The sequence below is a fragment of the Endozoicomonas sp. NE40 genome (assembly GCF_040549045.1).
GTDB lineage: Bacteria > Pseudomonadota > Gammaproteobacteria > Pseudomonadales > Endozoicomonadaceae > Endozoicomonas_A > Endozoicomonas_A lisbonensis.
Genome location: NZ_JBEWTB010000002.1, coordinates 1,793,150 through 1,908,492 on the forward strand (window position 1 = coordinate 1,793,150; position 115,343 = coordinate 1,908,492).

99 protein-coding genes, 1 tRNA gene and 1 pseudogene (2 of these 101 running past the window's edge) are annotated in these 115,343 nt (G+C 48.5%); 50 read left to right on the forward strand and 51 right to left on the reverse strand.

All coding sequences use genetic code 11. The annotated features are described in order from the left end of the window. Nucleotides 1-1,117, reverse strand: the 5' portion of a protein-coding gene (locus tag V5J35_RS09070) for a hypothetical protein (protein WP_354010942.1). 32 nt of this gene lie to the left of the window's left edge; 1,117 of the gene's 1,149 nt are visible here — the first part of the coding sequence; the start codon lies at nucleotides 1,115-1,117; its stop codon lies beyond the left edge, outside the window. A 461-nt stretch (nucleotides 1,118-1,578) separates the two neighbouring features. On the opposite strand from V5J35_RS09070, the gene V5J35_RS09075 reads away from it, so the two are divergent. The 6 genes from V5J35_RS09075 (at nucleotide 1,579) to V5J35_RS09100 (ending at nucleotide 9,609) form a co-directional block, all read left to right on the forward strand. Next, complete coding sequence (locus tag V5J35_RS09075) at nucleotides 1,579-2,805, forward strand: sugar ABC transporter substrate-binding protein (protein WP_354010943.1); 1,227 nt, start codon at nucleotides 1,579-1,581, stop codon at nucleotides 2,803-2,805. Nucleotides 2,806-3,089: 284 nt separating this feature from the next. Next, entirely contained in the window at nucleotides 3,090-4,376 is a 1,287-nt protein-coding gene (locus V5J35_RS09080; protein WP_354010944.1) for a carbohydrate ABC transporter permease, read from the forward strand. Nucleotides 4,377-4,474: 98 nt separating this feature from the next. Then, nucleotides 4,475-5,212 carry a sugar ABC transporter permease gene (locus V5J35_RS09085; RefSeq protein ID WP_354010945.1) on the forward strand — a complete coding sequence of 246 codons (738 nt, stop codon included), beginning with the start codon at nucleotides 4,475-4,477 and terminating at the stop codon, nucleotides 5,210-5,212. 8 nt (nucleotides 5,213-5,220) lie between these two features. Then, nucleotides 5,221-6,999, forward strand: a complete 1,779-nt coding sequence (locus V5J35_RS09090) for a glycoside hydrolase family 13 protein (protein WP_354010946.1) — start codon at nucleotides 5,221-5,223, stop codon at nucleotides 6,997-6,999. A 174-nt stretch (nucleotides 7,000-7,173) separates the two neighbouring features. Continuing rightward, nucleotides 7,174-7,941, forward strand: coding sequence for a TrmB family transcriptional regulator (locus tag V5J35_RS09095; RefSeq protein ID WP_354010947.1), 768 nt, complete (start codon nucleotides 7,174-7,176; stop codon nucleotides 7,939-7,941). Nucleotides 7,942-7,992: 51 nt separating this feature from the next. Further along, the gene (locus V5J35_RS09100) at nucleotides 7,993-9,609 is read left to right on the forward strand and encodes a glycoside hydrolase family 43 protein (protein ID WP_354010948.1); all 1,617 of its coding nucleotides are present in this window, start codon (nucleotides 7,993-7,995) and stop codon (nucleotides 9,607-9,609) included. 210 nt (nucleotides 9,610-9,819) lie between these two features. Here V5J35_RS09100 and V5J35_RS09105 read toward each other — a convergent pair whose 3' ends face one another. Further along, entirely contained in the window at nucleotides 9,820-10,023 is a 204-nt protein-coding gene (locus tag V5J35_RS09105) for a helix-turn-helix domain-containing protein (RefSeq protein WP_354010949.1), read from the reverse strand. Nucleotides 10,024-10,246: 223 nt separating this feature from the next. Here V5J35_RS09105 and V5J35_RS09110 point away from each other — a divergent pair, with 223 nt between their 5' ends. After that, complete coding sequence (locus V5J35_RS09110; RefSeq protein ID WP_354010950.1) at nucleotides 10,247-10,624, forward strand: hypothetical protein; 378 nt, start codon at nucleotides 10,247-10,249, stop codon at nucleotides 10,622-10,624. A 161-nt stretch (nucleotides 10,625-10,785) separates the two neighbouring features. On the opposite strand, the gene V5J35_RS09115 is transcribed toward V5J35_RS09110, so the two are convergent. The 4 genes from V5J35_RS09115 to V5J35_RS09130 all read right to left on the reverse strand — a co-directional run bounded on the left by V5J35_RS09115 (nucleotide 10,786) and on the right by V5J35_RS09130 (nucleotide 13,462). After that, nucleotides 10,786-11,181, reverse strand: coding sequence for a hypothetical protein (locus V5J35_RS09115; RefSeq protein ID WP_354010951.1), 396 nt, complete (start codon nucleotides 11,179-11,181; stop codon nucleotides 10,786-10,788). Nucleotides 11,182-11,257: 76 nt separating this feature from the next. After that, a complete protein-coding gene (locus tag V5J35_RS09120; RefSeq protein ID WP_354010952.1) occupies nucleotides 11,258-11,662 on the reverse strand; it encodes a DDE-type integrase/transposase/recombinase in 405 nt (134 codons plus the stop codon). 260 nt (nucleotides 11,663-11,922) lie between these two features. Then, nucleotides 11,923-12,222: a transposase gene (locus V5J35_RS09125; RefSeq protein ID WP_354010953.1), complete on the reverse strand. Its 300-nt coding sequence runs from the start codon at nucleotides 12,220-12,222 to the stop codon at nucleotides 11,923-11,925. Next, the gene (locus V5J35_RS09130; protein WP_354010954.1) at nucleotides 12,182-13,462 is read right to left on the reverse strand and encodes a tyrosine-type recombinase/integrase; all 1,281 of its coding nucleotides are present in this window, start codon (nucleotides 13,460-13,462) and stop codon (nucleotides 12,182-12,184) included. Before V5J35_RS09130 ends, V5J35_RS09125 begins: the two co-directional genes overlap by 41 nt. Before the next feature lie 151 nt (nucleotides 13,463-13,613). On the opposite strand from V5J35_RS09130, the gene ettA reads away from it, so the two are divergent. Further along, entirely contained in the window at nucleotides 13,614-15,308 is a 1,695-nt protein-coding gene (gene ettA / locus V5J35_RS09135) for an energy-dependent translational throttle protein EttA (RefSeq protein WP_354010955.1), read from the forward strand. Nucleotides 15,309-15,361: 53 nt separating this feature from the next. On the opposite strand, the gene V5J35_RS09140 is transcribed toward ettA, so the two are convergent. Then, on the reverse strand, nucleotides 15,362-16,738 hold the full coding sequence (locus V5J35_RS09140; protein WP_354010956.1) for a hypothetical protein: 1,377 nt from the start codon (nucleotides 16,736-16,738) through the stop codon (nucleotides 15,362-15,364). A gap of 94 nt (nucleotides 16,739-16,832) precedes the next feature. On the opposite strand from V5J35_RS09140, the gene V5J35_RS09145 reads away from it, so the two are divergent. Beyond that, nucleotides 16,833-17,402 (forward strand): DUF4202 domain-containing protein, encoded by a 570-nt coding sequence (locus V5J35_RS09145; protein ID WP_354010957.1) that lies wholly within the window; start codon nucleotides 16,833-16,835, stop codon nucleotides 17,400-17,402. Between the two features lie 92 nt (nucleotides 17,403-17,494). Here the strand turns inward: V5J35_RS09145 and V5J35_RS09150 are convergent, their stop codons facing one another. Next, nucleotides 17,495-18,382: a DUF2608 domain-containing protein gene (locus tag V5J35_RS09150; protein ID WP_354010958.1), complete on the reverse strand. Its 888-nt coding sequence runs from the start codon at nucleotides 18,380-18,382 to the stop codon at nucleotides 17,495-17,497. A 183-nt stretch (nucleotides 18,383-18,565) separates the two neighbouring features. On the opposite strand from V5J35_RS09150, the gene ydiJ reads away from it, so the two are divergent. Further along, a complete protein-coding gene (gene ydiJ / locus V5J35_RS09155) occupies nucleotides 18,566-21,604 on the forward strand; it encodes a D-2-hydroxyglutarate dehydrogenase YdiJ (protein ID WP_354010959.1) in 3,039 nt (1,012 codons plus the stop codon). Nucleotides 21,605-21,688: 84 nt separating this feature from the next. Here the strand turns inward: ydiJ and V5J35_RS09160 are convergent, their stop codons facing one another. Then, nucleotides 21,689-22,117, reverse strand: coding sequence for an RrF2 family transcriptional regulator (locus V5J35_RS09160; RefSeq protein ID WP_354010960.1), 429 nt, complete (start codon nucleotides 22,115-22,117; stop codon nucleotides 21,689-21,691). Nucleotides 22,118-22,354: 237 nt separating this feature from the next. On the opposite strand from V5J35_RS09160, the gene V5J35_RS09165 reads away from it, so the two are divergent. Together V5J35_RS09165 and radA are read left to right on the forward strand one after the other, a co-directional pair. Continuing rightward, nucleotides 22,355-25,570 (forward strand): N-acetylmuramic acid 6-phosphate etherase, encoded by a 3,216-nt coding sequence (locus tag V5J35_RS09165; protein WP_354010961.1) that lies wholly within the window; start codon nucleotides 22,355-22,357, stop codon nucleotides 25,568-25,570. A 109-nt stretch (nucleotides 25,571-25,679) separates the two neighbouring features. After that, the gene (gene radA, locus V5J35_RS09170; protein WP_354010962.1) at nucleotides 25,680-27,053 is read left to right on the forward strand and encodes a DNA repair protein RadA; all 1,374 of its coding nucleotides are present in this window, start codon (nucleotides 25,680-25,682) and stop codon (nucleotides 27,051-27,053) included. A gap of 15 nt (nucleotides 27,054-27,068) precedes the next feature. Here radA and V5J35_RS09175 read toward each other — a convergent pair whose 3' ends face one another. Continuing rightward, nucleotides 27,069-31,832, reverse strand: coding sequence for a hypothetical protein (locus tag V5J35_RS09175; RefSeq protein WP_354010963.1), 4,764 nt, complete (start codon nucleotides 31,830-31,832; stop codon nucleotides 27,069-27,071). A 129-nt stretch (nucleotides 31,833-31,961) separates the two neighbouring features. Here V5J35_RS09175 and thiE point away from each other — a divergent pair, with 129 nt between their 5' ends. From thiE to V5J35_RS09200, 5 genes are all read left to right on the forward strand, one after another. Beyond that, entirely contained in the window at nucleotides 31,962-32,579 is a 618-nt protein-coding gene (thiE, locus tag V5J35_RS09180; protein WP_354010964.1) for a thiamine phosphate synthase, read from the forward strand. 11 nt (nucleotides 32,580-32,590) lie between these two features. Further along, nucleotides 32,591-33,892: a glutamate-1-semialdehyde 2,1-aminomutase gene (gene hemL, locus V5J35_RS09185; RefSeq protein ID WP_354010965.1), complete on the forward strand. Its 1,302-nt coding sequence runs from the start codon at nucleotides 32,591-32,593 to the stop codon at nucleotides 33,890-33,892. 84 nt (nucleotides 33,893-33,976) lie between these two features. Continuing rightward, the gene (locus tag V5J35_RS09190) at nucleotides 33,977-34,603 is read left to right on the forward strand and encodes a hypothetical protein (protein ID WP_354010966.1); all 627 of its coding nucleotides are present in this window, start codon (nucleotides 33,977-33,979) and stop codon (nucleotides 34,601-34,603) included. Nucleotides 34,604-34,666: 63 nt separating this feature from the next. Continuing rightward, nucleotides 34,667-36,682 (forward strand): hypothetical protein, encoded by a 2,016-nt coding sequence (locus V5J35_RS09195; protein ID WP_354010967.1) that lies wholly within the window; start codon nucleotides 34,667-34,669, stop codon nucleotides 36,680-36,682. 9 nt (nucleotides 36,683-36,691) lie between these two features. Then, nucleotides 36,692-37,258: a hypothetical protein gene (locus V5J35_RS09200; protein WP_354010968.1), complete on the forward strand. Its 567-nt coding sequence runs from the start codon at nucleotides 36,692-36,694 to the stop codon at nucleotides 37,256-37,258. A gap of 48 nt (nucleotides 37,259-37,306) precedes the next feature. Here V5J35_RS09200 and V5J35_RS09205 read toward each other — a convergent pair whose 3' ends face one another. Beyond that, entirely contained in the window at nucleotides 37,307-37,627 is a 321-nt protein-coding gene (locus V5J35_RS09205; protein ID WP_262595493.1) for a DUF1820 family protein, read from the reverse strand. A 232-nt stretch (nucleotides 37,628-37,859) separates the two neighbouring features. On the opposite strand from V5J35_RS09205, the gene V5J35_RS09210 reads away from it, so the two are divergent. The 8 genes from V5J35_RS09210 (at nucleotide 37,860) to V5J35_RS09245 (ending at nucleotide 49,642) form a co-directional block, all read left to right on the forward strand. After that, nucleotides 37,860-38,987 carry an efflux RND transporter periplasmic adaptor subunit gene (locus V5J35_RS09210; RefSeq protein WP_354010969.1) on the forward strand — a complete coding sequence of 376 codons (1,128 nt, stop codon included), beginning with the start codon at nucleotides 37,860-37,862 and terminating at the stop codon, nucleotides 38,985-38,987. Then, complete coding sequence (locus V5J35_RS09215; protein WP_354010970.1) at nucleotides 38,984-42,076, forward strand: efflux RND transporter permease subunit; 3,093 nt, start codon at nucleotides 38,984-38,986, stop codon at nucleotides 42,074-42,076. Before V5J35_RS09210 ends, V5J35_RS09215 begins: the two co-directional genes overlap by 4 nt. Before the next feature lie 320 nt (nucleotides 42,077-42,396). After that, nucleotides 42,397-43,737 (forward strand): tRNA (N6-isopentenyl adenosine(37)-C2)-methylthiotransferase MiaB, encoded by a 1,341-nt coding sequence (gene miaB, locus V5J35_RS09220; RefSeq protein WP_354011385.1) that lies wholly within the window; start codon nucleotides 42,397-42,399, stop codon nucleotides 43,735-43,737. A gap of 219 nt (nucleotides 43,738-43,956) precedes the next feature. Continuing rightward, on the forward strand, nucleotides 43,957-45,051 hold the full coding sequence (locus tag V5J35_RS09225) for a PhoH family protein (RefSeq protein WP_354010971.1): 1,095 nt from the start codon (nucleotides 43,957-43,959) through the stop codon (nucleotides 45,049-45,051). Then, nucleotides 45,048-45,512 carry an rRNA maturation RNase YbeY gene (gene ybeY / locus V5J35_RS09230; RefSeq protein WP_354010972.1) on the forward strand — a complete coding sequence of 155 codons (465 nt, stop codon included), beginning with the start codon at nucleotides 45,048-45,050 and terminating at the stop codon, nucleotides 45,510-45,512. The genes V5J35_RS09225 and ybeY overlap by 4 nt, the downstream gene beginning before the upstream one ends. A 128-nt stretch (nucleotides 45,513-45,640) precedes the next feature. After that, entirely contained in the window at nucleotides 45,641-46,486 is an 846-nt protein-coding gene (locus V5J35_RS09235; RefSeq protein WP_354010973.1) for an HlyC/CorC family transporter, read from the forward strand. Nucleotides 46,487-46,512: 26 nt separating this feature from the next. Continuing rightward, nucleotides 46,513-48,021: an apolipoprotein N-acyltransferase gene (gene lnt, locus V5J35_RS09240; RefSeq protein ID WP_354010974.1), complete on the forward strand. Its 1,509-nt coding sequence runs from the start codon at nucleotides 46,513-46,515 to the stop codon at nucleotides 48,019-48,021. Nucleotides 48,022-48,148: 127 nt separating this feature from the next. Then, complete coding sequence (locus V5J35_RS09245) at nucleotides 48,149-49,642, forward strand: class II fumarate hydratase (RefSeq protein WP_354010975.1); 1,494 nt, start codon at nucleotides 48,149-48,151, stop codon at nucleotides 49,640-49,642. Between the two features lie 6 nt (nucleotides 49,643-49,648). On the opposite strand, the gene V5J35_RS09250 is transcribed toward V5J35_RS09245, so the two are convergent. Next, the gene (locus V5J35_RS09250) at nucleotides 49,649-50,407 is read right to left on the reverse strand and encodes a YdcF family protein (protein ID WP_354010976.1); all 759 of its coding nucleotides are present in this window, start codon (nucleotides 50,405-50,407) and stop codon (nucleotides 49,649-49,651) included. Between the two features lie 221 nt (nucleotides 50,408-50,628). Here V5J35_RS09250 and V5J35_RS09255 point away from each other — a divergent pair, with 221 nt between their 5' ends. Further along, the gene (locus tag V5J35_RS09255; RefSeq protein WP_354010977.1) at nucleotides 50,629-51,204 is read left to right on the forward strand and encodes a sugar O-acetyltransferase; all 576 of its coding nucleotides are present in this window, start codon (nucleotides 50,629-50,631) and stop codon (nucleotides 51,202-51,204) included. Between the two features lie 8 nt (nucleotides 51,205-51,212). Here V5J35_RS09255 and V5J35_RS09260 read toward each other — a convergent pair whose 3' ends face one another. Then, nucleotides 51,213-52,157 carry a LysR family transcriptional regulator gene (locus tag V5J35_RS09260; RefSeq protein ID WP_354010978.1) on the reverse strand — a complete coding sequence of 315 codons (945 nt, stop codon included), beginning with the start codon at nucleotides 52,155-52,157 and terminating at the stop codon, nucleotides 51,213-51,215. A 64-nt stretch (nucleotides 52,158-52,221) separates the two neighbouring features. Here V5J35_RS09260 and chrA point away from each other — a divergent pair, with 64 nt between their 5' ends. Beyond that, nucleotides 52,222-53,433, forward strand: a complete 1,212-nt coding sequence (gene chrA / locus V5J35_RS09265; protein WP_354010979.1) for a chromate efflux transporter — start codon at nucleotides 52,222-52,224, stop codon at nucleotides 53,431-53,433. A 49-nt stretch (nucleotides 53,434-53,482) separates the two neighbouring features. On the opposite strand, the gene V5J35_RS09270 is transcribed toward chrA, so the two are convergent. Beyond that, nucleotides 53,483-53,944: a hypothetical protein gene (locus V5J35_RS09270; RefSeq protein ID WP_354010980.1), complete on the reverse strand. Its 462-nt coding sequence runs from the start codon at nucleotides 53,942-53,944 to the stop codon at nucleotides 53,483-53,485. 362 nt (nucleotides 53,945-54,306) lie between these two features. Between V5J35_RS09270 and V5J35_RS09275 the strand changes: the two genes are divergently transcribed. After that, nucleotides 54,307-55,542: an anaerobic sulfatase maturase gene (locus V5J35_RS09275; RefSeq protein ID WP_354010981.1), complete on the forward strand. Its 1,236-nt coding sequence runs from the start codon at nucleotides 54,307-54,309 to the stop codon at nucleotides 55,540-55,542. A 218-nt stretch (nucleotides 55,543-55,760) separates the two neighbouring features. Further along, nucleotides 55,761-56,183 carry a DUF2799 domain-containing protein gene (locus V5J35_RS09280; protein WP_354010982.1) on the forward strand — a complete coding sequence of 141 codons (423 nt, stop codon included), beginning with the start codon at nucleotides 55,761-55,763 and terminating at the stop codon, nucleotides 56,181-56,183. Between the two features lie 104 nt (nucleotides 56,184-56,287). Here V5J35_RS09280 and tatC read toward each other — a convergent pair whose 3' ends face one another. Genes tatC through tatA form a run of 3 tightly spaced genes read right to left on the reverse strand, consistent with a single transcriptional unit; the run spans nucleotide 56,288 to nucleotide 57,661 of the window. Further along, the gene (gene tatC / locus V5J35_RS09285; protein ID WP_354010983.1) at nucleotides 56,288-57,046 is read right to left on the reverse strand and encodes a twin-arginine translocase subunit TatC; all 759 of its coding nucleotides are present in this window, start codon (nucleotides 57,044-57,046) and stop codon (nucleotides 56,288-56,290) included. 40 nt (nucleotides 57,047-57,086) lie between these two features. Beyond that, nucleotides 57,087-57,455 (reverse strand): Sec-independent protein translocase protein TatB, encoded by a 369-nt coding sequence (tatB, locus tag V5J35_RS09290; RefSeq protein WP_354010984.1) that lies wholly within the window; start codon nucleotides 57,453-57,455, stop codon nucleotides 57,087-57,089. Between the two features lie 11 nt (nucleotides 57,456-57,466). Next, a complete protein-coding gene (gene tatA / locus V5J35_RS09295; protein ID WP_354010985.1) occupies nucleotides 57,467-57,661 on the reverse strand; it encodes a Sec-independent protein translocase subunit TatA in 195 nt (64 codons plus the stop codon). Nucleotides 57,662-58,116: 455 nt separating this feature from the next. On the opposite strand from tatA, the gene V5J35_RS09300 reads away from it, so the two are divergent. The 3 genes from V5J35_RS09300 to V5J35_RS09310 all read left to right on the forward strand — a co-directional run bounded on the left by V5J35_RS09300 (nucleotide 58,117) and on the right by V5J35_RS09310 (nucleotide 60,472). Further along, the gene (locus V5J35_RS09300; RefSeq protein ID WP_354010986.1) at nucleotides 58,117-59,130 is read left to right on the forward strand and encodes a LacI family DNA-binding transcriptional regulator; all 1,014 of its coding nucleotides are present in this window, start codon (nucleotides 58,117-58,119) and stop codon (nucleotides 59,128-59,130) included. 74 nt (nucleotides 59,131-59,204) lie between these two features. Then, entirely contained in the window at nucleotides 59,205-60,275 is a 1,071-nt protein-coding gene (locus tag V5J35_RS09305) for an alanine racemase (protein ID WP_354010987.1), read from the forward strand. Between the two features lie 38 nt (nucleotides 60,276-60,313). Then, a complete protein-coding gene (locus V5J35_RS09310; protein WP_354010988.1) occupies nucleotides 60,314-60,472 on the forward strand; it encodes a hypothetical protein in 159 nt (52 codons plus the stop codon). Between the two features lie 3 nt (nucleotides 60,473-60,475). Here the strand turns inward: V5J35_RS09310 and V5J35_RS09315 are convergent, their stop codons facing one another. The 4 genes from V5J35_RS09315 to V5J35_RS09330 form a co-directional block, all read right to left on the reverse strand. Next, complete coding sequence (locus V5J35_RS09315) at nucleotides 60,476-61,222, reverse strand: sulfite exporter TauE/SafE family protein (protein WP_354010989.1); 747 nt, start codon at nucleotides 61,220-61,222, stop codon at nucleotides 60,476-60,478. 88 nt (nucleotides 61,223-61,310) lie between these two features. After that, the gene (locus V5J35_RS09320) at nucleotides 61,311-62,228 is read right to left on the reverse strand and encodes a sugar phosphate isomerase/epimerase family protein (protein ID WP_354010990.1); all 918 of its coding nucleotides are present in this window, start codon (nucleotides 62,226-62,228) and stop codon (nucleotides 61,311-61,313) included. A 114-nt stretch (nucleotides 62,229-62,342) separates the two neighbouring features. Continuing rightward, complete coding sequence (locus V5J35_RS09325; protein ID WP_354010991.1) at nucleotides 62,343-63,683, reverse strand: hypothetical protein; 1,341 nt, start codon at nucleotides 63,681-63,683, stop codon at nucleotides 62,343-62,345. Between the two features lie 24 nt (nucleotides 63,684-63,707). Beyond that, complete coding sequence (locus V5J35_RS09330) at nucleotides 63,708-63,905, reverse strand: hypothetical protein (protein ID WP_354010992.1); 198 nt, start codon at nucleotides 63,903-63,905, stop codon at nucleotides 63,708-63,710. A gap of 189 nt (nucleotides 63,906-64,094) precedes the next feature. On the opposite strand from V5J35_RS09330, the gene V5J35_RS09335 reads away from it, so the two are divergent. Further along, nucleotides 64,095-65,681: a sulfatase family protein gene (locus tag V5J35_RS09335; protein ID WP_354010993.1), complete on the forward strand. Its 1,587-nt coding sequence runs from the start codon at nucleotides 64,095-64,097 to the stop codon at nucleotides 65,679-65,681. Here the strand turns inward: V5J35_RS09335 and V5J35_RS09340 are convergent. Beyond that, nucleotides 65,676-67,049 carry an OprD family outer membrane porin gene (locus V5J35_RS09340; RefSeq protein ID WP_354010994.1) on the reverse strand — a complete coding sequence of 458 codons (1,374 nt, stop codon included), beginning with the start codon at nucleotides 67,047-67,049 and terminating at the stop codon, nucleotides 65,676-65,678. The genes V5J35_RS09335 and V5J35_RS09340 overlap by 6 nt on opposite strands. Before the next feature lie 284 nt (nucleotides 67,050-67,333). On the opposite strand from V5J35_RS09340, the gene V5J35_RS09345 reads away from it, so the two are divergent. Then, nucleotides 67,334-68,599 carry a PTS sugar transporter subunit IIC gene (locus V5J35_RS09345; RefSeq protein WP_354010995.1) on the forward strand — a complete coding sequence of 422 codons (1,266 nt, stop codon included), beginning with the start codon at nucleotides 67,334-67,336 and terminating at the stop codon, nucleotides 68,597-68,599. 760 nt (nucleotides 68,600-69,359) lie between these two features. Here the strand turns inward: V5J35_RS09345 and V5J35_RS09350 are convergent. From V5J35_RS09350 to V5J35_RS09395, 10 genes are all read right to left on the reverse strand, one after another. Beyond that, on the reverse strand, nucleotides 69,360-71,792 hold the full coding sequence (locus V5J35_RS09350; RefSeq protein ID WP_354010996.1) for a type I restriction endonuclease subunit R: 2,433 nt from the start codon (nucleotides 71,790-71,792) through the stop codon (nucleotides 69,360-69,362). A gap of 35 nt (nucleotides 71,793-71,827) precedes the next feature. Then, the gene (locus V5J35_RS09355) at nucleotides 71,828-72,871 is read right to left on the reverse strand and encodes a UPF0236 family transposase-like protein (protein ID WP_354007956.1); all 1,044 of its coding nucleotides are present in this window, start codon (nucleotides 72,869-72,871) and stop codon (nucleotides 71,828-71,830) included. Next, the gene (locus V5J35_RS09360) at nucleotides 72,868-73,134 is read right to left on the reverse strand and encodes a hypothetical protein (RefSeq protein ID WP_354007673.1); all 267 of its coding nucleotides are present in this window, start codon (nucleotides 73,132-73,134) and stop codon (nucleotides 72,868-72,870) included. The genes V5J35_RS09355 and V5J35_RS09360 overlap by 4 nt, the downstream gene beginning before the upstream one ends. After that, a complete protein-coding gene (locus V5J35_RS09365) occupies nucleotides 73,082-73,948 on the reverse strand; it encodes a type I restriction endonuclease (protein WP_354010997.1) in 867 nt (288 codons plus the stop codon). Before V5J35_RS09365 ends, V5J35_RS09360 begins: the two co-directional genes overlap by 53 nt. Before the next feature lie 89 nt (nucleotides 73,949-74,037). After that, a complete protein-coding gene (locus V5J35_RS09370; protein WP_354016322.1) occupies nucleotides 74,038-75,348 on the reverse strand; it encodes an ATP-binding protein in 1,311 nt (436 codons plus the stop codon). Between the two features lie 347 nt (nucleotides 75,349-75,695). Further along, nucleotides 75,696-76,619, reverse strand: a complete 924-nt coding sequence (locus tag V5J35_RS09375) for a DUF5655 domain-containing protein (RefSeq protein ID WP_354010999.1) — start codon at nucleotides 76,617-76,619, stop codon at nucleotides 75,696-75,698. Nucleotides 76,620-76,694: 75 nt separating this feature from the next. After that, nucleotides 76,695-77,126, reverse strand: coding sequence for a DUF6933 domain-containing protein (locus V5J35_RS09380; protein WP_354011000.1), 432 nt, complete (start codon nucleotides 77,124-77,126; stop codon nucleotides 76,695-76,697). Further along, on the reverse strand, nucleotides 77,123-78,454 hold the full coding sequence (locus tag V5J35_RS09385; RefSeq protein ID WP_354016323.1) for a restriction endonuclease subunit S: 1,332 nt from the start codon (nucleotides 78,452-78,454) through the stop codon (nucleotides 77,123-77,125). The genes V5J35_RS09380 and V5J35_RS09385 overlap by 4 nt, the downstream gene beginning before the upstream one ends. Beyond that, nucleotides 78,454-80,445, reverse strand: coding sequence for a type I restriction-modification system subunit M (locus V5J35_RS09390; RefSeq protein ID WP_354011002.1), 1,992 nt, complete (start codon nucleotides 80,443-80,445; stop codon nucleotides 78,454-78,456). Before V5J35_RS09390 ends, V5J35_RS09385 begins: the two co-directional genes overlap by 1 nt. A gap of 228 nt (nucleotides 80,446-80,673) precedes the next feature. Further along, nucleotides 80,674-80,750 (reverse strand) — tRNA-Arg (locus V5J35_RS09395). A 336-nt stretch (nucleotides 80,751-81,086) separates the two neighbouring features. On the opposite strand from V5J35_RS09395, the gene V5J35_RS09400 reads away from it, so the two are divergent. After that, nucleotides 81,087-81,536: a c-type cytochrome gene (locus tag V5J35_RS09400; protein WP_354011003.1), complete on the forward strand. Its 450-nt coding sequence runs from the start codon at nucleotides 81,087-81,089 to the stop codon at nucleotides 81,534-81,536. 87 nt (nucleotides 81,537-81,623) lie between these two features. On the opposite strand, the gene V5J35_RS09405 is transcribed toward V5J35_RS09400, so the two are convergent. Next, complete coding sequence (locus V5J35_RS09405; RefSeq protein ID WP_354011004.1) at nucleotides 81,624-82,562, reverse strand: universal stress protein; 939 nt, start codon at nucleotides 82,560-82,562, stop codon at nucleotides 81,624-81,626. A 177-nt stretch (nucleotides 82,563-82,739) separates the two neighbouring features. Between V5J35_RS09405 and V5J35_RS09410 the strand changes: the two genes are divergently transcribed. Beyond that, nucleotides 82,740-83,957: an EAL domain-containing response regulator gene (locus V5J35_RS09410; protein WP_354011005.1), complete on the forward strand. Its 1,218-nt coding sequence runs from the start codon at nucleotides 82,740-82,742 to the stop codon at nucleotides 83,955-83,957. A gap of 14 nt (nucleotides 83,958-83,971) precedes the next feature. On the opposite strand, the gene V5J35_RS09415 is transcribed toward V5J35_RS09410, so the two are convergent. Further along, nucleotides 83,972-84,571 (reverse strand): LysE family translocator, encoded by a 600-nt coding sequence (locus V5J35_RS09415; RefSeq protein ID WP_354011006.1) that lies wholly within the window; start codon nucleotides 84,569-84,571, stop codon nucleotides 83,972-83,974. Between the two features lie 208 nt (nucleotides 84,572-84,779). On the opposite strand from V5J35_RS09415, the gene V5J35_RS09420 reads away from it, so the two are divergent. The 4 genes from V5J35_RS09420 (at nucleotide 84,780) to selD (ending at nucleotide 88,523) form a co-directional block, all read left to right on the forward strand. Beyond that, nucleotides 84,780-86,246 (forward strand): aminotransferase-like domain-containing protein, encoded by a 1,467-nt coding sequence (locus V5J35_RS09420; protein WP_354011007.1) that lies wholly within the window; start codon nucleotides 84,780-84,782, stop codon nucleotides 86,244-86,246. Beyond that, entirely contained in the window at nucleotides 86,246-86,794 is a 549-nt protein-coding gene (locus V5J35_RS09425) for a DUF2878 domain-containing protein (protein WP_354011008.1), read from the forward strand. The genes V5J35_RS09420 and V5J35_RS09425 overlap by 1 nt, the downstream gene beginning before the upstream one ends. A 126-nt stretch (nucleotides 86,795-86,920) precedes the next feature. Beyond that, nucleotides 86,921-87,409 carry a hypothetical protein gene (locus tag V5J35_RS09430; RefSeq protein WP_354011009.1) on the forward strand — a complete coding sequence of 163 codons (489 nt, stop codon included), beginning with the start codon at nucleotides 86,921-86,923 and terminating at the stop codon, nucleotides 87,407-87,409. A 64-nt stretch (nucleotides 87,410-87,473) separates the two neighbouring features. Next, nucleotides 87,474-88,523, forward strand: coding sequence for a selenide, water dikinase SelD (gene selD, locus V5J35_RS09435; RefSeq protein WP_354011010.1), 1,050 nt, complete (start codon nucleotides 87,474-87,476; stop codon nucleotides 88,521-88,523). Nucleotides 88,524-88,590: 67 nt separating this feature from the next. Here the strand turns inward: selD and V5J35_RS09440 are convergent, their stop codons facing one another. Beyond that, a complete protein-coding gene (locus V5J35_RS09440; protein ID WP_354011011.1) occupies nucleotides 88,591-88,836 on the reverse strand; it encodes a hypothetical protein in 246 nt (81 codons plus the stop codon). 302 nt (nucleotides 88,837-89,138) lie between these two features. Here V5J35_RS09440 and V5J35_RS09445 point away from each other — a divergent pair, with 302 nt between their 5' ends. Next, the gene (locus V5J35_RS09445) at nucleotides 89,139-89,618 is read left to right on the forward strand and encodes an ImmA/IrrE family metallo-endopeptidase (RefSeq protein WP_354011012.1); all 480 of its coding nucleotides are present in this window, start codon (nucleotides 89,139-89,141) and stop codon (nucleotides 89,616-89,618) included. Nucleotides 89,619-89,694: 76 nt separating this feature from the next. Here V5J35_RS09445 and glpK read toward each other — a convergent pair whose 3' ends face one another. The 3 genes from glpK to V5J35_RS09455 form a co-directional block, all read right to left on the reverse strand. After that, a complete protein-coding gene (gene glpK, locus V5J35_RS24340; protein ID WP_472924782.1) occupies nucleotides 89,695-90,591 on the reverse strand; it encodes a glycerol kinase GlpK in 897 nt (298 codons plus the stop codon). Further along, on the reverse strand, nucleotides 90,585-91,205 hold the full coding sequence (locus tag V5J35_RS24345; protein WP_472924783.1) for an FGGY family carbohydrate kinase: 621 nt from the start codon (nucleotides 91,203-91,205) through the stop codon (nucleotides 90,585-90,587). Before V5J35_RS24345 ends, glpK begins: the two co-directional genes overlap by 7 nt. A 122-nt stretch (nucleotides 91,206-91,327) precedes the next feature. Next, entirely contained in the window at nucleotides 91,328-92,146 is an 819-nt protein-coding gene (locus tag V5J35_RS09455) for an MIP/aquaporin family protein (protein ID WP_354011013.1), read from the reverse strand. A gap of 440 nt (nucleotides 92,147-92,586) precedes the next feature. Between V5J35_RS09455 and V5J35_RS09460 the strand changes: the two genes are divergently transcribed. From V5J35_RS09460 to V5J35_RS09480, 5 genes are all read left to right on the forward strand, one after another. Further along, nucleotides 92,587-92,838 carry an FAD-dependent oxidoreductase gene (locus tag V5J35_RS09460; RefSeq protein ID WP_354016324.1) on the forward strand — a complete coding sequence of 84 codons (252 nt, stop codon included), beginning with the start codon at nucleotides 92,587-92,589 and terminating at the stop codon, nucleotides 92,836-92,838. 25 nt (nucleotides 92,839-92,863) lie between these two features. After that, on the forward strand, nucleotides 92,864-94,261 hold the full coding sequence (gene glpA, locus V5J35_RS09465; RefSeq protein ID WP_354016531.1) for an anaerobic glycerol-3-phosphate dehydrogenase subunit A: 1,398 nt from the start codon (nucleotides 92,864-92,866) through the stop codon (nucleotides 94,259-94,261). Beyond that, nucleotides 94,258-95,571 (forward strand): glycerol-3-phosphate dehydrogenase subunit GlpB, encoded by a 1,314-nt coding sequence (gene glpB / locus V5J35_RS09470; RefSeq protein WP_354011015.1) that lies wholly within the window; start codon nucleotides 94,258-94,260, stop codon nucleotides 95,569-95,571. The genes glpA and glpB overlap by 4 nt, the downstream gene beginning before the upstream one ends. Before the next feature lie 9 nt (nucleotides 95,572-95,580). Continuing rightward, the gene (gene glpC, locus V5J35_RS09475) at nucleotides 95,581-96,777 is read left to right on the forward strand and encodes an anaerobic glycerol-3-phosphate dehydrogenase subunit GlpC (protein WP_354011016.1); all 1,197 of its coding nucleotides are present in this window, start codon (nucleotides 95,581-95,583) and stop codon (nucleotides 96,775-96,777) included. Nucleotides 96,778-96,934: 157 nt separating this feature from the next. Continuing rightward, nucleotides 96,935-97,744 (forward strand): DeoR/GlpR family transcriptional regulator, encoded by an 810-nt coding sequence (locus V5J35_RS09480; RefSeq protein ID WP_472924759.1) that lies wholly within the window; start codon nucleotides 96,935-96,937, stop codon nucleotides 97,742-97,744. 199 nt (nucleotides 97,745-97,943) lie between these two features. On the opposite strand, the gene V5J35_RS09485 is transcribed toward V5J35_RS09480, so the two are convergent. From V5J35_RS09485 to V5J35_RS09525, 9 genes are all read right to left on the reverse strand, one after another. Next, nucleotides 97,944-98,534 (reverse strand): hypothetical protein, encoded by a 591-nt coding sequence (locus V5J35_RS09485; RefSeq protein WP_354011017.1) that lies wholly within the window; start codon nucleotides 98,532-98,534, stop codon nucleotides 97,944-97,946. Nucleotides 98,535-98,615: 81 nt separating this feature from the next. Then, nucleotides 98,616-99,242: a CDP-alcohol phosphatidyltransferase family protein gene (locus tag V5J35_RS09490; protein ID WP_354011018.1), complete on the reverse strand. Its 627-nt coding sequence runs from the start codon at nucleotides 99,240-99,242 to the stop codon at nucleotides 98,616-98,618. A 4-nt stretch (nucleotides 99,243-99,246) separates the two neighbouring features. Continuing rightward, nucleotides 99,247-99,888: an ATP-binding cassette domain-containing protein gene (locus V5J35_RS09495; protein ID WP_354011019.1), complete on the reverse strand. Its 642-nt coding sequence runs from the start codon at nucleotides 99,886-99,888 to the stop codon at nucleotides 99,247-99,249. 12 nt (nucleotides 99,889-99,900) lie between these two features. Further along, nucleotides 99,901-101,610, reverse strand: a complete 1,710-nt coding sequence (locus V5J35_RS09500; RefSeq protein WP_354011020.1) for an ABC transporter permease — start codon at nucleotides 101,608-101,610, stop codon at nucleotides 99,901-99,903. Then, the gene (locus V5J35_RS09505) at nucleotides 101,610-102,809 is read right to left on the reverse strand and encodes an ABC transporter substrate-binding protein (protein WP_354011021.1); all 1,200 of its coding nucleotides are present in this window, start codon (nucleotides 102,807-102,809) and stop codon (nucleotides 101,610-101,612) included. The genes V5J35_RS09500 and V5J35_RS09505 overlap by 1 nt, the downstream gene beginning before the upstream one ends. A gap of 80 nt (nucleotides 102,810-102,889) precedes the next feature. Further along, a complete protein-coding gene (locus V5J35_RS09510; protein ID WP_354011022.1) occupies nucleotides 102,890-103,567 on the reverse strand; it encodes a TVP38/TMEM64 family protein in 678 nt (225 codons plus the stop codon). 23 nt (nucleotides 103,568-103,590) lie between these two features. Then, the gene (locus tag V5J35_RS09515; RefSeq protein WP_354011023.1) at nucleotides 103,591-104,361 is read right to left on the reverse strand and encodes a (Fe-S)-binding protein; all 771 of its coding nucleotides are present in this window, start codon (nucleotides 104,359-104,361) and stop codon (nucleotides 103,591-103,593) included. Between the two features lie 5 nt (nucleotides 104,362-104,366). Further along, entirely contained in the window at nucleotides 104,367-106,151 is a 1,785-nt protein-coding gene (locus V5J35_RS09520) for an FAD-dependent oxidoreductase (protein ID WP_354011024.1), read from the reverse strand. Nucleotides 106,152-106,233: 82 nt separating this feature from the next. Further along, nucleotides 106,234-107,211 (reverse strand): sulfurtransferase, encoded by a 978-nt coding sequence (locus V5J35_RS09525; protein ID WP_354011025.1) that lies wholly within the window; start codon nucleotides 107,209-107,211, stop codon nucleotides 106,234-106,236. A 795-nt stretch (nucleotides 107,212-108,006) separates the two neighbouring features. On the opposite strand from V5J35_RS09525, the gene V5J35_RS09530 reads away from it, so the two are divergent. Then, the gene (locus V5J35_RS09530) at nucleotides 108,007-108,606 is read left to right on the forward strand and encodes a LysE family translocator (protein WP_354011026.1); all 600 of its coding nucleotides are present in this window, start codon (nucleotides 108,007-108,009) and stop codon (nucleotides 108,604-108,606) included. Here V5J35_RS09530 and V5J35_RS09535 read toward each other — a convergent pair. The 4 genes from V5J35_RS09535 to V5J35_RS09550 form a co-directional block, all read right to left on the reverse strand. Further along, on the reverse strand, nucleotides 108,603-109,781 hold the full coding sequence (locus V5J35_RS09535) for a BamA/TamA family outer membrane protein (protein WP_354011027.1): 1,179 nt from the start codon (nucleotides 109,779-109,781) through the stop codon (nucleotides 108,603-108,605). The two genes, V5J35_RS09530 and V5J35_RS09535, sit on opposite strands and share 4 nt — an antisense overlap. Before the next feature lie 175 nt (nucleotides 109,782-109,956). Continuing rightward, nucleotides 109,957-111,324, reverse strand: coding sequence for an MATE family efflux transporter (locus V5J35_RS09540; protein ID WP_354011028.1), 1,368 nt, complete (start codon nucleotides 111,322-111,324; stop codon nucleotides 109,957-109,959). A 111-nt stretch (nucleotides 111,325-111,435) separates the two neighbouring features. After that, on the reverse strand, nucleotides 111,436-112,266 hold the full coding sequence (locus tag V5J35_RS09545) for a helix-turn-helix transcriptional regulator (protein ID WP_354011029.1): 831 nt from the start codon (nucleotides 112,264-112,266) through the stop codon (nucleotides 111,436-111,438). A gap of 86 nt (nucleotides 112,267-112,352) precedes the next feature. Further along, nucleotides 112,353-113,579: an L-lactate MFS transporter gene (locus V5J35_RS09550; protein WP_354011030.1), complete on the reverse strand. Its 1,227-nt coding sequence runs from the start codon at nucleotides 113,577-113,579 to the stop codon at nucleotides 112,353-112,355. 531 nt (nucleotides 113,580-114,110) lie between these two features. On the opposite strand from V5J35_RS09550, the pseudogene V5J35_RS09555 reads away from it, so the two are divergent. From V5J35_RS09555 to V5J35_RS09565, 3 genes and pseudogenes are all read left to right on the forward strand, one after another. After that, nucleotides 114,111-114,296 (forward strand): annotated as a pseudogene (locus V5J35_RS09555) (cyclic nucleotide-binding domain-containing protein); the annotation flags it as partial. 111 nt (nucleotides 114,297-114,407) lie between these two features. Next, a complete protein-coding gene (locus tag V5J35_RS09560) occupies nucleotides 114,408-114,626 on the forward strand; it encodes a helix-turn-helix domain-containing protein (RefSeq protein ID WP_354011387.1) in 219 nt (72 codons plus the stop codon). 280 nt (nucleotides 114,627-114,906) lie between these two features. After that, a protein-coding gene (locus tag V5J35_RS09565) for a sulfite exporter TauE/SafE family protein (protein WP_354011031.1) crosses the window boundary here: on the forward strand, nucleotides 114,907-115,343 show its 5' portion. Its footprint extends 427 nt past the window's final position; the window shows 437 of its 864 coding nt (coding positions 1-437); its start codon is at nucleotides 114,907-114,909; the stop codon falls past the right edge of the window.

The following is a 115,343-nucleotide window of genomic DNA, read 5'->3' on the forward strand; positions in this document are numbered from 1 at the left end:
TATGGGAGTCCATCTTTTTCTCTAATCCCCTGTATTGTGCTTTATTGCTGGTCTCTCTGTCGCGAGTGTACTCGTACTCAGCTCTTAACATCCAGCTTTCACCCAAGTCAATTTCATAACCAACTTTTGCCTTGATCACAGTTTTAAAATAGGTTTCAGCATCTTCCTTTCTTGTCTCATTTTTAGTGTACCTAAGGTTAAGGTAAGCAACACCGCCCTCAACAATACTGTATCGAATCGATGGTTCAATGTATTTTTCGACAAACCGCTCATTGCCTGTATGAACACCTGAACCATTATAATCTTTATTATCTTTGTCCTGATAGAAGAACTCTAAATCAAATCTGAATTGCCCATAATTGAAATAAGGTTTGAATAAAAAGCTGTAACCCCTTTCATCACGAGAACCCCAGTCATTGTTGTCATAGTCAATTCGGAGATGCTCAAAATGGGTATAGAAACCAGCGTTATATTTATTGCTCCAGTAAGTTGCATAAGGTTTGAAGAGCTGCTCAAGAGAGTCAGTTTTCATGTGATTAACATGAGGAGAAACGATTTTATTGGTTATGTATTCTCCTTCATAAGCCAGACCTACACCCCAGCCCTGACCTAAATCGAATGGTTTATCCAGGAAAAACAAGTGCTTATAAGAATCAGCATTTTCGTAGTAATCATTGCCGCCACTGTTTCTTTGCTCACGATTCATTTGCTTAAGCGAGTAATTTGCTTTCAGATCCCAATCGTGATGGTGCAGAAATACACCAAGAAGTTCATTAGTTATAATTCTTTCTTTTTTCTTGCTTCCATCCCATTCCCGGGTTGTTCTGTCCTCGTATTCTACAGACGTACCAATATTACCCGACAAAGAAAAACCAAAAGGCCGATAAGATGTATCTTCTACTTCTACTTTTGTTTCTTGATTATATTCATCCGCGGAACGTTTTTTCTTATAAGCTTGGTATTTTGCAGCGGATGATTGTTCCTTGTCAGTGTTTATTGATGCAAGCAAATAATCATTGCTCATATCGGTATTTGGCAGGCTAAAATCATTACTACCTATAGCATTCGTAGCGATTACACTATTTGCTATAACAACGGATAAAATTTTCTTGTCCATACTCCCCCGCCACCCAAAACAGTAGGTCTAATACTTAATTAAATAAAATGAATTAATATTCTTTATGCTTATGAAAACATAAAGTTTCCGACACTCTTTCTGGTGTTTAAAACTTGCTGTAAAAAACTGGCGGCCTTACTTCATGAACAATAAACGTCTACTAACAACATTTATGTGCGAATTGCTCAGTGATATAAACCTGAAGTATCAATTCTTGAAAGGTTTTATAAAACACGCCCTTTAAAATCATTTATTTCGAGCGAAATTAAACGGCTCAAAAATATAATTTTCAAGCCCATCCCGTTGACACAAGTCAAGAAAAGCAAACAAAGCGACAATAAAAAAATAATTAACACAAAATTTAAAAATATTTGACAAGTCTTGTTGACTCATTTCTATGTTTAATGGATTATGCAGTAGTATCTCGCGTACTACTCTAATCCAGACAGGTTGAAACAGGTATGAATGATTGGTCAAGAAAGGCCGTTGCCGCTTTTTCATTGGTTGCTGCAAGCCTTGGTGTCTGTGAAGAAATATTACCTGAAAAAAATGCTGAACTGTTGATCTGGACTGATGATCAGGCAATGGAATACATGGAATATGCCACCGAACAGTTTAATAAAACCTTTGGTTACGATGTCAGTTTCAACTATCGTCGTCTGGCACCAATGAACAGTGCGGGTCGTATGATTCAGGATGGTGGTACCGCAAGGGTGGCCGACGTGGCTGAAATTGAACACGACATGTTGGGCAAGCTGGTAGTTGCAGGTGCGGTAATGGAAAACCTGGTCAGCGCAGACCGGATTGACCATCACTTTATTGACGCAGCGGTGACCGCCTCCAAGGCTGAAGGCTTAAGCTATGGCTTCCCTGTTAGCTATGCGACAACCGCCTTGTTTTATAACAAAGATATTCTTCCTGAGGCACCTGAAACTTTTGAAGAGCTCATTAAGCTTTCAGAAACTTTTAACAATCGTCAGGAAAATCAATACACACTGCTCTGGGATGTTCAGAACTATTACGAATCCCGAATGTTTTTAGCCCTCTATGGCGGTTATGAGTTTGGCAATAACGGTATGGACGCAAATGATATTGGCGTTAACTCTCCGGAAGCCAAACGTGGTCTGGCAGCCATGAACTCATTAAAGGCAGCCAATAATTCCAACCCTGTGGATATGCGTAACCCTCAGGTGCGTCGTGGGCTGTTCTCGGAGGGCAAGGTAGCTGCGATTGTTGACGGTCCCTGGGCGACACAGAGTTATATAGACTCAGGTATCAATGTTGGCGTAGCCCCTATGCCGACTCTGGATGGCAATACGCCGCGCACGTTCTCGACGGTTCGTCTTGCCGTCGTATCCACTTACACCGAGTACCCCAAAGCAGCCCAACTCTTTGCCGATTTCCTTGCCAGCGAAGAGATGCTAAAAAAACGTTTTGAAATGACTCAGCTGATTCCACCTATGCAAAACATCATGAGTGAAATCGCCAAGGAGGCTGACGAAGCCAGTAAAGCGTTTATTGCCCAGGGCTATTATGCCGATGCTATGCCATCTATTCCTGAAATGGGCTACGTCTGGTCGCCTATGGCCAATGCCGTCACTGCCACATGGGTGAACGGTGAAGATCCGGAAAAAGCTCTGGATAATGCCTTGATGGTAATTAAAGAGCAGATTTCATTTCAGGATTAACGTATTTGCGCAGGAAGTTTTTATTGATTAGTCTATTTTCAGCTTCCCCCTTTTCTCCCTGACCCTTTTTGGGGGAAGTCTGAAAATAGCCTTCAAGAATTCAAAGCCAGATTAGCGAAATATATAACGATCTAAAAACTATCTAATTAACTATAAGTTTTCTTTTAGCCATCACTATTTAGTCACTGTCACTTCGTACTGACCTTTCAGACCCATGGTCTGTTTAGTGTGATGCATTGGAAATTGAAACATCAAACGATAATTTTTTTAATACTGGAATTCTTATGCATACAACTACTATGCAGCCAGTTGGCTCTGTTGTACCCGCTTCAGCCGTGCTGATGGGATCAACACAGCTGGCAAACAGGCACTTTGTTAAAGGGGGACTGTTTCTTCTGGTTCAACTGGTTTTCCTTTTTTATGCCACCGACATTATTAGTGCATTAAAAGGACTGGTGACTCTGGGAGAAGTGACCCAGCAACGGGTAGGGTTCACCATTATTCACGGTGACAACTCTATTCATATGCTGGTAGAAGGGGTTATTGCGCTGTTTCTGCTGCTCGCATTTTTGTTCACTTATGCAAAAAATATACAGGACGCCCGCCATTTATCACCCAGCAGTACAGGCTTCAAGGAGCAGGTAAGAAGCTTATTTGATGACCACTTTCCAATCATCATGCTAAGTCCTGCGGCTCTGGCGGCTATTGCCTTTATCATTTTACCCATTATCATTACAGTTCTTGTATCACTCACCAATTATGCTGCACCAGCCAACATTCCTCCCAGGAACCTTGTGGACTGGGTGGGCTTTCAAAATTTCCGCTCCTTATTTGAGTTAAAAATCTGGTCAAGCACACTGCTGGGCGTGGGTAGCTGGACCTTCATATGGGCCACGAGTGCTACTGTTTTCACCTGTGGTTTTGGTTTTATTCTGGCTCTGGCTCTGTCTAACAGGGATGTAGTGGGTAAAAAAATCTGGCGTGTTATTTTTATGCTGCCATATGCTATCCCTGCTTTTGTGACATTGCTGATTTTCAGACTGTTACTAAACGGTGTTGGTCCGGTCAACGCCCTGTTGAACACTTGGGGCTTTGAGTCCATCGCATTTTTATCAGATCCGACTCTAGCCAAGATCACAGTTATCACTGTCGGAGTCTGGGTAGGCGCCCCCTATTTTATGCTGCTGATATCCGGCGCCTTGACCAATATTCCAAAAGAACTGTACGAAGCCAGTGAAGTAGACGGTGCCAGTCGTTTTCAACAGTTCAGGGAAATCACCCTGCCAATGGTATTGCATCAGGTTGCTCCTTCACTGGTGATGACCTTCTCGTTTAACTTTAACAACTTTGGAGCAGTTTACCTGCTAACCGAAGGTGGCCCCATTAACCCTGCTTATCGATTTGCAGGTCATACCGACATATTAATTACCTGGATTTATAAACTCACACTGGACTTCCAGCAGTACAACATCGCCTCTGTTGTCTCGATTATTATATTCCTGTTTTTATCACTTATTGCTATCTGGCAATTCAGCCGAATGAAATCATTCAAGAATGACGTGGGGATGTAACAGTGAATCGATTTATACATAAAGCAGGTGTCTTGACTGTTTATTTATTCCTGATATTCAACACAGTCATTGTTTTAGCACCGATTATCTGGACCGTCATGGCGTCATTCAAGCCCGGCGTCAATTTGTTCAGCAGTACTTTTACCGGTTTCAGCTTCACCCTTGATCATTACAGGACACTGTTCACCGAAACTCCTTATGTTCAGTGGTACAAAAATACGTTTTTGCTGGCAGCCAGCAATATGCTGATTTCATTGATGGTGGTGACCATTACGGCCTTTATCTTTTCCCGCTATCGGTTCAAGGGAAAACGTAAAGTGCTGATGGGCATTCTGGTCATACAGATGTTCCCGGCGTTTCTGTCCATGACCGCTATTTATGTGCTGCTGTCAAAGTTAAACCTGATTGATACCTTTGCCGGACTGCTGTTCGTTTATGTCAGTGGTTCACTGCCTTTTATGACCTGGCTGGTAAAAGGCTACTTTGACGCGATCCCAACCTCACTGGATGAAGCGGCAAAAATTGATGGTGCCGGACACCTGACCATTTTCTTTGAAATTATCTTGCCGCTGGCAAAGCCCATTCTTGTCTTTGTTGGTCTGACGTCGTTCACCGCTCCCTGGATGGATTTTATTCTGCCCACCCTGATTTTGCGCAGTGAAGAAAAAATGACACTCGCCATAGGTATTTTTGAGTGGATAGCTTCCAACTCTGCTGAAAACTACACCCTGTTTTCCGCAGGTGCTTTGCTGGTCGCTGTTCCCATTACCCTGCTGTTTGTAGCGACTCAGAAACACATTACCGTAGGCCTTGTCAGTGGGGCCGTAAAGGAGTGAAAGGTTTAATGATTACTGAAAGCGCCCTGGTGCATAACCCAAAAAGCACACAGTGTTATGCCTACAATGACACCACTCTGCATGTCCGTCTTCGTTGTGCAAAAGACGAAGTGGAGAAAGTCGTTCTGTGGATAGGCGACCCTTACGAATGGGCTGTTGGCGGACTGGACGGAGGTAATCTCGGCGGCAGTGATGCCCATGGCTGGACCGGGGGGCGTGAAATTCCCATGATTCTGGAAGGCGAAACCCAAAACCACGACTGTTGGTTTGCCGAGTTTGCACCACCTAAACGACGGGCTCGTTACGGGTTTATTCTCTATAGCAAGAGTGGTGAACAAAAACTGCTGTTTGGTGAAAAGCGTTGTGTTGATATAGCCGATGAAGCCATTGCTGAAATTGAGTTGAGTGACCTCAGTAATTTTTTCTGCTTTCCCTATATCAATCCCCGGGATGTCCTGAAAACACCTGGCTGGGTTAAAGACACCGTCTGGTATCACATTTTTCCCGAGCGGTTTTGCAACGGTCGTCCAGAACTTTCTCCAGAAAATGTTCAGCCCTGGGGGACAGAGCCTGATCACCACAACTTCATGGGGGGCGACCTGTGGGGTGTTATTGATAAGCTGGATTACCTTGAAGAACTGGGAGTCAACGGCCTTTATTTCTGTCCCATTTTTATCGCCAATGCCAACCATAAATACGACACCGTAGATTACTTTAATGTCGATCCACACTTCGGTGGCAATGAAGCCTTCAAGCAGCTCGTTAAAGAAGCGCACCAGCGTGGCATGAAGATAATGCTTGATGCCGTTTTCAATCATATGGGGGATCAGCACCCGATCTGGCTGGATGTGGTAGAAAAAGGCAAGAACTCGGCCTATGCCGACTGGTTCTGGATCAAGGAATTTCCTGTTTACGAGGATAAACCCCGTGAGCAGTGGGATGGTACCAATCTTCGCTATGAAACCTTCGGGAATGTAGCAGCCATGCCCAAGCTGAACACAGAAAATTTAGAGTGTCGTAGTTATCTGCTGGATATTGCACGACACTGGGTAGAAGAATTTGACATTGATGGCTGGCGTCTGGACGTCTGCAATGAAGTCGATCACGATTTCTGGAGAGACTTTCGCCGGGTGATAAAAGGGGTAAAACCAGACTGCTATATCCTTGGTGAAGTCTGGCATGATGCATCCGCATGGCTGATGGGAGACCAGTACGACTCGGTCATGAATTACCCTATGACCCAGGCGATTCTGGATTACTTTGCGTTAAACTCCCGAGGCAAACAGGAATTTATCTGGGATGTAAACCGTTCCTACACTTCGTACCCACATCATGTGAACGAAGCGATGTTCAACCTACTCGATAGCCACGATACATCACGCATTTTGCACCTATGCTCTGGTAATAAAGACAAGGCAAAGCTGGCTTATCTCTTTATGTTTACACAGGTAGGAACCCCCTGTATTTATTACGGTGGAGAAGTTGCCCTCAGTGGTGGTCGTGGTATGGGTTCAGAGGCAAACCGGCGCTGCATGCTGTGGGATAAAGAGCTGCAGGACATAGACTTCAGGGCATTTATCAAACAACTCATTGAGTTACGCAAATCTGAACCAGACCTTAACTGCCCAACCATTCAATGGCTGGAGGTTGATAACGACCAGTGCATTGCCTACCAGCGCGGGCTATTGCAATTTGTTATCAATAACTCGGATAAGTCACAAGATATTTTGGTAAATGGAAAAAAACTCTCTTTGCTACCTTATGGTTACAATATCAGCAAAGAGTAATGGCTGATAGGCGATTACACGTCAGTGACTGGAGTGAATTTAACAAATAAGTTGCTCCAGTTGCCTGAATTTTTCGCGGGTTCATCCTCGAAGGCGACTAGAGAGCACAGCAGAGAATCATAACTAGGTATCTGACTGTTCATCGGCCTGTGAATGATTAAATGAGATTTTATTGTGACTGAGTTAATCAACAAACTAATGTCTTTCGGGCTGACCAAAACAGATGCTCTGGTTTACATTAACCTGCTTCAAAACGGACAGGCCAGTGGCTATAAGATAGGAAAAGATCTTTCACTGGCACGATCTTCAGTCTACTCGTCAATTGATACCCTTTATAATCAGGGCTATATCTTTATGATTGAAGGCTCTACTAAAGAATACGAAGCCAAGTCACCTGAATTAATTTTAAGCCAAATCAAGAAGAAAACGCTAAACGACATTGCCATACTGAAAAAGGAACTGGCAGAAATTGCCGTACCAAAAGACACACCTTTTATCTATAACCTTTCTGGTTACGAAAACCTTTTATTGAAGGTCAGAGAGCTGATCAACTCAAGTACCAGAGAGCTTTATATCAATACCGACTTCAACCTTCAATTGCTGAGTGAAGAACTGGGAAATGCCATTAACCGGGGCGTAAGAGTACTCTGTTTCTCCTTTAACAGGCTGGAGTCTCCAGTAGATGGTCTTGAAATATACAGCCGCAATGATAAGCCTGAGCAGGAATACCCATCCAGACGTTTCATGATGGTAGCAGATATCAGGGAAACACTTATTTTTTCAAATATTGGCAGTGCTCAGGGCATTTATACCAACGAAAAGCTGTTTACAAGAATCATCAGCGAACATATACACAGTGACGTTTACCTGTCTGAGCTGATGCAGGATAAAGACTTTATACCTGCCCACATAGCCACAGCTCATGAAAATGAACCCTTTTAAACGACAGTAAATTAAGTACTCAACCATCCTGACATGACTACCGGAGCTTTAATGACGTCTTTCACAAACCCTATACTGCAGGGTGCCTACCCTGATCCATCGATATGCAGGGTCGGTGATGATTTTTATATGGTCAACTCCTCTTTTGAAATGTTTCCTGGACTCCCTATCCATCACAGTCGGGACTTGGTTAACTGGGAATTAATTGGTCATGGTTTGCACAGACGAGAACAATGTATCGATACCATTTGTCTCAGCGATGTCGAGTCAGACGGTGGCATTCATGCACCCACCATGCGCTATCACAAGGGACTTTTCTATATTATCACGACCAACGTCTATGCTCCCCGGAATTGTCCGGCAGATTTTAATCCTTGCAGGAATTTCATTATTACGGCCAAGAACCCTGCTGGACCATGGTCTGATCCGCAGGTGATTGAAGACGCTCCAGGTATTGATCCTGACATATTCTTTGATGACGATGGAAAGGTATGGTACGTCGGAACGCATACCCCTGAAGATCAGGCTTACCCCGGCCAAGGGGAAATCTGGCTGCAGGAGCTGGATCTGAAAACCTTCAGCCTTAAAGGTGAAAGGCACTTTCTCTGGCGTGGCACAGGCGGTGACTGGGTCGAAGGTCCACACCTGTACAAATACAACGGTCGTTATTATTTGATGACGGCTGAAGGCGGAACTGGCTTTAATCATGCGGTCACTGTCGCCAGTAGTTCAACAATCACTGGCCCCTACATCAGCAATCCCAAAAATCCCGTTTTAACTTCCCGTCACCTTGGCCTTGATTACTGGGTTAATAGTACTGGTCATGGTGACCTTGTACAGCTTAGTGATGGCCGCTGGTATATGGTGTGCCTGGGGATTCGCAATGATATTGAAGGACGCTCAAACATGGGGCGGGAAACCCATCTTGTTCCTGTCAAATGGGAAGCCGACCATTTTGGCATTGATGAGAATCAGTCGGATATTCTCTGGCCTGTGTGCGCGCCGGGAACCGGACGTGTTGAACATAACGATGAATTGCCTTTTTCGAATCACCCAACAACTGAGAACAATTCTTTTGTTGATAATTTCTCTTGTGCAGAACTCAGAAGAGACTGGACCTACAGGAGGATTCCAGAAGTAGATACCGTTGAGGTACTACCAGGGCAAAAGCGTCTGAGAATTCGCAGTGGAAAGTCTGTTGAAGAGCGGGTAGCTGCTAGCCTGGCTGGTTTCAGACAAAAGCACAGTTATTTCACTTTTCAGGTAAATCTTCACCTGCCAGAAACCTTTGAACACAGTAAAAGTGGTATTGGCCTGATTCAGAAAGACGACCACCACCTGCTGATGTCAGTCATGAAAAAAGGCGGTACCCTTGAGCTTGAAGTGGCGTTAAATGGAGAAAAACTGGCTGTTTCGGAGGTGCCTGTAGAGGCACGGGATTTGCGATTAATGATAACCTGCGATCGAAATGGCTATCACTTCAGTTATGCCATGCTTAAGGAAAGCAATAGGGAGCAAGTTGATGTTATTAAGAATATTCCTGTCAACACCCTGCTTTCCAGATACTACACAGGAGCGCTGTGTTGCCTGCATAGCTTCCTGATGTCGGAACCCGCTATTGAACATGTTGACTTCTCAAATGTACGTTTTGAGACGCTTTCAGTATAAAATTCGCCATAATGCTCTGTACCTGCTGAGACTGTAGATAAAACTGTGTTTCTGCCTATCTTATAATCAGCTTTGATTGAAGATAGGCACCACAGCGAGCATTGCGCTTCAGAAGTCTTCCGATTTTTCGTAGCTATACAACGCAACCAACGCCTCTCTTCCGGGAGGCTGCAATTCAATGCAGTCATTACAAATCCGGTACACTTGACACTATTCGAAAAAAATTTTTATCTCTACATCCAATGCCTGGGCTAAGCGATGCATGGTCATCAGTGTGGGATTTCGTTGACCGTGCTCTATTTCACTGATATCCGGGTTGTGAAGTCCAGCTCTGTGAGCCAGCTCTTCCTGGCTGAGGCCTTGTTGCTTTCTCAGCTCTTTCAGCTTGCGTCCGAACTGCTGCTTTGGGTTCAAAATTTATTCCTTACAAAAATAAGGAATAGTCAGAACCGGAGCAAAAATCGTCTATAGTATATATCTTAAATTTTCTTTTTTTGAGATTGCAGCTTCCCTTCCGTTGTAGCGATGAATCCTGTTCTTCTATAGCAAATAACCCTACCCAGAGTCGTATAGTGTACTGAGGCTCCATAAGATGGTCGAAAAGAGACGTAGAAAACCGAATTTTTTCCCTGAATTTATGGAAAAAGCTGTAGATATTGCTTTGGCATCGGTTCTCCCGGACAAAGAAGTGGTACGACTGTTGGGAATTAATGCCAGCACTTTGGCTATCTGGAAGGGAAAGAGGACAAGGATGATCGGGCCTCAGCAGCCGCAGGAAGCCATGGCCTTCGAGGTTGAAGAGGAGCAGGAGGCTGATATCTCAGATAATGAACCTTTCGATACAAGCCCCCCTAGGGGTACAGAGGAGTCCTCCCCCTCTCTGCCTGGCGCACCCTCTCAGCATGAAGATGCGAATCAGGCCCTCAATGATGTGGTCAAGCTGATCCCAGAGGAAGTAAACCAGCTTAGGAAAGAAAATCGCAGGTTGAAAAATGAAAGGGATGTTTTGCAGTAAGCTCTTATCATCCTAGCCGGTTCTTATCTGCGAACCTAACCTGAAAATGTCAAAAATGATGTCAGCAAAATCATCGTAGCCTCCCAGCTTTTAAACATCTCAAAGTAGCGCTCACCTTTTTCCTGGCTCATGCTCTCTCACGTCCAAAAAATGGTTATCTGCTACTTTCTCCTGAACTGGGGCAGAGGCTGATCCAGCTTGCTTTGCGATATGCCATGCATGTCCGCGTTTTTCTGCCAAATCTTGAAGCGTTCGAGGAGTTGCTGATTAATGGCCAGGAGTTTTTGTTTGTCTGCGGTCAGCTGCTCGATACGCTTATTCGCTTCGTAGATGTCTTTAATCCAACCCGGCTTCTCGATTGGCGCTTTAAGCGCAGCCTTGCGAGCCTTCATTGCCATATCAATGGCTGGCAACTTCATTAAAGATTGTCGAGCACGACTGATACCCAGTCTGGTTTTGCATGCCTCGACCAGAAGGGGCCACGTCAACTTAGGCTCAGACCACTCTTCAATTATTTTTATGATGCGCTGCTCATCCTTGCTGGTTAAATGCTTCATCGTTATGCCTCTATCTCATCCATCATGGCAGACACTTCATTCAGGGAGGACAGTGCCACCTGACCTTCTTCAACCTCTAAGACCTCCAGCTCATGCTACAGACCATCCCATACTCCTTGAGCTGGTTCTGATATCCTACAGACGCATACTGGCTACCCCGATCCGAATGATGTATCACGCCCTCTCCGGGCTTTCTGCTCCAGTAAGCCATTTTCAAGGCTTCCAGAGGCAGTTCTGTAGTCATGCGGCTACTCATAAACCAATCGACTACCTTTCGTGAGAACAGGTCAACGACAGCCGCCAGATACACCCGGCCTTCACGAGTCCACAGGTAGCTGATATTAGCTACGTATACTTTGTCTGGTGCTAAAACTGAAAACTCACGATTCAGAAGGTTGGCCGCCACTGGCAGCTTGTGTTTGCTGTTAGTTGTTACCTTGAATTTTTTAGCCACCCGAACCCGTAAGCCAAACCGCCGCATCAGAGTTCTGGCCTGATGACGTCATATACTATAGCCTTTTGATCGCAAGGCTTTCGCCATTCGACGACTTCCATAGGTGTCATCTGATTGAGCAAAAACCTCCCGGGAATCTGCCTCCAGGCGAAAAGCCTCCGGGTCTATAAGTTGATCTTCCGCCTGTTGTTTATCCCATTCGTAGAAAATGCTACGGCTGAGTTTCAGCACTTTGCAGAGCTTTACGACTGGGTAGACCTTCCTCTCCTGCTGTATGAAGGCGTATTTTACAGCTGGTCTTTTGCAAAGAAGGCCATGGCTTTTTTTAAGATCTCCTGTTCCATTTTCAATTGCTTGTTTTCGGCTTCAAGTTCTTTGATTCGTTGCTGCACGATGGTCAACGCCTGCTTTCCTTTATCAGGGAAGGCCTGATCTTTCCGTTCGTCGTGGGCTCGAACCCAGCGATGCAAGTTACCAGCACTGACTCCCAAGCTTCTGGCTACAGCTGCAGGTGATTGACCTTGTTCTGTAATCAGCTTGACTGCTTTAAGTTTGTATTCCTGAGAACAATTTTTCCGTTTTGCCATTGTTAACCTCGTTATTGGTTGCACTATTGTGCTTAACGAGGTGTCCGGAGTCATTAAACCACTTCACCTCTTCCTTCCAGAATTTCGCCTCATAGAGTCCAGGCATATTAGATTCAGGACTCCACCCAAAGGCAAAGGTGAGAATCTTTTGAACCTTCGTCGTTCGATCCTCCGGTGTCAGTGTTTTCAACTCCTCTCTCATGCTATCAAGCAGGGTATAAACAGCATCATGACGCAAAATATGAGGGTGAATGTGTTTCAGTTCAGGCACAACAGAGCCGACGCGAGGAAAGACACTATCCAAGGCTTTTATGCTCAGTGCCTTCCCTTCACTTCGACGGTGGGATACCAGCAAAAATGGATGTTTCTTTGCAGCAGACGGCCCTTTTCTTAAGACACGATGGTTGTCAACATAATCCATTATCGCCTGGCTAAGATCATCACTCATCACCAATCGGCGCTCATGGGTTTTGAATTGCGGAGCCGTGAGCCGAGTGTCGACCCGTTCGTCTTCAAGATCAACAATTGACAGCTCCCTGCTGTGCCAGTGAATATCACTGACTTTAACCAGTAGCATTTCAGAGCGACGCAGCCCCATTTCCAGCCCTAAAAGCAAAACAATGTAATTGCGTAGCCTCAGTGCTTCATTTGCAAAGGGGTTTTCAACACTTTCAGGATGCATGACCTCCAACAAGCGCTCGCGCTCCTGTTGAGTCAGCCCTTTCATTTCGTCAACCCTGGTTTTTTTCCATGCAGGTCTGGCAGCCTTGATTTTTCGATTGAAGCGCTTTACCAGATCATCAATTGCCTCATTCCGCGTGTCCCCCCCCAGCTTGTCATATAGAAAATCGAGATAGTCGCGTACCGCCTCCAGCCGCTGTTGCGCATGAACCTTTCCCACTGATTCAAATGCCGCAGGAAGCAATCGAATACCGGAGTATTTTTTATTGAGCGTTGTTTTTTGAAAAGCTGCGTCACTGACAAAGCGTGAAATCTCTTCATCAGTCAGATAGCGGGGTTCTGGTCGCTGCTCCAGACGTGCAATCAGGTCTATCGATTCATACTCCAGAAAAGCCTCAAACAGACTAATGTGTTCAAGGTATTTTTTCCGTGTGTTCAGTGCTCTGCCTGAAAGCTCTTGAGTGATGTACAGGTTAGGATAAAATACAGGCAGACCATCCTTTAGTAGAATTTTTTCCCGAGTGCCGTGTATCCTGATCTCTTCAATTTGATGGCTCATTAAACCCCCAAATTATTTTAAATAGTGACTTTTTGTAACTATAGTAACGAACAGTTTTTAATCCACTAAAACATAACTTTATTTCGATTGCGTTTCATACTCTGGAAACGTAATAAACATCGTATATATTAGACAAATGGAGACATGACTAATGGCAAAAGGTGACAAGTCTGGAAAAACAGGCTCTTACGTATACACCATGAACCGGGTGAGCAAGGTTGTTCCCCCCAAACGCCAGATTCTTAAAGATATTTCCCTGTCATTCTTCCCCGGCGCCAAAATCGGTGTACTGGGCCTGAACGGTGCCGGTAAATCGACCCTGCTGCGCATCATGGCAGGTGTAGATAAAGAGTTCGACGGTGAAGCCCGTCCACAGCCAGACCTGAACGTTGGTTACCTGCCTCAGGAGCCGGAACTGGACCCGGCTAAAACCGTTCGTGAAGTGGTTGAAGAAGCTCTGGGTGAAATCAAGGATGCCCAGGAAAAGCTGGAAGCCGTTTACGCTGCCTATGCTGAGCCAGACGCCGACTTCGATGCCCTGGCTGCCGAACAGGCAAAGCTGGAAAACATCATTCAGGCGGCCGACGCCCACAATCTGGAACGCAAGCTGGAAGTCGCTGCCGATGCCCTGCGCCTGCCAGACTGGGATGCCAACGTTGCCAACCTGTCCGGTGGTGAGCGTCGCCGTGTTGCCCTGTGCCGCCTGCTGCTGTCCAGCCCGGAAATGCTGCTGCTGGACGAGCCAACCAACCACCTGGATGCCGAATCCGTTGCCTGGCTGGAACGCTTTCTGGTGGAATATCCGGGTACGGTTGTCGCCATCACCCACGACCGTTACTTCCTGGACAACGCCGCTGGCTGGATTCTGGAACTGGACCGTGGTGAAGGTATTCCTTACCAGGGTAACTACAGTTCCTGGCTGGAGCAGAAAGAACAGCGTCTGGAAATGGAACAGAAACAACAGGACGCCCGTCGCAAGGCAATGGAACACGAACTGGAATGGGTTCGCTCCAATGCCAAGGGTCGTCAGTCCAAATCCAAAGCACGTCTGGCACGCTTTGAAGAGATGCAGTCCCAGGAGTTCCAGACCCGTAACGAAACCAATGAAATCTACATTCCACCCGGTCCACGTCTGGGTGAAAAGGTTCTGGAATTCAACAATGTCAGCAAAGGCTTCGACGGCCGCCTGCTGATTGATGACCTGAGCTTCAGCGTACCAAAAGGTGCCATTGTCGGTATTATCGGTGGTAACGGTGCCGGTAAGTCCACACTGTTTAAAATGATTGTCGGTGAAGAGCAGGCTGATTCCGGTTCTATCGAACAGGGCGACACCGTTAAAATCTCCAACGTGCAGCAGTTGCGTGATGAACTGGATGATTCCAAGACCGTCTGGGAAGCCATCTCCGATGGTCAGGACATTCTGAAAATCAACAACTACGAAGTACCTTCACGTGCTTACATTGGTCGCTTTAACTTCAAGGGCGGCGATCAGCAGAAGCGTGTCGGCGAACTGTCTGGCGGTGAGCGTGGTCGCCTGCAACTGGCGGCCACCCTGAAGCATGGTGGTAACGTGCTGCTGCTGGACGAACCGTCCAACGACCTCGACGTGGAAACCCTGCGCGCACTGGAAGAAGCGATGCTGGCCTTCCCCGGCTGTGCCATGGTGATCTCCCACGACCGCTGGTTCCTGGATCGTGTAGCCACCCACATTCTGGCGTATGAGGGTGACTCCAAAGTCACTTTCTTTGAAGGTAACTACACCGAGTACGAAGCGGATCGCAAAGAACGTCTGGGCGAAGAAGCTGCCGGGCCACACCGTATCAAGTACAAGCGCATCGACGCTTAATATCGGTTACTGCCATCTGAACCTTTGCACTCTGCAAAGGTTCAGGCTTCTGGCTATATCTCTTTCTTAACGCCCCCGGTGACGTCGCTCCCCCGGTAATATTGCAGACATTCGCGCAAGGTCAGATTTCCACAAACGCGATCATAAACTGCTGCACTGACAGTTCTGCTCGCATTCACAGCATGATGAGTGATGTATAGGCCCGCATCCTCAGCACGATGAAGATAGTACTGCCCACACTGTCCAATATCATCAGCACCACAAACCGACTGATACAAATAGTCCCTGGCTTTTTCATTCTTATAAAGGTAACCGCTAAAGACTGAAGCCATGACTAAAACAGCCACGTTATGAAAAGTGATTAAGCCTGGCTTAGCCGCCGATTCCTGTTGCCAGGATCGATGGCTATACCGCTCCCATTTATCCTTAATAAATTCTTTGGGAATGCCATTCTTCAGCTTGGGAGAGTGTCGACTCTTCGCTGACTTCCCATCAGACGTCCCCATCTTTCGGAAGCCGTTTAAACCCACATCAAAGCAGGTAGCAGAGCATTCATTGCTGCTATAAGCAGCAGGCTTTCTGATCGTCCCTTCAACCAGAACAGGCTGTTCGCGAGGGAGTACATTCTGGTTTTGCAAGGGCAATAATCCGTATCTGGGGGATACTACAAAATGCAGCGCCTCTGAACTGAGCCCTGTTTGAATCAAGCTATGAAGCCTTTCATGCTCCTGTTCTACATTCATATTGTCGAATGAAAACGTCAGTTGTCCCTCTGAATTGGTAATGGTTGCCAGATTTATTTCGGAACCGTTACTGGCATCAACCACAAAAATGGGTACATTCGTTGCCATTGATAGAAGAACAGCCGTCTCAAGGCTTCCGAATTGGTTCAAATCTCGCCTGACATCATCGATCAATTCATTTACCCGGAGAGATAATTCGGCAGGCCCTGCATTTTGACTAATGGTTCTTAAAGTATTTATTGCTGTCTGAACGACACTGTGATGTCCAATTTCAGAAATACGCTGCAAACTTTGTAACAGGGCGGAAAGCTCAGGCGGTGAGTTCAATGCTGCAATAAGTCTTTCTGCAAGGAAGTAACTCACCGCTGCTGCCTGAGTATGAGGGCTATCACGCAGCTGTCTGTCAATGCCATTAAACCGGGAAACAACAGCCCGTTGTGTGGAAAGCTGATTCATGGCAGATGTCATCACTGCTGCATCATGCTCTGCGTCATAAAGTTGTAGCGAGTACGCAATAGACAGGGGGAGGCAGGATGTGGCACCTTCTAACTGTTCGCACTTAACCGCTTTGTAACCCAGAGACTCGAACACTATTTTTAACTGTTTGGGCATAGCTTTCTGTTCGCCCTTGCCAGCCATCGATACACCAGTCCAACACACCAGAAAGATCATTAATGACCAACGCACAACGTTCTCCTTTTCAGTTTATAGTTTCTGGCTGTATCCGACTCTCATTTCGGTTTATAGTTCCCGAAAGATAGCTTCCAGAAAAAATAACAAAATGACGCCCCTGCAAAAAACCCTTGTTACTATAGATGCCCTGCACGCCAGAGACCCGAAAACCACCGCAGGCAAAGCCCATGAGCTGCTTTACGCCGAACGCATGACCCGCTGGCTTAAACGCCTTGTTCCTGATGCCTCTGAAGAATTACAGATCGCTGTAAGAAGCCAACATCTGTGCCGTTGGGAAATCCCCCGTTCCGATTACCCGACAGGAAGAACAGGCTACCTGCGATGGCGCAGTGACCTGGGCAAAATGCATGCTGAAAAAGCCATGCAGGCAATGATGGACAATGGTTACAGTGAAGTCAGTCAAAAGCGGGTCTACAGTCTGGTACGAAAGCTCAACTTAAAACGCAATCGGGACACCCAGACACTGGAAGACTGCGCCTGCCTGGTCTTTCTGGAATTCGAGTTCTCAGCGTTCGCTGCCAGACATACAGAAGATAAACTGATCCCTATTGTGCAGAAAACCTGGGCGAAGATGTCACCAGAAGCACAGCAGGAGGCTCTTGGACTGGAGTTCAAACCTGATGAGCAGGCACTGCTTGGCAAAGCTCTGAATAGTTGACCAGGTGCTATGCAATATCCAGAAAGCTACTGGTGGGATCATTTTCAGGTCACTACCCGGGGCCGTAAGCCTGAATTGCTGACGCCTGTTTCTCAGGACTCTGGCAGAATCCCGTAGTACTGCAACAGTGCATCACAATATTTTTCTCTGGCAGGAATCGCTTTGCAGCGGGCAATAAACCCCTGACTGTAAGCGTCCTGCTCCACAAAGTTCGACACAGTTCTGTCATTACGCCACTGATACAGGAAATCCAGAAGCTGCTGCTCCGATTCAACAGAGTCAAACCGTTTTTTTCCTTTCAGGTAAGTACACAGGACAGGAACATAACTTATATCTGAATCAAAACTCATCACTGCCTGCTGAACGCTATCCAGATGCCGGTCATGGTCATCTACCAGCATGACCTGCCCTGGTTTTGGCAGGAGTTTGTTTTCGATCAAAGCAATCAGCACTTCTCCTTTCCTGTTGCCCTGCCCGGCCAGTACCACACCATGCTCCACCACAAACTGCCTGCCTCCCGACAATGCAATAAATTGTTCAGCCCCTGTATCTGAAAAGGTGATACCGACTTCTTTTAGCTGCCACCGGGTCGCGTCGGCAACGGGCAGCCCCCGGGCGGTCATGCCAATAACTGTGACGCCTTTGCTGATCAGGTGGTTAATGGTGTCAGGCAATGTCTCATCGGTGAGCTGTACAGGGACTTTGCCATAAACCATCGTCAGCAGAGGATCAATCTCATCGACAATATCCTGCCTTGTCCTGTCAGGATTGCGTTGCATCTCCCTGTCAACCAGGTAATAGAACATCTCTGACCGTCCCAGCCACTGCCCTTCAGGCGTAGTAATGGTGGTATCGTCCAGATCCAGAATCACCAGACTCTGGTTATTAAGGGTTCCGTCATTAAACTTCTGCTGTAGAAACAACCCCGGTTGTGATGTTGTCGCCGCAGATGTCGGATAAGGGTTTATGATCAAGGCCATAAACCAGATAGCGACCAGCCAACGTATAAATTTATTGATTTTCAACACCGGACAGACACCTTACAGCTTTTAATTCATAAGCGATTAACAAGTGACCAAAAATAGCACATCAACGATTTCATACTGCAAAGGCATCGCATTAACCCTTACAATACTGCGCGGAAGGTAAATCTGGAGAGGACAGTGATCAGTAAACTGGACAACAAAACAACAAGCACTTTGTATCAGTCATTTGCAAAGGCTGTTCAGTCAGCCGGTTTTCTGGGTGATATCGAGCTGGGATACGCTGATCGCACGGTACTGGCAACAGACAACTCCATTTACCAGTTACTGCCGGAAGGCATTTTTTACCCTCGCTCTACCGGTGATTTGAGCCTTATTCTTACCCAGTCAGCCCGCCCGGAGTTTCAGCAGATTGTTTTATCCCCCAGGGGAGGTGGTACGGGTACTAACGGTCAGTCTTTAACCACCGGTTTTATGGTGGATACCAGTCGCTATATGAATCAGGTGCTGGAAATCAATGCTGAAGAGCGCTGGGCAAGGGTCCAGGCTGGTACGGTAAAAGATTACCTGAACGAACGGGTGGCAAAAGAAGGTCTGTTCTTTGCGCCGGAGCTGTCCACCAGCAACCGCGCCACCGTTGGCGGCATGGTCAACACCGATGCCAGCGGACAGGGTTCGGTGGTGTATGGTAAAACCCGGCACCATGTGCTGGAGCTGACCTCAGTGCTGGCAGACGGCACCGTTTGGACCTCATCAGCCATCAATAATGATGAACTGGACCAGCTGTGTCAGCGTGAAGACAGCATAGGAAGGATTCATCAAACAGTTCGTCAGGCACATGATGACCACAAACAGCAGGTAGAAGACATCTTCCCGAAGCTGAATCGCAACCTGACGGGTTATGACCTGGCCAATATCCGTAATCAGCAGGACGAATTTAACCTGAACGCCATACTCTGTGGTTCCGAAGGCACTCTGGCGATGGTCAGCGAAATCAAGGTTAACCTGCTGCCTATCCCTGAGACCTCTGCCCTGGTGCTGGTCTTTTACCAGAGCTTTCAGGAATCACTGCAGGATGCCCGGACCCTGATGGCAGCAAAACCCTGCTCCATTGAAACCATCGACTCCAGGGTACTGGGGTTAGCCAAAGCCGATACCATCTGGGAAAGTGTTAAGGAATTCTTCCCACAAAACAGTGAAGCTATTGACGGCATTAACTTTGTCGAGTTCACCGGTCACGATGAGGATGAAATAAACGACGGCATAGCCCGCCTGGTCACTGAACTGAATAAAAGCTCCGAAATTGAACGTTCTGGTCATCAGATCGTGATGGGGACTGCTAACGTTAAGAAAATCTGGGCGATGCGCAAACAGTCCGTTGGACTGCTGGGCAATATGAAAGGCGACGCACGCCCGATACCTTTTGTAGAAGATGTTGCCGTACCTCCGGAAAATCTGGCTGCCTTTATTCAACAGTTCAGAGCCCTGCTGGATAAACATCAACTGACGTATGGAATGTTTGGCCATGTCGATGCCGGCGTCCTGCATGTACGGCCTGCTATCGATATGAAAGACCCGCAGCAGGCCATGCTGGTGCGCTCAATCAGCGATGAAGTGGCAAAACTGGCGCAGTCCCATGGTGGCGTACTCTGGGGAGAGCATGGCAAAGGGGTTCGCTCTGAATACTCACCGGCTTTCTTTACCGACCTTTACCCGGTTCTGCAACACATTAAAAGCGCCTTTGACCCACATAACCAGCTGAACCCCGGCAAAATTGCGACGCCTGCCAGTCAGGAGCTGCTGAAGATTGACGGCGTTCAGACCCGGGGGGAACTGGACAGCACCATTGAACGCAAAGCCTTTGAAGCATTCACCAGTGGCATGTATTGCAACGGTAACGGTGCCTGTTTTAACTACAACCCTGCCAGCGCCATGTGTCCGACCTGGAAAGCTACTTACGACAGAACCCAGTCACCTAAAGGCAGGTCCGGCCTGGTCAGGGAGTGGCTGCGTCTGCAAAGCGCGGCAGGTACCAATATTGCCGAAGAAGTTCACAAGGTCAGGCAGGGCGGCCCGTTCTACAACGCCATGGACAAAGCCCGCAACACCATCGACAAACTCAGGGGCAAAGAAGACTTCAGCCATGAAGTGTACAAAGCGCTGGACCATTGCATGAGCTGTAAGTCCTGTGCCGGACAATGCCCGATTCAGGTCAACGTACCTGATCTGCGCTCCCGCTACTTTGAGCTTTACCACAGTCGCTACCCAAGACCTTTGAAACATCATATAGCCGGACTGCTGGAACCCATGCTGCCAGCTCTGGCGAAAATAAAACCGGTTTATAATTTCACTGCCCGGTCACAACTGGCTAACTGGCTGACCAGCAAAACCGTTGGACTTCAGGATCTTCCGGCGATTACCAGCACCTCACCACTGAATGACAGCTGTCGTTCAGGTGCCTCGGTTGCCACACCACAGTTGCTCGACTCCTTACCCGAAGAAGAGCGACTGCGAACAGTGATTATTGTGCAGGATGCCTTTACCAGTTTCTTTGAAACCCCGGTACTGACTGAACTGGTTGAGCTGCTGGTCAGGTTGGGCTATCGCCCCCTGGTAACGCCATTCCAGCCTAATGGCAAAGTACTGCATGTTTATGGTTATCTGGGCCGGTTCGAGAAAATAGCGCGAACGAATGGCACTGAACTGAAACAACTGGCTGAATCCGGCGTCAGCCTGATAGGCATTGATGCTGCCGTTACTCTCACCTATCGCGATGAATATCAGGAAGTGATGGAGAATAACGCACCAGAGGTATTGCTGCTGTCTGAGTGGTTCGCCAGAGAAGCTGAGAACATTGCTGCGCTTAACCTTGGATTGGAAGGGGATTACATTCTGCTGGGGCATTGTACCGAAACCACCAACGTTCCAGCCACTCCCTCACAATGGCAGGCATTGTACAAAGCCTTCGGTCTGAAGCTGACCTACCAGCCAACAGGCTGCTGCGGTATGGCGGGCATTTACGGCCATGAAACCCGCCACCAGGACGTTTCCCGCAGGGTTTATGAACTCAGCTGGCAGGACGTAGTCGAAAAGCCTGAAAATCAGGGCAAGCTGGTTGCAACGGGGTATTCCTGCCGCAGTCAGGTCAAGCGCCTGAGTGACTCCCGAATCCTTCATCCCGTACAAATGCTGCTGCACCTGATAAAAGACAAATACTAGTCACATGTCGTATGTATGAATAGCACTGTTCTTACTGGTGCTATTCATATCAAATAATAAATGTTTTATTTGATTTACATTTTTTCAGCCTGCATGCAGTTGAATCAGCAGGCCATTCTTCTTATCCAGCGCATCAGCCAGAGAGTATTGAGCCAGTACATTAAAAAAGGCATCCATTGCCTGATTCATAATATCTTTCAGCTGACAGGCAGAACAGTCGGGGCAGGCAATTTCCTCGCACTCAACCAGTGTGATGCTGGATTCCATCACTTTAACCACTTCTCCAAGGTTAATGTCTTCCGGCTGCATGCCCAGGCGAAAACCGCCACCTTTACCCCGGAATGTCTGCAGATAACCCAGCTGCCCCAGTCTTTGTACAATTTTCATCACATGAGTGCGTGGCACCTCAAAGGCATCAGTCACTTCCTGAACTGACAACAGGCGATCTCCTGTTTCCATTGCAGAATAAACAAGAATCCGAAGAGCAAAGTCCGTGTGTTTGGTTAATCTCATGATTTGATAGGAGGTATCTATAAATGTGTGATCTTTAATATCAGAGAAACGCACATGATGCACGAATTTCAATCTGGTTTCAGAGCATTTAAGTCCTTTTTGCTATGAAAATGCAACTATTCCAGGCTGTGTAGCCATTTTCATGTTTTGGGGTGAGCTGCATTTTCCACCCATGGCTGTTTTATTGCATAGTCTATACTCGCCTGCTTTCAATCACTGATGCCGGCGTTGCCTTTAATGAAGCACACAGCCCGTTTTAACATTCGATATCTGTTACTGGTTATACTGGTTTCAATATCCGTTTTAATAACAATGGTGACTACTGCCAATGCCAACCTTGACGAAGCGTCTTTTTCATTTTTAGTTTGCAGTTTTTCGCCAGACCGTCAGGACATAAACGAAGACGAACTGACAAATTCCATACCTGTTTATCTTAATGCGGATAATCAGACTGTTCTGATGCTACAGAATAAAGAGGTGTGGAAATTTCAAAGCTTGAACACACCCCTGACTGTCCTTTGTACTATAAAGCAAAAGCAGGAAAAGAAGCCGCCAGCCGGTTTCCGGAATCAGGCTTCCCCCAAGGATAAAAAAACCTCTGATAAAGGTGGTCATAAAAAACCGCCCCCCCGGTTCGTTCTTCCTGATCAACAGCTGCCTGCTTCTCTGCCTGAAGCTCCGCCCACTCTCCTGGGCATAGGCAGCAAGAGTTCCTTATCCCGGGGATTTGAGCCATTTGCGAGACCGGCAACCTATTCTGATCAACCCGCCACTGAGCCTGTAATTGATCAGCAGAGCTACCTGACCGTATTGCCTGCAAACCAACAGGACAAGCAATGGTGGAAAAGAGTGGAGTCTGTCTTTCTGGCACTGCTGCAAGGCGGTCCCCATGTTTACAACCGGTTTTCCCAATACTGGCAGCACCTGTTGCTCCTGCCATTAAGCCAACTGAATGAATTGGCTGGTGAAATACACAATTACTCTATGCAGGTTTCCGGTGAACCCTGGTTCAGGGATACCCTGACCTCTCCGGAGGCACAAGGTTTCAGAAAAACAATGCTTGCCTTAATTCGACAGGAGCAGGAAATCAGGGAGGTTATTGAGAGAGCCCGCCAGCAGGGTATTTCAGTGGATTTACAACGCATTCTGCAAAACCTGCAAATGGTTCTGGAAGCAAACCTTTCTGACTCACTGGCCATGGTGATGAACACCACTCACCAGTCCCTGACAAGAGAGCAGAAAAAAGCCGCAGGACAATCATTTTTACGGGCAGCCATGATGGCTGTTGACGACTCTGAATATGACTCGCTTACCTCCAAAACAGTCTTAACACCGGTTGAGGCGACACTGAAACTTCAGGACTCCACCTTTTACAAGCTTGCAGCCAGTCACAACGATCACAATCTGCTGCAAATCCTACAGAACAGGCTTATGCTGCTGGAGGTCAAACTTGATGAAGAACTGTGTCGGCTCTCTATAGAGCAAGGCACAGTTGAAGCCTCAGACAATGCTGATGGGTGCGGAGGTATTGTTTTAGGTATGGTGGCGCACCCGGAAGGAGAGGATAAAAAAGAGCAGGGTAAAAGCTCCCAGAGCAATCAGCCAGCGGATACCCAACCTTCCAGCACAGGTCAGCAACCCACCGGACAGGGTCATCCTTCAGATACCGGGGCAGGAGGTCGCGGGAATAACAATGAACCCTGCCATGAACATATTGGGGCAACTTGTCCGCACCCGTATTGCAACAACGGCCCCTGCCGTTGCCATGAGTGTCTGCAGGCCGACTCAACTCAAAGCGGGGGAATACGGAAACAGCGGTTTTCAGCCGAACACCTCCGCGATAGCATTCCCGATGCTTTTCAGGCACTTCTTGCCCCCCCGATAAACCTGTCACCGGAAATCGTCATCAGGCAACTCTACCCGCAGGCACACATTATCAGAGAAACCTCCGATACAGAGTCTGTTACCGAAGAGCATCCCCCCCAGCGCTCCCGTCGCTTTAGTGTACCCGATCTGTCCATGCCAACCACCGGAACAGCAACGGCCTTGAATGCTGTTCAGGCAAGTACTGAGAATGAGTCTCGCTATACGAATCTTGAAAACAAAACCATCGAAGAAATTCTTAAAGACATCAATGAAGAAGACCGGCATGTATCCTCTGCACTGGAAGCCTCAGGCACAATGATTTTAAAGCTTCTACAGAAGGTGCAGGAAACCATCAGGCGTAACGGCAGGGTATTTCTTATTGGGGCTGGCAGCAGTGGGCGACTGGCGATAGTCAGTTCAATATCTGATCCGGAAAAGCTTGTTGCACTGATTGCCGGAGGTGACGGGGCTATTGCAACCTCTAAGGGCGGAGCGGAAGACAATTATATTTCAGCCTGGCGTGAGCTTTCTGAAGTACACAATATCAACCGGAAAGATCTGCTTATAGGGATCACAGCCTCTGGCAGAACACCCTATGCGGCAGGCGCTCTCGCTATTGCCAGAGAACAGGGGATTCCTACTGGCTCGATTGCATGCAGCAGGAATGCAAAAATATCCGGGCTGTCTGATACTCCGGTCGAAACCGATGCGGGTCCGGAATACATTACCGGCAGTACCCGCATGAAATCAGCCACTACACAGAAAATCATTTTAGATATGATCTCAAGGGTAGCCATCGACCCGGATCAGAACTTAGACGCACTCTTACAGAGATTTATCAAAGGCAGTGCTGAAATTACCAGAGCGCTCTCTGAATCTCTGCCACAGCTTAAAGCGCTGATAGAAAAGGTGGTCCCTGTCATACAAAATCAAGGGCGTCTTATTTACCTCGGAACAGAGTCACCCGGTCGGCTGGCTGTTATTGATGCCTCAGAATGCCCCCCAACCTTTGGCGTTGAACCTGAAACCGTAACCGGGCTGATTGAGGGCGGTCATGTGGCTCTCAGGCGCAGACTCACCAAAGCACAAAAAGAAAGAGCCAATGCCCTGGAAGACCTCCAGTCACAAGGCGCTTCCAGTAATGATATCGTGATCGGTGTTGGCATAGAGGGTCTTCCAGAGTACGTACAGCAGGGTTTGACCAAAGCAGAGAAAGCCGGCATAGCAACAGCTTCCATCATGGTTCAGAAGAGTAAATCTGAAAAAAGTGATCACGATGCTGTAGCGATTTTATTACCGTTTTCTGAAAACCCGGCAGAGTACGAAGTGCTGGCGGAAACTGCGATCAAGCAGGCTCTGAATATGTTGACAACTGCCACCATGATTATGAATGGAAGAATCGCTGGTAACAGTATGAAATACATGCAGGCGTCAAATGAAAAGCTGGTTGCCAGACAAGCCATTAATCTCGCCAGGATAGAAGACATTACGCGATTAGCTGCCAGAGCCCTCCTGACGATTTTCAAATCCACAGCGGCTTCGATGGAATACCTGAGGAAAATGAGGAAATCATCAAAACCTCAATAGTTTTTCCTTTTGCCAGCCTGATTCAGGCTCACAACGACCATAGCGGAAAAGAATACCGCCTGATATCTGCAACGGTTATTATGAGCCTTTACCTGACAAATACTCCTCTATGGCAAAATCGAAAACCCGCAAGGCCTACGTCTGCACCGAGTGTGGCAGCGAATCTGCAAAATGGCAGGGACAATGCCCCGACTGTAAAGCCTGGAATACTTTTAAAGAGGTTAACCTTGGCCCTGCCGCTTCGCCTTCTATTGCTGCAGCTAATAAATCAGGCTTTGCCGGTACCCTGTCGGGCCTGCAAACGCTCAGCGAAGTGGATGTTGCCGAAGCACCACGTTTTTCCAGCGGCATGTCAGAGTTTGACCGTGTTCTGGGCGGAGGCTTTGTTAAGGGCAGCGCGGTTCTGATTGGCGGTCATCCCGGCGCAGGTAAAAGTACCATTCTGCTGCAGGTGCTTTGCCATGTTGCCCAACAAATGGATGCGCTCTACGTTTCCGGCGAAGAATCATTACAACAGATCGCTGCCCGGGCCAGACGACTGGGACTGCCTACCGACCGGTTGAAAATGCTGGCTGAAACCAGTGCCGAAAATATTGTTGCGGTTGCCGAACAGCAAAAACCGGGCATTATTGTTATTGACTCGATTCAGGTCATGTTTATGAACGGTGTGGATGCGGCGCCCGGCGGCGTGGCCCAGGTAAAGGAGTCTGCGGCCTTTCTCACCCGTTTCGCCAAACAGACCGGAACCGTGCTGCTGATTGTCGGGCATGTTACCAAAGACAACTCTCTGGCGGGACCAATGACACTGTCGCATATCATTGATACCCAGTTAATGCTGGGCAATACCGACGACTCCCGTTTCCGCATTATGCGCGCCACCAAAAACCGTTTTGGTCAGGTCAATGAGCTGGGTATTTTTGCCATGACGGAAACCGGTATGAAGGAAGTCAAAAACCCTTCTGCCATCTTCCTGTCCCGAACCCCTGAACCCACTTCCGGCAGTATTATCAGCGTACTCTGGGAAGGTACCCGCCCGCTTCTGGTTGAAATTCAGGCACTGGTGGTTGAATCCCAGCTGGGCAACCCTCGTCGTGTCACCGTCGGTCTGGACCAAAATCGTCTGGCCATGCTGCTGGCAATCCTTACCCGACACGGCGGCATTTTCACCAGTGACCAGGATGTGTTTATCAACGTTGTTGGAGGCGTTAAGGTCAGTGAAACCTCTGCCGACCTTGCCAGCCTGCTGGCAGTGGTTTCCAGCCTGCGTGACACGCCGCTGCAACAGGATCTGATCGCCTTTGGAGAAGTGGGTCTGGCCGGAGAGATCCGTCCGGTTGCCAATGGTCAGGAACGACTGGCAGAAGCAGCCAAGCACGGCTTTAAACGGGCAATTGTTCCGGTTGCGAATAAGCCCAGAAAGCCCATTGAGGGATTTGAAGTGGTGGGTGTCAGTAAACTGTCCGAAGCTCTGGAGGCGATTTAAAGTCGCCGCTGGCCTTTATGGGGTATCGTATTCCCATGCCCCATAAAACGTTCCCATATCATCTTTGCTCTGTACACTGTGTTGATCATACCTGATCCAGTACTCCCAGAAGGCTGAATCTTTACTACCGTTGACGACAATGACCTTTCCCCTCTCGCAATGACTGGGGTTAATATCAGCCCAGTTTAGATAAGTGAACACTTTCTTGTTCGTTTTCGTGTCCCCCCCCGTGCATTGCGATACAAACTGATCATCTGTTTTTGATGACCCCAGAATGGTATACCCCTTTCTATCCAGCCGGTAAGGCCAGACATCGTGCCATTCCAGCTGCCCCGAAGTGATATCCCATACGGGAAGGAAAGCGATAACCCGATCCTGATTCCCAAGCTTAATATCTCTTCCTCTGACAACAACAAAGTTTTCAGCCCGGGAACGTTTTGCAAGCAGCTTGCTGACCGCTTTTCGACTGCATTCTTCCTGCCACTTTCCATCAGGCATGAAGCCACAATAGTCGACTATGCCGCTGACTATTTCTCTGAATAAACCTGCCTGGCCACCGGCTATCCAGGCAGATCTGATCCCCTTTATCATCTGCAACCACTGCTCTTCTGTGATTTGACCCAGCAGATGATGTCCCGAATGCACCATTAAAAGACGGCGACCCTGTAGTTTTTCTTTTTTTCTCTCAGCCTTCGAAAGAGCCTTTTGGTTCACAGGGCCCATACTTCCCTGCTTGAGACTGACCGAAAAAATACGATAGTCCACAACCCTGTGTTCCTCAGATAATTCATCCAGCACCTGCAGGATGTCGCGGTTCAATCCGTCGTCATTGTCCAGGCTTGCACAAAGATGCCTGATATAGCGATGACTGAATTTTTCACAATCAACAGGAGCCTGTCCCCAGAAACCTCTCATTTTATAACCGAAATAACCTGCGGCAACAGCTATCAGGCCTTTGTACCAATGATTGTCACGAGCATCCTGGATTTGCTGTTTCCTGCCTTTAAGGTCAGGTTTTGTATTGACACCCGTTTTTTTATGTTGTTCTTCGGCACTTTTCTCAAGATCACCGGGTGCGGTAATAAGACTGCCATCCACATTGTGAGGTTGAGAATTTTCATTATTATACTTTTTTAAAATCAGATTTTCTCTGCCAATATCTTTTATGTTTTTTTCCAACACTCCAATTTTATTATTTAATTCCTTTTTCTTTGCTCTTAAAAGCTGTTGCTCACCCTCCATTTTTTTTATCCTGCCTTTAAGCCCTGAAACTACAGTATCCATTGATCTTTGATTAAGTTCCTTTTTTAAAGAGCTTATCTTTTTTTTCTGCTTTTCATTTTCTTCCACACCCGTCTGAATAAGCTGCTTTGACTCTTTCACTGCTTCAGTCAGCTGTTTGTTTTCAGAAGACAGGCTTATATGTTCTGACTCCTTCGCTGCCAGAACTTCTTCTAACTCCGATACCTTATCACCCAGACGTTCATTTTCTGAAGACAAGCTTGCATGTTCTGAATCTTTCTCTATAAGAACTTTTTCTAACGTCGACACCTTATCACTCAGGCGTTTATTTTCTGGGGGCAGACTTGCAAGTTCCGAATCCTTCGCTAAAAGTGTTTCTTCTAACGCCGATATTTCATCATCCAAACGTTTATTTTCAGAAGACAGGCTTGCATATTCTAAATCCTTTATTGAAAGATCCTGTCCTAATCTCGATACTTCACCACCCAGATGTTTATTCCTAGAAGACAGGACTGCTCTTTCTTCTGCACCTGCACGCATATGCTGCGCCATGTTATGCATTTCACCATTCAGGCGTTGATATTCAGTAAGCAGTCTGCCATATTCAGAACCTCTAATTAAAAGCAATTGTTTTAACCTGGATACCTCATTACCCAAAAATTTTTTTTCAGAAGACAGGACGGCTCTTTCTTCCACACCTGCATGAACATGCCGTACTGATTCAAACATTTCGTTAATCAGACGTTGATTTTCAGCAAGCAGTTTGACCTGTTCCGAATCCTTTATTAAAATATTTTTTTCTAAGTTAGACACTTCACCCTTCAGATATTCATTATTAGCAGACAGTGTTTGAACACTCAGATTCAACTCCAACATTTCACTACTCAGACACTTATTATCAGAAAACAACCTGTCTATTTTTTTTGTTTTTTCTCCAATTTCTTCAAGCAGCTTTGACTCATTATCATCCATGACTTTATTCTTAGCAGATAAGCTTTTTATTTTATTATCTTTGTTGTTTATTTCTCTCATTAGCTTGAGGCTTTTTTCATCACTCTTCTTTTGTAGTATCTTAAGACTGGACTTTTTTTCTTCTTCAGTTTTAGATATACGCCCGGACAAATACTCAACATTTTCAAGTGCTTTTTTTAACTCTACCTTTGTTCCATAAAACTGACTGTACAGTGATTTAATTTGTTTTTCCTGACTATCTACTTCCTTAGTCAGTTCGGCATTCTGAACTTGCAGCTTTATACTTTCCAAACGACTTCTGAATACAATATTTTCAGGAAAAACTTTATTAAGCAAAAGAATACGACCCCAGTGCTTACCCTCCTTTCGTATGGTATTGGTACCACGCTTCCGAGCTTCAAAGCATAACCCTCTGTTAACACACTCACTAATCACTTCTGCCTCTGTAGTAAAAGATGGCACCCTTTCAGAATTAACCATAGCTACATCCAGGTTCGGAAGATAATCATTGAATTTTCCCCATCCACCAACCCCTTTAAAATAAAAAGCACTATGCATATAAGGTGCATTCTCATTATTTTTCTCGGGAAAGGTAAATAACAAATTTTCTTGTTTAAAATTTGAAATTTCAAACCCAGAACCTTCAAGTTTTTCTTCCATATATTTTTTAAAAATATCAACATGGTCAAATAGCCACGCTAAGAAAACATCAATATCATTTGTAACAGGCAGGTTCCCCTCATGCAGAGATCCTTGATGGAGGGGATTTTTGAGGAAAAACAGTCTTGCTAACCATCCACCATAAAAACGACGTTCTATTTTTTTTTCGGTACAGAAGCTTGCGATAATCCATTCCAGATCATTTTGCAATTTTCTAATTACAAAGGCAAATTCCCTGAACTCATAAAATCTTTTCAGAATTGTGTTGAACATTGCCTGAGTCATTTTTACGGTATACTCTTCACTCATGCCGGTCTCATTAGAAGAAGCAGACTGGCCGGCAAAGAGGGAAGGATTGATATAACGAGCAAGGCGCCTGCTTACCACCATTGGCCATTGGTCACTGGTCACTCCCTCAACAGGCAAAATCTGAAGCATACCTGCACTGCTTAACGTATAAACTAAGTCTTCGACATTCTGCAATGTCACAGCAAGTGAAGCTTGTCCATTAATCCCGCTATTGTAATAAAAAGACCCTGTTGCCCGCCGCAGAAGACTCTTTGGAGCGGTCATGTAATCCGGTAACTTAGTATCAGCGGGAAATGGAGGCTTCTCATCATCTCTATCTTCTTTTTTTCTCCAGGGTGTTCCAGCAGCCTTTTTATCTGCCATGCTGGACGTATGTTTCGTACTTTGCCTGATGATTGGTCTGTCTCCAGATCCGGAAGACGCCCCCCCTGATCTGGGTGCCTTTCTTATATGTGACTCCGGGACATTATCGGGGAAATAAATCGGCTTACCCTTCCAGTCAGGGCAATACAGATAGCCAGAATTAATTGCTGGAATAATTGCGTTCTTTATATCTGAGCCGGCCTCTGGATGCCTTATGGAAAGTGCTTTGGAAAGTACTTTAAACACCGGTTCGGACGCTAAAAAAGAAGACTGGTACCATCCTATAAACAGCCTGTTAAACTCTGCGATCGCCATAGCAGTGTTTGCCGCCAGCAGTCGCTGACTCAACCACTGAGGAACCGTCAGCTCTATCGGCACCCCCGATTCTTCAGATTTCATCGAACCGGCTAACTGAATGGTTAAATCGGTTGTTGTACTTCCTTCTTCAGGTTCGCTCCAGGCAATTTGCCAGTAGCGTTCAATATTCATCCCGTCAAATCGCTTTATCCAGTAGATACCACTGTCACTACCCACTTCGTAGGTGTTGGTTGAATTGTCACGGTCTGGAAGAGTGATTGAGAATGTTATTCCCGATGCATCCTGCTGCAAAACTTCCAGTTCTGCTCTCCAGTCATGACTCCTTACCGTTGACTGGCCCGGTGATAAGTGCTGCGCCATCTCAGTAACATAAGCTACCAGACTGTGCAGAGTGCCAAAATTTTCCCGCTGTAACTGATAGTGTGCTTCGACCTCTATCTGTGTCTGATAACCAAGCACCGGATTGGTTGTACAGGCTTCAGAAGTGGCACTGGGTATCGCGGCAGTCTTCCATTCGGGATCAGAAAGCAGAAGCCCGGAAAACAAAAGTCCAGAAACCCATTGTTGAAACCTGTCGCATAGATGGAAGAAAAGCACAATACTGGAAATCAGGCTATAAGCCCGAAAATCAGAATAGACTGTCTGTTTTCGGGGCAAGCAGGCGTTCTTATAAAAGCTGTCTGGCAACAGGAGCGCAAAAGACACCGCCAGTTGGAGAACTGCTGCCGACTCCAGACTCTTAAGATCCAGCGGAACCTTTATTGAAACACCCGGAACAGAGAACTCTGCATGATAGAGCGCAGCATCCTCTGACGTTGTAGCAGCGAAAAGACGAGCGGAGTGTATGCCGGACACCAGCAAAAACAGAAAGAGCAGTTGTAAGAAAAGCGTACCTGTTTTTATTCTAAGCAGCATCTGCCCTACACCCTTTTTAAGGCTCCCAGTATAGACCTCAAATCAAGGCTTTCTCCTCTGAATTGTCTGCCAATACCTGATGGCACACGGTATACTTCGGCTCCATTGAGGATCAGACAGGAGGCCATCATGCTCAAAGGTCTATACGGTGTTACCGACAGCCATCTGCTACCCGACGACAACAGCCTGCTGCACGCAGCAGAACAGGCTTTGCATGGTGGTATGAAGGTTCTGCAATATCGCGATAAAAGCGACGACCAGGGAAAACGTCTGCGTCAGGCCGGAGCCCTGAAAGTACTCTGCCACCAGCATCAGGCGATCCTGATTATTAATGACGACGTAGAACTGGCAGCGGCCGTTGAAGCCGATGGCGTACACGTCGGCCAGAGTGATGCGTCCGTTGCCGAAGCCAGAAGCCGTCTGGGCGATTACGCCATTATCGGTGTCAGTTGTGGAGGCTCTATAGAGCTGGCACAAAAAGCCGTTGACGCAGGTGCCAACTACATCGCCTTTGGCAAATTTTTCGACTCCAGAACCAAACCGGATGCCAAAACCGCCAGTCTCTCAGTGCTGCCAGAAGCCAAACAGCGTTTTGAAGTACCTGTGGTAGCTATTGGCGGCATTACCGTAGATAATGCTTCCCAAATAATAGAGGCAGGCGCGGACATGGTCGCTGTTGTAAACAACCTGTTTGCGGCATCCGACATCCAGCTCCGGGCTCGTGAACTGAGTGGATTTTACCAATAAGGAAAACATTCATGGCTCGATCCGACAACCGTTCCAACGCTTTGTTCAGTGAAGCGCAGCAAGTCATTCCCGGTGGAGTAAATTCACCCGTTCGCGCGTTTAAAGGCGTTGGTGGCAAACCCGTTTTCTTCCAGAGCGCCCTCGGAGCCCATGTAAAGGACGTTGACGGCAATGAGCTTATTGATTATGTCGGTTCATGGGGGCCAATGATTCTCGGCCATAACCATCCGGATGTGGTGGCTGCTGTGCGAGAACAGGCATTGCAGGGGCTGAGTTTTGGTGCGCCTACTGCGCTGGAAACCGAACTGGCCCTGAAGGTGCGCCAGCTGTTCCCGTCTATGGAGCTGCTGCGAATGGTGAACTCTGGTACCGAAGCCACCATGAGTGCCATTCGTCTGGCTCGCGGCTTTACCGGCCGGGATCGCATCATCAAGTTTGAAGGCTGCTACCACGGTCATTCCGACTCTCTGCTGGTTAAAGCCGGTTCCGGCGCCCTGACCCTGGGCGTACCCAGTTCTCCCGGTGTTCCTGAAGCACTGGCAGAAAACACCATAACCCTGACCTTTAATGACCTGGATTCTGTCGAGGAAACCTTCAGTGAAGTGGGTTCTGAAATCGCCTGTATTATCGTTGAGCCTGTCGCTGGCAATATGAACTGCATTCCTCCGGTTCCGGGCTTCCTGCAGGGGTTACGTCGAATCTGTGACGAACACGGAGCCCTGTTGATTTTTGACGAAGTGATGACCGGCTTCCGGGTAGCCCTCGGGGGCGCTCAGGCGTATTACGACATCAAACCTGATTTAACCACTCTCGGCAAGATCATCGGTGGCGGACTGCCTGTGGGTGCCTTTGGAGGTCGCCGGGATGTCATGAAGCACCTTGCGCCACTGGGGCCGGTTTATCAGGCAGGCACCTTGTCAGGTAATCCACTGGCCATGGCGGCAGGTCTGGCAACGCTGAACAATATTGTTCAGCCGGGCTTTCATGACGACCTGACCGACAAGGCAGAACAACTGCTGAAAGGGTTCAGGCATCAGGCGGACCTGGCAGGAATTCCTTTGCGAACCGTTCAGGTGGGGGCCATGTTTGGCCTGTTCTTTACCGAACAGGAAACGGTGGAACGATTCGATCAGGTGATGGCCTGTGACAGCGAACTGTATGGACGCTTCTTCCATGCCATGCTGGACGAAGGGGTTTATCTGGCTCCTTCTGCCTTTGAAGCCGGTTTCATTTCTGCCGCCCACTGTGATCAGGAAATAGAACAGACCGTTGCTGCCGCTGGCCGGGCTTTTCAATCTTTATTAAACCCTTGAATTACTCTTTATCACCGGGCGTAATGACTAATTGTTCACTGAGTACTCGTTCATTGAAAGATAGCTCTTCGCTCATGGCTGTTTATGATTTCTCTTGCTATGTCTGATGCGGTGCTGGCTTTTGCCAGCGCCTTTCCTGTTTTCCTTTTATCCCAGCAAAAGGACTTTGACCCGGCGCACAAGCTGCCTGCCAAAGCCGCTTTGTTTGGCTTTCTGCTGATGGCAATCGGAGCCGGGCTAGGGGTACTAAAGTACGGTTTTTCCTCTGTCTGGGCAGGGCCTTACTGGATGTTCAACAATATTGCCACCTTTATGTCCCCTCCCCTGGTCACTATTGCCATGGTGCAGATTCTGATGGCAAAGTTCTGGAGTGCCGCAGCCTGGGGAAGAACGATTCTGGCGATCTGCCTGCTGTTCGAAGTGTCGCGCTGGTATGGGGTGGAAACGGTTTACCGGGATCTGCAACTGACACTGTGCATAGTCGCAGGTCTGGTGATGGTCACCCGTTCCTACATGAGCGCAGGTACCAAAGTCCTGATTATGGTGTCCTTTGCCAGTTTCTTTGTCGGTGGCATGCTGATTGGCAATGAAGGCACCATTGCGGGCTATCTGCGCCTGAACCTGTTTCGTTACTTTATCGCCCTTGGCAACCTGATGCTCGGTACCGGGCTTTACTTTCTGCTCCGCCAGAAAAAGCCAGAAAAGCTCTGAATCTGTCTATTGCTCGCAGCCTATACTTGGCGTATTCATTAATACTTTTGCAGGGAAGCAATTGTGAGCAATTCATCCGTAGGAGCCTCTTCCCAGAATGTTCCGGCGCATTTAAGCAACGCCCCCCAACCTGCTAACCCGGAAAAAACTGAAGGCACAGCCTTTGGCAGAAAGACCAGCAGGACAAACAATAAAGAAAGAAAGCTTAAAGGATTAAAAAACAAGCGCGCTGCAAGAAGCCAATCCAGAAAATTATCGAACTATAACGTCAGCAAAAGCCAGCCCAGGCCTCAGGTAAACCTGACACAGGTACACGCCCAGCCCGGTCTGAATATATGGACTAACAACCCCAAAGCAATCACCGTTACACCTTATCAGGGGCCTCCTATCAACCTTCAGAACCTGGGAAAAATGGGTAACGTCGTTGTTTTACCTCCGGGAAACTGGCAAATCAGTTCTTCAGGGCAGGTCACCCCCTTTGTATTACCCTTTCCCAGCCCTCTTGGGCAAAACCCACCCGGGCAGATGGTTCAGCAGTTTACCGGGCACCCCCGGACACCAACACAGGCAAAAACAGCAGCTCCCGTTGCTTCAGCCTATAAAAATCACGGTCTGAGAAAGTTGATCAATCAGTCCCGGGTGTCTGAACGTTTCCATGATGTTCAGCAAAGCTCAGACAAGCTCAGACAAAAAGCCGCCAGCGTTATCGACGCCTTCCAGAAAGGCACCAGCCGTCACAGTCAGGCCAGTGCCAGCCTGAAATCAAAACATCTGGTCCAGATCGCGTCAGTGCTGGACCAGCATAAAAGTGAACAGGCGAAGTCCATGCCAACCACCGCAGAGGACATCAAAGCCCGGGCTCAAAGCCAGATTGACAGTCTGGAAGAGGGTATGCAGGTGATTGCAGAAATATCCAATTCCGGTCGGGCGTATTACTCACAGGAAGATTTTTCAGCCCTGCAAACCTTAAGCAGGGAGATGGATGCCGAGAGAGCGTTGCTGGTTCAGGTCATGGATGATCCAAAAAGCGCTTTGACAGAGGGCAAACTCAGCTGGGGAGAAGTCACTGAACTGAAACGTCTGGGCTATCCACTAAACCCTGATCTGGCCAGCGAGTTCAGCACTCTGACCGACGCTGATCTGTTGAAACCGGCAGAACCCTTTGGCGCAGGCAAACATCACAGTGTGCAAAAACTGACATTTCCCGGTGTCAGTGATAACGACCCGCCCAGAGACTACCTCTTTAAAGCCGATGACGCCAAAGACAACAGCCGATATGAGCATGTGGTAGGAAAGGATAAATACCTGGATAAATCCCGCCCCCGTTTTGCAGGCCGAAACCTTGCCGCACAAAAGTTGCAGGATGCTCTTGACCTGAGGCTGTTACCCGCCATGACCCTGACGACCCATAACGGTAAAATGGGTTTGATGATGACAAAGGCACAGGGGGTTCAGCCATTCAATAATGAAACCGGGAAGCCGGAAAATATTGCCTACGATTCCCTCGAAAAGCCTACCGTTTCAGCCAACCTCCAGAAAAACCTGACCGATGCCCAATGGCTGGATTGCCTGACTGGTCAGCAGGACCGTCACAGCAGCAACCTGTTTATTGACCCGGATACCGGTGGTGTGACATTGATTGACAATGATCAGGCATTTTATCCGGGACTGCGTGAAGTCACCGACCCTGAACCTGACCGAAAAATTGGTGACTGGCCCCTGCCCTGGCCGGGCAAGCCGGAACTGATTGGCCGGGAAACCTTTGAGAAACTGGAAGCGCTTGATGAAGGCCGTATCAGGCAGGATCTGGAGCCACTTCTGGATAAAAAAGAGATTGAATCTACCCTGTTTCGCCTGAATGACCTGAAACAACATGCCCAAAAACTGGCTGACGAAGGTAAAGTGGTGGACGACTGGTTAACCTGGAGAAGCCCGACAACAGAAGATGGCAAAGGGGGGCAGCGTGTTGCCGACTTCCTGCATTCAACCGGAAAGCCACAGTCGTATTTTAATGCACTGTCGCAACAGGCCGAACAGCTTTACACCCGACCTGATCCACAATTCACACGATCCGTATAGGTAGGCATCATGAATTCCAACAAAGCGCTGCAACCACTTAATCAGGCAAGACAGACGATGCTCGAAGCAGGATTACCCATTCCTCCTGTACCCAGAAACCTGTCTGACCAGTTGCAGTGTCCGGACGATGCCCGGTATTTTACCACCCGTGACAATATCCCCGGCCCATGGAACCTGAGCTGGTTTCTTAATGAGGTTGAACAGAAGACACCTGATCATTATCTGGTCTTTGGTATCGATGGTTATGGTGTGGAGTCAGCTGCTACGCATTACTATCTGGTTGAAAATGATTTTGCCATTTTCCACCAGAGCAATCTGCCAACACCTTCTCACCCTGGCCTGGAAGCGGACCTGGCTGATCAGTACGAACTGATCGCCATCATGGCAGTTGCCGCTTCGGAAGCCAGGGAGAAAGGCAAACTGCCTGAAAACAGCCGCATCGTTGTGGTTCGTCCGGCAGGAATGCCCTCTTCGTGGGGAATCCAGCCAGCACCTGGTCAGCCTGTCCAGTGGCAGGAAACCAGTAATGCCCTGCTTGATGTGTGTGACTGGCTAAAGGCGTCCGTGGAAGAATGATCTCCCTGACAAGTTAACTCTGACCGGTTAACTCTGACCGGTTAAAAGTCATTTGGAATTCAGAGGTGGCATTGGAAAGGAACGTACATTGCCACTTTTAGCTTCAGTGACTTTGGCCGTCCCTTCTTTTTCTACTTCATCGATTCGAATAATCGATGTCAGCGGAATATAACTGCGTTTTACACCTTCAAAGGTGTTCTTCAGTTTCTCTTCGCTGGGATCAACCAGCAGCTGGCTGCGTTCACCAAAAGCAAACTCTTCTACTTCAATAAAGCCCCAGAGTTCACTCTGAAATATCTGGCGGGCATACACTTCAAAGACTTCGCCTTCGTTTTGAAAAATAACTCGAAAGACCTGTGTTTTCGACATTGATGATTAAAACCTTTTTGATCGCTTCCACCGGTTTGCCTGCTTTCGGCAAGGGTGACTGAATAACGCGGCAAGCATAACACACTCATCTTCCGGTTTGATCTGTGGAAAACAGCGGCCTGATACAGTTTTGATACATCTTGGTAGCTGACCGACAAACTCTGTCTGTACCTGCTGTTTATAATGGCGTCAGAAATGAATACCGCAATGTTTCACCTCAGGCTTTAGCCCCATGACCCTTATAAAGACCAGCCTCATAGTATTAGCCAGCCTTTCACTCATACCCGGTGCTTTTGCCAGTGGCGGCGGTCAGGGAGGGGGACGGGAAAATAATGCCCATAGCGGGGTAAATCGAGTGGTGGTTGACGTTCAAACCGTTCAGGCACAAACCTGGCAGGAGCAGCTGACTGCGCTGGGCAGCGTTTATGCACGAAACCAGATCACCCTGACCAGTCAGGTGGCGGGTTCCATTAACAAAATCAATTTCACTGACAGTCAGACGGTCCCGGCGGGTTATCCCCTGATTGAAATTGACAGCCGTTTTGAACAGGCGAAACTGCACGAAGCCAAAGCTAAACTTTCAGATGATCAGCGTCGCTTAAATGAGATGCAATTGCTGGAAGCTAAAAAAGCAGTGTCTCTCTCAGAACTTCAGGCTCAGGAGGCACTGGTGGAGCAATCCAGCGCAGCGGTTGACGCTGCCGAGACCACTCTGTCTTTTTATACACTGGAAGCACCTTTTGGCGGCGTTTTAGGTTTAAGCGACCTCAGCCCGGGTCAGTACGTGAGAGCAGGAGACAGTCTGGTCACTTTAACAAATCTGGAGTACCTGTACGTTGACCTGAATTTTCCTGACAAATACCTCAGTCAGATCGACAAAGGTATGACCGTAGACCTTCAATTTGAAGCCTGGCCTGACCTCCACTTTTCAGCAACAGTTTCCAGCCTTGACCCTGTCGTCAACATTCAAAGCCGTAATTTTAAAGTTCGTACAGAACTGGATAACTCTGAGGGCCTGCTTCGCCCCGGTCTGCTGGCGCAGGCTTCTCTTTCATTAGCCCCGGAAAGTGTAATCACCATCCCTACCAGCAGCATCTTTTACCGGGGAGCCCAGGCTTTCGTTTATCTTGTCGTTAACAACAAAGCGATTGAACAGGCCGTCAACACACTGCAGGTTGTGGGCGATAAAACCTACATCAGCTCAGGGCTGACAGCGGGTGATGAAATTATTACGGCAGGCATCAGCAAAGTCAGTAACGGCATCATTGTGACGCCCTCCTCTGCTATGAACAAAAACCATCAACAGTTTGCCCAACAAAATGGTGCATCCATCCAGAACAGTGAGGTTCTGACTCAATGATTTTATCAGACCTTGCCATTAAGCGACCGGTTGTCGCCTGCGTTATTAATCTGCTATTGATTGTCTTCGGCATACTGGCTTTTAACAGCCTGCCCCTGCGTGAATACCCGGACGTTTCCGCACCCGTTGTTTCTGTCGCCGCCGACTACGATGGAGCCTCGGCAGACATTATGGAATCACGGGTTGCCAAGGTTATCGAAGACCAGCTGTCCGGTATCCGTGGTGTAAGATCAATAGATTCCATGAGTTCCGATGGACGCACCCGAATCAGTATTGAATTTGAAAATGACCGGGACATTGAAGCGGCTGCCAACGACGTGCGCGATGCCGTCTCCAGAGCCAAACGACGGTTGCCAGAGAATATGGACGAACCGACGGTATCAAAAAGCGACTCCGACGGCGATGGCGTTATCAGCTTTACAGTGTCATCAGACCGCATGTCGCCGGTTGACCTGAGTGATTACATTAACCGTCAGTTGCTTGATCCCCTGAGCCTGATTGATGGTGTCAGCTCCGTTGAGTTATGGGGTTATAACAAGCTGGCATTACTGGTAAAGCTGGACCCGGTTGCCATGGCCAGTCGCAATGTGACCGTAACCGATATTGAAAAAGCGCTACGGACAGAAAACCTGGAAGCCGCGGCAGGCAGTCTGACCGACCCTGCCCGGAATTACACTTTGCGGTTACAGCGCAGCTATCAGACCGTTGCCGACTACCAGAACCTGGTTATTCGCAGAAACAGCGATGGCTCCATGCTCTATCTGTCCGATATTGCCAGGGTAGAAACAGGCTCTGAAAACGAAGACCAGACATTCCGGTTGAATAACCGCAGCATGGTCATGCTCGAATTTCTGAAACAGTCCGAAGCCAATACGCTGAACGTGGTTGAAGCAGTTAAGGAGGAAGTTGAACGACTGAAGCCGTTTTTGCCAGAGGGCATGGAAATGAAACCACTGTCTGACAGCTCTGTCTTTATTAAAAGCGCTATCAGCGAAGTGTATACGACCCTGGGCATTACCTCGGTGCTGGTTATTCTGGTGATCTACATTTTCCTCGGAAGCACCCGGGCCACCCTGATTCCTGCGGTCAGTGTGCCGATCTCACTGATTGCCACATTTGCTGTGCTGCTGTTGTTCGATTACTCCATCAACCTGATCACCCTGCTGGCGCTGGTTCTGTCGGTTGGCCTGCTGGTTGATGACTCAATTGTTGTACTGGAAAACATCCACAGTCGTATAGAAAAAGGAGAGTCTCCCATAGTGGCTGCATACCGGGGTACCCGGGAAGTCGGTATGGCAGTGGTCGCTACCACCATGGTGCTGGTCGCGGTATTTATGCCAATTACCCTGTTGACCGGTACAGCGGGCATGCTGTTCAAGGAATACGCTGTCACTCTGGCAGCCAGTGTATTCCTTTCCAGTATCGTTGCCCTGACTATGGGGCCGGTACTGGGCAGTCGTGTCCTGAAACTGAATGTTCAGCAGGGGCCTTTCACCCGCTTTGTTGAAAGGCAGTTTAACCGTCTTGAAAACGGCTACCGTCGGTTATTGAACTTCACCCTGAAACATAACTGGATTGCGGTTGTAGCTGTTATTTTAAGCCTTGGCTTTATGAGTTATACCTACCAGCAACTGCCGCAGTCGTTTGTTTCCAGAGAAGATCAGGGGCGTCTGTTTGTACGCCTGACAGCTTCCGAAGGTGCCAGTTATCATGCCCTTGAGCCTTTGATTGATGAAGTCGAACAGCGCATGGAGCCCCTCACCAACCCTGATGGACCCATTCAGTCCATGGGGATTCGGGCTCCGGCACGAAATCAGAACGAGATGTTTCTGATCATCGACCTGAAACCCTGGGATGAACGGGATGTAACGGTGTTTGATGTCGGCAACCAGATACGCCGCCTTCTACAGCCTGTCGCAGAGCTGAGGGTTTCCCCGATTGTGCCATCCAGCTTTGGTACCCGCGCTCGTCAGCCGGTTCAGGTGGTGATTGGTGGTGGTTCCTACGAGATTGTGCAGGAGTGGGTTGAGCTGCTGAAAGAAAAAGCCTCAGAAAATCCGGGACTCCGGGAACTGGAAACGGATTACAACGAAACCACTCCCCGTATGAACGTTACCATCAACCAGGCTTACGCCCATGAACTTGGGATTCCGGTTTCCGATGTTTCAGCCGCCCTGGAAACCGTGCTGGCTGGCAGAAACATCACCACCTTTATTCAGAACGGTGAAGAATACGACGTCAACGTTCGGGCGCCAAAGGATGATTTTAACGCCATATCCGACCTTGCCCGTATACATCTGCGCTCTGCCAGTGGCGAACTGGTGCGCCTCGACACGCTGATTGACGTCACTATCGAGGGGCAGCCCCGGCAGCTCAACCACTACAACCGTCGCAAGAGTATTACGCTGTCTGCCGACCTGGTAGGCGATTATTCTCTGGGCGAAGCGCTGGCTTATATCGAACAGCTGGTGATTGATGAACTGCCCGATGAAGCCACAATCGACTATAAAGGCGAGTCGATGGAATATAAGCGTTCCAGCAGCTCCATGACCATGACGTTTATCCTGGCTCTCGTGGTCGTTTATCTGGTGCTGGCGGCACAGTTTGAGAGCTTTGTGCACCCCATGGTGATCATGATGACCGTGCCACTGGCACTCACCGGGGCCATGGGCGGCATGTTGTGGGCTGGCCTGTCACTGGACATCTATACCCAGATCTCGCTGATCATGCTGATCGGGCTTGCCACTAAAAACGGCATCCTGATTGTCGAATTCATTAACCAGCTGCGCGACCGGAAGGTGGCTTTTGAAGACGCGATCATTCAGGGTTCTGTTGCCCGTCTGCGCCCGATTCTGATGACCGCCATTACCACGCTGGCTGGCTCGGTTCCGCTGATACTGGCCAGTGGCGCCGGTTATGAGTCCCGTACATCCATCGGTATTGTGATTTTCAGCGGCGTACTGGTTGCCACCTTTATGACCCTGTTTGTCGCACCGGGACTGTATCGTCTGGTAGCTGCCAGAACCGGTTCTCCCAAGGATATGGAACATAAACTGGAAGCGGCTCTGGAGAACTGCCCTGCCCATTAATCCTGACTTTACGTAACCGGATATACCGGGACAGCCACAACAATACAAGGCCGAGCGTGTTGTGGCTGTCCCGGCATCCGGGGGCGTAATGCTGCCCTGCCTTCTTATCAGTCACAGCCTGTATATCAGAGTGTATTTACTGCACCCAAGATCAGAAATATTGCTCACTACCCTCCCCGTCAGCCAAAGGCTATAATGTGCCGTTTTTGAACAGATAGTAGACAGCCTTCAGGGCTTGGCTATCTTTATCAGGCTGCCCTTCGCCGGAAGGTGAAAACAGCCACGAACCAGCAGACAGGAATCCGGTTTTGTCGTCTGAAATGACCAAAAAGCTATACATCAAGACCCACGGTTGCCAGATGAACGAGTACGACTCTGCCCGTATGGCAGACCTGCTCGGAGAAACCCATACTCTGGAACTGACCGACAACCCAGAAGAAGCCGACGTACTGCTGGTCAACACCTGTTCCGTCCGTGAAAAGGCGCAGGAAAAATTGTTCCACCAGCTCGGCCGCTGGAAACACCTGAAAGAAAAGAACCCTGATCTGGTGATTGGCGTTGGTGGCTGTGTTGCCAGTCAGGAAGGCGAGGAAATCCGCAAGCGGGCGCACTACGTTGATGTGGTGTTTGGCCCACAGACCCTGCATCGCCTGCCGGAAATGATTGATGCCACCAAACAGGACCATATCCCGGTTGTGGACGTCACTTTTCCTGAAATCGAGAAGTTTGACCGCCTGCCCGAGCCAAGCGTTGACGGCCCTACAGCCTTTGTTTCCATCATGGAAGGCTGCAGCAAATACTGCACCTACTGCATTGTGCCATACACCCGGGGGCCGGAAGTCAGCCGACCAATGGATGACGTACTGGCGGAATGTGTCGGTCTGGCAGAGAAAGGGGTGCGAGAGATCAACCTTCTGGGTCAGAACGTTAACGCCTACCGTGGTGAAAAAGACGATGGTTCTATTTGCGATCTGGCAGAGCTGATCACCATCGTTGCCGCCATCGACGGCATCGACCGTATCCGTTTTACCACTTCTCACCCGCTGGAGTTCTCCGACAGCCTGATCGACGTTTATGGCGAAGTGCCAGAACTGGTCAGTCACCTGCACCTGCCGGTTCAGAGCGGTTCCAACCGTATCCTGAAGCTGATGGAGCGCGAGCACGAAACCAGCATCTATCTGGACAAGGTTCGCCGTATTCGTGAGCATCGCCCGAGCATGAGCATGTCGTCCGACTTTATTGTTGGCTTCCCGGGTGAAACCGATGAAGACTTCCAGGACACCATGGACCTGATTGCCGAAGTGGGCTTCGACGCTTCCTTCAGCTTTATCTACAGCAAGCGTCCGGGTACTCCGGCGTCGGATATGCCAGACGACGTAACGGCAGAAACCAAAAAGCAGCGCCTGCATATTCTGCAGGATCGTCTGAACCAGCAAACCATGCAGATCAGCCGCCGGATGGTGGGTTCTACCCAGAAAATTCTGGTAACCGGTTACTCCAAAAAAGATCCGGGCGAACTGATGGGGCGCACCGAGTGCAACCGTATTGTTAACTTCAAGTTTGACGACCCACGCCTGATCGGGCATTTTGCCAACGTTGAAGTAACCGATGCCTTTGCTCACTCCATGCGTGGCAGGATTGTCAGCTCCGAGTTGGATTAATACACCAGCCAAAAAATTCGACTTGTAGGTTGGGTGTCGCTACGCTCGACCCAACCTACGCCAAATTAAGTCTGACTATTCGCAGCTACCCCGGCCCCTTCTAAAATCTGTATAAAAATCCTGTAAAATAGAGTCAATATCCCGGTTATGATCTACCCAACCTTCAGACCGCGGTATATGCTTAACCCTAATAATCGCAGTAAGAGCTGAATCCCCGACTTGAACGCCAAAACTCAAAACACTTCCAACACTCTGGCAGAAAGCCACTGTCAGTTTATCCTTGAACCCGATGACAGCCAGCGCTTTGCCGAGCTTTGCGGTCAGTTCAACCAGAACCTGAAACAGATCGAACAACGCCTTCACGTTAAAGTTCGCAACCGTGGTAACAAGTTTTCCGTGTCAGGTCGTGCAGACTCGATCAAGGCAGCCCAGGAAATTCTCAAGCGGCTGTATAGGGAAACCGGCAAAGAACATCCGCTGACACCAGAAACCGTACACCTGTTCCTGCAGGAGTCTGCCGTTGAATACATTGCGGCGCCTGAAGGCAATGATGACGTTGTTTCCCTGCGTACCCGAAAAGGGCTGATTACGCCCCGGGGACCTAACCAGCAGAACTACGTTAAATCCATTCTTCAGCACGATATCAACTTTGGTATTGGCCCTGCGGGTACCGGTAAGACTTACCTTGCCGTTGCGGCAGCGGTTCAGGCGCTTGAAGATGAACAGATCCGTCGCATCCTGCTGGTTCGTCCTGCGGTAGAAGCAGGCGAGAAACTGGGTTTCCTGCCCGGTGATCTGTCCCAGAAAATCGACCCTTATCTGCGCCCTCTTTACGACGCCCTGTATGAAATGCTGGGATTTGAACGGGTCGACAAACTGATCGAAAAGAATGTGATTGAGGTCGCCCCCCTGGCCTACATGCGCGGTCGAACCCTGAATAACTCGTTCATTATTCTTGATGAATCCCAGAACACCACTTCAGAACAGATGAAGATGTTCCTTACCCGTATCGGCTTCGGCTCAACCGCTGTCATTACCGGTGACGTCACCCAGGTTGACCTGCCGCGCGGCACCCGCTCAGGTCTGCTCAGCGCCATTGATGTGCTGAAAGACGTAGACGGCATGGGTTTTACCTGGTTCTCTTCCAAAGACGTGGTACGTCATCCTCTGGTTCAGCGCATCGTTCAGGCTTACGACGCATTTGATCAGAAGCAGGAACAGGAACAGCAAAAGCGCCGTGAAGAACGCAAGGCTCTGCACGAACAACGTCAGCAGCAGGCGCAGGCACAAACTGAGGCAAGCACCCCATCATGAGCGCCAGCGTGTTTATCGATATCCAGATTGCCAGCGACAGTCAGTTACTACCCAGTGAACAGGACTTCCAGCACTGGGCAGAAGCTGCCGTCGGCTCACATCGGGACGAGGCGGAAATCAGCCTGCGTATCGTGGATACCGAAGAAGGGGCAGAGCTGAACCAGCAGTGGCGACAGAAACAGGGACCCACTAACGTGCTGTCATTCCCGTCTGAACTGCCACCCGAACTGGAGCTGCCTTTGCTGGGCGATCTGGTGGTCTGCGCTCCGGTGGTTGAACGGGAAGCCGGCGAACAGAACAAAAGCCTGCAGGCACACTGGGCGCACATGATTGTGCATGGCACACTGCACCTGCTGGGCTATGACCATATAGACGACAGTGAAGCAGAAGCAATGGAAGCCCTGGAAACTAAGATAGTAAAAAGCCTTGGCTTCCCTGACCCTTACGCAGAAACCGTTTAACGGACGGCACTCTGTCGGGGTATAGTTGCTACACGACAGATGCCGGACAGAAGCGGGGAACATTCTCCGCTTCTGACCATGAAGATGGTACAACTGTTTTTTTAACAGGCACACTTAAAGAAAAGGTAATGAACGACGAAACCCCAACGGGCGAAGAACCCTCACCATCGTGGATGGATAAACTGTCTGGCATTTTCAGTCAGGACCCGAAAAACAGAAGTGAATTGCTGTCAATCCTGAACGAAGCAGGCAGCAGGGGCATCATAGACACCGAAGCCCTGAGCATTATTGAAGGGGCTGTTCAGGTGGCCGACATGCAGGTACGGGAAATCATGATTCCCCGCTCCCAGATGGTCTGCGTGGAAGAAGATCAGGAACCCCGGGATTTCCTGCCTAAGATTATCGAATCAGCCCACTCCCGCTTCCCGGTGATCGGGGACACCAAGGATGAAATCATTGGCATTCTGCTGGCAAAAGACCTGCTGCCACTGATCCTGCATCATAATCGCTTCAATATTAAAGACCATCTTCGCCCTGCCACGTTTATACCAGAAAGCAAGCGCCTCAACGTTCTTCTGAAAGAGTTCCGGACAAACCGCAACCACATGGCGATTGTGATTGATGAGTTTGGTGGCGTCGCCGGGCTGGTGACCATTGAAGACGTTCTGGAACAGATTGTCGGCGACATTGAAGATGAGCACGATGTTGAGGAAGACAGCTTTATCAAGCCCGTCGAAGAAAGTGCCAATACCTTTATCGTTAAGGCGCTGACCCCCATCGACGACTTTAATGAGCATTTCAATGCCAAATTCAGCGATGAAGAGTTCGATACCATCGGCGGGATTGTTATGCAGGAGTTTGGACACATGCCCAAGCGTAACGAATACGTGGAAATTTCCGGTTTTCGGTTTGATGTGCTTAACTCCGACGGTCGCCGCATTCGATTACTGCGGGTGACTGACACTCACGAATAACTCTCGCGACTGACAGGTCGATGATATTGAAGAATAAACTGCCCGGACACCTGATGGCAGCGCTTGCCGGTGTCCTCTTCACATTTGCTTTCAGCCCTTATGATTACTGGCCGCTGCTACTGCTGGCCAGTGGCTGTATTTTCTTTCTTACCCAGAAGGAAGCACTGCGCCCTGCCCTGATTCGCGGATCACTGTTTGGCGTCGGTCTATTCGGAGCTGGCACTTCATGGGTTTATGTCAGCATCCATCAGTTCGGTTCAGCTCCTGTTCCCCTTGCCATCCTGCTGACTCTGCTATTCACCCTGTTCCTGACCAGCATATTTATTACCCCTCTGTTTTTTGCTTATGTGAAACTCAGGGATCGCTATAACGTTGTAAAAACCTGGCAGCGGGCATTGCTGTTTGCCGGTGTCTGGGTACTGTTTGAATGGTTCAGAACCTGGTTTCTTACCGGTTTCCCCTGGCTGTTACAGGGCTATGCCCTTCTGGATACACCATTCCAGAGCTGGGCGCCGGTGGTCGGAGTCTATGGCCTGAGCCTGTTACTGATAACAACGGCCTGCCTGTTGACCTCTGTTCTTATCGACAAATGCCGTCTTTCTGCCGGACAGGTGATTGCTCTGGTGACCGTCGCCGCTGTCTGGCTGATCAGCCTTCCTCTGAACCAGATAACATGGACCACCCGAACCGGTAAGCTGAGCTTCAGCGCCATTCAGGGCAATATTCCCCAGAGCCTGAAATGGGAGCCGGGCTATCTGGAAGATACCATCAGAACCTATTTCAAATTGACCGAAAAAGAGTGGGGACGGGATCTGGTGATATGGCCGGAAAATGCCCTGCCCATTTTCTACAGCAGTGTCCGTTCTGTGATGCAGCAGATTGATCGTCAGGCTAACGACAGTGGAAGTACGTTTATCACCGGTATTCCAATGGACGATAACAGTACCGGCGAACTCCGCTACTACAACTCCATTATTGCCTCAGGGGTAGGCGATGGACGGTACTATAAGCAGAAGCTGGTGCCTTTTGGCGAATACGTACCTCTGGAATCAATGCTAAGAGGGCTGATTGATTTCTTTGACCTGCCCATGAGTGCGTTCTCCAAAGGCGCACACAATCAGGCACTGCTGGAAGTTCCCGAAGCCACCATCGCACCCTATATCTGCTACGAAGTCGTGTACCCGGACTTTGCGGCAGAACAGGCCAGAGACAGCGGTCTGTTAATCACGATCAGTAACGACACCTGGTTTGGCCGTTCCATTGGCCCCTTGCAGCATTACCAGATTGCCCGTATGCGTTCACTTGAAACAGGACGCTATATGATTCGCGCCACCAATGATGGCAAGACCGCCCTGATTGATGACCGCGGGCAAACCGTTAAAAGTATTGAACGTTTCAAGACGGGTGTTTTGCGTGGTGAAGTTCCGGTCATGAAAGGCGTCACCCCCTTTATGCGCTTTGGGTCATCCCCGGTATTGCTATTAAGCCTGCTGATGATTGTTCTGGTTGCTCGCCGGGGCCGTCGCAAGGCATAAACTCTTTTTAAGACGACCTCTTGGCAGGAGCATTTTCAATGCTCCTGCCTATCTCCTCACCCTCTCCCCTGCCGATATAGCTCATTGCAACTATTCTCATTGGAAACGTTCTAAAGCTGTTTAAACAATGAGAATACCAACTCACCCTATTGCCAGAATTTGTCGTTACTGCGCACTGGTCACCATCACAGGGCTTTGCACCATTATGAGCACATCAGCCAACTCAACCGATGTCAGGATCGAAACAGACAGCCTGGGAGAAGTCGCTGTTCCCGTTGATGCATTATATGGTGCGCAAACCCAGCGGGCAGTCGATAACTTTCCGGTCAGCGGCCAATCCCTGCCCGAAGCGTTTATCACCGCCATTGCCCGCATCAAAAAAGCCGCAGCGTCTGCGAACCTGTCGCTGGGCTTACTCTCAAATGATAAGGCAGAGTCCATCACCCAAGCGGCGAACCAGATCATTACAGCCGAATACCCAGGTTCTTTTCACAGCCAGTTCCCCATTGATGTGTACCAGACAGGTTCCGGCACCAGCACCAACATGAACGTCAATGAAGTCATCAGCCACCTTGCCAGACACAACGGTACAACACCGGTCAGCCCAAACGACGATGTGAACCTTGGCCAGAGCAGCAATGATGTGATTCCTTCAGCCATTCATGTGGCTTCTGCCCTGCTTGTGGAACACCAGCTTCTGCCTGCGGTTTCACATCTGATCAGAACCCTTGAAGGACGGATCAAAGACATTGGTTCAATTGTCAAAACCGGGCGCACTCACACCATGGATGCCATGCCGGTCACCTTTGCCCAGGAAATGGGTGGCTGGCAGGCATTGCTGCAGCAGGATCAGGAGCGTCTGAAAGCCACGCAAAAACGTCTGTTACAACTGACACTGGGTGGCACAGCGGTAGGTTCCGGCACCAATACTCACCCCCTCTATTCACAGGCAGTCTGCGATGCCCTTGGGCAAGACACCGGCTTACGGTTCACACCCGCCCCGAACTTCTTCGCAGCCCAGAGTGTTCCTGCTACCGCTCTGGAACTGTCTGCAGGCCTGCGGGGATTAGCGGTCAGTCTGATGAAGATTGCCAATGACTTGCGCTGGATGAACAGTGGCCCGCTGGCAGGCATTGGTGAAATTGAACTGCCTGCACTGCAACCGGGTTCCAGTATTATGCCCGGCAAGATCAATCCGGTGATTTCAGAGTCCGTCACCATGGTGGCAGCCCAGATAATCGGGCTGGATACCGCAGTGGCTATTGCCGCCCAGTCCGGCAACTTTGAACTGAATGTCATGTTGCCACTGGTGGCAAATAACCTTGTGCAATCCATTACGCTGGCCAGCCATGTCAGCTCAATTCTGGCAGACAAGGCCATCAAGGGGTTCAGGGTACGGGAGGCGAACATTAACGCATCCCTTGACCGCAACCCGGTTCTGGTGACCGCCCTGAATCCGATCATTGGTTATATGAAAGCAGCGGAGATTGCCAAACAGGCTTACCGGGAACAACGCTCTATTCTGGACGTTGCAAAAGAGAAAACCGACCTTTCAGAACAGGAGCTGAGGAAGATTCTTGACCCTGCCCAGCTCACTAAAGGGGGCATTAATAAGAAATAATGTCAGTCAATTATCGATATGAAGCCGGTCACTGAGCCAGTACCAGACCAGCCCCAGATATTCGTGCAGGGCCAGTTCACTCGTTCTCAGGTTGCGTATCTGAGGCAGCCAGTATCGGAGTTTTTTCCATGGAACCTCTGACCATGTGAATATGGTCGGCGCAGGAATCACCTCAAACCCCATCTTCTGATAGCTTAAAACAGACCTGGGCATGTGCCAGCTGTGAGTCACCAGAATAATGCGAAGGTTTTCCTTGCCCAGATCCCTGCTCAGCATGTCATAACTGTAAAGGGCATTCTGCCAGGTGGTCAGGCTTTGCTTTTCCTGCCAGCGAGCGTTGATGCCATAATCCTTGCGCAAGGTTTCTGCCATGGTTTCAGCTTCTGACCGTTCGCCGCCACCACTGATCAGCAAAGGCACACCACACTGACGATGCACTGTTGCGCCATAGCGAATTCGCTCCAGAGACAGGGCGGTTGGTTGAAAACCCTCGTATTCTGGTGTTGAACGGGGGTATCCGCCTCCCAGAATCACAATGGCATCAGCCTCCTGACAGGACCCGGTATCCAGAGCTTCATACCACTCAAGCCCCTTACTGAGAATCGTTGCAACCGGCGATGTCGACAACCCGTAGAGAACAAACAGTGCCAGCCAGGGCAACCATCCCAGTGTTGTTTTAAAGATCAGTCCCACGACAATCATCCATATCAGCAAAACCGGTGGCAACAGGCTTTGCTTTAAACACCATCGCATTACAGGTTTCATAAAATTCCGGAAGTTATTTACCGGTTTAGATTAACACCGCGACAGCCTGTAAGCACAACCCGCTAACCATTTGCGAGAATATCGGACATACGTACCATCTTTAAATATGAGTCAATCGCCTTCATAACAATTCCCCATTAACCAGAAGCCATCCCCCACTCAAAGTTCACTGCCCCCGGGCAGTTAGCCTGATGCGATGGTACAGAATGAGTAATTGATTCATGACCGAAAAAGAAAAGATGATTGCAGGGCTGGGCTACTTTCCATCGGACCCTAAGGACCCTGAGCTGCGCGAGGAAAGAAAAGCCGCCAAGGCGCTCTGTCACCGTTATAACCTGCTGGCTCCCCATGAAGCTGAGCAGAAAACCGAACTGTTAAAAAGCCTTTTAGGGCAGGTACAGGAAGCGAATATTGAACCAAGCTTCCACTGCGACTACGGCTATAACATTTATCTGGGCGAGAACTTTTATTCCAATCACAATCTGGTCATTCTCGATGTTTGTCCAGTAATTATTGGCGACAATGTGATGTTTGGCCCAAACGTCACCATCACTTCAGCCGGTCACCCTATCGATGCAGAAACCCGCAATTCCGGTCTGGAGTTTGGTAAAAAAATCAACATTGGCAACAATGTCTGGCTTGGTGCCAATGTGACGGTCAATCCGGGTGTCACCATTGGTGATAATGTTGTGATTGGCTCTGGCAGTGTTGTCACTAAAGATATTCCTGCCAACACGGTGGCAGCCGGTGTTCCCTGCAAAGTGATACGGAATATTGAACAGTCGCAGGCAGCCTGAACGAAAAGCTACTCCTGTTCTTTATCGAGAATACGATGTCGTTCCTGCAGAACGACATCATTCATTAGCTGCTTCAGCCAGCTTAATACCGGGTGAGCGCTGTCACTTTTGCGCCAGGCCAGACTGATCGAAAAATCACCTACTGCAACAGGAGGCTCACAGTGATGCAAAGGCTGTTGCGAGTCATCAATATACGACAGCGTTTCAGGAACGACCGATAACAGCCTGGCGCCTTTCAGCAGGTTCAGCAACGAAATAAATCTTGAGCAGCCCAGAGACACTTTCCGGCTTAGCCCCTGTTGGGCGAGAATGCTATCAACGTTGCCACTCAGTTCGCCTTCCGGTGTCACCAGTGCATGGGGAATATCAAGGTAATCCTGCAAAGACAACGGCAGGGGCTTCTGCAGCACACGGTTATCAAACAGGCAGACATGCTTCTCAATGTACACATCCTGTACCTCCAGCTCGTCCATGGCTTCCGGCCAGTGACCCAGTGCCATATCCAGCTTTCCGGCTTTGAGCAGATCGGCTGCATTACCACGATTCACGGTGACAAAGCTGACCTGAGCCTGAGGTGCATCAGCCAGTATGCGTTCAAACAGCGCTCTGGCATAAACCAGTTCGCAGTAGTCGTTTAAACCGATTCGAACAGCCCCCTCCCACGTAGCAGGCGTAAATGCCGACTGATCCAGTACCCGATCCCGGATCACACTCAGCACTTCATGGACTGCCAGATACAACTCATCGGCTTTACGAGTTGGCCGCATTTGCTGACCCTGTCGTTCAAGCAGCACATCATCAAACAGTTTGCGCAAGCGCCCCAGAGTATGACTCATGGCAGACTGCCCAAGATACAGACGTTCAGCCGCTTTACTGACACTCTGTTCCTGGTACAGGGTTTCAAAAGCAGTCAGCAGGTTCAGGTCCACACGGGATAAATCAATACGATTCATGACTTGGATTTAAACAATTAATTAGATTAATCAAAGTAGACCTTTTTAAAATGTTTAGCTTCAAATGACAACCTCAAATGACAAGATGTCTGATCACCCCATGCTGAAAAATTGTTTTGAAGTGTTTATCCGTTTTCTGACCCTGGGCTGCTATGCCTTTGGAGGACCGACGGCACACATAGGTTATTTCCACCGGGAATTCGTTGAAAAACGACAATGGTTAAGTGAGCAGGAATACGCTGATACGGTTGCCCTTTGTCAGATGCTGCCGGGACCCGCGAGCAGTCAGGTGGGTATCAGCATTGGTTTTGACCGCGCAGGATTGCCGGGTGCATTGGCGGCCTTTACAGGCTTCACACTGCCTTCAGCCATTCTCATGGTTTTGCTGGCAATGGGTTACAGTGAAATTTCCGGGCTTTCCTCCGCCATGGGTATTTTGCACGGTGTCAAACTGTTTGCGGTGGCCGTAGTAACCGATGCATTGATTAAAATGGGCAAGTCTCTCTGCCCTGACCGCCCACGGGTCACCATGGCAATCATTACCGCCGGTCTGATGTTAATGATGCCTGGCGTCGCCATGCAGATGGCCGTCATTATCGCTGGTGCGATAGCCGGTTATGTGATTTACAACCAGAGTACCGGCACAAATCCACTGCCCGAAGTGAAGGGACGCAAGCGTATAGCCTTTGCTGCAGCCGCTTTGTTTGTAGCAGGCATTCTTGTCATTCCGGTTCTCGCCGCACAGTCTGATAATGCCGCTTTGCAGTTGTTTGACAGTTTCTATCGCTCTGGCGCCCTGGTGTTTGGCGGTGGTCATGTGGTTCTGCCCATGCTTCAGGCTGAACTGGTACACGACGCTGGAATAACAGCTGACGCGTTTCTGGTGGGATACAGTGCTGCCCAGGCCGTACCGGGGCCAATGTTTACTCTGGCACCTTTTCTGGGTGGTGTTTTTGGTGGCAGCTTTAACCTGAGTTACGCCCTTGTGGCCCTGGTGGCCATGTTCGCACCGTCCTTTTTGTTGCTGGCTGCCGCCTGGCCATTCTGGAACCGCCTGAAGGCGATGCCAAAACTTCGTTCTGCCATCAATGGTATCAATGCCGTGGTCACGGGTCTGCTACTGGCCGCGTTGTATGACCCGGTAATTACACTGGCGATTAAAGGTGCGGAAGATGTTGCACTGGCGTTGCTGGCCTACCTGTTACTGGCTGTCTGGAAGCTGCCGATTGCCCTGATGGTACCGCTCTATGCAGGCATTGGTTTCGTTCTGCTTTGATGGGATACGTCCGGAGTGCAGCCTTATGGCTACCACTCCGGCCGGAAGGTTAACCAAACAAGCGATTAAGACCATTCTTAATGGTACCAGCGATAGCGCCTGCTTGCTCTTTGCCTCTGAACTGTATATTTTCTTTTTGTTTTTGAGCTTCAAGCCAGGCTCGCTTGCATGGTGAATCAGAGACCCCTTTACGAAGGTCGTAGATCCCCTGATTAGCCTGGTGTTTTGTCTCTCTGCCAAGCTTCGCAATGCTCTCCCATTGCTTGCAAAGAAATTCACTAAGAGGCTTGAATGGCTTCGATAGTTTTTCAAGCAAATTGTCCAGAATATTCATCAGCCCATACTTTTGTTCAACGCTGCGATTAAAAGCCGTCGTCTCTCTGTTTCTGGGGGACTTTGCAGCATCATTCGTCATACGTGCCTGAATTAATTGCTGTGTTGTCGCACTGAAGCGACCCGGATTGAGTTCTCTCATTACCTGTACCTCCTTGTTCAGTAACTGGATTGACATAAAGAAGCTTCTTACATTTTTTAGTCTAGATAATGGTCACCCTCCTTACTATTGAAAACGTTAGCAGTCCTAACCTGCTGGTTACCTGTACTCAGGCTGGTTCTGATTGTTTATCGAGTAATTGTTTATCGAATCATTTTTTACGAATTATTATCATTTACCTATTGTCTATCTGCTTTAGGGATTCGAGTATTTGCTTTTGTATGTTAGCCTTCACAACTCGCAATAACCCACTGAAATTTTTGATTTCCTGTTTAACGGCTGAATCGATTCGAATAACGTTGCGTTTACTGCGTACATAACATCACAGACTATCGCAGTACACTCTAAACATGCGCATAATTTATTAAACGGATAACCCGATGAGAAAACCTTTTCACCTAATGGCCAAACCCACCAGCTATCAGTGTAATCTCGACTGTGATTACTGCTTTTATCTGGAAAAAGAAGTCTTCTTTAACAAACGGGCCGAGAATAAAGGAAAGGAAAAGATCACTCACATGAGTGATGAGGTGTTGCGCAACTACACCAAACAATACATTGCCTCACAGGACACCCCTGTTGTTGATTTCACCTGGCAGGGCGGGGAGCCTACCACCGCTGGCCTGGATTTCTTCAAGCGTGCCATCGCATACCAGAAAAAATTTGCCGGTGACAAGCAGATTACCAACAGCCTGCAAACCAATGGCGTACTGTTGAACGACGAATGGTGTGCATTCCTGAAAGAGCACAACTTCCTGGTAGGTCTTTCGATTGACGGTCCTGAGGAACTGCACGACCATTATCGAGTATCACAGGGTGGTAAACCCACTTTCAAACGTGTTGCCAAAGCCATTGAGTGCATGAAAAAACACGGAGTGGAGTTCAATACACTCACGGTAGTGAACAACGTTAACGTTGAGCATCCGTTGAAAGTTTATAACTTCCTGAAAGAGATCGGCTCAACCTTTACCCAGTTCATTCCGGTCATTGAGCAGATGGAAGTGGGTGTTGAAAACCCAATGCTGATCTTCCCAAAATCTAAAAGCGAAAAACAGCTGATGCCTTTCTCTGTAGACCCGGAAAAATTTGGTGATTTCATGATCACCATCTTTAACGAATGGGTTCGCAAAGACGTTGGCAAGATCTATGTACAAATGTTTGACAATGCCCTGGCCACCTGGATTGGTCAGCCTGCCAACCTGTGTATTTTCCGCGAAGAGTGTGGTTCAGCCCTGGTGGTTGAGCGTAATGGCGATATTTATTCCTGTGACCATTACGTGTACCCGGAATACAAGCTGGGTAATATTTCAGACAAAAATGTTCACAAAGTAGCCACTCAAAAAGCTCAGGATAAGTTTGGTAAAGACAAGTCTAACGTTGGCGAAATTTGTGAAAAATGTGAATACCGTTTCGCCTGTAATGGCGGCTGTCCAAAGCATCGCATTCACCCGAATGCTGACGGTACCAGCCAGAGCCATCTGTGTCCTGCCTATAAAAAGATTTTTAAACACATGGACCCTTATATGAAATATATGGCGAATGAGCTGCAAAATCGCCGACCTCCTGCGTATGTAATGTATGCTGCCGATCGAATTGCTGCGGAAAACGCCCGTTGATCAGAATATCCCTGATGATTCTCTAATGGTAACAGGGCGCTTAGTTTAATCATTAAGCGCCCATTGAAACGTTAAACATCTCCTGCCCCTCCCACTCTTTCGCTTTGTTTCTTACTGTAAACTTTTCTAAAAAAACCTTTACTTACCTTTATGCGGGAGTAGCATCATTAAGTACGGGGGAAAGGCATATCCCTTAATTAAAGTCGAAGGAGGAGAGAATGAAACAATTCACACTGGCTCTGGCTCTGTCCACTTTAGCAATGGCCGGTTGCTCAACCACACCATCACCTCAACAATTAGCCAGCGAAGGCAACTGGGAACAACTCGGTCAAATGGACGGGAGTAAAGGTCTTACTGAACGTTCCAATTCTGAACTGTCTGAATTACATAAACTGGATAGCCAGAACTTTGATCTTTATAAACAGGGATATGCCACCGGCATTGCTGAATTCTGTACTCCTGAGACGGGTTATTTCCTGGGACTGTCCGGCTTGAGTTACGGAGGGCAGTGTGCTCGCTTTGACCATGAAAACGAATATATTCAGAGCTGGGAAGACGGTCTGTTTGAGTATGATAATGCTCGCTGGGATCAGGAGATTCAGTATTATGATTACGAAACTTTTTATGGCGGTGTTCAGTGAGTTTATCTGAATTTATCAGTTAACGATTATAAAAATAAAAATAATTCTGTAAAAATGCCGCTGACAAAGCGGCATTTATTTATTAATCACGGCTGACTTACGAATTATTCAGATTCATCTCGTTTTGCAGAAACACCCGGAGTCAGGCGGGCAAACAAAATACCCATTTCAAACAGTAACCACATCGGTCCCGCAAGCAACGTTTGTGAAATCACATCCGGTGGCGTTAACAACATCCCCAGAACAAAACACCCAACAATGATATAGGGGCGTTTCTTTGCCAGAGAATCAACATCCGATACACCAGACCAGATTAATAACACCGTAGCAACAGGAATTTCAAAAGCCAGGCCAAAAGCAAAAAACAGCTTCAAAATAAAATTCAGATAGCTGTTAATGTCTGTCATCACCGCAACGCTTTCCGGACCAATACTCGTAAAGAAACCAAATACCAGCGGAAAAACCACAAAATAGGCAAACGCCATTCCGGCGTAAAACAACAGGACACTGGCTACCAGCAGCGGTATCGCCAGACGCTTTTCATGTTTATACAACCCCGGTGAAATAAATGCCCAGATCTGGTGCAGAATATAGGGGATGGCAATAAACAGGGATAATACCAGTGTCAGCTTGAAGGGAGCCAGGAACGGCGATGCGACATCAGTCGCAATCATGCTCGTACCTTCAGGCAGGTATACCCGCAACGGCTGTGAAATAAACTCGTAGATATCGCTGGAAAAATAAAACAATCCGGCAAACAAAATAAATATAACCACTGTGCTGCGAATAATACGGGTTCTCAGCTCCAGCAGGTGCTGGATCAGTGGCTGTTCCTTGTCGCCGGCACTTGCACTTGAAGTCATAATTCGTTTCCTGGTTGACACTTAACCGGAAGCACGCAGATCATTTCTTAACCGACGAGCTTTCAGTCTCTGTTGTCTTGTTATCACGCTGCTGGCTGAGAGAGTGGTCGAACTCACTGACCTCTCCCTGAAGCCGGGACGACATAGTTTTCAGACTGTCCCCTGCTTCAGAAGCCTGCTGCTTTACACTCTCCAGCTGTCGCTCAATATCCTTGAAATGCAAATCCTGTTTGATTTCTTCAATATTGAGTTCGCTTTCCACGGTCTCCCGGACATTACGTGCAGTCTGCTTCAGGTAATGCAGCCAGCGGGCAACTGTACGGATTGCCTGCGGAAGCCTCTCCGGCCCCAGAACAACCAGCCCCAGAAGAACAATGATCAGCATCTCGGCAAAGCCAATATCAAACACCGGACATTACCTCAGGGTTTGTCGTGTGGGATTTCCTTACCGGAAGCATGGCCTTCAGTTTTTTCGTCTGCCATCGCGTCCTTAAACCCTTTAACCGCACCACCCAGATCACTTCCCAGTGTCTTCAGCTTTTTGGTGCCGAACAACATCACGACAATCAACAGAATAATCACCAGTTGCCAGATACTGATTCCACCCAGACCCATAACTCTCTCCTGAAAAATAACGAATCCAACGAAGCATACTGGACAGAACAACTGCAGAACAATCAGTAGTCTCAGCTAGCCGTTAGAAACAATACAAACAGCCATGAGCGGAAAATGCGGCTCACCGCTGAACATGAAAATAAATACAGAGCCTGTGAGGGCTGCATTTTCATAATAAATAGTGGATGACAGATTCTTAACCATCTCCCGCCAAAAACAACAGGAATCCGTATTCTCCTGACCATAATGCCATGGTTTTATTGACCCTGATCAACTTGTACGGCTCGGAGTTTCCAGAAAGAGGCCATGCCATTGCACTTTCTTGTTCGATCTTGTGCAAAGGTTTTCTAAACTTTGATGCACAGCAAGATGCCAGACGACCAGTCTGGCACAATAGTTAGAGATAATGGCTACAAATAATAGCAACCGGATAAGCTGACTGATGTGGTGTACAAGTGGCTAATATAAAAGATGTCGCAAAGCTGGCGGGAGTCTCCATATCTACGGTTTCCCGCGTTGTTAACAATACGGCAGGTGTTGCACGAAACAAAAAAGAGGCCGTGGTGCGTGCCATGTCTGAGCTGCACTACAAACCGAACAGTTTTGCCAAGGCCCTGGTCAGTAATAAGTCTGATTCCCTGGGCCTGGTCGTCGGAGATCTGGGCGATCCGTTCTTCAGCCTGCTTATGCGCGGGGTTGAAAAGCTTGCCAGCCAATACAACAAACAACTGTTAGTCAGCTCAGGTCATCACGATCCGGAAAGGGAAAAAGAAGCCATCCGTTCCCTGATCGACCGACGGTGTGATGCCATTGTCGTTCACTCCAAAGCGCTGCCAGACTATCAGGTGATGGAGCTGCTTGAGTCCCAGACCAGCTCGGTCATTATCAATCGAAGAATACAGGGCTTTGAGGAGCGTTGTATCTATCTCGACAACCGCAGTGCCGGAGAGATGGCCACCCGCTATCTGCTTGAACAGGGGCATCGGAATATTGCATTTATCTCCCGCTCTTCAGAAAACAGACACCTTGAACTGGAAGATGCCCGTGACCGCTATCAGGGCTATCAGGATGCCCTCCTGGCTCACAGTATATTCCCGGACTCTGAATTGCTCAGCAAAAACCAGCCTGATGAACAGGGAGGCTATAATGCCACCCTCGAGTTACTGAACCGTAACGTTGAATTTACTGCTATTTTTGCCTACAACGATGCGATGGCAGCAGGATGCATGATGGCATTAAGAGAACGCAAGGTTCAGGTGCCAAACGACGTTTCGGTGATAGGTGTTGACGATGTTCTGCTGGCACGGTTCCTTAACCCTGGCCTGACCACTGTCCGATATCCCATTGAAGCCATGGGAGCAGCGGCTGCCTCTCTGGCTCTGGCGCTTTTTAGAGAACATGAACAGCCACAGTTGATTCGGGAGTTCATGCCTGAAATTCAAATCAGGGAATCAGTACGCAGCCTGTAAACTACAACTGCCTTTTACCTGCTGTGCCAATCCTGTAGGATTGCCCGGTTGGTCAATGAACACAGGTTGTAGTCATGTTCTGGGCGGTTGTTTTCTTTCTTCTTATTGTGTCTCTGTTGCTGTTATTCAGGCCAGAAGACAAGGGTCAGCCCCACGACGAGTATTTTTCTACCCTGTCCAGCAAACTGCCCGCCTCCGTGAGTGGTCTGCCTCATATCATGGTCGACCTTGAGCGGGTCAATCACAACCTTCTCCAGGTCAGGGAACATCTGGGAGACACCACCAACATTCGTGTCGTCGCCAAATCCCTGCCCTGTCCCCAGCTGTTACGCTACATTCTTGAACAGCTCGGCAGTAACCGCCTGATGGTGTTTCACCAGCCTTTCCTGAACCAGATGCTGAAACAGTTTCCGGGCTGTGACTTTCTGCTGGGTAAGCCCTTCCCGATTCACTTGCTTGAAAGCTTCTATGACCAGCTTGATCCTGCACATCGTGAGCGTATCGGCCAGATACAATGGCTGATTGATAAACAGAGTCGTCTGGAACAGTACCTGTTATTTGCCAGGCAGAATCGTTTGCAGCTACGGGTCAGTATTGAGCTGAATATTGGTCTTCATCGAGGCGGTGTTGCCAGCCCCGAACAACTGGCAGCCATGCTTACCCTTATTCGTGCCAACCGGGATTTTCTGAAACTGTCCGGTTTTATGGGCTATGAATCGCATATTGCCAAGGCACCATTTGCCTCAATGCGAATCAATGCACGAATCCGGGCTCAGGAAACATACGACGACTATGTAACGATACTGCGGACTGACTACCCCGACCTGTTTCGCCCGGACTTATGCTTTAATTGCGCAGGCAGCAAAACCTACCAGCTGTATCCTCTGGAAAGCCGTGGTGCCATAAACGACATCAGCATTGGTTCTGCCTTTGTTCAACCCATGAGCTTTGACCTGCCCACTCTGCAACATCATCAGCCTGCGTTGTTTATTTCGACACCGGTTCTGAAAAAGCAGGAAGGGTTGACCATTCCCTATCTTGAGCGCCTGACACACTTGCTGTCCTGGTTTAACGACAACTTCCGGCAAACCTTCTTTATTAATGGCGGATGGTGGAAAGCCAGCCCCTCTCCCCCCGGGGATTAACCAGCAGTACCCTGTATGGGCGCAGTACGAATCAGGAAATGCTGACCAGCTCTGACAGCACACAGCTGTATGAAGACGAACTGGTGTTTTTACGTCCCCATCAGAGCGAGCGGGTTATGTTGCAGTTTGGCAAGTTACTGGTGATTCGCAACCACCAGCTGCAGGATACCTGGGAAACTTTTGACCTGACTTACTAAAGCCTACAGTGCATCCATAATGAGCTTTACACCGGTTATCAGTAATCCGGTGTAAAGCACCCTGTAAAATATGTCTTCACGGATACGATGAACCAGCTTCATGCCGGCAAAAACACCCAGCGGGCAAAGGGGTAAAAGAATAGCCGACAGTATAAGGTTATCGACACTCAGCTCGCCCAAACCCCCATAAGCTGGAATCTTGGAGAGATTCACCACCCCGAAAAATATCGCCATCGTACCACTCAGTATCTTTTTATCTAATTTGAGGGGCAGCATGTACACACTGAGCGGAGCCCCCCCGGCATGGACACCAAAACTGGTGAACCCACTGACTGTTGCCCAGAAAATGCCTTTCAGGCGACTGGGTTTGCCGGGCGCAACACCTTTTGAGAAAAACTGATGAAGGCAAAACAAGATAGCAATGCTGCCGATCAGAAAGCGAATGGCACTCTCAGGCAACTGATAAAAAATCAGCAACCCAAGCCCTACTCCCACTAAACCCGGCAACAGAATAATCTTCAGAATATTCCAGTCAATAAATCGTCTCCACCCCCAGATGGCAAACAGATCCATGATGAGCAGTAACGGCAGAAGAATGGCAGCCGCCTGAACCGGTGGAATAACCAGCGACATAAGAGGAACAGCCATCACCCCCATTGCGTTACCCAGGCCGCCCTTTCCCACAGCGGCGATAAGAACCGCAGGTACAGCAGTTAATAAAAACGGCAACAGTGGCACACCAAAATCCATACTCGTTACTCACTCCAACAAAAAAGCCGTGTAAAACATACACGGCTCATACTAGCAATACCTTTTATACAAGTGTATCGCAGACGGCTCAGAAACCTAATTCACGCAGATGGTTCAGACTTCGGCGAGCGTCTTCAAACGGGGTGACTTCAGAGTTGGGATCACGAAGCTGTTGCAGCGTTATCCAGCCATCGTACTCAACCCGGTCTAAAGCGCTTTTAATTGCACAATAGTCTATATCACCTTCACCAACAGAGCGCAGAACACCAAAATCACAGGCATCCTTAAATCCGACCATCTGACTGTTCAGGCAATATTCAAGGCGCTGGTTACACACATCCTTAAAATGAACATGCTCAAGCCGGAACGTACACTCTTTCATCCACTGGGCAGGTTCAAGGCCAGCATACACAAAGTGTCCTGTATCCAGGCACAGGCCTGCTTTTTCGTAAGGTACATCCTCCAGCATCCGGGAAATTTCATCATCAAATTCCAGATAGCTGCCTGCATGAGGGTGTACAACGGCTCTGATACCATAGTCGTACATAGCGATATCGGCAATACAGCGAATGGTCGACATCATAGTGCGCCACCTGGGTTTATCCAGTCTTGGTGCCTGCTCACTGATACCGGCAAAACGCTCGCGGATATCATTGACCGCATCAACAATCACCAGCTGTTTCGCACCCACAGCATGAAGCAACTGACAGACCTTGCGGGTTCTGGACAGGGTTTCTTCCAGCCGGGTACGATCCCACAGAGCTTCATAGACTCTGCCAGAGATAACTGACATGCCCCGTCTACCCAGTTCGTCTTTGAGCATGCGGCCATCGGTCGGAAAATAACCATAAGGCCCAAGCTCAATGCTTGAGTAACCCGCCTCTGAAGCTTCCTGCAACAGGTCTCGCCATACGGGGCTATCCGGACATTGCGGATTACCCACTCCCCAGGAGCAGGGGGCAGCGGCAAAGCGGTAACGATCGTGTTTTTTGTTTGGACTTATCATGATCAGGTTCCTGCCTGTAGTTCTTAACCTGATATATATCAGAAGGCGTTAATAACAGACATTGATGCCGGACACTTTTCTATCATTTATTTTCATTTATGCACAGGCAAGCACTCATTTTCTGCCTGAAGCCGCTAAACTGTCTTCTCCTGCCTTTTTTTTACGCCTTCCTCTACTGGAAGGGTTATACCTGTTTATTTTTAAACCAGCCTCGCCACAAGCCAGCTGAATAACAGAGAGAAAAGTGTATTTTTTTTGTTCATTCTCTGAAGATGATTGATAAGGCTTATTCTTATCAAGCGTTTTTTGGATTCTATGGTAATTTTCAGATAGCTGAGACAGAGCCTCCTCGCTGGAGTGGGCCAGTAGATTACGTAACTTATGCAACACAAGCTTTCCTGTATCGGTACCAGGGTCCATTTGAGCCAGCTTCATGCATGCATCAAGAATCAGATCTTTATCCGTTTTTTCTTCACCCAGCGTCTCACCACAAACATCATAATAAATATTGAGCTTATGCAGTTGATAGGCTTTCTCAAAGAAAACATCACCAGTGCATGTCATCGCCCGTCTTTCATCGCAATATATTAATGTGCTATAGGCACATAACGTCTCTTCTGTGAACGGTAGTTCGTTTAAATAAAGGGTGTTGTCGACACCTTTGATCGGGCATGGATAGCGTTTCCACTCAAAGAACCGATGGTAATACTCAAGTACATTGCTCATATTAAAAAATACAATATCGAGTTCTTCATCTGAAATAATTTTAGCCAGCCTTTTCATTGACTCTTCATCATAATAATTGGTACACAAAGGGTGAATATGCATTTTCTCTAATGCTTTTTTTGTTTCTTCAAGTCGTTCCCGGGATGAAAAGCAATGCCACTCATTAAAAGCCTCTTTGTATTTCATGGCTAAAAGCAAAGCATTCTCTTCTGAAAAGCTAATGCCTTCAACCTTATCTTTCGTCAAAAGGAATGCAGATTTAATTAAGTCAGCGTATTCCTCGTCCCTACAGTCTTCAATTTCAGAAAGCTTATTAAATAAAGAAAACAAGAAGAACAATAATATTGGATTTTGATCAATAAGAATAACCAGATTTGATAGTCTGGCTAATTCGGGCAAACAGGATAACAGACCTGACTCCCCGGTAACAATTGAAATACGTCTTTGAGAAACAGGAGAAAACTCCTTAATTTCCTTAAATGTATCTTTCAATGAAGTAGCAGATTCAGAGATGTAACCTCCATGGTATTCATTAGTAAACCAGAAGGTATTATCAAAGCCAGCAGCCGATTTAAAATCAGCAGAAGGGGGCAGGTCATTAAGCTTATCGACCACCTCCCGTACGGAGAAGCCAGCAAAATGACTTACCTTCTTGAGTTTGTCGCAATCAATGGGAAATCCAAGGTTACTATGCACCATTTCCGGTGAAGACAGCTGTCCAACATCCATGTTTCCAACTTACTATTTAATCATTCAATTGCTGTCTATGACCTTCAGTTTCTGATTTAGTTCAGATTTCATCTGAACCTGTGTCCAAATATCAGGCTCTATCATAGCTATTGTGCAGGCTTTTCCAGAGATAGCCGACGTACCCCGCATAACCAGCTCGTCTTTCTGCATGCTGACATCGGTCGGAAAGTATTGATCGTGCTTTTTATTTGAACTTATCACGATCAGGTTCCTGCCTGTAGTTAATAACAGACATTGAAACCGCTAAGCTGCTTTTTTGTACTGCTCAAACTCACCAAATTGCTATCATGTTGACCTGAGTCAATTCAATTGAGCGCTGAAAAACCGAAACTCGAAACGTTTCGAAATCTAAGCAGCTATGAGCCTGCCAACACCTTTGCTGACTGACCTATGTCTTCCACCCTGACTCTAAAACCTGACACTCCAAGACCCAATATCATCTACATTATGTCGGATGATCATGCTGTCAGAGCCGTTAGTGCTTACGGCAGTGATATTGCCCATCTGGCCCCAACACCCAATATTGACCGCATTGCCCGAAACGGTGTGCGTTTTGATGAGTCCTTTGTCACCAATTCGCTGTGTGGTCCTTCCCGGGCTGCCATGTTTACCGGCAAGTTCGGACACAAGAACGGCTTTAACCATAATGGTCAGCTGTTTGATGGATCGCAGGCTGTCTGGCCAAGGCTTTTAAAAGCAGCGGGGTACACGACAGCAGTTATTGGTAAGTGGCATATTAACCTGACGCCTGATGGCTTTGATTTCGACCACTGGGAAGTCCTTAACGATCAGGGTGAATACTACAATCCGGACTGGATCACCGCCGAAGGTATTCAGAAAGAGATGGGGTACACGACCGACCAGATAACCAGCAAGACCCTGAAATGGCTGGATCAGCAACGGGACAAGTCCAAACCTTTTGCCCTGGTCATGCATCATAAAGCACCACATCGTAACTGGATGCCTGCTCCTCGCCACACCCGCGCCTTTGAGCAGGTAGAGTTTCCGGTACCAGACAACTACTTCGATACCTACGAGGGGCGGGTGGCCGCGCAGATGCAGACCATGAACATCTATCGTGACGCCCAGGAAGGGCATGACCTGAAAATGACGACAGGTGTTGGAGAAACCCAATGGCGTGAAGATATATGGCCGCACCTGCTGCAACGCCTGACACCGGAGCAGCGCGCTGAGTGGGATGCTGCCTATCAGGAACGTAATGACGCGATGAACGCCAATGAGGCGAACTGGTCAGAAGAAGAAATGGCGATCTGGAAGTATCAGCGTTACCTTCAGGACTATCTCGCAACCATCAAGTCGGTGGATGAGTCAGTTGGTGAGGTACTGGATTATCTTGAAGCCAATGACCTGGCTGAAAATACCATTGTCGTTTACACCTCGGACCAGGGTTTTTATATGGGTGAGCATGGCTGGTTTGATAAACGCTTTATGTACGAAGAGTCTTTCCGGGCGCCTTTGCTGATGCAATATCCAGCTAAAATCAAAGCCGGAACAGTAGTCAGTCAACTGGTACAGAACATTGACTATGCACCGACCTTTCTAGAATACGCAGGTGTTGAGATACCAGCGGAGATGCAGGGGGACTCCATGGTAGACATTATTGCCAGAACCGACTGCGACTGGCGCTCATCCCTTTATTATCACTTCTATGAATACCCGGCCATGCACGACGTAAGTCGTCACTATGGCGTGCGTGACAATCGTTACAAGCTGATGCACTTCTACTACCTGATGGATGAATGGGAATTTTATGACCTGGATAAAGACCCTGCTGAAATGACCAATGCCATTAACGATCCGGCTTATGCCAATGAAATACAACGCTTAAAAACTGAAATCAAAAGACTGGAAGCCTTTTATGACGTTCCACCCCGGACTGACTGGATAGACCAGCCTCTGGAATACAAGCCTGCACCCACGCTGGAAGAGCTTTATCCTCACTGTTTCAATTCATAACCATGGCACAGTGAAAATCAGCTTCACATCTTTTTCGTCTTTGAAAGCATTAGGGAACTCTCTTGACCAGCTGGGTAAATTCGTCTTGTTTTTAAAAAGCGTGGCGTGCGCCTTGACAGACCCACCTTTCAGATGGCCGGACTGAAAGGTATAGCCAACATCAACATTGTACGCCTGCTCTTCCAGCTTTCTGGTTGAGGTGATTCCGGGGTTTAACGTATTGGGTTTGCCATCCCAGCCGTGGGCATAGGAGACTCCTGCACACCATCCCTGCCCAAAGTCATACCACGCCCCAAAAAACAGGGCTTTTTCACCATTGTGATTAAAGTCAGAGCGACTGTCCCACCACACTTCATAAGCACCGTTAGAACCACCGAACCCGCCATTATACCCGGTGGGACGAAATGAAAAGTTGGATTCAGAGCCCCGTACCTGTGTATAGGTTGCCTCAGCCCTGAACATCCAACGTCCAAAATGGAAGCCTGACATCAAGGCGTGCTGATACGCCAGCCCATCAAAAATATCATTAGTGGTATTACTCGTATTCTCTGCATTCCAGACAATGCCACTATTATCCTTATCATTCATGCCATAGAAGTGGTAACTGACCGTATAATGATCACCGGCATAAGTCAGTTTCAATTTATAAAGATCAATAAAGTCATCTGCCTGGCCAAATCCAGCCAGCACACTGATTCCAGAGTTAAAATCGTAGCTGCTGCCGATGCTGTATACGTTATGCATTTTTGTGCCATCTTTTCGCCGCATCTCTTTCATGTCGTAAATCCATGGTTTTTTATATCGATCGGCCCACATATAGGCGATGGTCAGCCCACCAAAGCGATAAATTCCCTCTCCACCACGGTATGTACCGGGAACAAAGCTCCAGTTAACACCTAAAACACCAGGCGCAGACGGCTGAATATAACCGGCATGCGCTTTAAATCGATTATATTCCAGTCTCGCCGCCGCTTTATAAAAAGTCATACCATTTTTTATCCTGCCCTTATCATCAATCAGCGACATTTCCCCGAGCTGTGAAGTGCCTGAATTCCAGAGATCCCAGGTACCAAAGACACCGGCATCCAGCCCGAACAAATTACCTAGCAGACCAGAAATAAAATCCAGGTTTACCAGAGTAGTGGAATGATAAAGATTTTCTTTAAAACGGTCCGACACGTCATCACGACGATCACGAATCCGGGTCATGTTATAAATATTTCCCGATATTTTGGCATCTTTTAAAAAGTGATGCCCTCCCTCTACAGGAAGACCGGAATGAGAAGTCTTAATGTTATCGGAAGCAGGCAAGCCAGTACCTGTCAGAATGACCGGAACAACAATGGTCAGCATTACTTTATTCTGCATTTGCTCTCCCGATCAATTTCAGGTTCAGGTCACAGCAGCGTCTATAATGTACGACTACCAACAAACGTTCGGGGGCTATACCCGCCGGAACAGGAAGATAAACCGTCAGGGTTTAATACAGTCGAACAAAGTATAGAAGCAGATATTGAGGTATTACCTATAGCTTTTGATAAAGCTCTTCAGCAATACGACACTTGCCTTTCAAACTCACAGGTTCACTTTAAACACGAGAAAAAATAGCCCTCGCAACAGAAGCAGCACCACGATCAGGTGAGTGAGGTAACATGAAACTCTATGATCAGCTTATTCAGTTTGTAGAACAGAAGCTGGGACCGTTTGCTGGCAAAGTAGGCTGCCAGCGACATGTAACTGCGCTGCGTGACGGATTTCTTGTGTCTATGCCATTTGTCATTATTGGCAGCTTTATTCTTATACTGTCCAACCCGCCCTTTGCCGAAGATACCACAAATGTTATGGGTCGCACCTGGCTGGATTTTGTCGCGAAACACCGGTCTGTGATTATCATGCCATGGAGCATGAGCATGGGAATTATGTCACTGTTTGTTTCCATGGGGGTCGCTTACAGCCTGGCCCGCTCCTACAAAATGGATGCCATTGGTGCAGCAGCCCTGTCGCTTATGACATTCCTTCTTATTGCTGCACCAGACAAGGATGGTACATTGCCAATGCTGTATATGGGAGGCACCGGTATATTCACAGCCCTGATATCAGCGTACTTTTCGGTAGAACTGACCCGTTTTCTCTCCCGACACAATATCACCCTTCGTATGCCTGAACAGGTTCCCCCGGCCATTGAAGCATCATTTTCCCTGCTCATCCCCGTCCTGTTCATTTTTGTGACCGCCTACCCTCTCAGCCTGTTGATACAAGGCAGCTTTGGCATGCCTGTTCCCAGAGCGGTCATGGCTCTGTTCGAACCACTGGTGCTGGCATCCAACAGTCTGCCTGCCATTATTGGCGCGGTTATGCTCAGTCAACTGCTCTGGTTTACCGGCATTCATGGTTCAAACATTGTTGTCGGTATTCTGTCCCCTGTTTTTCTTACCAATATTGCCGTCAATGCCAGTGCTTATGCGGCTGGTCAACCAATACCCAACCTGTTTACACAGCCATTTCTGGATTTCTACATTGCCATTGGTGGCTCTGGTGCCACTCTGTCCCTGGCGATCCTGATGAGTTTCAGTCGTACAGCGCACCTGCGCAGCGTAGGCCGCATGAGCCTGTTGCCTGGCATTTTCCAGATCAACGAACCGGTGATATTCGGTACGCCCATTGTGATGAATGCCACCTTTTTCCTGCCGTTTGTGTTCATCCCCATAATCAATGCTACGGTTGCTTACATAGCCACCAGCACAGGGCTTGTTGCCAAAGCCATAGCCGTCACACCGTGGACGACGCCTGCCGTTATTGGTTCAGCCTGGGGAGCGGGGTGGATGATCAGTTCCAGCATTTTGACTGTGTTTCTGATTATTCTCGACCTGGTACTTTACTATCCCTTTTTCAGGGTCTTTGAAAAACAGGGCTTATGATTCATCCACCTCAAAACTGATTATGGATATTAAGCACCTAAGAGGCTTGTTTAGTTTTAAAACAGCCTCTAAGGGGCTTTCTCGAACAAGGCTTCAAAGAAGTCACCCCTGGCAAGAACTATGAATACTCCAAAAGCCGGATAGAGAAAAACTTCCCTACATGGTTGGACAAAAACAAAAAAAATTCGCTACCTGTCTCCGGAAGAAGAAAAAGCCCTTCTTAATACCCTGGAGGAACGACAGGAAGAAGCAAGAGCCACCAGCCCCGTTAAACGATCCCTTCACTGATCATTTGAAGCCAATGGTACTTGTCTCCCGATATTTACATACCAATGATAAGTTGAAGCAAGACGCAGTAGCCATTTTGGAAGCGATTTAAAATCGCTTCCTTTTCCGGGTTAAATTTTTGAAAAACTCGTCATTTATCATCATGTTTTCAGGCCAACATGTAAAAAGGCTCTATTTTTGAGTATTTTTCAGCCAGTCCAGTAGCTTGAAAAAGCCGAATAGCACGACAAGAAAGGGCAGTGTACACAGTATTTTCGCTAACAATTTCAGCTCTTGAAGATAAGCTAAAAAATGCTGCCACGTTGTGAGGGGCTTACGCTCAGGTCTTCTTATATGAACACAAAGGTCCTCCGGTGAAAGGGCTTTTTTATTATCCACGCTCGTAATTGCCGTTTGATTATAATTCCTGTCGCTACTCATAATTCAGCCCTCTGATTAGCTATGGCCTACCCCATCCATGACGACGCAATCTTCATAACTTTCCTATCTGCCCTTGCCCCATAGCTTTCATCATCTGATAGACAAGGCTCACTACCTGACGCGAAACATCCGGATTCGAAAGAAAGTCCATATCCATCCGGTTCTGAACATCCATGCTCTCAATGACTGCGCTTTGAACCGCATCAGGGAAGTCGCCGAGCATCGCCTGCTCTTGAGAGTTGTGGGCCACCTGATCAACAGCCCGGTCATTTTCAGAGACTTTTGCCACTACCTTGTTAAGCCATATCACACGATCACCATCGCTCAAATCTTCTCCGGCAAACAGGTCATTCATCTGCTCCAGAATATCACTCAGCAGTTCACTCTTTTTATCTTTCGGGGCATGACTGCCAATAGAAGTGACTGGGTTTAGCAGATTGCCTCCATCACCTTGTAACTTGAGGTGCTGCGTGCGCTTTTCCTTGAGCTTATAGTGAGTCATTTCCACCAGCTCCAGATCTATATCCTCATCCAGTCGCTCCTGCTTCAGCAACGGTAACAAATGCTTGCCAAATACATTCAGCTGCTCCAGCTCATGGTCATCGAAAGGAACAATCTGTGAGATAAACTCATAAAAACGAATATAGGAGCCAAGATCTTTTTTAAAGGTATCAAGGCTATCCTTGGCTTCTTTTGCAGCCTGGACGCCTCGCTCACACTTCTGACGATACCCCTCTTCACCTTCACTAATCGCTTCTCTCAAGCGTTCCTGAGCGTCTTTAAGGACATCAAGTGCCTCCCGGTAACGTTTGGCAAAACGATCCGCAGGCGGCTTGATATAATTCGATAAAGCGTCTTGTCCACGTTTCGGATCAAAGTAGGCATCGGCAAACTGAGTCACCTCATGCCATTGATAAATCCCCTGCTCACCCAGCTTATGTTGAAGATCATAAACCAGATTAGGTTCGGACTCTCCCGCCAGCTCTGCTACCTGGTAGTAGGTTTTAAACTCCTCCAGAACGTCCTGTGGGTCATTCACAAAGTCCAGAACAAAGGTGGTGTCTTTGCCCGGACAGGTACGGTTCAGCCGGGAAAGCGTCTGAATACAATCAACACCTGTCAGTTTCTTATCCACATACATAGCCACCAGCTTGGGCTGATCAAATCCGGTCTGGAATTTATTAGCCACCAGCATGACCTGATACTCATCGGTATCAAAAGCCTTGCGCATATCGCGCCCGTTTAGATTCGGGTTCAGGTTTCGCTCAGTGAACGGTTCCGGGCCAGATTCTTTATCATCCACCTCTCCAGAAAACGCCACCATCGCTTGTAAACGACCATAGCCTTTTTCCTGAACATACTTATCAAAGGCCAGCTTGTAGCGAACGGCTTCTTTACGGCTTGAAGTCACTACCATCGCTTTGGCTTCACCATTAAGAAGGTGTTTAACACGAGTACGGAAATGCTCAATGATCACTTCCACTTTCTGAGCGATATTATGCGGGTGAAGCCTTGCCCACTTTACCAGCTCTGATTTAGCTCGTTTGGAATCGACTTCACTGTCCTGATTTTCATCAGTGTGAGCCAGCTTATAAGCAACACTGTAGCTGGTGTAATTCTTGAGGACATCGAGAATGTAGCCTTCTTCTATTGCCTGACGCATGGTGTAGACATGATAAGGCTCTGGCTTACTGTCTTCTTTTGCATTGGGCTTACGACCAAACAACTCCAGCGTCTTGGCTTTTGGTGTAGCAGTGAACGCAAAGTAGCTGATTTTGTCACTGCCACGACGAGAAGCCAGTGTTGCATCCAGAATATCTTCGCCGGTGATTTCATCGCTGTCCGACAAATGTTCTGCCATCAACACTTCTCTCATCTGCCGGGCAGTACTGCCTGTCTGGGAGCTATGCGCCTCATCCGCAATGATGGCAAATGAACGTTTAGCCAGACCTTCATTCTCCTGAATGGCTTTCAATACATGTGGAAAGGTCTGAATAGTCACGATGATGATTGAGGTCGCATTCAGCAGTTCCTGAGCCAGCTGTGACGATTTGCTGCCCTGTGCTTCTTCCCGGTTTATCCGGGCAATCATCCCCCGGTTGTGCTCAAACTGGTAAATGGTGTCCTGAAGCTGTGAATCAAGAACGGTTCGGTCCGTAATAACAATCACCGAATCAAACACCTTATTACCCGCCTGCTCCCCTTCCGGATAATGAAGGGAAGCCAGCTGATGACACAGCCAGGCAATAGAGTTCGACTTACCGGAACCAGCACTGTGCTGAATCAGATACCTGGCTCCGGTTCCTTCTTTCCGTACACCATTAAGCAGAGTGCTCACCGCACTCCACTGGTGATAACGGGGAAAAATCATGGTTTCTTTCTTAACAATACGACCGTCAGCCAGTTCTTTATCTTTTACTTCAAGATGAAGATAACGCCCCAGAATCAGCAGAAAATTATCTGGCTGTAAGATTTCTTCCCACAAATAAGCAGTTGCGTAAGGGTGCAATTAAAAGTGTTCTATCCAGTGGCTTTCCAGTACTTATTCCAGTCACCATTAGCCCTTAAAGTTCTAAGGTTCAACATATCGTGAGCATGCTCTGGTTTCCACCATGCTCCGGGAAGTTTCAACCGGGTTTGAACAACAGAACGATTGGAGCTCTCTATTTCACCTGAACCGATAGGCAAATTGGCAGCTTCTGCCGCCTGATAATCAAATTGTCCGGGACGATTCCTGATATAGCGATGACACTCTTCCGATTTGTTGGCTTCCTTTCCAACCTTACCGTTACGATAAGGCTCAAGCTCTGCCAGAACTCTCTCTGACTCACCTGCTTTCATTCTTGTTTTTTGTTCATCAGTCCATTTTTTACGGGCTTTTTCATCTTTTCCAATGCACTCTTTAGCAGCATCTGCGATGTACTCACAAAGGTGATAGTAATCCACCAGAAAACTTCCCTGAGATGCGAATACGCGGTCTGCCTGGCTGGCAATCCACTTAGCCCCATCACTTACACAATGAATAGATGACTGCCGATTCAAACCTTGCTCAATAGCGCAACTCAACCACTGATCGCCTGCTTCACCGGGCTCTCCCATAACTACACGATGTCGCTTATCGCAACTTCCTTGTTCATAAACCAAGCAAAGCTTGGCCTCTTGCCAGTCAACTTTTCTGGCCTTGCGCTTGTCGCCTTCAGCTTCTTCATCAAAAAGAACCACTGGAATCATGCTGCCGTCCATTTCACCAATCAGCTGCTTGCCTTCTCCTACACATTCCTGACAATTTTTCAGGGAAGCTTTAGATTGCTCACTCATGCAGCGGGCGTGACCCAGGGTAATGGCTCGTACTGATGACTCAGGTACGATAACGCCATAATGCTCTTCCATTTTCTGTGAAGCTGTTGCAAAAGAACTGTCTGATGCAAAATCCACCAATCGCCGTTGTAACGGTAAAGAGTAGTCACGACAGTGGATATGGGCATTCTCGGAAAAAGGGCGTATACGATGCCCTGCAACGGTCAAGCATCGCTCACAGAGACGAACTTTGCCGTAAGTGGTCATCCAGTGGAGGTCTTTTTTTTAGTATTTGATTCAGAGTGAAGATCGTGGGCCTCTTCAAACTTTTGCTTCTCTTTATGGGCTCCCCAGTCCGTCAGAAGCTCATTCCCCAGTTCTTTAAGGTTTTCAATGACAGCTTCCTCTGCTTCATCAGCCCGGTCAAGATGACCGGACTTGGCTTCTACCAGACTGATCAATTCAGATACTCTTTTTTCAAGCTCTGGATGGGCAGCAAGTTTTTCCGCAAGGGTTTTGGAAGTAGACATGGAACGCATCGGGTGAAAAATGAACTCTTAGCATTATGGCCAAGTTCTGGGAAATTGCTGACCGGGGAACACTTTTAATTGCACCCGTTGCGTAACCTTCTGCCCCCGGATTCACAATCACATCATTGCCAGCACCACCCTCACGAGTTCCCCGGTTAAACGGCAGAAAGAAGGTATCCATCCCTGCCAGTTTTGTCGTCATCGCAACCTCAAACTGACTGACCGCAAAATGAACCAGCGCACCCCGTTTAAAGGTTAGAAGCGGTTCAGCCTTTTTGGTTTTCGGGTCTTTGGGCTGCCGATCCTTCATGTACTGAAGTCTGGCGTTATCCAGTGACTGTTTGAACGCAGACTTCAATTCACAGGTAGCAACAGGCAAACCATTAACGAATAGCGTCAGATCTATACGTCCATCATAACCATTGGGTGAATAGATCAGTTCAGGAACGACTCGCAGCCGGTTTTTGCCATAACGCTCAAGCGTATCGGGGTTAAGGTGGTGGTCAGGCCTGAAGGTACACACCTTCAGTTTTGCGCCCCGGTCTTTCAGTTCATTGCGTAAAAGCCAGAGCGTACCCTTTTTACCAAGCTCTCTGCCTATCGATTTCAAAAAGGCTTTGTCAGGGTTATTCGGGTAATGTTTAGTGAATCGTTCCCACTGTTCCGGCTGTGTCTCTTTGACATATCCCAACAGGTCTTCCGGGTAGAGAGCCAGCTCACGATCATACTGAGCCGACTCGCCCACCAGCCAGCCACTGTCTGTTAGCTGACCAATAATATAATTCTGGAAAACCAGTTCCCTTGCCTTATCCACCACAAGCTCCTGAACGCTTCACTAAATACATGACACATGTTGTGTTTTATCATGTGTGGTGGTGCTTGGATATGGTGCTTCCGCTATTTTTATAACGTTTTCAATCGGGACGCGTAATATAACGGCCAGGTCATATTCTGCGCTTCCTGCTCATTTCCACCCACCGAACCAATCAGCTTGATGGTACGCTCTGGTGAATAGCGTTCAATATAGGAACGCAAACTCTTGGCTTGAGTCCGGCGACCCGATTTCACTTCGACGGGAACAATCTCCCCTTCCCCTGTCTTAAACAGAAACTCAATTTCCGCCTTCTGATACTCCCAGGAATAGGTTGGATAAATCCCATTAGCCCGTAACTCATTCTGAACAAAGTTCTCTGCCAGATAGCCCTTATACTCAAAACTCTGTTGCCGGTGTTCCTTGTAGCTGATATCGAGTAAATGACCCAGAAGCCCTATATCAAACAGAAACAGCTTAAAGAAGTTTTCTTTCCGGTAGGCTGACAATGGTGTTTTAGGTTCACAGGCAATCGGATAACAACGGGAAATCAGTTTGGTTTTCTCCAGCCATTCAATAGGACCGGATAAATCCATGTAAGTTCTCTTGCGCTCTATCACACCATTAAAGCGATAGCGTTTTACCGATGCGTCAATATTGTTTGCAAGCTGAAGTGGAACATTGCGAAACACCATTTCAATATGGCTGGCATTGGTCTTACCACTGTATTTACCAAAGTCCCGCATATAACCTGAAAGCAAATCACCATGAACCTGGCTGACTTGCTGGCAACGTTCATTGACTCCGATATCCTGACTGCTAAACCAGGTAGCAACTGCTTCAGGCATACCACCGACAAAGTAGTAATCAAGCAGCAAATCCCAAAGCTTATTGTGGACAATTTTAGTCTGGCTGCCTTTACGAAAAGCCTGAAGAATCTTGCTATTGCCAGAGGCCATTACGAACTCTTCAAAACACATTGGAAACAGTTCGGCAGTCTCAACCTTGCCGACAGGGAACGAATCCAGAAGGCCAATATTGGACCCGGAAGCACACAGATAAAGATCAGGCCGCTGTTCAGCAAAAAACTTCAGGCTGTTCAGTGCCTCTGAACACTCTCCAATCTCGTCGAAGAACAGCAGGTCTTTTTCAGGATCAACATCTACGCCAAGTTCCAGTTCAATATTCTCAAGAACATCTGCCGGATTCAGGCTTTCCGTAAACAGCTCCCGCAGGCCCGGATTGGCAAGGAAATCCAGTTTGATCACCTTCCCGAAATGCTGCCCAAAACTGGTTTCTACCAGCCAGGTTTTGCCGACCTGCCTCGCTCCGTCCAGCAGTAATGGCTTGCGGGTAGCCGCTTGTTTCCAGTCCAGCAATCGCTGAATTAATAGTCGTTCCATAGGTTGAGATAGCCTTCAAAACCGGTATTCCTGAGGTTATTGTAGTATCGAAACCCTACCAAACCAACTTTTCAGGTACGACTTTAAGTAATAAATGCAACTTTTTTGGTACGACTTTTTTATTAAAAACCTACTTTTTAAGCCCCACTTACCGACAGAAAAGCTTGAAGCAAGCTGAGTATGGGATACATCAACGTCCGGAAACCTGTATAGAAAACCCACATTTCCTATACATATCACCCGGGCATATATAGAAAAACGGCTTTTTGTATATAGATCAGAAAGGAATAAAGCCTGTAATCGGGTCAGCCACCAGCGTCCTCTTTCTTGACGCTTCAGGGGTTCAACTAGCCAACTTTGTAGCTGTCTTCAATGAGCTGTTTCGCTTTCTCAAAATCTTCCAGCGTCTTGATATTCACTTCCAGGTCACCCGTTCCCCAATGACCAATCCCTCTCACATCACGGGTAAAACCTTTCTCCATTGAGTAGTTATCAGGGTTCAGTTTCAGATAAAGCTGTAGCCGTGGATTGTTTTTGGCTGGGTGAACCTGGATACAGACAAAGTTCTTGATGCGTTTAAAGGCCAGATACAGTTTCAGCTCCTTGCGCTGGACTTCATCCCCCAGCCCATCAATGTAGTCACACACAGTGTTGTATAACTGAACCAGCGGTTGATCCGCTTTGGCGAGATTTTCACTGTGAGTTTTATCCGGGTTTCTGGAAGTAGAAGCCGCTGGGGGGCTGGCAACTGTGGTTTCACTGGAAACCGTCTGGGCATTCACCAGTTCCAGCAGCAACAAGTCTTCATCAAAATAGCGGTAACGCATCAGCTCAATATTCCGGTTGATCTGCTGTACCGCATGTTCGTCGTATTTATTGAAGTCACTGGCAACACAGATCAGGCGAGTGCCGCTCCATTCAATGTTTTCAGCCGCTTCCTTGCCGAACTTGTCCATCACCAGCCATTTAAACTCGGCCTGATGATCCAGCAGCCAGTCCAGATAGAACAGTCCCTGATTAATTACATTCTCGTTGCTATGGCGTTTATATTCGACGATGACCGGACAACCATTTTCATCCAGTCCAAGACTATCAATGCGTCCTTTATGGGTTTTGCCGGTGCTGTATTCTGATGCCAGAAAACGCACGCCAAGAAACACTTCCATATCGCCTTCAATCAAAGCCTGAAGGTCTTTTTCCAGCCTGGCACTATGGCCACTTAACTCAACAGCGGAACCGTTCTGGAACCGGAATAGTTTGGCATCACTCATACACAATCCTGTGTTACCAACCAAAGCCAGGGCCACCAGCCCCCGAGCTTTGTCTGATCTGTTAATTGAGGTTGGTTATAACAATCCGTCCACCAGCGCCTTCATTTCCTTATCAGGCCAGAGGCAGCCTTTGCGACCTTTAACGGTCAGCGGGCGGTTATTGAGCCATTGCTGAATATCCCCATGAGGCGTATCCATCTGCCAGTCGCCACAGAAATTAATGACCTGCTCCGCCTTTTCGAAATCCACATCACAGCACACTTCCAGAGCTTCAAGAAACAGCTGGTCAAACAGTTCCTTTGGCTCCTGAAGCAAGCCTTTGTTGACACCTTTTGCCAGCAGCATAAAACGGGTTTCATCTTCACAGAACAGCACACACTGACGACGCTGGTACGTTAAAAAATGCGCGTGCCAGTGTTGCAGTTTGCCGATGGCAGGCATTTCGGCTTTTTTGGGTGGTTTTGCCGGAAGTTTTGCGGCGAGTTTGGCGGAGCAGTGGATAATCATGCGGCTTCCTTATTCCAGTGGCGAACGTCAATTTTTCCGGTGACGGCGGAGGAGATGAGGGCGGTGCGATGTTCTTTGAGAAGCCCTATCTGACGCAGTGACTTTTCCTCAAGGCGTTCAAACTTATCCAGCTTCCCTTTCAGATACTCCATAATCGCTCTTCTTTCATCATCAGGCGGGATAATCAGCGGTGTCTCTTTGATGTTGGTTGAAGAAATAGAAGCCAGGTTAGTGCTTTGCTTGGCCACCCGATAAAAATGGAACTTCGCATACGATGCCCGTGTCAGTAAATCTAACCATTCCGGCTCAATACCTGTTGGCCTGATCGCAAACACATGATTTTGATGAATACAGGGCTTTATCTCTGACCGCCACACAGCTCCTCGCCCAAGCTTGTCATTATCGCCACCTTCATTCATAAGAACATCACCGTCCTGAAGCTCATAGCGTGACAGGTCATGCGGTTCAATCTGAATATGATGAACATCGTCAAGTTTCAAATAGCCATCCTGAACATTAGCTACACGCAGCATTGGAACATTAATGGTTTCTTTATCCTTTAGATCTTTACCCTTGGGAATACCAGACTGAAGCGTAGCTGTATGCTTTAGACGACGGACAATCCAATGCTCTGGCACTTCACCCAACCACTCCACACCAGAGTCTTTCATCGGCGCATCAGGGGTAAGCCCCTTGGTGACCGCATGGGAGATCACCGCCTGACGCTTTTCTTTCAGCAGGGTAATCAGTTGCTCCTGCTTTTGGATTAGCTGGTCGATTTTGGCGGTTTCGTGGTCAAGAAAGGAGCCAATTCTATCTCCCTCTTTTTTTGGAGGTGAAGGTAGCCGCACCTGAACAAAGTTGCTGTATCTTAATGCCTGACCATCACGGACCAAATTAGTAGTGGATTGCAGTGCCTGAATATATGAAGCACTTTTAAAAAGATACTTGTAGTACTTCGTGCTAATGCCATCCCTGGGAAGGAGTGGTACATAGGCAGAACTAATTGATCCGCTATATCCACAATATTCAATCCCGCCCTGAAAGCTTCGCATACTGATAACAAAGTCACCACATTCTACTTTTTTAAGAATGTCATGCCCTTTCAGTACTTGAACAACTTTTTGCTGTTCCATCTTCATGAAAAGCTTTTGTGGAATAACTCCATACTTTTGCGAAGCGGTAAGCATTTCGTCTTCACGACTGGCTTTGTCATTTCGCTCAGCGAACATCCACTTACTGTACTCTACCCCCCAATGAGCGGGTATTGCTCCTAACCACTCAAAACCAGAGTCCTTATACTCCGGATATTTCTGATACTTGCTCATCAGGAATGAACCTCCTGAAGCAGCGCCATAATCTCCGCGCTCACCTTGTCCAGATCGGCATCAATGGCTTCCAGCGGTCGGGGCGGCTGATACTGGTAGAAATGACGGTTAAAGGGAATTTCATAACCGACAATACCCGGTTGTCCGTCCTGCTCATCGGTCTTGCCGGTATCAATCCAGGCATCCGGAACATGGGGCAACACTTCACGGGCAAAGTAGTCTTCAATGCTTTCGCTCAGAGGAACGTTTTCATTATCCCGCAGGTCCGGATTGGCTTCCGGCTGACCTTTCAGTTTGCCGGATTCATGGAAACAGGCTACTGCCTGTTCATCCTGTTCGGCAAAGTGTTTGCAGATTTGTTTCTTTTCTGCCGCTGTCATTTTTTCCGTAAAGCGGGCAAAAAACTCTTTGCGGCTCATGATCTTTGGCAAACCAATCAGGCTCTGTAAAACCTCAAACCCGGCTGGCGGTGCTAAGTCTATCTGAATGGTCGGGTCTTTCTTCTGGGCTTTTTCCAGATACTCACTGACATAGTTTTGCAGTCGTTCTTCAGTGACTTCAAAAGCCAGCTTTAATGGACGTTCAACGGTTATACGACGATAGCCGAACTCTTTAGTGTCAAATACCTTACAAATGTTGGACTCTTCAAAGTGACCATGAAGCTCAACCACCTGCTCGATCTGTTGTTCAGTCATCATCCGGCGCTTGCTGCCCAGAGATTTACGCATTGGCGCAAACAGGCTGGTCGCATTAATCAGCTGAACTTTGCCTTTGCGTTCTTTGGCTTTATGGTTGCACAGCACCCAGACATAGGTGGCAATGCCGGTGTTATAGAACATATCGGTTGGCAGGGCGACAATGGTTTCCAGCAGGTCGCTTTCAAGAATATAACGGCGAATCTCGCTTTCACCGCTGCCCGCACCACCAGTAAACAGTGGCGAGCCATTCAGAATAATACCAATGCGGGAACCGCCTTTTTTAACGTCCCTGAATTTACTGATCAGGTGAAGCAGAAACAACAGAGAACCATCTGATACACGCGGCAGACCGGGACCAAAACGACCGTCGTACCCTTTAAATTTATGCTCATCGTTTACCTGCTTCTGAACCTTTTTCCAGTCCACACCAAAGGGCGGGTTAGACAGCATGTAATCAAACTTTTCAGTTCGCAGCTGGTCGTCTGATAAGGTGTTGCCCAGTTTGATATTGTCGATCTTCTGACCTTTGATCAACATATCCGCCTTACAGATAGCATAAGATTCAGGGTTCAGTTCCTGACCAAACGCTGCCATGTGCGCCTGACTGTTCAACTCGTGAACGTACTCCATGCCGGAAGACAAAAAGCCACCGGTGCCTGAAGTCGGATCATAGATGGAACGGACAATACCGGGTTGTGTTAAAGCTTCATTGTCTTCACAAAACACTAAAGAAGTCGTTAGTCGTACAATGTCTCTGGGGGTAAAATGTTCACCAGCCGTTTCGTTGGAACTTTCCGCAAAACGACGGATCAGTTCTTCAAACACCAGACCCATTTCATAGTTCGAAATCGCTGCCGGGCTCAGGTCGATATTGGCGAACTTGTCACACACCTTGTAAAGCAGGTCGGCATCCTGAAGTTTGTCCAGAAAGTCTTCGAAAGCAAAGTGTTCAAAAATCTCACGAGCATCTTTGCTAAATGCCTGAACGTAGGCATCAATGTTATCCAGCACCTGAGTTTCACCCAGTTTGCCCAGATCCATCTTCGAAGTGTTGTAAAACGGCAAATCTGCGGTATGAAGCAACACTTTTTCCTGTGCTTCCAGTGGCAAGCCTTTTACCTGCTCGTACTTGTTCAGCACCGCCTGCTTGCTGGGAGCCAACACACATTCCAGTCGGCGCAACAGGGTAAATGGCAGAATTACACGCCCATACTGCGACTGTTTGAAATCACCACGAAGCAAATCAGCCACGGCCCAGATAAACGCTGCCGTGCTGCTGAAGTTGTTGGTCATATTGGGTTCCCGGTAATGCCTGGAGAAAATAATGGTGGGTATTGTGTGGTATGGGGTGGTAATGCTCAAGGTGAAGCAGGTATTTGAAATACACAGCTCCTCACCTCACTACCTTAGAGAGAGTTGCTATTTGAAGTTTCTGGAAAGAAAAACTGCTTCTGAAGGCGGCCCAGTGGCGGCCCGGAGATAAGAAGTATTTTGGAAAAAGTGCGAAACCCGCATGAAATATGGCGCACCTGAGTGGATTCGAACCACCGACCAATGCCTTCGGAGGGCACTACTCTATCCAGCTGAGCTACAGGTGCGTATAAGCTGCGATGGGCTGAGAATTCAACGGGCAGCGGCTGCAATACTACTGACCAGACCGCTCTTTGTCCATGACTTTTTGAGTTTCAACTCAGTGGTACTAACGTATTTGGCAAGGTAATTTTGTACCTCTTTTACCTCGTACGCATACGCCACCCTCATCCACGTACAAACCACTGTTTTGAGGAGCGCATCTGTTCTATAATCCGCAATGCTTAAGAACAATTCAGCTCACAGGTTCACATTCAGACAGATCCGTTTTCCTGACAGGAAGACAAGGTCTCAGACAATAAAAATCATCGTGTTCCTGATGTTGTCATAATGAGGATAAGCGAGTGGCTTGGGTTACACACATGCGATTGTTGACGATTTTATTGGGGGGGCTTTTCCCGATGATGGCACTGGCTAAACCGGTGCCGCTGGACGATGTTTCCCGTCAGGAAATTGCTGAACGAATAGCTCCGGCAGGAACTGTCTGTAAGCAGGGAGAGGACTGTGCAGCTAACTTAGGTGCTGTAGCCAGTGCTTCCAGTGAGCCGCGTACTGGTGAAGCCGTGTATAACCAGTTCTGTACGGCCTGCCATACATCAGGGTTACTGGGTGCTCCCAAAAAAGGCGATACTGCTGAGTGGACAAAACGGGTCAGTGATCTGGGCAGTTACAGCAAACTGCTTGAGCAGGCTTACGCCGGTATTCGTAGCATGCCTGCCAAGGGGACCTGTATGAATTGCTCTGAAGAAGAGTTTGGCAACGCCATGCAGTATATGGGAGTCAAAAAAGAGTAAACAGCCACCAGCACTCAACTCTGTTTGTTTCGCTACATCTGCACGCCTGTCAACCAGCTCACTTGTTTAATGGTCGCCCCGGAACCATTACCCAAGCGGGCTGAGAAAACCCTCCGGCTTAATGGCAAGAATTGAGCAATACACATTGTTAATGATATTTTCGGCGGTGTTCCCCATAAGAATGCCCTGACTATGATGCCCCAGAGTCCCCATGACGATGACATCAACATTCACTTCATTAGCCAGTCTCTGAATTTCCTGGGCAGGTTGCCCTTTCAGTAAATAGCAATGGATATCAGGGCGACCCTTATCAATATCCGCATCGTTCAGTGCATCATCCAGCTTTTTCTGGTAACGAAGGTGCGTTACTTCCTGCAACTCATACAGCTCTTCCTCACCAAGATGCTGCAAAGCATGATGCTCAACAGGAAGCCCCCAGACACTGACAATATGCAGCTGGGCATGTTCCTGACTGCTTAAGTAAAGCCCATTGAGTAATAAAGTACGGTTCAGCTCTACGGCTTCCGGGTCCGGGTCACCCACATCCAGTGCGACCATGATTTTTCCGGTAAAATCAGGCAGCTGCCCCCGGCTGGCCACCATCAGCACAGGCACCGGACACTTTCTTAACAACGCCAGATCATTCCCGGTCAGCTGGTTCCTTGCCAGTGGACCACAAGGGTCTGCCAGCTTGACCACCAGATCGACACCATAGTCATTGATCAGCCCACCGATAACCTGTCTGGGTTTGCCCGGGACAATACAGGTTTCTGCCTGCACACCTTCTTCCCACGCCCTGCCTTTTAATTCTTCGGAATACTCCTCCAGCTGTTTTCGGCATAAAGCTTCAAACTTTCCTTCCAGTGGCAGAAACTGCAGTCGTCGTAACACATCCAGGCTCTGGTCAAACACCGCAATAATCAGGCGGGCGTTATTATCCGATACCAGTCTGAAGGTCTGGCTTAACTCGAGTTCACTGGAGTGTAAACGGGTCACAGCCAGCAGGATGGTTTTGAACGCATGCATTGGAGGCACTCTCACAGTCGACAACACAGCAAGTATTGCAGCCTTGTGAAATTCTGCTGGCAAGAATGACTCCAGCACGCCCCTCATTCTGCCGATGACATTCTGACCATGACATTCGTTCAATGAGTAGTACATACTTAAAGAATCACTCTTCCTTGTTATAGGCACTCCTGAATTATGACGGTAAATCTGGCTGACCTGAGCATAATGGTGGTAGAAGACCATGAATTTCAGCGTGTTGTCGCAGAACAGGCTCTGAAAGGGCTGGGGGTTGAAAACCTCTGGCTGGCTATCAATGGCAACGACGCCCTCAGACAGCTGGAAAGCTCACAACCCATCGATATCGTCATCTGCGATCTGGATATGCCGGAAATGGACGGCATTCAGTTCATTCGCCACCTGGCCAACGAAGGATACGCCCAGGCCGTTATTGTCGCCAGCGCTCTGGAGCCATCACTGATCAGAACCGTTGAAGACATGGCACAGGAGCATGGGTTGCGGGTGCTGGGCGCACTGCCAAAGCCTCTTTCCAGAGATCGCATCAGGGAATTACTGATGCTCTACTCAACTCCGGACAACCTTGAACACACAGTGAGCAGCCTGCACTTCACCGAAAAGGATTTGCAGAAAGCTCTGGACGATGACCAGTTTATCCTCCACTACCAGCCCAAGGTTCTTGTCCGCAGCGGTCGCCTGGTTGCCGTGGAAGCATTGTGCCGATGGCCTCACCCGGATATTGGCATGGTCAGCCCCGCTCATTTCATCCCACTGATGGAAAGCACCGGCCTGATTCATGAACTTACCCACCGTCTTATCGATCAGTCCCTGAATCAGCTGCGCAACAACCTTGATAACAGTAAAGCGATTGCAATAGGCGTTAACCTGTCTCCTGTTGTACTGACTGACACCCAGTTACCCGATGAACTCTATAAAAAGACCCGGGCGTTGAATATTGAACCGGAACTTCTGACACTGGAGATCACGGAAAGTACGCTGATTGAAAATGCTGCCAGGGCTCTTGAAACCCTGGCCCGTCTGAAGATGAAAGGCTTTTCACTGTCTATCGACGATTTTGGTACGGGCTACTCCAGTATGCAGCAACTGAACCGAATCCCGTTCTCAGAGCTAAAAATTGACCGTTCATTTGTGCAAAGCGCCAATACCGATAAAACCCGCAAGGCCATTATTGAAGCCAATATCAACCTGGCTCACACACTCGGCATGGAGACCGTCGCAGAAGGTGTAGAAACCCTCGAGGAGTGGCACCTTTTAAATCAGTTGCACTGTGATATGGCTCAGGGCTTCCTGATTGGCAAAGCCATGGCAGCGGAAGACCTGCCTGAGTGGGAACAGCAGTGGACAGAAAAACTGCCTCTACCTCCTGCCTCTGACTGATCACATATCACATATCAAATGAAAAACAAAACCACAGACGCTGCTGTCAGGAACGACAGCGCATAATTAAAACGCCTGAGTTTGTACTCTGTATCTAACAGCTTGCCAATACCTGCCCCAAAGGCCGCCCAGATCGTGACTGACGGGATATTTACCAGGGAAAACACGACACCAATGGCAACAGCCGAGGCAACAAAGTCTTCTCCCTGAGCAGAAAATACAGCGACAGCTCCTACGGCCATCATAACCGCCTTGGCATTCACAAACTGAAACAGGGCCGCCTGCAGCATGGTCATGGGCTTGAGCGGGCTGGTCTGTGACTCGGCTTTTCCTGAGCGGGCGATTTTCCATGCCAGGTGCAGCATATAAACAACCCCGATCGCCCTTAAAACGTCCTGTAGCCAGGGAAGCAGAATGAAAGCCTGCTGCAAACCCAGCGCAACGCAGAGAAACATCACCAGAAAGCCCAAAGCAATACCGGTAATATGGGGAATGGTACGAACAAAGCCGAAATTAATACCGCTGGTTGTCAGCATGATGTTATTAGGTCCGGGCGTCACACTGGAAGCAAATGCAAAAGTGATCAATGGCAGCCACATTATTTCTGGCAACATATCTATTATTGTCCCCACACAATTATTTTTTTCTATCTCAGACAAGCTTATAACCGCTGATCATTTCTTCAATGGCTTTATTGTCACCATTACAAAGTCGGTTGATTGCCCGAAAACTCTATGTCATATCGACTATTTCATATCTACAATGTTTTGCACTGAACACATACAATACTGGCAAGCCTTTGATTAAAAGCTGGAATAATAAATGAATCAGGCCGAACAACCATTAATTGAAAATTGTCACCCTGACAAATTAAACAGCCGCTCTGACAGCAAGTGGCAACCCAGCCTCAGCCGCTTCTCAGGACCAAAATACAAAGCTCTGGCAGACGCTATTGAAGTAGCGATTACAGAAGGCAGACTCAATAATGGCGAACGCTTACCCACTCATCGCGCTCTGGCTGATCAACTGGGCGTGACCATTGGCACCATTACGAGAGGCTACGCTGAAGCTGAGCGAAGACGCCTTGTCGTTGCCAGGGTCGGTAGCGGAACATTTGTATTGGGTAAAACCTGGGAGAACCGTGACTTCAGTATTCCAGTCAGTAAAAAAGCGGAAGACGACGTCATTGATTTAACCCTCAGTCTGACGGTTCCCGCCCGAAAAGAGCAGGTTCTGGCTAAAACCCTGTTAACACTCGCACAAAACGGGTCATATCTGTCTGAGCTTCTGGATTACCACCCCGAAGCCGGGCTGCCCAGACATCGTCAGGCCATCGTTCGCTGGCTTCGATATCACGGTATGGAAGCGGATGCTGAAAACATTCTGATCACCTCTGGCGGACAACACGCCACCGTTATGGCGTTGCAGGGACTCCTCCATCATAGCGATACCGTTGCATCCGATGAACTGACCTACCCCGGATTTATTAATGCCACCCGCCAGTTACAGTTAAAACACCTTGGCTTGCCCATGGATGATGACGGGCTGATCCCGTCAGGGCTGGAAGCCTGTTGCCAGCAACACCGCCCCCGCCTGTTATACCTGATGCCCAGCCTGCAAAACCCGACGGCGTCTGTCATGCCTCTGAAACGGCGGCAGGAAATAATTGCCATTGCCAAACGCTACAACCTGCTTATTATTGAAGACGACGTTCAGTTTATCTCCCCCGAAAACCGCCTCCCTTCGCTCTACAGCCTGGCTCCCGAACAGGTGATTTATGTCTCAAGTTTTGCCAAGCATCTGGCAGGCGGCTTACGGGTCGGCTTTATTGTCAGTCCCCAAGACTTACACCACAAAATAGCTATGGCATTACGGAGCAACTGCTGGATTACCCCACCTCTTATGGCAGAAGTTGCCAGAGAGTGGATAGATTCCGGAGAGGCCTGGCAACTGATCGCCTGGCAGCGAGAAGAAATCAGCCAGCGCCGACAATTACTGCAAGAAATACTGTCCGGTTTCGACGTTGTTTCACAACCCCACAGTTTTCACGCCTGGCTTAAGTTGCCAGCCCCCTGGCGAGCTGAAACTTTTGTACGACACATGAATGATAAAGGCGTAAAACTGTTACCGTCGGAGCTGTTTGCTGTAGGCAGTACGGCTGCACCACAGGCTGTCCGGTTATGTATCAGCACACCGGACTCCCGTGAAAAATTACGCACAGCTCTGGAAAGGATTAGAGATACACTGAGTTATGAGTCAATCGATATCATTCGCCCAATGGTGTTTTAATGCTCAACAAACGACACGCGACCAATGCCCTTCTGTTCCTGACAGGCTGGATCATTTGTTTAGCGACCAGTAGTTCTCATATCAGCAGCACTAATACCAGTAACGCTATAGCACTTGTAACAACCGTCACTATTCTGCTTATCCATTTAAAATTTATTGGCAACTGGGGGAAGGAGAAAGAGGTTCTGTTAATTACTCTGTTGCTGGGTTCTACTATCGACAGTTTTGCTGGCAACCTGAACATTCTTGAGTTCTCCACCACCAACCGTCTGCTGCCACTGTGGATGGCATGTGTCTGGATACTGGCAGGAACCACCATACGACACTGCATGACGTTATGTCGCAAGAACCACTGGTATGCCTCATTGACGGGTTTTCTTTTCAGCCTCGTCCACTATTTTCTGGTCAATCAGATAAGCGATGTCGCTTTAGCGACCCCGATCTGGCTGTCTGTTCTGATGATGGCGATTATCTGGTCAATTACGGTTCCGATACTGCTTGTATTTTCAGCAGTGTGGCTGGAGCGTTACAAAAGAAACAATATGTAGTTGAAATGTCCTACGGGTTTGAGATAAAAAGTCACAATCGAAGAGCCAATAAATAAATAAATAAATAAAAAAATAAAGCTCTCGACTTAAAGGAAAAATAAATAACGAACAGGGGTGAAGTGCAACATGAGCACGCCTGCCAATGCTTCAGATATCAGTACTTTACTTAAACATAAGGCAGTAGACGTTAAAGCATGGTTCGAGTCCGGAACCTGTGAAATTGACGATTTAATCGTTCGCAAACGTCCTGCCTATGCTGAAATCACAAAGTTTATTGTGGCGGAGAAAGAAAGGGAGCCAGACCGGGTTCACTTTGACCTAACGGTGCAATACGGCGAGAAGCGCTGGATTGTCAGGCTGGAAATGGCATTTTACAGTCAGCGCTGGGTTTCTGAAGACTCAATTAAAATGCCGGGACTGATGTTTAACGCACTGGCTCCAGACGGCATGCCAACACGAATTGCCTATTACAACCTGAAATACACGCCCGTTCTGGCTGCCATGGACCCACAAACCTGGTGCAAAGGCTGGATTCAGAAAATCCTGAAACACCCGGACATAAAGCATCTGTTTGCCCATAAAATAGAAGTGCCTGAAGAAGAGTACGAAGAGTAAGCGCTTCCATGGCGTTATGCTACGCTGGTTGTGTTTTCAACCGATGTATTGAACGGACACAGTGATGAATAGCATAACAACAGACACTGTCAAACTGACGGAATACAGCCACGGTGCAGGCTGTGGCTGTAAAATTTCGCCTGAAATTTTAGACGGCATCCTCAAAAGCAATCTGTCTCTGCCCAGCTTTCCGGGGCTGCTGGTTGGTCACTCCAGTAAGGACGATGCAGCCGTTTTCGATACCGGTAACGGCGAAGGAATTATCAGTACCACCGACTTTTTTATGCCTATTGTCGACGATCCGTTCGATTTTGGACGGGTCGCCGCTACCAATGCGATCAGTGACGTTTATGCCATGGGGGGAAAGCCCCTGATGGCCATTGCGATTCTTGGCTGGCCCGTTAATATTCTGCCTGCTGAAATTGCCGGAACAGTGGTCGATGGTGGAAGACAGGCATGCGCTGACGCAGGCATACCCCTGGCGGGCGGACACAGTATTGATGCGCCTGAACCCATTTTTGGCCTGGCTGTTACCGGTCACGTTCCGGTTCAACAACTCAAGCGCAACAATCAGGCACGGCCGGATAGTCGTCTGTACCTGACCAAACCTCTGGGCATTGGCATTCTGACCACCGCCCAGAAAAAGAAGTTGCTGCATCCTGAACACTCTCATATTGCCCGGGATACCATGTGTACCCTGAACAGGGTTGGTGCAGAGCTATCCAGGCTGGACGGCATCAGTGCCATGACCGATGTCACCGGCTTTGGCCTGCTGGGGCATCTTCTTGAAATCTGTGAAAGCAGCCATGTAAAAGCCATTCTTGAAACTGACAAGCTGCCCGTCCTCCCTCATGTTGAACAGTATCTGGCACAAGGCTGTATTCCCGGTGGTACCCATAGAAATTTCTCAAGCTATGGCCATAAGGCAAGTACGTTGACAGAAAAGCAGAAGCATATTCTCTGCGATCCTCAAACCAGTGGTGGTTTGCTGGTTGCTGTTGATGAAGATTCTGAGAGGCAGTTTCATAACATTGCCAGAGCGTCTGGTCTGGAGCTAACCGCTATTGGAAGGCTGGAGGCATACGACGAAGGCCATCAGATTGCTGTTGAATAAAAAGCGCGTTGAATAAAGAGCGCGTCAAATAAAAAGCCCGAACTCAAATGAGCCGGGCTGAAAACTATCAGATGGGTCTGTTACCGTATTCACCGGAGGGCTTCTGGGGTGGATCTGCAGTAACATTCGATGGTACTTCTTCTATCTCGCCACCCTTGGCCAGAAAGGCTTCAATCTGAGCGTTGAGGCTCTCTCTGAGTTTTTTGCGAGACTCTACAGTTCTTTGATCCGCTGGTTCGTCGCGACTTCCCAAAAAACCTATGTCGACACCATCAAAACCAGCAGCAGCTTTTTTCGGCGTTCTCCGTGCCATAGCTAGATCCTCTTGGATACTGGTTCAGGAGCATCTGCTCCAAACTGATTGTAAATGTATGTTTCCGATTTTTTATAGTTATAGTCCAGCGTCATTAAAACGCTAGTTCGGTAATACCCTCCGGTCTCTTTCGGTTAAATTAAAATGAACTTAAGTTTTTATTTAAAATTATCATTACTTATATGTCTGACCTTGTAAAGTTGCAATGTCGATTCTTTGCCCATCTTTGTCGAATTCCTGTCAAGCTTCTCCTTTTTCGGTCGATGGCACTGTGTTATCAGGGTTCATGATTATCCGGGTTTATGGCGCTAAAAGGTAAAGCGAAGCAAAGCTATTTTGCTCTGTGTTTTCTGGTTTTTTCAGCACTGGTGCAAGCCGGTGACCTGAACCCTTATGGCTGCCAGTTCAAGGATATGGAAGCTTTCTACAAAAAAAAACTCGGCATAGAAACAGCGCGCATTGACTACCAATACAAGCGGGTTAAAGACCCAAAGATTCAGGGCTATGCCCAGCAAACCGGCAGGGGACGATATCGCATAACGCTGGCTAACTGGCTGGAAGACAGTGAACTGAGGGTCACACTCGCCCATGAGCTGGTACACGTCAGGCAACTGGAAAGGGGGCAGATAGACAGGACGGAGTTTGAAAAGCACTATCTGGATCGAAGCTTCGAAGATGAAGCCTTCCGACTCAGCCTGCCAATGGCCGCAGAGTTTTTCACTAAGCACAAATGTATTAAAGGCAATTCAAAGACATTAAAAAAAACGGGCCGCAATGACTGATGCCACTGCGACCCGGTTCCCACTCACTTCATCAGAGTTTTAACTCTACGCTTTATCGTTGATCTGTCGTCAACTATTACTCCTGCTCTTCCCACTTCAGGCTGCGCTCAACCGCTTTCTTCCAGCCTTTGTACAAATCTGCACGCTGCTCTTCTTCCATGGCAGGCGCATAAGTGCGGTCTACTGATACCTTGTCTTTCAGTTCGTCAGTACTCTTCCAGAAGCCAACTGCCAGACCGGCCAGGTAAGCAGAACCGGCTGCTGTGGATTCAGTGACGGTTGGGCGAACGACGTCTTTCTTCAGGATGTCAGACTGGAACTGCATCAGGAAGTTGTTGGCCACTGCACCACCATCAACACGCAGCTGTTTCATTTCAATACCGGAATCCTGTTGCATTGCTTCAATCAGGTCACGGGACTGATAGGCGATCGCTTCCAGAGTGGCGCGAACAATATGGTTACGGTTAGCACCACGGGTCAGGCCGAAGATAGAACCACGGGCATACGGGTCCCAGTAAGGCGCGCCCAGACCAACGAAAGCAGGCACCACATAAACACCGTTAGTGTCTTTTACCTTGCTGGCAAAGTATTCGGTGTCAGCCGCATCGCGTACCAGACCCAGCTCGTCACGCAGCCACTGAACAGACGCGCCGCCCATGAATACAGAACCTTCCAGAGCGTACTGAACTTTGCCATCAATACCGAAAGCAATGGTGGTCAGCAGACCATTTTCAGATTTAACCGGCTCCTCACCAGTGTTCATCAGCAGGAAGCAACCAGTACCGTATGTGTTCTTCGCCATACCCTTTTCATGACACATCTGACCGAACAGGGCTGCCTGCTGATCACCTGCCATACCAGCGACAGGAATACGGGTACCGCCTTTACCGCCGATATTGGTCTGTCCATACACTTCAGAGCTGGACTTCACTTCCGGCAGCATACTGCGGGGAATACCCAGAACCTTCAGCATGGTTTCGTCCCAGTCCCCAGCTTGTTAATGTCAAACAGCATGGTGCGGGAAGCATTGGAGTAATCGGTGACATGGGCGCGGCCATTTGTCAGCTTCCAGGTCAGCCAGGTGTCGATGGTACCGAACAGCAGATCGCCTTTCTCAGCACTTTCACGAGCGCCTTCAACGTTATCCAGAATCCACTTGATCTTGGTGCCGGAGAAATAAGCATCCAGAACCAGACCGGTGGTTTCACGAATATGACTTTCCAGTCCGTCTCTCTTTAGCTGTTCACAGATATCTGTCGTACGACGGCACTGCCATACAATCGCATTGTAAACCGGACGTCCCGTATTCTTATCCCAGACAACTGTCGTTTCACGCTGATTGGTGATGCCCAGAGCAGCCACTTCATCAGAACGGATACCGGTTTTGGCCAGCACTTCAGTCAGAACCGAGCTTTGAGTCGCCCAGATTTCCATCGGGTCGTGTTCAACCCAGCCTGGCTGAGGGTAGTACTGGGTAAATTCGCGTTGGGAAGTCCCTACAATGTCACCATCGTGGTTGAAAATGATGGCGCGGGAGCTGGTTGTACCCTGATCCAGAGAAACAACGTATTTCTTTTCAGTGGTCATAATCTTAATTCCTTATTGTTCAGCCCTGAATAGTCAAACTTCAGGCTAATCAGGGAGCGCGCCACATTCAACATTCTGTTACTCAATGGTTGAGAAAGGCTGCGCTCCTTTTATTCATTGATTCAGGCGGTCTTGATTTCACAACCCGGCGTTGCACACTCAACCGGCTCAACCTGTTTACCGAGCAGGTTGATGTAAGCCCATGCACCAGCCATTGCACCAGTAATTGGAGCGACAATCGGAACCCAGAAGTAAGGGTTAGAACGAGCGCCTGTCAGAGCCACCTCACCCCAGCCAGCCATAAAGGCAAACAGCTTGGGACCAAAGTCACGGGCAGGATTCATGGCGAAACCGGTCAGAGGGCCAAAAGAAGCGCCAATAACAGCAATCAGAATACCAATCAGCAGGGCAGACAGGGCGCCGTTGGAGGTACCGTTGTTATCATCACCAATCGCCAGAATGCCAGCCATCAATACGGCAGTAATCATGAACTCAACCGCAAATGCCTGCATATTGGTCAGGGAAGCGTGAGCGTAAGTAGAGAATACGCCGGCCGTTGCCAGACTTTCTTCAGAGCCACGAATAATACCGTTAGCCAGTTCATAATCTGCAAACAGGTTGCTATACAGGAAGTAAACCAGAGCGGCGGAACAGAAAGCACCCAGTACCTGGGCGACGATATAAGGCAGAATCTTATGTTTCTCAAAGCCTTTGAATGTGGTCAGAGCCAGAGTGACGGCGGGGTTAAGATGAGCACCGGAAATACCACCGGTCACATAAACGGCAATGGCAACCCCCAGACCCCAGACAATGGACACTTCCCACTGACCAAAATCAACACCAGCCAGAACCAGTGCGGCCACACAACCAACACCAAAGAAAATCAGAAGGCCTGCACCAATAAATTCGGCAAGACATTCTCCTAACAGGGATTTACGCATAATGATAAGTTCCACCCATCCGGGTTAAGACATTTGTTAATTCAGACCTGCCTTCTAATACATTCAAAGTGGTCTCGACACGGGGCGGATTTTTACAAACGGCAACAAACTTTATCAATCCTCCAATATTGATCTAAATCAATCAATATTCAGGAATGTGCGTTTTTTTCGGAAATTACTCACAAAAAAAGACATTAAAATAACATTGTTTATCAATTAAATTGACTCTCGCTCACGAAAAGTTCTTATTTTTTGCACGAAAAAACTTCATATATTAACAATACAAACATAAGTGCATTCAACAGAACATCAAGCGAACATACGCGAACATTGACCCAGATCATTTTTTAATTTCCGTTGCTTATTTATAGTGCGCACCAACGATCATAAACGAACATTTTAAAACGCTTTACCGTTAAACGTTATCGAAAGAGCACCGAATGAGACAAATAGAGACCGATGTCGTAATTATTGGCGGTGGCGCAACGGGCGCTGGAGTCCTGCGAGACTGCGCACAGCGTGGTATGCGTGCCATTCTGGTAGAAAAAGACGATATTGCGAACGGTACAACAGGCCGCAACCACGGCCTGCTGCATTCAGGTGCTCGCTATGCGGTAACAGACCAGCACTCTGCGGTTGAATGCATCAAAGAAAACCAGATCCTGAGAAAAGTCGCCGGTCACTGCATTTGAAGAAACCGACGGCCTGTTTATTACTCTGCCGGAAGACGAACTCTCTTTTCAGGACAAATTCATTACCTCCTGTCACACCGCTGGCATTCGTGCAGAAGCCCTGACACCGAAAGAAGCCCTGCGCATTGAACCTAACGTCAATCCACAATTGCTGGGTGCAGTTCGGGTTCCGGACGGTACCATTGACCCTTTCCGTCTGACAGCCTCTAACATTCTGGATGCTGAAGAGTACGGCGGCCGTCTGATGAATTACACCCGGGTTACGGGTCTTATTATTGAAAATGGTCGTGTATGTGGTGTCCACTGCATGAACATTAAAACCGGCGAACTCATAGATATTCGCGCTCTACAGGTAGTGAATGCTGCGGGTATCTGGGGACAGCAGATTACCGAATACGCAGACCTGTCCATTCGCATGTTCCCCGCCAAAGGCTCGCTGCTGATTGTTGATTATCGTATTAACAGTATGGTGATTAACCGTTGCCGTAAACCGGCGGATGCCGACATTCTGGTTCCGGGGGATACCATTTCCCTGATTGGTACCACGTCAGAAAAAATTCCTTACAGCGACATCGAGAATATCCGCGTCACGCCAAACGAAGTTGAAACCCTTCTGGCGGAAGGTGAGAAGCTTTGCCCGATTATGGCGAAAACCCGTGTATTACGTGCTTATTGTGGTGTTCGCCCGCTGGTATCTCTGGGTGACGACCCGTCCGGTCGAAACATCAGCCGTGGGATTGTTCTGGTTGATCATGGTAAAGCCGACGCCCTGCCCGGCCTGATCACCATCACCGGCGGTAAGTTGATGACCTATCGTCTGATGGCGGAAATGGCCACCGACGCTGTAGCAAAAAATCTTGGCAACACCAGACACTGTGAAACTGCTGAAAAGCCTCTGCCCGGTGCCAACGGAAAAAATGCAGATGTCCATGCACCCCAGGTGTCCATTCCGGTTTCTGGTTCTGCGAAATACCGTCATGGCGAGCGAGCCGCTAAATTCCTGTCTGACGACAAAAAGCAGAATGCCATTATCTGCGAGTGCGAAATGGTGACGCGCGGTGAAATTGAATACGCCGTTAACAACCTGAACGCGAAAGACCTGGTTGACCTTCGTCGTCGAACCCGTATTGGCATGGGTCCCTGCCAGGGCGAGATGTGTTCCTGCCGCGCGGCAGGCATCGTCAGCGAAATGACACACGCCGATAACTCTGAAAATGCGCTGGACAGTATCGGAGAGTTTCTGCAGGAACGCTGGAAAGGCGTTCGACCCATTCTCTGGGGTGACGCCATGCGTGAAGCGGACTTCAGTTACTGGGTATACGACAACCTGCTGGGTTACAACCAGCTGCAATCCCTTCCAGCACCGGTATCTGAACAGCTTTTTACTGAACAAGACGACAATGTCGCTGTGGAGGCCGCATGAAGTACAACAGCATTATTATTGGCGGCGGCCTCGCCGGCCTGACCAGCGCCATTCGCTGTGCCGAAGCGGGTCTGAAAACAGCCCTGATCAGTGCCGGTGACAGCGCCCTGACCTTTGCTTCCGGTTCCATTGATGTTCTGGGTATTCGTCAAAATAACTCACTGGTGCAATACCCGTTTGAAGAGATCAGTCATCTGCCATCCGGTCACCCCTACCAGAAGCTGGGAGCCGGTCAGGTTAAACAGAGTCTGCACTTTTTTACCGGGCAAATGGCTAAAGCCGGTATCCAGATGTCCAGCCATGGACAACAGAACCACAGCCGTTTAACCGCTCTGGGTGCCATTCGTCCCACCTGGCTGAGCCAGCCGGGTACTAAAGCACTGTCTATTGCAGCGCCAGCAGCCGGTCTGCGTCGTGTCGCCATTATTAACATTGCAGGCTTCCGCGATTTTCAGCCAGCACTGGTAGCGGCAGGCATGAAAAAGCATCCTGAATTTGCCGGTGTTGAATTTACCGTGGCGGACATTAACGCCGAAACCGTCAATATTAATGCCAGAAATGCCTACGAACTGCGCTCTCTGGAAATGGCTCGCCTGCTTAAGCGCGACCTGTTCAGCCAGCCCAAAGGGCTGACCATTTTTGCTTCAGCGATTCAGAAAGCAGCGGGCAACGCTGACCTGGTGGTTCTGCCATCGGTACTGGCGGTTGAAAATGGCAACGAGTTGATCAGCCAGCTTGAAGCTCATACCGGACTGCATATCTGTGAGCTTGCTACCCTGCCCCCTTCTCTGCCGGGCATGCGTATGGCCAACGCCCTGAGGCAGCGTTATCGTGAACTCGGTGGTTTGTTGCTGGAGGGTGATGAAGTTCTGTCGGGTTATTTTGACAACAATAAGTTGAATTCAATCAAAACACGACTGAACCCCTCTATGCCGCTGGAGGCTGATCATTTTATTCTGGCAACCGGCAGTTTTTTCAGTCGTGGTCTCGACAGTAACCAGTCCAGCCTGACCGATAAAACGTTCAACCTGGATGTGGTGGAAGCCGGTCAGCGTGAGCAATGGTCAAACGAACGGTTCCTCAACGGTCACCAGCACGGGTTCAGTTATTTTGGTATTGAAACCAACGAACGGTTCAACCCTTATCAGAACGGCAAGGCGATCACTAACCTTTACTGCGCCGGTGGCGTGCTGGGCGGTTTCAACCCGGTGGCCGAAGCCAGCGCCGGTGGTGTTGCCATCAGTACGGGATGGTTTGCCGCAAACCAGATTATTGCGCAGAGAAGCGGCTCATCCGGGACAGCGAAGTAAGAGGCAGTTATGTTGAATCTTATTAATACCAGTTTTGACAACTGCATCAAGTGTACTGTCTGTACCACCCGTTGCCCGGTAGCGGAAGCGAATCCCGATTATCCGGGACCAAAACAGGCGGGGCCTGATGGTGAGCGACTGCGAATCAAAAACCCGGAACTGTACGACGAAGCCCTGAAACACTGCACCAACTGCAAACGCTGTGAAGTGGCCTGTCCTTCCGGTGTTCACGTAGGTACTGTAATTCAGCTGGCAAAAGCAAAGCATGGTGGTTTTAAGAAAGGGCCACGGGAGTTTATGCTGAGCCACACCGACCTGATGGGCAGCCTGTCCTCACCGGCGGCGCCTGTCGTCAACACGGTGACCAGATTGAAACCTGTGAAAAAACTGCTGGATAAAACCCTGGGAATTGACGAGCGTCGTACATTGCCAAAGTACACAGGTCAGACTTTCCGCAGCTGGTTTAATAAACAATCGGGTACTCAGGAACAATTCAAACGAAAAATCAGCTTCTTCCATGGCTGTTTTACCAACTACAACGACCCAACCGTGGGGAAACATCTGGTCAGCGTTCTCAACGCCATGAACATTGGCGTCAGCCTGATGAAAAAAGAGAAATGCTGTGGTGTGCCTTTGATCGCCAACGGTTTCTTCGACAAGGCCCGAAAAAACGCTGAGCTGAATATGAACCAGTTCGCCCGGTCACTCACAGAAACCGAATGCGTGATTGCCACCGAGCCAAGCTGCACCATGACTCTGCGGGATGAATATCCGGAAGTGCTGGATGTCGATAACAGTGAGGTAAAAGACCGGATTTTCTTCGCCTCAGCCTTTATTGCCCGTGAGTTTGCCCGGGGCAATCAACCGGATATGAAACCCGTGAAGCTGCGCGTGGCGTATCACAGCCCATGTCATCTGATTAAAGCCGGTGGCGTGATTCATACCATGGAACTGCTGAACAGCATTCCGGGGCTGGAAGTGATTATGCTGGACCAGAAGTGCTGCGGACTGTCCGGCACCTATGGCTTTAAGAAAGAAAACTACAGCACTTCCCAAAGCATTGGTCAGGGTATTTTCGACCAGATTGAAGCACTGGGCGTGGATTATGTCGTGACCGACTGTGAGTCCTGCAAAATGCAGGTAGAAATGAATACCGGTCATACCGTTTTACATCCGTTGACGCTTTTGGCTCAATCTTTGACCTGAGCCAAACAAAAGAAGCAATGGTGACAGTATGATCCGAAAGCGGGTTTTCAAACGCAGCATTTTAAACCCGCTTTTTAAACGTGCCTGACTATCTGTTCTACCAGACTGTTCTGCCAGACGTTTGCTTTTTGCTGCATTGCCCATGTATTGAATGCTTATGGATGCCGAGAAAACCAACCGACGTTCTACCCAACCAGCTATCCAGCTGCCACAAAGCCGTCGTCATGAAATGATCATTAACCTGATAAAGCAGGAAGGCTTTGTTACTACGGAAGGGTTGGTTCAGCATTTCAGTGTGACACCACAAACCATACGACGGGATTTGAATGAGCTGGACCGGCTGGGGCAAATCAGTCGTCACCATGGCGGAGCCGGACTGGCTAACAGCAGCACTGAAAACACTCAGTACAGCGAACGTAAAAAGCAGCTGAGTTCAGAAAAAGATCGTATAGCCAACGAACTGGTCAAACGCATTCCTGACGGTTCCTCACTTTTTATTGATATTGGCACTTCCACCGAATCCGTCGCCCGGGCCCTTCTGAACCACAACCACCTGAAAATTGTCACCAATAACCTGCACGTCGCTTCTATTCTTCTGGCGCGGGATGATTTCACGGTCATCATTGCCGGTGGCGAAGTCCGTAATCGCGATGGTGGCATTATAGGAGAGGCTACCAGGGACTTTATCAGCCAGTTCCGCATGGACTTTGCCATCACCGGCATCAGCGGCATTGATCTGGACGGTACATTACTGGATTTTGACTACCACGAAGTGCGTGTTGCCCAGGCGATGATGGCAAATGCCCAGAGAACATTTACCATCGCAGACCACAGTAAGTTTGGTCGCAGTGCCATGATCCGTCTGGGGCATGTAGAAGATATTGATACACTGTTTACTGATGTACAGCCACCTGCTCCACTGATGGATCAGCTGAAACAGGGGCAGACAGAAGTGGTGGTGTGTTAGTAAATGACCTTGACAACGCTGTAGGTTGGGACGAGCGCAGCGATTCCCAACACACTGACCACTTCGTCTCCACCTGCAACCTTCTCAGCGCCCCTGATCACACTCAGTAGCAGCTTGCAGATGTTAGAGAACATATAACGTTGTCAGCTTTTGAATGGCGGCAAACTATCGTGTTGGGTATCGCTTCGCTCGACCCAACCTACGCTAACTTAATTATTGAAGCCTCCAGCAATGCCTTGGCAGCCTGCATCTCATCCATTTCGTTCCTGGCCTGTAAATATTGCTCATACTTCTGAACAGCCTCATCATCAAATCCAGGTTCAATGCCCTGCTGGTTCACTGATTCAACCATGTTACTGAGCCGTTCTAATGCCTGTTCTGGCGTCGCCGTTTCATCATCAGGCGTACCATTGATGTGGCAATAAGCTGCAAATGCCTCAATTTTTCTGTCCTCAAGTTTTTTTGAGGATACTTCTATCGCACTATTCAATGCAGATAAGCGACAATCTTTCACAGCAATCCGAGCCTGCCTGAAGCTTTTTGTTTTAAACAGCTCTTTTAGATAAACCCCGATCTGCTTCATGGTTTTTATTTTACCGAACTTTTTCAGGGCGCCCCCGGCGCTTTTTGAATCGACTTTATCGAAAAGACCGAAGTGGCGGTTTTCATCTCTGCCAACAACGACCTTTCTGGCGCTGAACGCTCCCTCCATATCATTGTCAGAGCTGGCATTTTCAGGCTCGCTCCACAACAAACCCTGTATACTATCCTGGCTAACTGATCGCATCATATCCAATTCCCCCATAAGTGCTGTCTCTAATACTGCCGATGAGTAAAACACTGACAGGGGTGGCAATCACTAACCAGCCTGTTATTTATTCTGACAAGGTACCTGCCGGAAAGTATGTACCCCCGCCAGTACACGGGTCACTGCGGTTATCACACACAGTATGGTGAACACCGTGGCAATCTGGGGGAAATAGCCCGGCAGCAGGCACATGGCAATAAAGAAAAGGATGGTTTCGGTGCCTTCTGCCAGCCCACCCAGATAATACATGGACTTATTACGGTAAACCGGGTTATCAATATTCTGCTTGGCAGCAATGGCGGCAAATGCCAGAAAACTACTGCCCGTTGCCATAAAGCCGCACAACAACAGGCAGGCTGTTAACGCATTGGTATCCGGTGCAGCCAGCGCAAAACCAGCGATAATGGCCGCATAAAATATAAAATCCAGCACAATGTCCAGAAAGCCACCCACATCGGTTGTACCCTGTATGCGTGCCAGCGCACCATCCAGCCCGTCCATCGTCCGGTTTATGCAAATAAGCAACAGTGCCAGCATATAACTGTGGTTAACCAGGGCAGGCAGAGCCAGCAGGCCAATAAAAAAGCCGGACACCGTTATCTGGTTGGGCGTAACACCAAAGGTATTCAGCCTTGTGGCAACAATGTGTAACGCAGGTCTGACCAGCGCAGCGCTCCAGCGATCTAGCATATCTCTAACAACGTATCGTTTGATGGGTTAAACGCAAAACCCTGTTCTTGTCAGCAACGTCGTCTTCATCGTGGGTAACAAGAATAGCGGGTATATTGCGTCGGGCAACGGTAGTAAAAACCAGTGTCCGGAAATGCTCCCGGGTCTCGCGGTCGAGTTTCGAAAAGGGTTCGTCCAGCAATAACGCCCGGGGCTTTGCCGCCAGTGTCCGCATCAGGCTGACCCTGGCCGCCTGACCGCCAGACAACTGTCGTGGATAAAAGTCAGCATAATGTTCCATACCAATGTCGGCAAGAGACGTCAGGGCCTGCTGCCGCTTTTCAGTCAGACTTCCTGCGGGAGCCGCAAACATCAGATTTTCCACAACCGTCATGTGAGGAAACAGCAGAGGGTCCTGAAACAGAATCCCCACCCTTCTCTTTTCCACAGGCTCAGGTCGCAGAGACTGGTTGTCCAGTAATACATCGCCACTGACATCAAACTGCTCACCCAGCGTTCCGGCAATAAACGACAACAGAGTCGATTTTCCACAACCACTGTGTCCCATCAGGCTGAATACCTCGCCAGCAGCCACTGTAAGACTGACTGGTTCAAACAGCTGCCGGTTGTCCAGACCAATAACGACCTGTTTCAGTTTAAGACTCATACCAACTCCTGATCATCCCTGCCATTGCTTTTTGCGGTTAATGAAACGGGCAAACAGAAAGCCAGCCAGTGGCAACAGCGCCTGAGCCAACCCGTAGATGGCGGCCAGACGACGATCATAACCAGCACCAACAGCAACCGCTTCTGTTGTGACAGTCAAAACACGGCCAGCCCCTAATAATAACGTGGGTAGATATTGAACGACACTGACAGAAAAACCTACAGCCCATGCGGAAATAATCGCTGGTTTCAGCATCGGCCATTTCACCTGCCACCAGACACGCAACCAGGACACACCAAATGTCAGGGCAACCGTCTGATAACGATCATCAAATGCCCTGAAAGCACCATGCAACCCAAGATAAACATAGGGAAAGACCATCAGCAGGTGTCCAAAGCTGACCAGAAGAAAAGGATAATGGTAAATGCCTGCCCCAAACAGCGATTCCCCTGCCGCAGGCAAACCGGCAAACAGCGTCATCTGTGGAATCAACAGGCCGATACAGGGCAGCATCAGAGGCCAGAAGCGTCCCCGCTGGTTTTGATATTCCAGCATCACCAGACTGGCGACCACCGCCGTAAGGCTGCTGACCAGTCCCAGCTTCAGGGCCAGCAGCAACGGGTCTGAAAGCATAGCAAAATGATGTTGCCAGTATTGCAGTGAAGTGACAGAAGGCCAGATATCGGGAAACCGCCATCGCCCTGCAAACGACCAGACCAACAGAACAAGGTTTGCTCCAATCGATAACAGTGCCAGAACCGGCAGGGTTGAAAACGCCAGCCAGAGTACCGGGTGCCGAACCCGCTGACGCCCATTCAGCCACACCCGATGCGCAACAGGTGCCAGCAGACGTTCAACCATTGCCCAGAAAAACAAACCGCCCAGCGTTACCAGCAATAACAATATCGCACCGGCACTGGCTAACATTCGAAAGTTCAGATCAGGATTCTGAAACCAGCGCAATACCAGAACAGCCAGCGGTGCCGGTAATTGGGGACCGATAATCAGGGAGGCATCGACAACGGTCACTCCGTAAACCAGCACAGCATATAAGGGCAGTTTTAATTGCTTATACAGCTGTGGCACCAGCACTTTCCACCACGCCTGAATCCGGTCATAACCCAGACTCTGCGCCATCATCAGCTGTCTTTGTGGCTGTAACTGCTGAAGAATACCCACGCACATTAACAGCAGAAAAGGCACACTCTTAATTAACAGCATCAGAATCAGTGAAAACCCCTGCGGATCATTCACCGTTAGCCACAGTGGCGGTTCACTCCAGCCAGTGAAAGGAACCATGACCCTGACCAGCCAGCCACTGGGAGCGATCAGAAAGCCCAGGCCAATGGCAAAAGCCACATGAGGCAACGCCAGCGCAGGCGCAATGTACAACGTCACCCAGTTCCAGAAGCGCCCGCCCCACAGCAGGCTTAAGATAGTGAGAGTAATTACCAGTGCCAGAAACGTAGCCGTCAGCCCGGTAAACAGGCTCAGCCAGACCGACTGTAAAAGCCCGGGCCAGCCAAACAGCTGTTGCCACACCTGCTGTAACATTGTCGTTGAAAATGAGTCAAACCCCAGTGCCGGATAATAACCCACTGCGGGCAGAACCAGACCGGCAACACCGGCAAACAGAGGCACCAGACAGCACAGCACTACCAGAACAGTGCCAGCTTTTAATAATGTCTGAACTGAAAAAAAAGATCGGTTAATGTCTGACATCACTGATACCCGTATCGTTTGAGCCAGCCATTAGCCAGTGCGCCATGCCAGCTGAAATGCGGCTCGGGAATCACATCAAACCGTGCCGTTGCTTCAGGGCTGACATCCAGCAATGACGATTGCAGAACCGGTGGATCACCCCATACCGCCAGATCAGCCTTGCGTTGCTGAGCCTGTGGCGACATCAGAAAGTTAATGACCACCTGTGCGCCCTCTTTGGCGCTGCTGTTATACGGGATGGCGAGAAAATGTATATTGGTCAACGCTCCCTGTTGAAAAGCATGACTGGAAACGGAATGGGCAAGATTGCCACGGTTCACTGCCGCAGCGGCTTCAGCCGGGTTAAAACTGATCGCCATGTGCAATTCACGGTCATCCAGTAACTGCATCATGTGCTGGTCACTCTGGGGAAAACGGCGACCGCTGTACCAGCCAACTTTGTGTAACTGGTCAAGATAGCGCCAAAGAGGTTCAGTAACTTTATCAAAATCAATGGCATCAACAGGCTTCTGCAATGCCTGAGTGTCTTCCACCAGCTCAGACAACAGTTGTTTCAGAAAGGTCACGCCATGAAACTGCGGGGGTTGTGGATAACTGATTCGACCGGGATGCTTTTTGGCATACTGCAGCAGTTCGCTGGCAGACGTTGGCACCTGTGGTGTGACCGCCCTGTCGAACATCATCACCATTTGTCCTACGCCCCAGGGCGCTTCCAGTCCGTCAACCGGTGTCGCAAAATCAATATCAACAGGAAGTCGTTTATCAACGAGTGAATCATTCGGCAGCTGGTCGGTAAACGGGCCATACAGAAGGTCAGCACGCTTCAGGGCGGCAAAGTTTTCGCCATTCACCCAGAGCAGGTCAACCCGTCCCTGAGAATGTCTCTCTGAACTTTTCTCTGACAGGATAATCGTGACCGCTTCGCTGATGTCGCCCACTTTGACATGCACAAGATTAACATTGTGCAGTCGTTTAATTTCCCGTCCTGCCCACTGGATATAGTCGTTTGCCCTGGGATGCCCACCCCAGGCATAGAAATAAACCGTTTGTTCTTTTGCCTGATTCTCAATATGCGCCCAGTTTGCTGCCCGGGCCGGCACCATAAACAATGACAACACTATCATTAGAAGCTTCAGTGCCAGTGCTTTCGGCGTCAGCAGCTTCCTGATACTTTTTACTATTAAAATACGGTTAATCAACAAACAATCCTTAAACGCAAAAACGCCAGTGACTCTAAACCCTTAGAATCACTGGCGTTATGATACGGCCAATAGCGAAATTATTCCGCCAGAGCCTTCATATCAATACCTTTCTTTTTGGCAATGTATTTCGGAATCAGGGAGACTCCAAACAATACCAGGCCAGCTGCCGCAAATTTCACCAGCAGCATTGGCGAGACACCATTAGTGGCAATATCACCTGCCATATAGGCAAAAATGAAAGCACCCGGTGCCATAGTTACCAGAGAGACCAGAGAGAAAGTCATCAGGTTGATACCAGTCAGGCCATAAGCAAAGTTCTGCAGGCTGAATGGAAACACTGGCACAAGACGGGTCAGGATCAGGAAGCTGGTACCATTTTGTGCAACACCGTCGTCAATTTTTTTGAAGATCGGGTTATCACCAAACTTGCTCAGGATCGCGTTACGCAGCAGAAAACGGGCAACGATAAAGGCAGCGGTTGCACCCAGCGTTGCTGAGAACAGCGCCAGCAGTCCACCCACAACAGGTCCAAAAGCGATACCCGCCACAATCGTCAGGGCGCTACCCGGCAACATCAGCACACAGGCAAAGATGTATACAATGGCATAAACTACATAGCCCATAGCACCAAAGCCGGCAATCCAGTTCTGCAGACCTTCAACATCGGTCAGCAGGGCCAGCACTCCGGTCTGCTGAGCAACAAACAACAGCGCTGCAATAACAGCAGCAATCAAACCAATTTTTACAAATTTCATGTTTTACTCTGTTTGGGCGTAGGTTAAATGTTCATGCACTTAATAAGGTTGGCTTTGCTCTTGTAACGGTTCATCCACGCCTTCACCGGGCTGGCAAGAACGTTGTCAGGCGCATCGTCGTTTTTCATCACAACGGGTCCCCAGAGCAGGTCAAGAATGTGCCAGGATTTCGTACCCACCCCCATCATGGAGGCACGGCAAGCAGCACAATACACGACTACATGCTCAGTTTCGAACTCTTCCACTCGACGTTTGATAACGCGGGTAGCAACGTCCGGATTGGCCGGTACCACCATGCCACCAAAACCACAGCAACGGGTGTTTTCGCGGGTGTATTCAGGCTCAGCCGTTTTGTAACCCAGTTCATTCAGAATCCAGCGAATGCCATCCTGCAACTCTTTTTCATAACGGGTAGAGCAGGAGTCATGGATAGTGAAAACAACATCGGAGTGCTTTGCCTTTGAGCGCAACGCTTCCGGCAAACCGATTTTTGGCAGCAGGCTCCACAGAGAGACAGGCTTTTGCCCCTCAGCGCCTTTTTTGATCATCCCAAAGCAGCTCTGACAGGCAACAATAACCTCTTCAGCATTGACCTTGTCAAAGTCTGCCTGCAGCATGTCAAAGCGTTCTTTGAACAGTTCCGGCTGACCAATAGCCGCCGTTGGTTTGCCACAGCATTTCTGAACAGCGCCCATATCAGGAAACACCTGCTTCAGGTAAGCCACTGTCTTCTTTACTGCTTCCGGGTTATACGACGGCAAACTGCAACCCGGCATGAAAATCTTTTTAGCCATGTCGATTACCCCTTGCTCGCCATAGTGAAGAATCGGGAAAAGCCCAGCTTCTGGTGCATGTTAATGCCTTTGTGACCCGGCATTGGCGAGTTGCCGCCATTAGCCTTAACAAAGTCAACACGGGCTCCCAGGAAGATCTCTTTCATCGGGAAATCTTTCGGGCAGGCAATGGTACACTGATCGCAGGCATTACAGGAGTAAGCCAGCAACGGGTCCATGGACTGCTTTTCAATAAAGTCACTGAACAGTTCCTTCGGGCAATCGCCGAAGTCGTTCATCATCACGCACTCTTTCATGCACAGCTTACAGGAACACTGCAGACAGCGATTGGCTTCCTGAGCCACCTGTTCAGCCGTAAAGCCGAAATCCACGGGCTTAAAATCGCGTTTGCGTTCATCGGCGTCACGCAGTTCACCATGCAGGCGGGGAGCGTTTTCTGCGCCTTTCGGCAGAGGAACATTCAGTCGGGTGTCGTAACTGTATTCCTGTTCAAAATCACGCCCGTCGGTCAGTTCACGGTCAGCCAGGAAACGTTCAACACTCAGGGCAGCCTTGCGACCGAGAGCCATTGCCTGAATAACGATGGCACCACCACTGGCATCACCAGCAACATAAACGCCCGGGATAGACGTCGCCAGCGTCTGCTGGTCAACCACATACCGGCCACCACGGGACTGTTCCAGAGCACCGTCGGTAATATCCGCTACCGCCTGCCCCGTTGCAAAGATCACCGTATCCACGGCTACTGTACGACACTCTTCGCTGTATTTCGGAGCAAAGTTGCCCTGCTCATCAAAGATGGAAATGACTCGCTGCAATTCAATACCGGTCACTTTGCCATCTTCAGACAAAATGCGCTTAGGTCCCCAACCGGCATTGAACAGCACACCTTCTTCCAGAGACTCTTCAATTTCAATCTGGCTGGCTGGCAGGGTTTCCATGGATTCCAGGGAGCACTGGTGTACTTCTTCTGCGCCAATACGCCAGGAAGAACGGGCGCAGTCCATCGCTACGTCACCACCACCGATAACCATCACACGTTTGCCCGCTTTCGGGAACGCCCGGGTTTCAGAGATTTCTTTCAGGTAGTCAACGGCTGAGAATACGCCTTCGGACTGATGCCCCTCAACAGGAATAATGGAGCCGATATGTGCGCCGTGAGCCAGAATCACTGCGTCAAACTGTTTGCACAGCTCAGTGAACGGAATGTCTTGACCAATCTCGACACCAAAGCGGGTATCGACACCCAGCATATCGAGATAGCTGTATTCGAAATCAATCACATCACGGGGCAGGCGGTATTCAGGAATACCCACACGCATCATACCACCGTAGACGTCCAGCTTTTCAAACAGGGTAACAGCGTGTCCCTGACGGCGCAGTTCAATAGCCGCCTGCGCACCTGCAGGACCGGCACCTACAACAGCCACTTTTTTACCGCTGTCTTTCTCTGTCGTCAGATCCCATTGAGCTTTATCGTCGGCCTGTTCTGCAATAAAGCGCTTGATACCAGCGACACTGACCGGCTGTTTAAACTCGGTATTGCGACGGCAAACCTGTTCGCAGGGGTGGGCGCAGATACGCCCCAGGGTTTGCGGCATAAAAATCTTTTCACGCACAACACTCAGGGCGTCAGCGTATTTGCCTTCACCGGCAAGGCGAACATACTGTTTTACGTCAGTGTGCATTGGGCAGGCAGACTGACAGGCGGGCGCTTCATCGCCCATGCAGCCATCAACGACATCGCGAGCAGCGTCGTACAACTTCTGGCTGAAAATTATATTTTCCATAAAGGATTCTGCGTTAGGGTCACTCAGGCTCTTTGAAAATACTGAGCCTGAGCTTTACAAGAGTGGATGTTCAGACGATCAATCAGCTGCCTGCGTTAATAACCGCAGCGCCTTCTTTCTCAGCTTCGTAGTAAGCGTGACTCCACTCAATCCAGGAACCATCGTAGTTAAAGACTTCCTCAGCACCCAGAACCTCTTTCAGAACCATAGTGGTGTGAGCAGAACGTACCCCCGACTGACAGTAGGAAATCACTTTCTTGCCTTCAATCAGGTCGCCATAAATTGCTTTCAGCTCTTCCGCACTTTTCAGGGTCGTGTCTTCATTCAGCGCGGCAGTCCACTCCAGGAACTGACTGGCAGGAATAGCGCCCGGACCGAATGCGCCAGACAGTGTCTGAGAACCGTCGTGTTCACCCAGACCGCGGGTATCAATGATCACCCAGTCTGAATCGCTGGTTGCATTCATCACCATTTCAAACGTTGCCAGTTCAGCTTCGCTGTAGTCAGGTGCTGTATAGTCTGTTGCTTCAACCGTCGGGTTGGCACTGCCGGTTGGCAGACCTGCACCGCTCCAGGCATTCAAACCACCATCCAGATAGCGAACATCGTTGTGTCCCAGCATTTTAACCTGCCAGTAAAGGCGGGCAGCATCATGATGGTCATCTGCCGCATAAACGACAATCGTACTTTCCGGCGTAGCTCCAAAGCTACCCAGCAGTTGCTCCATCTCATCCTGCCCTGGACGCATGCCTCCGTATGGATAAGCGTCACCAGAGGCAGAGTAATCAGAACGCCATACCGTGAAAGACCCCTGAATCGGGCGGTTACCACGTACCGGATTCAGGGAACCAATCACGACAACGTTCTCGTCAGATTCCATCAGCTGCTGCAGTGCTTCAGGTGTAATAAAAGCGTCTGTGTTCGCATACTCAGCGATTTTCATTGCCTGTTCAGTCGCATCCACGTTCACAGCCTCCACACCAAACATTGCACGGTACACAGGCATAGCTACCACTGCAGCACCGGCCAGCACTGCAGCAGCTAATGTCTTCTTTTTCATGTCGTTCCTCAGAATATATAGTTTTTACTTTTCTTTCAGCCACAGCACACTGCCATTTACTGACAAAATGCTGAAGGAGTGCTGAAAAAAATTTAATCTGATTATAAATAGAACAAAATTTTCTATATTGCTTCAGATCAAAACCATTAAGTATCGCCATCTAAATCGAAACAATTTTAGTTCCAAAAATACCACCCGGATTACACATTTCCGAAACAGGATAAAAACAAGAGCAACAATGGAGCACAATTACGAATAGAAAAAATGATTCGTTTATTTCATTAAATGGAACACAACTACCATGTAACCAGCTATCACACAGTCACGACACAACAGCACCAAATCACGATAGACTGCCAGCCTTTGAGTATGATCTTTGACTATCAACCAACCTGACCATCACCCTTGTTTTTTAAGTGATTAACGGGGAAGACAATGCAAAAAACTGAGCAAATCATCAACGGTCGTTTGTACAAAAAACCATTACAGCCTGTTGTCGTTATCTGCATTGATGGCAATGCACCTGAATACTTTTCGTCAGCTGTTATATACCTTTGATCACTAACTTTGCTATTGCTGAAAACACAGGTAAAACGTTACGTAATTTCGATGCCTTTTACCTGGCGATGCAATAGTCCAAACAAGCGCTTATCTCTCCAGAAACAGCAGCTCCATAATGGTTCTGCTGTTTTTTGTTTTACGGCATTCGCCAGTGTATAAATTGACTTAACGGTTAATGTTTTCAACACTCATTAGTCAAGGTCGTTGATGCTCGATATTTTTCAACAGGGGATCATGGCTGGAATTGCCATTGCTGCGCCCGTTGGTCCCATTGGTTTATTGTGCCTGCGCCGAACCCTGAACGACGGTCGGCTGGCTGGACTTGCTTCCGGGCTTGGAGCAGCCACTGCAGATGGTTTGTATGGCATGATTGTCGCTGCGGGCTTAACTGCTTCAGGACTGCTGGACAGTCATGCTGGTCAATTGAGCATTGCTGGCGGTTTGTTAATCGCTTTTCTGGGGATGCAGGGTTTGCGAAGTTTTCTGAAAAACAATAAAAATTCAGAAAAAGCAGCCGCATCACCTGCCAAAACAACTATCCTGGCTGCTTTTTCTACAACATTTATTCTGACCATCATCAATCCGATGACCATTCTGATGTTTGCCGGACTGATTGCAGGACTAAACACTGTCGTTCATTCTGAATCAGGTTCAGCCTATTGGCTGGTTTCTGGTATTTTTCTCGGTTCAACCATCTGGTGGCTTTTTCTGGTTCATATCGCCTTGATAGCCAGATCGCGTTTAACCACTGCGGTTACCCGCTGGTTCGATTTTGCCTCAGGCACTCTGCTGTTACTCTGGGGTTTGTGGATCGCGCTGAAAAGCCTGACTTAAAAGGCTTCATTCACACCGACATAAATGCCACTGTCACCATTACCCCAGGCAAAATCTGCCCGCAGATTAACACCCGGCTTCAGCTCATAGCGATAACCCAGACCCACAGTATGAATCCATGGCTCACTGCCAAGGTCAGACACATCGAGTCCCAAAGTGCCAGCTCCCAACCAGTACACCATACCGTGCCTGCCCGGCAGGTCGTGGCGATACTCTACCTGGCTCATCAACATCTGCCGTCCACGATACCGTCCTGTCGTATACCCACGAAGACGGTCCTCACCGCCCAGTTTGGTCATGTTATCCCAGGTCACATCGCCAAACTTGAATTCCGAAGCAAGTTGAAACGCCAGAACACCAGGCCCTATCGCCTGATACTCACGATACTCCAGCGCCAGCTTCCTGAAATTATGCCTGCGATCTGCCGAACTGGTATAAAAGCCACCGTCGGCTTGCAATAAACGACCACGCTTAGCATTCAGGCCAAAATCCCTGCTGTCGTACATAGCGTGAAAGGTAGCACCTGCGGTGCGTACATCCTGAGGGAAAGCTGAAGACGTCGGAGGCTGTGCCTGATGTGATTCAACAGAGCCTTTAACATTGTTCTGGCCCAGAGATGCACCCGCCCCAATATAAAAAGCGGGCGCCATGCGGAACATATACTTTGAATTAACAAGCAACGTATCCAGGCTGAAAGAGTGCTTATTGCGATTCCTCTGCCCATCCCGGATGCCGGGGCCGTAGAAAACATCATTTACTTTCTCGGCAACACCCCAGATATATAAACGACGTCGATCTTCCTTTAGAAATACCTGAGTATCCAGATCCAGACCAACATTGCCTTTTGATGACCCGAATACTGTCAGGGTAATTGACGAGGGCTGACTAACGGTATCCTCTTTATCCACCACAAACAGGCCAACCGATGAAACACCCAGTCCAAAACCGGAGTCAGGTGTAGCAAAAGGCCCCGGTACCGCTGTCCAGTCAATACCATCATCCGGGTTAAACTCACCGTCAGCTCCCAGCCTTTCCAGTTCATGTTCTACCCAGTTTGACACTTTGCTAAACCAGCTTTGTTCTGGTTGTACAGCCTTGTCTTCTGCATAAAGGGACAGAGAACTCAGTAGTAAAAGAACCCCTCCAAACAACTGGCCTGGTGATCGATTGGGCATGCCTGACTATCTACATCTGGTGAATGAAGGGAAGGAATACTATGTGTCTGGAAAGCAGGCTTCAAGTTTCCTTTTAATCAATAGCGAGGATTAAACTTTTCCAGATATTCTAAAACCCTTACCCGGCTCGTTATGGATGAATAACAGACCGGATAAAGGTTTTACGTCGTTCAGTTTATGTTGTTTGTGTTTGATGCGCTGCCAGCCCGGATAGCTTGTGATTCTTCAAGAATCGCAGTAACAGTACAACACTGAAAAATGCCGTGAGTGTTTCCGCAAACAGAATGCTGGACCAGATACCTTTCTCTGGAAAGAACCCTGGCAGCAGAACAATACCCAGCACCACAAACACAAAACCCCGACCAAGGGACAACAGTGTCGCCTGATTAGGCTGTGCCGTTGCCTGAAACAGGTTGGCAATAATCATGTTCAGACCCATCAGTGGCGGAGCCAGAAAATAGAATCGCAGAGCCGTTGTTGCCAGTTCAATCAGCTCTGGCCTGCCAACAATATAAAAGCGCGCAATGGCTTCTGCCGCCAGCCAGACCACAACCAGATAGATCACCCCGCTGACCAGTACCGAGCGCAACCCCAGAAACAGAGTTTCCCGAACACGTTCACTGTTGTTCGCACCATGGTTAAAGCTGATAATCGGCTGACACGCCTGGGCAATACCCACCATCGTAAACAGAGCAAACACACCGACGTTAGCGGTCAGGCCATAGGCGACGACATGCCCCTCACCGTACTGACTTAACAATACGACATTGAACAGCATGATGGTCATGGCTGAAGTCACTTCGATAAAAAAGGTGGGTGTTCCGATTTTCAGAATGCTCCGAACCTTATCAAAGCCCAGCCCCTGAATACTTAGACGCAGGTGTCCACGCTGACTGATAAAATGTGTCAGCAGAATACAGATAATCAGAATCTGTGAAATACCGGTCGCCAGTGCCGCCCCTGTCATGCCCCAGCCGAACTCGATGACAAACAGATAATCCAGCACCAGGTTGGTAACAGCACCACCTGACATGGCATACATCGCCAGTCTGGGGTTTGTGTCGTTACGGACAAAACAGGACAAAACCCAGGCCAGTGCATAAATCACGAAGAATTTGAGCATCAACCCCAGGTATTCATTCGCAAGGGATGCCATGTAACCTTTAGCGCCCACCAGCGCCATCATATCCTCAAGCCAGTAAAGGCCGGCAGCCACCAGAACAACAGACACGATCGCAGTAAACAACATTGCCTGGGTAAACAGGGATTGTCCGCCCTGCAGGTTCTTTTTACCAAATTCAATAGACATCAGTGCTGCACCACCAATGCCAATCATCATCGCAACCGCTGTAAAGAAGGAGAAAAACGGTATAGTCAGAGAGATAGCCCCCAGACCTTCAGAGCCCACACCGCGACCAATAAACAACGCATCCCCCATAATAAACAGGGATTTAATTAACATGCCGGAAAGGGCTGGCAATAAATACCGGTAAAATGAAGAACGCACCGGGTCTTCATGTAGATTTATCGTTTTTTTAGACATACGCACACTTCCTCCCTGAACCGGGAGTAAAAGACAGATAGAAAAAGAGTGAATGGTATTCTCAGGCGGGAGAGATAGTACTTAAAGGGACAGAACGCGCATTTTATGGTGTTATTTGAACACTCTCTTACGAAAAGCGGCTGGCGACTCGCCGGTCAGTCTTCGGAAAAAACGACAGAAGTAAGAAGGGTCGTCATAACCCATTTCAATCGCAATGGTTTTAACGGCTTTCGTGGTAAAAGCTAATTCCCGGTGTGTTTCCAGAATAATACGGTCGTGTATAAGGCCGGTGACGGTTTTGCCGAGGTATTTCCGGGTCAGCTCATTCAGGCGCTTTCCAGTCAGGTTCAGCCGGTTTGCGTAAAATCCGGTTTTGCGTTCCTGACAAAAGTGCTGATCAATTAACTGCAGCAGCTGGCCTATACGTTCATCGTTAAACTCGCTGTGGGTTTCCCCCTCCGATGTATAGCCCGCTAAATAGTATAAAAAACTGCTTAACAATGACTCCTGCAAATCCCAGTCCGGTTCTGCCTTCTTATTTTCACGCACCATAATGGAGAACAGTTTTCCCAGCTCCTGCTCTGCCATTTCATCAATATTGATATAAGGAACCCTGGCCTGATGGAAGGAAAACACCTTTTCCATCATCCGGTTCTGCCTGACATTGCTGTCAAGATAACCCGGTTTGAAGGTTATCAGCCGGACATGATCTCCGAGCTGGCTGGATTCATGAACCTGCCCGGGAAAGATGGTATACAGCCGGAGTGCCTTCACAGGATATTCAATAAAATCAATGCTGTGCCTGCCACCGTCCTTCCTGCTCCAGATGATTTCAAAGTACTCATGACGATGCGGCCTGATGAAAGAGTCATCGTTATCAAACTCCAGAACGTTCAGCGGACGTCCGCGCGGCATAGTCACCTGTTCAATTGAACTACTCACTGATCCCCTCTACCCCGCTGAATGAAAAATAACCCCGAAGCGATGGCAACGGGGTTATTTAATGTTAGCGATTGAAGCGGCTTCGATTAAGCGGCATTCAGAACGCCTTTCTGTTGCATTTCTTCAATATTCACAGGCTTGGTAAAGAACGCTGCAACACCGGCAATGACCAGCATGATCGCAGAAATCGTGTAAGCCAGACCATAGCTGCCTGTGGAGTCTACAACAATACCTGCCAATACGGGTCCCATGAAACCACTGGCTCCCCAGGCAAGGTAAAGCACACCAAAATTAGAGCCGTAATTCTTGATACCAAAATAGTCTGCTGTCATTGATGGGAATACACTCAGCAATGCACCATAACTGATACCGGCAATGATGGCGCCAAAAACAAAGCCCATTTCGCCACTGAAAGACGGGAACAACAGCATATTACCGGTTTGCATGGCAACAGCCAGTAACAGGGTAGACGTACGACCGATTTTATCGGAAAGCATCCCCATCATAATACGGCCCAGAGTGTTGGCAACGGCTAACAGGGACACCAGATAAGCGGCATCTGTCAGATTACCCTGCATTGAGGCAATGCTGGTAATGTTGCCAATCAGCATCAGACCTGCTGATGATGCAAACGCAAACGCAATCCACATCAGATAGAACTGGCGGGTTCTCACCATTTCACGCCATGTAAAGTCATAGGAAGCGGCCTTTCCAGAGACTGCTTTATGACCTGCCGGTACTTCGGGTTTGTAGCCTGCTGGAGGAGTAACAATCGTCAGGGCCATTGGCACGCCGACAACCAGTACGACCACACCTAAAGCCATAAACGTTGCACTAACGCCCATACTGGCAATCAGGGCGCTGCTTAATGGCGCCAGATACAGTGGAGCCATACCAAAACCGCCAGCGATCAGACCATTGACCAACCCTTTTTTGGAAGGATGGAACCATTTCATGGCGGTCGGGCTAAGACAAGCGTAGGCAAAGCCAATGCCTGTACCTACCAGAACCCCAAAGGTAATCAGAAGTGCCAGAGGCGTTGTGGCGAAAGAAGAGGCCAGCATGCCCAGGCCAACCATGGTGACACCGCCAATAACCAGTTTGCGTGGCCCCATGCGGTCTTGCAGGTTACCGGCTATCAGTACACCAAAGGCAAATGTAACGACGGCAATCGTATAAGGCAGTCCGGCTTCTGCGTTGGTCCAGCCCTGCTCGTTTACCAGTGCTCTGCTGATAACACTCCAGGCGTATAAAACACCCACGCACAGGTTTATAAAGACAGCCGCTATAAGGATCTTAAGTGCTCGGTTCATTTTATTCTCTAATTAGTCGCGTATTTGCCTGAATGACAAAACGACACAATTTATCAGGAAGATTGTTGAGTTATGTCTGGATCAAACCATAGAAGTGACGGGTGCGCTTGAGGTAGTGTCTGAATAGACGACGCTTATCAATATGGAAGACCACCAGAGATGTGAAACCATCTGACATGGTGTGAACTATTGCTCACTTCTGCAAATAAAGCATTGCTATAGATCATATTACCATTGAAAAGTGAATGACACATGAACGTTTCCCGGAAAATCAATAGTTTTGAACGTTTACTCATCACTCAGGCTGCAGACAGTCCACCGTGGCTGTGCCATTCAGATGCCGCTCATTGAGATTGCGGAGTTGCTTCAGTAATATTTTGGTCTGATATTGCATTGCTGATTCCACACTATGTACCTGGCGAATATAGATGAAAATGCCTCCGCACTGTTGCAGGTTATATCTCAGTACGGACAAGAGAAAAAATATAACCAGAAGCATGTTATCTATAAAGAAAGAGACCAGCCAGACGTTTTTTTTATGTAAAGTCAGGGTTGGTGGGGCTCTGGAAATTATCGGAAAACGGCAAACAGAACCTGCTACGCATCTATTCTGAAAACAGTTTCTTTGGTTACCGCTCACTACTTGGTCAGGATGAATACTATGCATCCACCATTGCGTTAAAGCCCAGCCAGGTACTCTATTTCCCTTTCAACGATATTTCTGAGCTACAGAATGAGGTGCCAGAAGTTTTTCAGTATTTTACCGTGTTTCTTGCCTCGGAGCTGAAAGAGGCTGAATTGCGCTTAACCCGAGCATCGTCCATGAAAATGAAGCATCGTGTAATTAATACACTGCTTTACCTCAAAAAACACCATGGTGATTACACATGGACTTACCGGGAAATTGGAGAATATTGTGGTGGTGAAACAGAAACCGTTATCCGAATCTGTAACCAGTTAAAACATGCTGGTGTATTACAAAAAGAAAGTCGTCACTGGAAAATCGTAAATGAACAAAAATTGATCGCCATGCAAAATGAACACTGACTATCTTTATCACGAGCTTTATCACGAGAATAGCCACGCTGATAGTTGTTTATAAACAAGGTGGTTTATGACAACTATCATAAATCACTTCATCCACGCACTGCTATGATACTTACCGTAAGCAAATCACCAAAGCCTGCTTAACCTCATTCGGCTTGATTAAACCCGCCATACCTGTTGTGAGCAATGCGCATCATAAGTTGTGCATCATGGGTAGTCGTGCCTGTTTAAAACCAAATGCCTGTAAGCATGAAAATGCCTTTTCTTATCGGAATTGAAGATGGAACAACTACTGACCTGGCTACCTTTGAATGAGATTCTGACTATCAGCCCAACCGAATTGGGAATAACACTGATTATTGGTTGTTTAATTGGCCTGGTGTTGGGAATGACAGGCGTTGGGGGAGGTGTATTGATTATTCCTGTACTCAGAAGTGCATTCCAGATGAACCCTGTGCTGGCAGTGGGTACTACCAGTATCTGTGCTTCTTTAATGAAAGTTAATGCCGCAGCTTTGCATATTAAAATGGGTAATGTTCACTGGCAGAAAAGCCTTCTGATGTTAACAGGCGCTATTCCTGCAACCTACCTTACTACGTCGTTTATTATTCAGTTAACCCAAAACCCTGACACTACAGGTCTGATCGATTCCACCATCAATTACATGATCATTGCTGTTATTGTTTTCTCTCTGGCCAGTATGGTTTACAAGGATAT

Coding starts and splice junctions, on each gene's coding strand:
- V5J35_RS09075 (WP_354010943.1), top strand. CDS start 1,579: ATGAATGATTGGTCAAGAAAGGCCGTTGCCGCTTTTTCATTGGTTGCT.
- V5J35_RS09080 (WP_354010944.1), top strand. CDS start 3,090: ATGCATACAACTACTATGCAGCCAGTTGGCTCTGTTGTACCCGCTTCA.
- V5J35_RS09085 (WP_354010945.1), top strand. CDS start 4,475: ATGGCGTCATTCAAGCCCGGCGTCAATTTGTTCAGCAGTACTTTTACC.
- V5J35_RS09090 (WP_354010946.1), top strand. CDS start 5,221: ATGATTACTGAAAGCGCCCTGGTGCATAACCCAAAAAGCACACAGTGT.
- V5J35_RS09100 (WP_354010948.1), top strand. CDS start 7,993: ATGACGTCTTTCACAAACCCTATACTGCAGGGTGCCTACCCTGATCCA.
- V5J35_RS09110 (WP_354010950.1), top strand. CDS start 10,247: ATGGAAAAAGCTGTAGATATTGCTTTGGCATCGGTTCTCCCGGACAAA.
- V5J35_RS09115 (WP_354010951.1), bottom strand. CDS start 11,181: ATGAAGCATTTAACCAGCAAGGATGAGCAGCGCATCATAAAAATAATT.
- V5J35_RS09120 (WP_354010952.1), bottom strand. CDS start 11,662: ATGCGGCGGTTTGGCTTACGGGTTCGGGTGGCTAAAAAATTCAAGGTA.
- V5J35_RS09125 (WP_354010953.1), bottom strand. CDS start 12,222: ATGGCAAAACGGAAAAATTGTTCTCAGGAATACAAACTTAAAGCAGTC.
- V5J35_RS09130 (WP_354010954.1), bottom strand. CDS start 13,462: ATGAGCCATCAAATTGAAGAGATCAGGATACACGGCACTCGGGAAAAA.
- ettA (WP_354010955.1), top strand. CDS start 13,614: ATGGCAAAAGGTGACAAGTCTGGAAAAACAGGCTCTTACGTATACACC.
- V5J35_RS09145 (WP_354010957.1), top strand. CDS start 16,833: ATGACGCCCCTGCAAAAAACCCTTGTTACTATAGATGCCCTGCACGCC.
- V5J35_RS09150 (WP_354010958.1), bottom strand. CDS start 18,382: ATGGCCTTGATCATAAACCCTTATCCGACATCTGCGGCGACAACATCA.
- V5J35_RS09160 (WP_354010960.1), bottom strand. CDS start 22,117: ATGAGATTAACCAAACACACGGACTTTGCTCTTCGGATTCTTGTTTAT.
- V5J35_RS09165 (WP_354010961.1), top strand. CDS start 22,355: ATGAAGCACACAGCCCGTTTTAACATTCGATATCTGTTACTGGTTATA.
- radA (WP_354010962.1), top strand. CDS start 25,680: ATGGCAAAATCGAAAACCCGCAAGGCCTACGTCTGCACCGAGTGTGGC.
- V5J35_RS09175 (WP_354010963.1), bottom strand. CDS start 31,832: ATGCTGCTTAGAATAAAAACAGGTACGCTTTTCTTACAACTGCTCTTT.
- thiE (WP_354010964.1), top strand. CDS start 31,962: ATGCTCAAAGGTCTATACGGTGTTACCGACAGCCATCTGCTACCCGAC.
- hemL (WP_354010965.1), top strand. CDS start 32,591: ATGGCTCGATCCGACAACCGTTCCAACGCTTTGTTCAGTGAAGCGCAG.
- V5J35_RS09190 (WP_354010966.1), top strand. CDS start 33,977: ATGATTTCTCTTGCTATGTCTGATGCGGTGCTGGCTTTTGCCAGCGCC.
- V5J35_RS09200 (WP_354010968.1), top strand. CDS start 36,692: ATGAATTCCAACAAAGCGCTGCAACCACTTAATCAGGCAAGACAGACG.
- V5J35_RS09205 (WP_262595493.1), bottom strand. CDS start 37,627: ATGTCGAAAACACAGGTCTTTCGAGTTATTTTTCAAAACGAAGGCGAA.
- V5J35_RS09210 (WP_354010969.1), top strand. CDS start 37,860: ATGACCCTTATAAAGACCAGCCTCATAGTATTAGCCAGCCTTTCACTC.
- V5J35_RS09215 (WP_354010970.1), top strand. CDS start 38,984: ATGATTTTATCAGACCTTGCCATTAAGCGACCGGTTGTCGCCTGCGTT.
- miaB (WP_354011385.1), top strand. CDS start 42,397: ATGACCAAAAAGCTATACATCAAGACCCACGGTTGCCAGATGAACGAG.
- ybeY (WP_354010972.1), top strand. CDS start 45,048: ATGAGCGCCAGCGTGTTTATCGATATCCAGATTGCCAGCGACAGTCAG.
- V5J35_RS09235 (WP_354010973.1), top strand. CDS start 45,641: ATGAACGACGAAACCCCAACGGGCGAAGAACCCTCACCATCGTGGATG.
- V5J35_RS09245 (WP_354010975.1), top strand. CDS start 48,149: ATGAGAATACCAACTCACCCTATTGCCAGAATTTGTCGTTACTGCGCA.
- V5J35_RS09250 (WP_354010976.1), bottom strand. CDS start 50,407: ATGAAACCTGTAATGCGATGGTGTTTAAAGCAAAGCCTGTTGCCACCG.
- V5J35_RS09255 (WP_354010977.1), top strand. CDS start 50,629: ATGACCGAAAAAGAAAAGATGATTGCAGGGCTGGGCTACTTTCCATCG.
- V5J35_RS09260 (WP_354010978.1), bottom strand. CDS start 52,157: ATGAATCGTATTGATTTATCCCGTGTGGACCTGAACCTGCTGACTGCT.
- chrA (WP_354010979.1), top strand. CDS start 52,222: ATGACAACCTCAAATGACAAGATGTCTGATCACCCCATGCTGAAAAAT.
- V5J35_RS09270 (WP_354010980.1), bottom strand. CDS start 53,944: ATGTCAATCCAGTTACTGAACAAGGAGGTACAGGTAATGAGAGAACTC.
- V5J35_RS09275 (WP_354010981.1), top strand. CDS start 54,307: ATGAGAAAACCTTTTCACCTAATGGCCAAACCCACCAGCTATCAGTGT.
- V5J35_RS09280 (WP_354010982.1), top strand. CDS start 55,761: ATGAAACAATTCACACTGGCTCTGGCTCTGTCCACTTTAGCAATGGCC.
- tatC (WP_354010983.1), bottom strand. CDS start 57,046: ATGACTTCAAGTGCAAGTGCCGGCGACAAGGAACAGCCACTGATCCAG.
- tatA (WP_354010985.1), bottom strand. CDS start 57,661: ATGGGTCTGGGTGGAATCAGTATCTGGCAACTGGTGATTATTCTGTTG.
- V5J35_RS09305 (WP_354010987.1), top strand. CDS start 59,205: ATGTTCTGGGCGGTTGTTTTCTTTCTTCTTATTGTGTCTCTGTTGCTG.
- V5J35_RS09310 (WP_354010988.1), top strand. CDS start 60,314: ATGCTGACCAGCTCTGACAGCACACAGCTGTATGAAGACGAACTGGTG.
- V5J35_RS09315 (WP_354010989.1), bottom strand. CDS start 61,222: ATGGATTTTGGTGTGCCACTGTTGCCGTTTTTATTAACTGCTGTACCT.
- V5J35_RS09320 (WP_354010990.1), bottom strand. CDS start 62,228: ATGATAAGTCCAAACAAAAAACACGATCGTTACCGCTTTGCCGCTGCC.
- V5J35_RS09325 (WP_354010991.1), bottom strand. CDS start 63,683: ATGGATGTTGGACAGCTGTCTTCACCGGAAATGGTGCATAGTAACCTT.
- V5J35_RS09335 (WP_354010993.1), top strand. CDS start 64,095: ATGTCTTCCACCCTGACTCTAAAACCTGACACTCCAAGACCCAATATC.
- V5J35_RS09340 (WP_354010994.1), bottom strand. CDS start 67,049: ATGCAGAATAAAGTAATGCTGACCATTGTTGTTCCGGTCATTCTGACA.
- V5J35_RS09345 (WP_354010995.1), top strand. CDS start 67,334: ATGAAACTCTATGATCAGCTTATTCAGTTTGTAGAACAGAAGCTGGGA.
- V5J35_RS09355 (WP_354007956.1), bottom strand. CDS start 72,871: ATGACCACTTACGGCAAAGTTCGTCTCTGTGAGCGATGCTTGACCGTT.
- V5J35_RS09360 (WP_354007673.1), bottom strand. CDS start 73,134: ATGTCTACTTCCAAAACCCTTGCGGAAAAACTTGCTGCCCATCCAGAG.
- V5J35_RS09370 (WP_354016322.1), bottom strand. CDS start 75,348: ATGGAACGACTATTAATTCAGCGATTGCTGGACTGGAAACAAGCGGCT.
- V5J35_RS09375 (WP_354010999.1), bottom strand. CDS start 76,619: ATGAGTGATGCCAAACTATTCCGGTTCCAGAACGGTTCCGCTGTTGAG.
- V5J35_RS09380 (WP_354011000.1), bottom strand. CDS start 77,126: ATGATTATCCACTGCTCCGCCAAACTCGCCGCAAAACTTCCGGCAAAA.
- V5J35_RS09385 (WP_354016323.1), bottom strand. CDS start 78,454: ATGAGCAAGTATCAGAAATATCCGGAGTATAAGGACTCTGGTTTTGAG.
- V5J35_RS09390 (WP_354011002.1), bottom strand. CDS start 80,445: ATGACCAACAACTTCAGCAGCACGGCAGCGTTTATCTGGGCCGTGGCT.
- V5J35_RS09405 (WP_354011004.1), bottom strand. CDS start 82,562: ATGCATGCGTTCAAAACCATCCTGCTGGCTGTGACCCGTTTACACTCC.
- V5J35_RS09410 (WP_354011005.1), top strand. CDS start 82,740: ATGACGGTAAATCTGGCTGACCTGAGCATAATGGTGGTAGAAGACCAT.
- V5J35_RS09415 (WP_354011006.1), bottom strand. CDS start 84,571: ATGTTGCCAGAAATAATGTGGCTGCCATTGATCACTTTTGCATTTGCT.
- V5J35_RS09420 (WP_354011007.1), top strand. CDS start 84,780: ATGAATCAGGCCGAACAACCATTAATTGAAAATTGTCACCCTGACAAA.
- V5J35_RS09425 (WP_354011008.1), top strand. CDS start 86,246: ATGCTCAACAAACGACACGCGACCAATGCCCTTCTGTTCCTGACAGGC.
- V5J35_RS09430 (WP_354011009.1), top strand. CDS start 86,921: ATGAGCACGCCTGCCAATGCTTCAGATATCAGTACTTTACTTAAACAT.
- selD (WP_354011010.1), top strand. CDS start 87,474: ATGAATAGCATAACAACAGACACTGTCAAACTGACGGAATACAGCCAC.
- V5J35_RS09440 (WP_354011011.1), bottom strand. CDS start 88,836: ATGGCACGGAGAACGCCGAAAAAAGCTGCTGCTGGTTTTGATGGTGTC.
- V5J35_RS09445 (WP_354011012.1), top strand. CDS start 89,139: ATGGCGCTAAAAGGTAAAGCGAAGCAAAGCTATTTTGCTCTGTGTTTT.
- glpK (WP_472924782.1), bottom strand. CDS start 90,591: ATGCTGAAGGTTCTGGGTATTCCCCGCAGTATGCTGCCGGAAGTGAAG.
- V5J35_RS24345 (WP_472924783.1), bottom strand. CDS start 91,205: ATGACCACTGAAAAGAAATACGTTGTTTCTCTGGATCAGGGTACAACC.
- V5J35_RS09455 (WP_354011013.1), bottom strand. CDS start 92,146: ATGCGTAAATCCCTGTTAGGAGAATGTCTTGCCGAATTTATTGGTGCA.
- V5J35_RS09460 (WP_354016324.1), top strand. CDS start 92,587: ATGAGACAAATAGAGACCGATGTCGTAATTATTGGCGGTGGCGCAACG.
- glpB (WP_354011015.1), top strand. CDS start 94,258: ATGAAGTACAACAGCATTATTATTGGCGGCGGCCTCGCCGGCCTGACC.
- glpC (WP_354011016.1), top strand. CDS start 95,581: ATGTTGAATCTTATTAATACCAGTTTTGACAACTGCATCAAGTGTACT.
- V5J35_RS09480 (WP_472924759.1), top strand. CDS start 96,935: ATGGATGCCGAGAAAACCAACCGACGTTCTACCCAACCAGCTATCCAG.
- V5J35_RS09485 (WP_354011017.1), bottom strand. CDS start 98,534: ATGATGCGATCAGTTAGCCAGGATAGTATACAGGGTTTGTTGTGGAGC.
- V5J35_RS09490 (WP_354011018.1), bottom strand. CDS start 99,242: ATGCTAGATCGCTGGAGCGCTGCGCTGGTCAGACCTGCGTTACACATT.
- V5J35_RS09495 (WP_354011019.1), bottom strand. CDS start 99,888: ATGAGTCTTAAACTGAAACAGGTCGTTATTGGTCTGGACAACCGGCAG.
- V5J35_RS09500 (WP_354011020.1), bottom strand. CDS start 101,610: ATGTCAGACATTAACCGATCTTTTTTTTCAGTTCAGACATTATTAAAA.
- V5J35_RS09510 (WP_354011022.1), bottom strand. CDS start 103,567: ATGAAATTTGTAAAAATTGGTTTGATTGCTGCTGTTATTGCAGCGCTG.
- V5J35_RS09515 (WP_354011023.1), bottom strand. CDS start 104,361: ATGGCTAAAAAGATTTTCATGCCGGGTTGCAGTTTGCCGTCGTATAAC.
- V5J35_RS09520 (WP_354011024.1), bottom strand. CDS start 106,151: ATGGAAAATATAATTTTCAGCCAGAAGTTGTACGACGCTGCTCGCGAT.
- V5J35_RS09525 (WP_354011025.1), bottom strand. CDS start 107,211: ATGAAAAAGAAGACATTAGCTGCTGCAGTGCTGGCCGGTGCTGCAGTG.
- V5J35_RS09530 (WP_354011026.1), top strand. CDS start 108,007: ATGGCTGGAATTGCCATTGCTGCGCCCGTTGGTCCCATTGGTTTATTG.
- V5J35_RS09535 (WP_354011027.1), bottom strand. CDS start 109,781: ATGCCCAATCGATCACCAGGCCAGTTGTTTGGAGGGGTTCTTTTACTA.
- V5J35_RS09540 (WP_354011028.1), bottom strand. CDS start 111,324: ATGTCTAAAAAAACGATAAATCTACATGAAGACCCGGTGCGTTCTTCA.
- V5J35_RS09550 (WP_354011030.1), bottom strand. CDS start 113,579: ATGAACCGAGCACTTAAGATCCTTATAGCGGCTGTCTTTATAAACCTG.
- V5J35_RS09560 (WP_354011387.1), top strand. CDS start 114,408: ATGAAGCATCGTGTAATTAATACACTGCTTTACCTCAAAAAACACCAT.